This window comes from Shewanella sp. 125m-1, assembly GCF_052977065.1.
Genome location: NZ_JBRILT010000001.1, coordinates 1 through 115,343 on the forward strand (window position 1 = coordinate 1; position 115,343 = coordinate 115,343).

The 115,343-nt window shown below is 44.0% G+C and carries 103 protein-coding genes and 1 other annotated feature (1 of these 104 running past the window's edge); of the genes, 52 read left to right on the top strand and 51 right to left on the bottom strand.

Going from position 1 to position 115,343, the window contains the following annotated elements:
- Positions 1–308: 308 nt before the first annotated feature.
- Both ACVBIK_RS00005 and ACVBIK_RS00010 read right to left on the bottom strand, forming a co-directional pair.
- The gene (locus ACVBIK_RS00005) at positions 309–575 is read right to left on the bottom strand and encodes an Lpp/OprI family alanine-zipper lipoprotein (RefSeq protein WP_447160360.1); all 267 of its coding nucleotides are present in this window, start codon (positions 573–575) and stop codon (positions 309–311) included.
- A gap of 233 nt (positions 576–808) precedes the next feature.
- Positions 809–2,032 (bottom strand): multifunctional CCA addition/repair protein, encoded by a 1,224-nt coding sequence (locus tag ACVBIK_RS00010; RefSeq protein ID WP_447160361.1) that lies wholly within the window; start codon positions 2,030–2,032, stop codon positions 809–811.
- Positions 2,033–2,415: 383 nt separating this feature from the next.
- Between ACVBIK_RS00010 and ACVBIK_RS00015 the strand changes: the two genes are divergently transcribed.
- Together ACVBIK_RS00015 and ACVBIK_RS00020 are read left to right on the top strand one after the other, a co-directional pair.
- A complete protein-coding gene (locus tag ACVBIK_RS00015; RefSeq protein ID WP_447168807.1) occupies positions 2,416–4,041 on the top strand; it encodes an AAA family ATPase in 1,626 nt (541 codons plus the stop codon).
- Positions 4,041–5,117, top strand: a complete 1,077-nt coding sequence (locus tag ACVBIK_RS00020; protein ID WP_447168808.1) for a general secretion pathway protein GspB — start codon at positions 4,041–4,043, stop codon at positions 5,115–5,117. The genes ACVBIK_RS00015 and ACVBIK_RS00020 overlap by 1 nt, the downstream gene beginning before the upstream one ends.
- Positions 5,118–5,220: 103 nt before the next feature.
- Here ACVBIK_RS00020 and nhaD read toward each other — a convergent pair whose 3' ends face one another.
- The 3 genes from nhaD to ACVBIK_RS00035 all read right to left on the bottom strand — a co-directional run bounded on the left by nhaD (position 5,221) and on the right by ACVBIK_RS00035 (position 9,244).
- The gene (gene nhaD / locus ACVBIK_RS00025) at positions 5,221–6,468 is read right to left on the bottom strand and encodes a sodium:proton antiporter NhaD (protein WP_447160364.1); all 1,248 of its coding nucleotides are present in this window, start codon (positions 6,466–6,468) and stop codon (positions 5,221–5,223) included.
- 438 nt (positions 6,469–6,906) lie between these two features.
- Positions 6,907–8,196: a glutamate-1-semialdehyde 2,1-aminomutase gene (gene hemL, locus ACVBIK_RS00030; protein WP_447163743.1), complete on the bottom strand. Its 1,290-nt coding sequence runs from the start codon at positions 8,194–8,196 to the stop codon at positions 6,907–6,909.
- A 28-nt stretch (positions 8,197–8,224) separates the two neighbouring features.
- A complete protein-coding gene (locus tag ACVBIK_RS00035; protein WP_447160366.1) occupies positions 8,225–9,244 on the bottom strand; it encodes an aspartate carbamoyltransferase in 1,020 nt (339 codons plus the stop codon).
- A gap of 284 nt (positions 9,245–9,528) precedes the next feature.
- Here ACVBIK_RS00035 and lgt point away from each other — a divergent pair, with 284 nt between their 5' ends.
- Complete coding sequence (lgt, locus tag ACVBIK_RS00040) at positions 9,529–10,314, top strand: prolipoprotein diacylglyceryl transferase (RefSeq protein WP_447168809.1); 786 nt, start codon at positions 9,529–9,531, stop codon at positions 10,312–10,314.
- Positions 10,315–10,405: 91 nt separating this feature from the next.
- Here the strand turns inward: lgt and ACVBIK_RS00045 are convergent, their stop codons facing one another.
- From ACVBIK_RS00045 to ACVBIK_RS00070, 6 genes are all read right to left on the bottom strand, one after another.
- Positions 10,406–11,545, bottom strand: a complete 1,140-nt coding sequence (locus ACVBIK_RS00045; RefSeq protein WP_447168810.1) for a glucosaminidase domain-containing protein — start codon at positions 11,543–11,545, stop codon at positions 10,406–10,408.
- Between the two features lie 500 nt (positions 11,546–12,045).
- Positions 12,046–12,459, bottom strand: a complete 414-nt coding sequence (locus tag ACVBIK_RS00050; protein WP_447160369.1) for a c-type cytochrome — start codon at positions 12,457–12,459, stop codon at positions 12,046–12,048.
- 1 nt (position 12,460) lies between these two features.
- Positions 12,461–12,856 carry a cytochrome C gene (locus ACVBIK_RS00055; RefSeq protein ID WP_447160370.1) on the bottom strand — a complete coding sequence of 132 codons (396 nt, stop codon included), beginning with the start codon at positions 12,854–12,856 and terminating at the stop codon, positions 12,461–12,463.
- Entirely contained in the window at positions 12,856–14,082 is a 1,227-nt protein-coding gene (locus ACVBIK_RS00060) for a molybdopterin-dependent oxidoreductase (protein ID WP_447168811.1), read from the bottom strand. The genes ACVBIK_RS00055 and ACVBIK_RS00060 overlap by 1 nt, the downstream gene beginning before the upstream one ends.
- The gene (locus ACVBIK_RS00065; RefSeq protein WP_447168812.1) at positions 14,082–14,402 is read right to left on the bottom strand and encodes a c-type cytochrome; all 321 of its coding nucleotides are present in this window, start codon (positions 14,400–14,402) and stop codon (positions 14,082–14,084) included. Before ACVBIK_RS00065 ends, ACVBIK_RS00060 begins: the two co-directional genes overlap by 1 nt.
- A gap of 732 nt (positions 14,403–15,134) precedes the next feature.
- A complete protein-coding gene (locus ACVBIK_RS00070) occupies positions 15,135–16,856 on the bottom strand; it encodes a chloride channel protein (protein ID WP_447160373.1) in 1,722 nt (573 codons plus the stop codon).
- 61 nt (positions 16,857–16,917) lie between these two features.
- On the opposite strand from ACVBIK_RS00070, the gene ACVBIK_RS00075 reads away from it, so the two are divergent.
- Together ACVBIK_RS00075 and erpA are read left to right on the top strand one after the other, a co-directional pair.
- Entirely contained in the window at positions 16,918–17,721 is an 804-nt protein-coding gene (locus ACVBIK_RS00075; protein ID WP_447160374.1) for a DUF6776 family protein, read from the top strand.
- Entirely contained in the window at positions 17,714–18,064 is a 351-nt protein-coding gene (gene erpA, locus ACVBIK_RS00080; protein WP_447160375.1) for an iron-sulfur cluster insertion protein ErpA, read from the top strand. Before ACVBIK_RS00075 ends, erpA begins: the two co-directional genes overlap by 8 nt.
- An 89-nt stretch (positions 18,065–18,153) precedes the next feature.
- Here erpA and ACVBIK_RS00085 read toward each other — a convergent pair whose 3' ends face one another.
- From ACVBIK_RS00085 to ACVBIK_RS00110, 6 genes are all read right to left on the bottom strand, one after another.
- Positions 18,154–18,675, bottom strand: a complete 522-nt coding sequence (locus ACVBIK_RS00085; protein ID WP_447168813.1) for a hypothetical protein — start codon at positions 18,673–18,675, stop codon at positions 18,154–18,156.
- An 83-nt stretch (positions 18,676–18,758) separates the two neighbouring features.
- Complete coding sequence (locus ACVBIK_RS00090) at positions 18,759–19,139, bottom strand: DUF2750 domain-containing protein (protein ID WP_447163738.1); 381 nt, start codon at positions 19,137–19,139, stop codon at positions 18,759–18,761.
- A gap of 135 nt (positions 19,140–19,274) precedes the next feature.
- Positions 19,275–19,970 (bottom strand): aquaporin Z, encoded by a 696-nt coding sequence (gene aqpZ / locus ACVBIK_RS00095; RefSeq protein WP_447168814.1) that lies wholly within the window; start codon positions 19,968–19,970, stop codon positions 19,275–19,277.
- Between the two features lie 189 nt (positions 19,971–20,159).
- The gene (locus tag ACVBIK_RS00100; RefSeq protein WP_447168879.1) at positions 20,160–21,491 is read right to left on the bottom strand and encodes an alkaline phosphatase; all 1,332 of its coding nucleotides are present in this window, start codon (positions 21,489–21,491) and stop codon (positions 20,160–20,162) included.
- A gap of 304 nt (positions 21,492–21,795) precedes the next feature.
- Positions 21,796–24,318: a prolyl oligopeptidase family serine peptidase gene (locus ACVBIK_RS00105; protein ID WP_447168815.1), complete on the bottom strand. Its 2,523-nt coding sequence runs from the start codon at positions 24,316–24,318 to the stop codon at positions 21,796–21,798.
- Positions 24,319–24,483: 165 nt separating this feature from the next.
- Positions 24,484–27,267, bottom strand: a complete 2,784-nt coding sequence (locus tag ACVBIK_RS00110) for a TonB-dependent receptor domain-containing protein (RefSeq protein ID WP_447168816.1) — start codon at positions 27,265–27,267, stop codon at positions 24,484–24,486.
- A gap of 352 nt (positions 27,268–27,619) precedes the next feature.
- Here ACVBIK_RS00110 and ACVBIK_RS00115 point away from each other — a divergent pair, with 352 nt between their 5' ends.
- Positions 27,620–29,782 (top strand): winged helix-turn-helix domain-containing protein, encoded by a 2,163-nt coding sequence (locus tag ACVBIK_RS00115; protein ID WP_447168817.1) that lies wholly within the window; start codon positions 27,620–27,622, stop codon positions 29,780–29,782.
- Positions 29,783–29,908: 126 nt separating this feature from the next.
- Here ACVBIK_RS00115 and ACVBIK_RS00120 read toward each other — a convergent pair whose 3' ends face one another.
- Positions 29,909–31,018 (bottom strand): anhydro-N-acetylmuramic acid kinase, encoded by a 1,110-nt coding sequence (locus tag ACVBIK_RS00120; RefSeq protein WP_447160382.1) that lies wholly within the window; start codon positions 31,016–31,018, stop codon positions 29,909–29,911.
- 80 nt (positions 31,019–31,098) lie between these two features.
- Positions 31,099–32,529, bottom strand: coding sequence for a peptidoglycan DD-metalloendopeptidase family protein (locus ACVBIK_RS00125; protein WP_447160383.1), 1,431 nt, complete (start codon positions 32,527–32,529; stop codon positions 31,099–31,101).
- Positions 32,530–32,656: 127 nt separating this feature from the next.
- On the opposite strand from ACVBIK_RS00125, the gene tyrS reads away from it, so the two are divergent.
- Positions 32,657–33,853, top strand: coding sequence for a tyrosine--tRNA ligase (gene tyrS, locus ACVBIK_RS00130; RefSeq protein ID WP_447160384.1), 1,197 nt, complete (start codon positions 32,657–32,659; stop codon positions 33,851–33,853).
- 91 nt (positions 33,854–33,944) lie between these two features.
- Here the strand turns inward: tyrS and ACVBIK_RS00135 are convergent, their stop codons facing one another.
- From ACVBIK_RS00135 to ACVBIK_RS00160, 6 genes are all read right to left on the bottom strand, one after another.
- Positions 33,945–34,355, bottom strand: coding sequence for a hypothetical protein (locus ACVBIK_RS00135; RefSeq protein WP_447163735.1), 411 nt, complete (start codon positions 34,353–34,355; stop codon positions 33,945–33,947).
- A gap of 128 nt (positions 34,356–34,483) precedes the next feature.
- Positions 34,484–34,963 (bottom strand): nuclear transport factor 2 family protein, encoded by a 480-nt coding sequence (locus tag ACVBIK_RS00140; protein ID WP_447160386.1) that lies wholly within the window; start codon positions 34,961–34,963, stop codon positions 34,484–34,486.
- A complete protein-coding gene (locus ACVBIK_RS00145) occupies positions 34,963–35,586 on the bottom strand; it encodes a trimeric intracellular cation channel family protein (RefSeq protein ID WP_447160387.1) in 624 nt (207 codons plus the stop codon). The genes ACVBIK_RS00140 and ACVBIK_RS00145 overlap by 1 nt, the downstream gene beginning before the upstream one ends.
- Positions 35,583–35,960, bottom strand: coding sequence for a DUF2721 domain-containing protein (locus ACVBIK_RS00150; protein WP_447160511.1), 378 nt, complete (start codon positions 35,958–35,960; stop codon positions 35,583–35,585). The genes ACVBIK_RS00145 and ACVBIK_RS00150 overlap by 4 nt, the downstream gene beginning before the upstream one ends.
- Before the next feature lie 169 nt (positions 35,961–36,129).
- On the bottom strand, positions 36,130–37,110 hold the full coding sequence (locus tag ACVBIK_RS00155) for a cobalamin biosynthesis protein CobD/CbiB (protein WP_447168818.1): 981 nt from the start codon (positions 37,108–37,110) through the stop codon (positions 36,130–36,132).
- 47 nt (positions 37,111–37,157) lie between these two features.
- On the bottom strand, positions 37,158–37,850 hold the full coding sequence (locus ACVBIK_RS00160) for a 5'-methylthioadenosine/adenosylhomocysteine nucleosidase (protein ID WP_447166715.1): 693 nt from the start codon (positions 37,848–37,850) through the stop codon (positions 37,158–37,160).
- A 201-nt stretch (positions 37,851–38,051) separates the two neighbouring features.
- Between ACVBIK_RS00160 and ACVBIK_RS00165 the strand changes: the two genes are divergently transcribed.
- A complete protein-coding gene (locus ACVBIK_RS00165; RefSeq protein WP_447160390.1) occupies positions 38,052–38,453 on the top strand; it encodes a VOC family protein in 402 nt (133 codons plus the stop codon).
- A gap of 52 nt (positions 38,454–38,505) precedes the next feature.
- Positions 38,506–38,970 (top strand): GNAT family N-acetyltransferase, encoded by a 465-nt coding sequence (locus tag ACVBIK_RS00170; protein WP_447160391.1) that lies wholly within the window; start codon positions 38,506–38,508, stop codon positions 38,968–38,970.
- 23 nt (positions 38,971–38,993) lie between these two features.
- Here ACVBIK_RS00170 and ACVBIK_RS00175 read toward each other — a convergent pair whose 3' ends face one another.
- From ACVBIK_RS00175 to gltB, 8 genes are all read right to left on the bottom strand, one after another.
- Complete coding sequence (locus ACVBIK_RS00175; RefSeq protein WP_447160392.1) at positions 38,994–39,476, bottom strand: MarR family winged helix-turn-helix transcriptional regulator; 483 nt, start codon at positions 39,474–39,476, stop codon at positions 38,994–38,996.
- Between the two features lie 166 nt (positions 39,477–39,642).
- Positions 39,643–40,347: a TorF family putative porin gene (locus tag ACVBIK_RS00180; RefSeq protein ID WP_447163748.1), complete on the bottom strand. Its 705-nt coding sequence runs from the start codon at positions 40,345–40,347 to the stop codon at positions 39,643–39,645.
- A gap of 29 nt (positions 40,348–40,376) precedes the next feature.
- The gene (locus ACVBIK_RS00185; RefSeq protein ID WP_447168819.1) at positions 40,377–41,594 is read right to left on the bottom strand and encodes a BCCT family transporter; all 1,218 of its coding nucleotides are present in this window, start codon (positions 41,592–41,594) and stop codon (positions 40,377–40,379) included.
- A gap of 333 nt (positions 41,595–41,927) precedes the next feature.
- Positions 41,928–43,625: a choline dehydrogenase gene (betA, locus tag ACVBIK_RS00190; RefSeq protein ID WP_447168820.1), complete on the bottom strand. Its 1,698-nt coding sequence runs from the start codon at positions 43,623–43,625 to the stop codon at positions 41,928–41,930.
- 9 nt (positions 43,626–43,634) lie between these two features.
- A complete protein-coding gene (betB, locus tag ACVBIK_RS00195; RefSeq protein ID WP_447160395.1) occupies positions 43,635–45,098 on the bottom strand; it encodes a betaine-aldehyde dehydrogenase in 1,464 nt (487 codons plus the stop codon).
- Positions 45,089–45,694 carry a transcriptional regulator BetI gene (gene betI, locus ACVBIK_RS00200; protein ID WP_447160396.1) on the bottom strand — a complete coding sequence of 202 codons (606 nt, stop codon included), beginning with the start codon at positions 45,692–45,694 and terminating at the stop codon, positions 45,089–45,091. Before betI ends, betB begins: the two co-directional genes overlap by 10 nt.
- Before the next feature lie 646 nt (positions 45,695–46,340).
- Complete coding sequence (locus ACVBIK_RS00205; protein ID WP_447168821.1) at positions 46,341–47,750, bottom strand: FAD-dependent oxidoreductase; 1,410 nt, start codon at positions 47,748–47,750, stop codon at positions 46,341–46,343.
- 5 nt (positions 47,751–47,755) lie between these two features.
- Positions 47,756–52,204, bottom strand: a complete 4,449-nt coding sequence (gene gltB / locus ACVBIK_RS00210) for a glutamate synthase large subunit (RefSeq protein ID WP_447163726.1) — start codon at positions 52,202–52,204, stop codon at positions 47,756–47,758.
- A 509-nt stretch (positions 52,205–52,713) separates the two neighbouring features.
- Between gltB and ACVBIK_RS00215 the strand changes: the two genes are divergently transcribed.
- From ACVBIK_RS00215 to oxyR, 3 genes are all read left to right on the top strand, one after another.
- Positions 52,714–53,631 carry a TIGR01212 family radical SAM protein gene (locus ACVBIK_RS00215; protein ID WP_447160399.1) on the top strand — a complete coding sequence of 306 codons (918 nt, stop codon included), beginning with the start codon at positions 52,714–52,716 and terminating at the stop codon, positions 53,629–53,631.
- A gap of 210 nt (positions 53,632–53,841) precedes the next feature.
- Positions 53,842–54,207, top strand: coding sequence for an Hpt domain-containing protein (locus tag ACVBIK_RS00220; protein ID WP_447160400.1), 366 nt, complete (start codon positions 53,842–53,844; stop codon positions 54,205–54,207).
- Positions 54,208–54,412: 205 nt separating this feature from the next.
- Positions 54,413–55,324, top strand: a complete 912-nt coding sequence (gene oxyR / locus ACVBIK_RS00225; RefSeq protein WP_447160513.1) for a hydrogen peroxide-inducible genes transcriptional activator OxyR — start codon at positions 54,413–54,415, stop codon at positions 55,322–55,324.
- A 62-nt stretch (positions 55,325–55,386) separates the two neighbouring features.
- Here the strand turns inward: oxyR and ACVBIK_RS00230 are convergent, their stop codons facing one another.
- Both ACVBIK_RS00230 and mutH read right to left on the bottom strand, forming a co-directional pair.
- Positions 55,387–56,466 carry an adenylate/guanylate cyclase domain-containing protein gene (locus ACVBIK_RS00230; protein WP_447160401.1) on the bottom strand — a complete coding sequence of 360 codons (1,080 nt, stop codon included), beginning with the start codon at positions 56,464–56,466 and terminating at the stop codon, positions 55,387–55,389.
- A 125-nt stretch (positions 56,467–56,591) separates the two neighbouring features.
- Positions 56,592–57,263 (bottom strand): DNA mismatch repair endonuclease MutH, encoded by a 672-nt coding sequence (gene mutH / locus ACVBIK_RS00235; RefSeq protein WP_447168880.1) that lies wholly within the window; start codon positions 57,261–57,263, stop codon positions 56,592–56,594.
- 692 nt (positions 57,264–57,955) lie between these two features.
- Between mutH and rppH the strand changes: the two genes are divergently transcribed.
- The 9 genes from rppH to ACVBIK_RS00280 all read left to right on the top strand — a co-directional run bounded on the left by rppH (position 57,956) and on the right by ACVBIK_RS00280 (position 66,402).
- A complete protein-coding gene (gene rppH / locus ACVBIK_RS00240; RefSeq protein ID WP_447160402.1) occupies positions 57,956–58,477 on the top strand; it encodes an RNA pyrophosphohydrolase in 522 nt (173 codons plus the stop codon).
- An 18-nt stretch (positions 58,478–58,495) separates the two neighbouring features.
- Positions 58,496–60,730 carry a phosphoenolpyruvate--protein phosphotransferase gene (gene ptsP / locus ACVBIK_RS00245; protein WP_447168822.1) on the top strand — a complete coding sequence of 745 codons (2,235 nt, stop codon included), beginning with the start codon at positions 58,496–58,498 and terminating at the stop codon, positions 60,728–60,730.
- Positions 60,731–60,805: 75 nt separating this feature from the next.
- Entirely contained in the window at positions 60,806–61,606 is an 801-nt protein-coding gene (locus ACVBIK_RS00250) for a sulfite exporter TauE/SafE family protein (RefSeq protein ID WP_447163725.1), read from the top strand.
- Positions 61,607–61,689: 83 nt separating this feature from the next.
- Entirely contained in the window at positions 61,690–62,541 is an 852-nt protein-coding gene (locus ACVBIK_RS00255; RefSeq protein ID WP_447160405.1) for a thymidylate synthase, read from the top strand.
- 496 nt (positions 62,542–63,037) lie between these two features.
- Positions 63,038–64,213 (top strand): Na+/H+ antiporter NhaA, encoded by a 1,176-nt coding sequence (gene nhaA, locus ACVBIK_RS00260; protein ID WP_447168823.1) that lies wholly within the window; start codon positions 63,038–63,040, stop codon positions 64,211–64,213.
- On the top strand, positions 64,210–64,593 hold the full coding sequence (locus ACVBIK_RS00265) for a hypothetical protein (RefSeq protein ID WP_447160407.1): 384 nt from the start codon (positions 64,210–64,212) through the stop codon (positions 64,591–64,593). The genes nhaA and ACVBIK_RS00265 overlap by 4 nt, the downstream gene beginning before the upstream one ends.
- A gap of 70 nt (positions 64,594–64,663) precedes the next feature.
- The gene (nhaR, locus tag ACVBIK_RS00270) at positions 64,664–65,572 is read left to right on the top strand and encodes a transcriptional activator NhaR (RefSeq protein WP_447160408.1); all 909 of its coding nucleotides are present in this window, start codon (positions 64,664–64,666) and stop codon (positions 65,570–65,572) included.
- 193 nt (positions 65,573–65,765) lie between these two features.
- Positions 65,766–66,005, top strand: a complete 240-nt coding sequence (locus ACVBIK_RS00275; protein WP_447160515.1) for an FAD assembly factor SdhE — start codon at positions 65,766–65,768, stop codon at positions 66,003–66,005.
- Positions 65,986–66,402 carry a protein YgfX gene (locus ACVBIK_RS00280; RefSeq protein ID WP_447168824.1) on the top strand — a complete coding sequence of 139 codons (417 nt, stop codon included), beginning with the start codon at positions 65,986–65,988 and terminating at the stop codon, positions 66,400–66,402. Before ACVBIK_RS00275 ends, ACVBIK_RS00280 begins: the two co-directional genes overlap by 20 nt.
- A 75-nt stretch (positions 66,403–66,477) precedes the next feature.
- On the opposite strand, the gene nadB is transcribed toward ACVBIK_RS00280, so the two are convergent.
- Positions 66,478–68,088: an L-aspartate oxidase gene (gene nadB / locus ACVBIK_RS00285; protein WP_447160410.1), complete on the bottom strand. Its 1,611-nt coding sequence runs from the start codon at positions 68,086–68,088 to the stop codon at positions 66,478–66,480.
- Between the two features lie 219 nt (positions 68,089–68,307).
- Here nadB and rpoE point away from each other — a divergent pair, with 219 nt between their 5' ends.
- The 11 genes from rpoE (at position 68,308) to acpS (ending at position 77,864) form a co-directional block, all read left to right on the top strand.
- Entirely contained in the window at positions 68,308–68,886 is a 579-nt protein-coding gene (gene rpoE / locus ACVBIK_RS00290) for an RNA polymerase sigma factor RpoE (protein ID WP_012154289.1), read from the top strand.
- Between the two features lie 25 nt (positions 68,887–68,911).
- Positions 68,912–69,517, top strand: a complete 606-nt coding sequence (locus tag ACVBIK_RS00295; RefSeq protein ID WP_447160411.1) for a sigma-E factor negative regulatory protein — start codon at positions 68,912–68,914, stop codon at positions 69,515–69,517.
- Between the two features lie 12 nt (positions 69,518–69,529).
- On the top strand, positions 69,530–70,462 hold the full coding sequence (locus ACVBIK_RS00300) for a MucB/RseB C-terminal domain-containing protein (protein ID WP_447160412.1): 933 nt from the start codon (positions 69,530–69,532) through the stop codon (positions 70,460–70,462).
- A 13-nt stretch (positions 70,463–70,475) separates the two neighbouring features.
- On the top strand, positions 70,476–70,940 hold the full coding sequence (locus tag ACVBIK_RS00305) for a SoxR reducing system RseC family protein (protein WP_447160413.1): 465 nt from the start codon (positions 70,476–70,478) through the stop codon (positions 70,938–70,940).
- A gap of 132 nt (positions 70,941–71,072) precedes the next feature.
- Positions 71,073–72,863 carry a translation elongation factor 4 gene (gene lepA, locus ACVBIK_RS00310; protein ID WP_447160414.1) on the top strand — a complete coding sequence of 597 codons (1,791 nt, stop codon included), beginning with the start codon at positions 71,073–71,075 and terminating at the stop codon, positions 72,861–72,863.
- A gap of 138 nt (positions 72,864–73,001) precedes the next feature.
- The gene (gene lepB / locus ACVBIK_RS00315; protein ID WP_447160415.1) at positions 73,002–73,919 is read left to right on the top strand and encodes a signal peptidase I; all 918 of its coding nucleotides are present in this window, start codon (positions 73,002–73,004) and stop codon (positions 73,917–73,919) included.
- 1 nt (position 73,920) lies between these two features.
- Entirely contained in the window at positions 73,921–74,598 is a 678-nt protein-coding gene (rnc, locus tag ACVBIK_RS00320; RefSeq protein ID WP_447160416.1) for a ribonuclease III, read from the top strand.
- Positions 74,595–75,587, top strand: a complete 993-nt coding sequence (gene era, locus ACVBIK_RS00325) for a GTPase Era (protein WP_447160417.1) — start codon at positions 74,595–74,597, stop codon at positions 75,585–75,587. Before rnc ends, era begins: the two co-directional genes overlap by 4 nt.
- A gap of 217 nt (positions 75,588–75,804) precedes the next feature.
- Positions 75,805–76,494 (top strand): DNA repair protein RecO, encoded by a 690-nt coding sequence (recO, locus tag ACVBIK_RS00330; protein ID WP_447160418.1) that lies wholly within the window; start codon positions 75,805–75,807, stop codon positions 76,492–76,494.
- Positions 76,495–76,619: 125 nt separating this feature from the next.
- Positions 76,620–77,357, top strand: coding sequence for a pyridoxine 5'-phosphate synthase (gene pdxJ / locus ACVBIK_RS00335; RefSeq protein ID WP_447168825.1), 738 nt, complete (start codon positions 76,620–76,622; stop codon positions 77,355–77,357).
- 111 nt (positions 77,358–77,468) lie between these two features.
- Entirely contained in the window at positions 77,469–77,864 is a 396-nt protein-coding gene (gene acpS, locus ACVBIK_RS00340) for a holo-ACP synthase (RefSeq protein ID WP_447160420.1), read from the top strand.
- Here acpS and ACVBIK_RS00345 read toward each other — a convergent pair.
- Positions 77,831–78,337, bottom strand: coding sequence for a GNAT family N-acetyltransferase (locus ACVBIK_RS00345; protein WP_447160421.1), 507 nt, complete (start codon positions 78,335–78,337; stop codon positions 77,831–77,833). The genes acpS and ACVBIK_RS00345 overlap by 34 nt on opposite strands.
- A 153-nt stretch (positions 78,338–78,490) precedes the next feature.
- Positions 78,491–79,432: a Dyp-type peroxidase gene (locus tag ACVBIK_RS00350; RefSeq protein ID WP_447168826.1), complete on the bottom strand. Its 942-nt coding sequence runs from the start codon at positions 79,430–79,432 to the stop codon at positions 78,491–78,493.
- A gap of 409 nt (positions 79,433–79,841) precedes the next feature.
- Between ACVBIK_RS00350 and ACVBIK_RS00355 the strand changes: the two genes are divergently transcribed.
- Both ACVBIK_RS00355 and ACVBIK_RS00360 read left to right on the top strand, forming a co-directional pair.
- Positions 79,842–80,852, top strand: a complete 1,011-nt coding sequence (locus ACVBIK_RS00355) for a toxin-antitoxin system YwqK family antitoxin (protein ID WP_447168827.1) — start codon at positions 79,842–79,844, stop codon at positions 80,850–80,852.
- A gap of 293 nt (positions 80,853–81,145) precedes the next feature.
- Positions 81,146–81,685 (top strand): Mpo1 family 2-hydroxy fatty acid dioxygenase, encoded by a 540-nt coding sequence (locus ACVBIK_RS00360; RefSeq protein WP_447168828.1) that lies wholly within the window; start codon positions 81,146–81,148, stop codon positions 81,683–81,685.
- A gap of 77 nt (positions 81,686–81,762) precedes the next feature.
- Here the strand turns inward: ACVBIK_RS00360 and ACVBIK_RS00365 are convergent, their stop codons facing one another.
- Entirely contained in the window at positions 81,763–83,043 is a 1,281-nt protein-coding gene (locus ACVBIK_RS00365) for an HlyC/CorC family transporter (protein ID WP_447160425.1), read from the bottom strand.
- Between the two features lie 146 nt (positions 83,044–83,189).
- Entirely contained in the window at positions 83,190–83,978 is a 789-nt protein-coding gene (locus ACVBIK_RS00370) for a cytochrome C assembly family protein (protein WP_447160426.1), read from the bottom strand.
- Between the two features lie 397 nt (positions 83,979–84,375).
- Here ACVBIK_RS00370 and ffh point away from each other — a divergent pair, with 397 nt between their 5' ends.
- From ffh to ACVBIK_RS00425, 11 genes are all read left to right on the top strand, one after another.
- Positions 84,376–85,749, top strand: a complete 1,374-nt coding sequence (ffh, locus tag ACVBIK_RS00375) for a signal recognition particle protein (RefSeq protein ID WP_447160427.1) — start codon at positions 84,376–84,378, stop codon at positions 85,747–85,749.
- Between the two features lie 217 nt (positions 85,750–85,966).
- On the top strand, positions 85,967–86,218 hold the full coding sequence (rpsP, locus tag ACVBIK_RS00380; protein ID WP_012154307.1) for a 30S ribosomal protein S16: 252 nt from the start codon (positions 85,967–85,969) through the stop codon (positions 86,216–86,218).
- 20 nt (positions 86,219–86,238) lie between these two features.
- Complete coding sequence (rimM, locus tag ACVBIK_RS00385) at positions 86,239–86,769, top strand: ribosome maturation factor RimM (RefSeq protein WP_447160428.1); 531 nt, start codon at positions 86,239–86,241, stop codon at positions 86,767–86,769.
- 15 nt (positions 86,770–86,784) lie between these two features.
- A complete protein-coding gene (gene trmD / locus ACVBIK_RS00390; protein ID WP_447160429.1) occupies positions 86,785–87,531 on the top strand; it encodes a tRNA (guanosine(37)-N1)-methyltransferase TrmD in 747 nt (248 codons plus the stop codon).
- A gap of 36 nt (positions 87,532–87,567) precedes the next feature.
- The gene (rplS, locus tag ACVBIK_RS00395) at positions 87,568–87,921 is read left to right on the top strand and encodes a 50S ribosomal protein L19 (RefSeq protein ID WP_012276214.1); all 354 of its coding nucleotides are present in this window, start codon (positions 87,568–87,570) and stop codon (positions 87,919–87,921) included.
- 354 nt (positions 87,922–88,275) lie between these two features.
- Positions 88,276–89,367, top strand: a complete 1,092-nt coding sequence (locus ACVBIK_RS00400) for a 3-deoxy-7-phosphoheptulonate synthase (protein WP_447160430.1) — start codon at positions 88,276–88,278, stop codon at positions 89,365–89,367.
- A gap of 14 nt (positions 89,368–89,381) precedes the next feature.
- Positions 89,382–90,521, top strand: a complete 1,140-nt coding sequence (gene tyrA, locus ACVBIK_RS00405; RefSeq protein WP_447160431.1) for a bifunctional chorismate mutase/prephenate dehydrogenase — start codon at positions 89,382–89,384, stop codon at positions 90,519–90,521.
- 371 nt (positions 90,522–90,892) lie between these two features.
- The gene (gene hcp, locus ACVBIK_RS00410) at positions 90,893–92,557 is read left to right on the top strand and encodes a hydroxylamine reductase (protein ID WP_447160432.1); all 1,665 of its coding nucleotides are present in this window, start codon (positions 90,893–90,895) and stop codon (positions 92,555–92,557) included.
- Between the two features lie 105 nt (positions 92,558–92,662).
- Complete coding sequence (locus ACVBIK_RS00415) at positions 92,663–93,766, top strand: FAD-binding oxidoreductase (RefSeq protein ID WP_447163718.1); 1,104 nt, start codon at positions 92,663–92,665, stop codon at positions 93,764–93,766.
- Between the two features lie 146 nt (positions 93,767–93,912).
- Positions 93,913–94,251 carry a hypothetical protein gene (locus ACVBIK_RS00420; protein WP_447163717.1) on the top strand — a complete coding sequence of 113 codons (339 nt, stop codon included), beginning with the start codon at positions 93,913–93,915 and terminating at the stop codon, positions 94,249–94,251.
- Between the two features lie 44 nt (positions 94,252–94,295).
- Complete coding sequence (locus tag ACVBIK_RS00425) at positions 94,296–95,582, top strand: cation:proton antiporter (RefSeq protein WP_447160435.1); 1,287 nt, start codon at positions 94,296–94,298, stop codon at positions 95,580–95,582.
- Between the two features lie 198 nt (positions 95,583–95,780).
- Here the strand turns inward: ACVBIK_RS00425 and pheA are convergent, their stop codons facing one another.
- Together pheA and hpf are read right to left on the bottom strand one after the other, a co-directional pair.
- Complete coding sequence (gene pheA, locus ACVBIK_RS00430; RefSeq protein ID WP_447160436.1) at positions 95,781–97,754, bottom strand: prephenate dehydratase; 1,974 nt, start codon at positions 97,752–97,754, stop codon at positions 95,781–95,783.
- Positions 97,755–97,833: 79 nt separating this feature from the next.
- Positions 97,834–97,954 (bottom strand) — a sequence feature (Phe leader region).
- 119 nt (positions 97,955–98,073) lie between these two features.
- On the bottom strand, positions 98,074–98,436 hold the full coding sequence (gene hpf, locus ACVBIK_RS00435; RefSeq protein WP_012154318.1) for a ribosome hibernation-promoting factor, HPF/YfiA family: 363 nt from the start codon (positions 98,434–98,436) through the stop codon (positions 98,074–98,076).
- A 309-nt stretch (positions 98,437–98,745) separates the two neighbouring features.
- Between hpf and ACVBIK_RS00440 the strand changes: the two genes are divergently transcribed.
- The gene (locus tag ACVBIK_RS00440) at positions 98,746–99,438 is read left to right on the top strand and encodes a cytochrome b/b6 domain-containing protein (protein WP_447163716.1); all 693 of its coding nucleotides are present in this window, start codon (positions 98,746–98,748) and stop codon (positions 99,436–99,438) included.
- An 88-nt stretch (positions 99,439–99,526) separates the two neighbouring features.
- Here ACVBIK_RS00440 and ACVBIK_RS00445 read toward each other — a convergent pair whose 3' ends face one another.
- Positions 99,527–99,970 (bottom strand): c-type cytochrome, encoded by a 444-nt coding sequence (locus tag ACVBIK_RS00445; protein ID WP_447160516.1) that lies wholly within the window; start codon positions 99,968–99,970, stop codon positions 99,527–99,529.
- Between the two features lie 245 nt (positions 99,971–100,215).
- On the opposite strand from ACVBIK_RS00445, the gene trpR reads away from it, so the two are divergent.
- Positions 100,216–100,491 carry a trp operon repressor gene (trpR, locus tag ACVBIK_RS00450; protein WP_439267710.1) on the top strand — a complete coding sequence of 92 codons (276 nt, stop codon included), beginning with the start codon at positions 100,216–100,218 and terminating at the stop codon, positions 100,489–100,491.
- A 78-nt stretch (positions 100,492–100,569) separates the two neighbouring features.
- Here trpR and ACVBIK_RS00455 read toward each other — a convergent pair whose 3' ends face one another.
- Together ACVBIK_RS00455 and slyD are read right to left on the bottom strand one after the other, a co-directional pair.
- Positions 100,570–100,944: a hypothetical protein gene (locus ACVBIK_RS00455; RefSeq protein WP_447160439.1), complete on the bottom strand. Its 375-nt coding sequence runs from the start codon at positions 100,942–100,944 to the stop codon at positions 100,570–100,572.
- Between the two features lie 123 nt (positions 100,945–101,067).
- A complete protein-coding gene (gene slyD, locus ACVBIK_RS00460; RefSeq protein ID WP_447168829.1) occupies positions 101,068–101,694 on the bottom strand; it encodes a peptidylprolyl isomerase in 627 nt (208 codons plus the stop codon).
- Positions 101,695–102,404: 710 nt separating this feature from the next.
- Between slyD and thrA the strand changes: the two genes are divergently transcribed.
- From thrA to ACVBIK_RS00480, 4 genes are all read left to right on the top strand, one after another.
- Positions 102,405–104,870, top strand: a complete 2,466-nt coding sequence (gene thrA / locus ACVBIK_RS00465) for a bifunctional aspartate kinase/homoserine dehydrogenase I (protein WP_447168830.1) — start codon at positions 102,405–102,407, stop codon at positions 104,868–104,870.
- Complete coding sequence (gene thrB, locus ACVBIK_RS00470) at positions 104,867–105,802, top strand: homoserine kinase (protein ID WP_447160442.1); 936 nt, start codon at positions 104,867–104,869, stop codon at positions 105,800–105,802. The genes thrA and thrB overlap by 4 nt, the downstream gene beginning before the upstream one ends.
- A gap of 47 nt (positions 105,803–105,849) precedes the next feature.
- The gene (thrC, locus tag ACVBIK_RS00475; protein ID WP_447168831.1) at positions 105,850–107,136 is read left to right on the top strand and encodes a threonine synthase; all 1,287 of its coding nucleotides are present in this window, start codon (positions 105,850–105,852) and stop codon (positions 107,134–107,136) included.
- A 257-nt stretch (positions 107,137–107,393) separates the two neighbouring features.
- The gene (locus ACVBIK_RS00480) at positions 107,394–107,684 is read left to right on the top strand and encodes a hypothetical protein (RefSeq protein ID WP_447168832.1); all 291 of its coding nucleotides are present in this window, start codon (positions 107,394–107,396) and stop codon (positions 107,682–107,684) included.
- Between the two features lie 17 nt (positions 107,685–107,701).
- On the opposite strand, the gene nfo is transcribed toward ACVBIK_RS00480, so the two are convergent.
- Positions 107,702–108,556, bottom strand: coding sequence for a deoxyribonuclease IV (nfo, locus tag ACVBIK_RS00485; protein WP_447168833.1), 855 nt, complete (start codon positions 108,554–108,556; stop codon positions 107,702–107,704).
- A 244-nt stretch (positions 108,557–108,800) separates the two neighbouring features.
- Between nfo and ACVBIK_RS00490 the strand changes: the two genes are divergently transcribed.
- Complete coding sequence (locus ACVBIK_RS00490) at positions 108,801–109,340, top strand: hemerythrin domain-containing protein (protein ID WP_447168834.1); 540 nt, start codon at positions 108,801–108,803, stop codon at positions 109,338–109,340.
- Between the two features lie 101 nt (positions 109,341–109,441).
- Here the strand turns inward: ACVBIK_RS00490 and ACVBIK_RS00495 are convergent, their stop codons facing one another.
- From ACVBIK_RS00495 to ACVBIK_RS00515, 5 genes are all read right to left on the bottom strand, one after another.
- Positions 109,442–109,633 (bottom strand): DUF3545 family protein, encoded by a 192-nt coding sequence (locus ACVBIK_RS00495; protein WP_447160447.1) that lies wholly within the window; start codon positions 109,631–109,633, stop codon positions 109,442–109,444.
- Between the two features lie 221 nt (positions 109,634–109,854).
- Positions 109,855–111,492, bottom strand: coding sequence for a glucose-6-phosphate isomerase (pgi, locus tag ACVBIK_RS00500; protein WP_447168835.1), 1,638 nt, complete (start codon positions 111,490–111,492; stop codon positions 109,855–109,857).
- A gap of 17 nt (positions 111,493–111,509) precedes the next feature.
- Entirely contained in the window at positions 111,510–112,466 is a 957-nt protein-coding gene (gene tal, locus ACVBIK_RS00505; RefSeq protein ID WP_447160449.1) for a transaldolase, read from the bottom strand.
- 283 nt (positions 112,467–112,749) lie between these two features.
- On the bottom strand, positions 112,750–113,832 hold the full coding sequence (locus tag ACVBIK_RS00510) for an OmpA family protein (RefSeq protein WP_447160450.1): 1,083 nt from the start codon (positions 113,830–113,832) through the stop codon (positions 112,750–112,752).
- A gap of 239 nt (positions 113,833–114,071) precedes the next feature.
- Positions 114,072–115,343: the 3' portion of a phosphoketolase family protein gene (locus tag ACVBIK_RS00515; RefSeq protein WP_447160451.1), read on the bottom strand. Its footprint extends 1,095 nt past the window's final position; only the last 1,272 of its 2,367 coding nucleotides appear in the window; its start codon lies beyond the right edge, outside the window — the gene reads right to left on this strand; it ends in the stop codon at positions 114,072–114,074.

The window sequence follows — 115,343 nt, forward strand, 5'->3', positions numbered from 1 at the left end:
AACTTTCCCCAGAACAGTAAAACCAAGGCCTCAACGGTATGCCAAAAATAAAAATGCCGTTCACCTTAAGTGAACGGAATTATCCATATTGGCGCTTTTTTATTGTCTGCACTTTCATGACTGCATTGATATCACACACTAGCGCTAACGTTTTGTTTTAGGCGGCGGTAAATGGATAGTAATTAGCTGTTGGGAGGTTTGCTGGGAAAATGATACTGCAGATAAATTTAAGGCTTGGTCAAGTGCAATACCTGAAACCAAGCCTTGGGAGTTAGCCTGAATAAAAATTAGGCCAAATTCCAAACATATTACTTCTTGTAAGAAGAAGCGATGTTGTCGATACGCGCGTTAGCACGTTCTGCTTCAGCAAGACCAGCAACGCCTACAGCAGCTGCATCGTTGATGTCTGCAGACATTTTAGCGTGATCTGACTTTAGAGAGCTAACTTCAGCTGAAAGCTGGTCAACTTTGTTACCTAGGTTTGCAACGCTTTCTTCAAGAGCAGTAGTGTTTGCACAGCCACCTAGAAGGGCAGTCATTGCTACACCAGCAATCAAAAGTACTTTTTTATTCATCGGGAATTCCCTTTATTTAGGTTGGATTAAATAAGTACAGCTGCACATGACAACTGAACTGGTTAATTATGTCACAGACAAAAAATTTTGCTATGCATTTTAACGCTAAGGCCTGAATAACTTAGCGAAAATTACCGCAACTGCAAGCTAAGTGTAAATTATACATATTTAACACAACTCTAATTCTAGACCAAAAGTATGAACTTTTGATGAGTTTTTTATTTATATTAAAATTAGTGTAAGTCCTTGATGGCCTGAACAGCCATAATTCTAGCGATATTTAATTGCTCTCGGATCGCCGCGCCTTTATAGCCTTGCTCTATGATAGACTTAACCTCAACAGCTGAAGCCGCTAAAAAACACTGCTTAAGGTAATCCGCCTGAGGGTAAGGGGTTAATTCTAATCCCGCTCGACCTTTACTATCGGCTTCGCAAGCGATAAGTAGTTGCAGTAGACGTTGTGGCTTACGCCAAAAATCTGCTTTATCAAATAGTTTGACGATGGTGTCGGCTCTAAGCTCGGTTATGTTATGAATATTTTGATGCTGGTCGCTAACCAAGAGTGCAAGATCGCGATATTCATTAGGCACTCGAATGCGTAAACAGAGCGCTTTAATGAGTGGTAAGCCCTTTTGGCCATGTCCATAATGTTTAGGTAGATGCTCTTTCGGGCTAAGGGCTTTACCTAAATCGTGTACCAGTGCAGCAAACCTTACAGCGTTATCTTTTGTCAGCTTAGCAGCTTGCTCAAGTACCATTAAAGTGTGAATGCCGGTATCGATCTCTGGGTGCCATTTTTGAGGTTGTTCAATGCCAAATAGGGCTTCAATCTCAGGAAATAGCACTGCAAGTGCGCCGCAAGCTCTTAATACTTTGAAAAATACTTGTGGGCTATCGGTGGCTAATGCCTTATCTAATTCGACGAAGACACGTTCAGCCGTTAAGGCTTCAAGCTCACCGCTTTGGCTTATTTTAGTCATCAAATTAATGGTTTCAGGCGCAATAGTGAACCCAAGAGAGTGGAAGCGAGCGGCAAAGCGTGCAACGCGAAGTACTCGCAACGGATCTTCGATAAATGCATCTGATACGTGTCTTAAAATGCGCTTTTCTATATCCGCTACGCCATTATATGGGTCATATAACTTCCCATCGTCATCCTGGGCGATAGCATTAATGGTTAAATCTCGGCGGAGCAGGTCTTGCTCTAGGGTCACGTTCGGTGCAGCGTCAACACTGAAACCACCATAACCGGCGGCCGTTTTACGCTCAGTGCGTGCAAGCGCATGTTCTTGCCCCGTTTTAGGGTGTAAAAATACCGGGAAGTCTTTACCTACTTGATTGTAACCAAGTGCAAGCATCTGCTGCGGTGTTGCGCCAACCACCATATAGTCATGGTCTTTCACATCTAGGTTGAGTAATGTGTCGCGGACGGCGCCGCCAACTAGGTAAATTTTCACAAGGTTTCTCGCTAAGTAACTTAGGTGGGAGTGTAGCACGGAACGATTGTGCCTTTAGGGCTTATGATAGCGAATATGGGACGATTACTGGCAAGATATGCGTCTCAATTTGATATTGAGCTTACTTTAGCTGAATAAGTTAAAGCAAATTTTGACAAGCATAGCCCTTGGCTTTAACGTGAGTCTTAATTCTACGTTTATGCTTATGGTTTGTGCTCATGCTAGCGCTTAAGTCGAAGTGAAACGCTCGCGTTTGTTGGCGAATGCAGGTTAAAAGTATTAATTGGCAATTCATCTCTAAACGCACTCTAACTCGTGTGCATAAACAATCCAACCCATCACTTGTGGTTGGCTTTACAGGTTTTAAAAGGATAAAAGCTCGCATGTATAAGGCTTTCTTTGGCTTAAATGATAATCCGTTTTCTATCGCGCCGAACCCTCACTATCTGTTTTTGAGTGATCGCCATAGAGAGGCTTTAGCCCATCTTACCTATGGGCTAGGTGAAACCGGTGGCTTTGTATTGCTAACGGGTGAAGTAGGTACCGGCAAGACCACCGTTTCACGTTGTTTGTTACAGCAGCTTCCAGATAATACCGATACGGCATTTATTTTAAACCCGTCATTGACCGAGTCTGAATTACTGGCAACCTTGTGTGATGAGCTCGGCATTGTTTATGGCGACAACCCAAGCCTAAAGCAGCTTACAGACTTAATCAGTAAGTTCTTGCTTGATAATCACAGCAAAGACCGCAATACGGTATTGATCATCGATGAAGCGCAGCACCTTCGAGCCGAAGTACTTGAGCAGTTAAGGCTGTTGACGAATCTAGAGACTGATACCAAAAAACTACTGCAAGTGATTTTGATCGGGCAGCCAGAACTACAGCAATTACTTAAAAGACAAGAGCTGCGTCAGTTAGCACAGCGAATTACTGCTCGTTATCATTTATTGCCGCTAACGCTTGAGGAGGTTGCCTTGTATGTGCAGCATCGACTTCAAGTGGCTGGACGTCATGAGCCGCTGTTCCACAAAAGCGCAATCAAGGCGTTACACAAGTACAGCGGCGGTATTCCAAGATTAATCAACTTGTTGTGTGAGAGGGCACTTATGGCCAGCTACGCGCAATCTAAAGTGCCGATTGATAATAAGATGGTGCGCTTAGCATCGGCTGAAGTCTTAGGTGAAGAGCCTGAGAAAAAAAGTGTATTACTGCCTGTTGCAGTCGCTGCATCGCTTGTTGCAACCTTTGGTGTTGCGTTTTATCTGTTTAGTCCATCAGGCTCAAGTGGCTTGCCAAGCGCTTTTTCAAGTGTTGAAGCCACACAAACTGCGGCAGTGGCTGATGTCAGCATGACTAAACAGGAGGACAGTCGCCGCCAGTTAAGCAGTAGCCAGCGTGTACTCAATACTGCTATCTCTGAAAGTCGTGATATTGATACCGCTTATGCCAGCATTTTAGGTTTGTGGGGCAAGGTGCCTTATATTGGTTTATCTGCATGTCAGGCTGCAAAACAGCAGGGGCTTGATTGTTTCCAGCAGCAAGGTAATTGGCACTCTTTAGTCCGCCTTAATTATCCTGCTGTGGTGTATTTAGCTGATGATAATCAGCAAGCTTTCTATGGCACAGTGGTTTCAAGGCAGGGTGATCAAATCTTGCTACAACTTGATGAGCAACAATTATGGGTAAGTCGAGACTGGTTTAACCGTCACTTTACCGGTACCTTCGAGATCTTGTGGCAAGCGCCAAAGAATCAGCCAAAAGAGATTGGACTGTTAGCTAATCAAGCCCAAATCCAGTGGCTAGAAAACAGTTTAGCGCGTGTTACCGACACCTCGCCTCGATTAGTAAACAGCTTTGATCCAGAGTTAGAGCAAAAGTTAAAGGCGTTTCAACGCCAACATGGTTTGATTGCTGATGGTATCGCAGGTGCGCAAACGCTTGTACAGATCAACTTATATTTAAGTGATGCCGGCCCGCGTTTAGGCCAAGACAAAAGGTTGTATTAATGTCGATTTTACTCGATGCAGTGACGCGAGATAAGCAGCAGTCTCAAGCGATAACACATGATGTTGTATTGACTCCAAGAGCGCAGTACAGAGAAAGACAGACGAGCAAGAGTGCAAGGTTTGCTGTTATTTTTACCTGTTCACTATTGCTAATGATTCTAGCGGCCTGGCTGTTAAGCCGCGTGCTATATCCAGAAGCTGGAGCGGTTGTGCAAACCTTAGGCGTGAACGGTAAACCAGTTTCAGCCAAAGCATCATCACAACTACAGCCACAACGACAATTACAATTACAATCAGAACTAGAACCAGAACCAGAATCAAGTCGCGGCGAGCTTATCTCTGAAGTCCGCTTAGCGGGAAAGGTGGCGTTGCCAGTGGCTCAGGCTTTTGAGACCCAAGCCGCAACTGTACGCAATGTAGGGCAGTCACCCAGTGCGAACCAAACTCAATTTGTGACCTCAAAGCCGCAATCTAATGACTTAATGGCTGCATTGCTTAGTGCACAAGAGAGTGTAGAGCACAGTGGCTCGCAGCAAGCGAGAATAAACCAGAACTCTTCAAGGCAGGGGACGCAGACATCATCACAGCAATTGAGTGCTGATGAGCCGATTATTTTAGGGGCGCATAGCAATAAGCGTGGCGATGAGCTGCTTGAGTCTTTGAAGTATCAAGTTGAATACGCAGCAAATGATGTTGGTCTAGAGCGTGAAAAGCCAGCTGATAACAATAATAACTTGTTAGCGGCGTTTGAAGCGGCGCTTAAAGATGTTGAACGTGAAAATGCGGTTGCAAGTCCGGTGACGGAGGAAAAGCTAGATCCGATTCCAACGACACCCAAGTCAGATGCTATCCCCAAATATGGACAATTACCTGCGGGATTACAGTTACAAGTACCTGAATTTAATATTAATGCCCATGTCTACTCGAGCGTGCCTGATAACCGTTGGCTAAACGTTGATGGCGCTGAGCTGCAAGAAGGCGATAGCATTCAAGGTAAGCTGACAATCGTTGAGATAAGGCCAAGGGATGTAGTGCTTGCTATTGAAGGTACGGAGTTTAAGGTCCCAGCCATTTAAAGCTTATACCGATACAGGCAATTACAGCATTCAATTACAGCAACAAAAGGCCTAACATTGTTAGGCCTTTTGGTTTTCGGGCTAAAATACAAAAGGTTAGCTGTTAACCATATAGATGATACGCCAAAAATAGGGTTAAACCGTAGCCCACGCTGTAACAAAGGGTCAACGCTGGGACATATTTAAGATAGCTGACAAAGGTAAGCTCCTTAACCTTGCTCATCGCTATAATTCCCGCTGCAGAGCCTATCACCAGTAGCGAACCACCAACACCTACAGCGTAAGTGAGCCCTAACCACTCTGGTGTGTTGAGTATTGGTTCGGCTTTAAGTAGTGCTGCCGTTAACGGGACATTATCTAACAGTGCAGAGCCTATACCTGCGACAAAGTTAGAGATATTAGGGTCAAATTGAGAATACACTTGGGTGAGCAGATCCAAGGTTCCTATCTCTTTAAGCATGCCAACTAATAGTAAAATGCCCAAGAAAAACAGTAGTGTGTCGTATTCAACTTGGCGAATGTACTCAAGAATTTGTAGTTCCTCTTTATCACTTCTCGTTGTATGACCAACTAAGAACATTACTGAAAGACCAGTTAAGAAGGTCAGAACTGGCGGGATCCCAAATAGGATGTTGAGCGCCATGGTCATGATGATAGTGGCAAAGAAAATCACCGCAATAACCACATCGACGGAACGAACCTGCTTGGTGATAGGGCTGGTACAGACTTCACCCTCAGCTTTTAATGAAAACAATACGGCTAACAACATCACGCTCACGGCTGCTGGCACAAATAGCATCAGTAGCTCAGACATACGCACATGGCCGCCTAAGAAGATCATCAAGGTGGTGACATCACCCGTTATCAAGGCGACACCGCCGGAATTGACCGCAAAAATGATAAGTACTGCCATGCGGCGGCGCATCTGCTTTTCAAGTTTAAAAGTTGTTAGCAAGCCCAGCGATACTAAGGTGGCGGTAACGTTGTCACAAATTGCAGATAGCACAAGCGAGAATAAGGCTACTTGGATCATCAGTAATCGCACTGAAACTCGCTGTGGAAATAGCTTCTGTACCAATATTTGAATCATGCCCTTGGCGTTGAGATAAGCAACAAAGGTCATTGTCGACATTAAAAATAACCAGAGAGTAGCAATCTCGAGTAGATTTTCATTGAGCTGATGTTCAATGATTTTCTCATGAGTAGGATCACCAGCGGCCATAAATAAGGCAATCCAGGAGATGCAGCCAAAGAAAAGTGTGGTTTTTGCTTTATTGAGGTGGGTTATCTCTTCAAACACAATACTTAACAGAGCAAGTACTGCTAGCGAAATTAAAAATGCGTACAACATAGGGCGACTCACATTGGTGATGTTATGGCGTACCTAAACTGACACGGAATACACCAAATTAAGTTTATTTTAAGGTTAGGCGGCGAGATCAAACCACAGCAATAGACGTATGACAACTGTTAAGTCGCTCTTATTTTGTTTTAAAGTGTGATATTGGTGGTGTAAAGGCTTGCTGTAGTGATTAATTCTGCATTTTTGATTTTATCTAGGTTTTTACCTTAACTAAGTTAAGCTTTTACTTATTTTGCAGAAGGGTTAGCTAAATCACGCTATAGCTGTAAATTATGATAGCGAAATAATTGGAATCGCTTCTCGCTGTATGGCATGTCGTAAATAGTAGATATAAAAAAGGAACACTTAGCCAAGTGTTCCTTTGTATTGAGCTCGCTGTGAAAGTGTCGTTTTACACGTTTAGTCTACAGCGCTTAAGCTTATTGATTACGCTTTTGCTAGTTTAGCAAATACGCGGTCAGCTGCTGCCAGTGTTGCTTCAAGCTCTTCTTCACCATGAGCAAGTGATAAGAAACCTGCTTCATAAGCGCTAGGTGCTAGGTAAACACCTTCATCTAGCATTAGGTGGTAGAACTCAGCAAACCGCGCTGTGTCACACTTAGTCACTTGGGCAAAGTTAGTCACAGTTTCCTCATCAGTGAAGAAGAAACCAAACATGCCGCCAACGTAGTTGATTGCCATTGGAATGCCGTGCTTGTTAGCCGCCGCTTTAAAGCCTTCAGCAATGTACTGAGTCTTAGCTGCTAGTTGCTCGTAAACGCCTTCTTCACAAAGTGCTTCCATTTGTGCAAGACCTGCAGACATCGCAATTGGGTTACCAGATAGGGTACCTGCTTGGTAAACTGGGCCTGTTGGCGCAATAAACTGCATCACATCTTTACGACCACCAAAAGCACCGACTGGCATACCGCCACCGATCACTTTACCTAGCGTAGTAAGATCTGGTGTTACGCCGTAGTGACCTTGTGCCCCGCTCTTAGATACGCGGAAACCTGTCATGACTTCATCGATAATCATCAGTGCGCCGTACTGATCACAGATTGTACGTAGACCTTGTAAGAAACCGTCGATTGGCGGAATGCAGTTCATGTTGCCTGCTACAGGCTCGATGATGATACAAGAGATCTCTTCTGGGTATTGCTCGAAGATAGCCTTAACTGATTCTAGATCGTTGTAAGTTGCAGTTAGGGTGTGCTTAGCAAAATCTTCAGGAATACCTGGAGAGCTAGGCTGACCCAGAGTTAGTGCACCAGAACCGGCTTTAACTAGCAAGCAGTCAGCGTGGCCGTGGTAGCAGCCTTCAAACTTAAGTATTTTGTCACGGTTAGTGAAACCACGTGCTAAACGGATAGCACTCATGGTTGCTTCAGTACCAGAACTCACCATACGAACTTGTTCAATTGATGGAACCATTTCGATGACTTTTTCAGCCATAGTGATTTCAAGTTCAGTCGGTGCACCAAAAGATAGACCGTTTTCAACCGCAGCTAATACAGCTTGACGAATTTTTGGGTGGTTGTGACCTAAGATCATCGGTCCCCAAGAACCGACGTAATCGATATATTTTTTGCCATCGGCATCAAAGATATAAGCGCCATCAGCTTTCTCGATAAAGCGCGGAGAGCCACCTACACCAGAGAATGCACGTACTGGAGAGTTAACGCCACCTGGGATGGTCTTTTTAGCCTGCTCAAATAGTTCGTCAGAACGAGTCATTTTTAATCCTTAAAAGTCTATAGCCGATTTATACATCAGCTTTTCGTGAATACCAATTAACTGGACGTTCGTATTGCTCAAGTTGAGTATCAACACCTAACGTCAGTGCAAACAGTGCCATGCGGATCAGCAGACCATTATCGGCTTGTCTAAAGATAGCCAGATTTGGATGGTCGTTAAGATCGTTATCCAATTCATTTGCTTGCTCACGAGAGTCTCGTGGCAATGGATGCATGATCACCGTGTTTGATTTGCAATGTTGTGTATAAATACTTTGGTTTAAACGGAACTTGCCACGGTATTTATTCGCCTCTTCTTGAGAAGGGAAGCGTTCTTCTTGAATACGCGTAAGATAGAGTATATCAGCGCGATCTAAATTGCCTTCAAGTTGGTCTGTTATTGTGATCTTATGGCCAGCATTTGCAATGTCATTGATCACAGAGTCAGGCATTGCTAGCTCTTTTGGTGATACGAGTGTGAAGCTGACATCTTTATACATACATAACAGGCGAGAAAGTGAGTGAACCGTGCGGCCAAATTTCAAATCGCCGACCATAGCGATATTCATGCCACTAATATCACGGCCGCCAGCAGCTAACTCTTTTTGAATGGTAAATAGATCCAGTAGTGCTTGAGTTGGATGCTCGTTTGAGCCGTCACCACCATTAATGACGGGGACGCGACTACCTTTAGCAAATTCGCTAACAGAGAAAGAGTCTGGGTGACGCATAGCAATCACATCGGAGTAGCTTGAGAGTACTCGAGCTGTATCGTATAGCGACTCGCCCTTTGATAGTGAGGAGGAGCCCATACCGACAGTTTCATTCACTCTGCCACCAAGTAGGCTAAAGGCACTAGCAAAGCTGACGCGAGTACGGGTGCTCGGTTCGAAAAATAGGTTGCCTAAAACAGCACCATCTAAAACCGTGGTACGTTTTTGTCTTAAAGCGTAGGGAGTCATACGAGTAGCAACGGAGAAAACGTTTTCAACGGCTTCCAAATCTAATTGGTTTACCGACAGAATGTGCGAACCTTGAAACTGAGTCATCAGCCTATATTTCCAATTTCTGAGGGGCGTAAATAGCAATGCTATTTGCCCAAATTTATGTAGGGTGGCTGAGGCGGCACTATAGCAGAATCTAATTGACAGATAAATATAGCAAACGCAGAACGACTGATTAATTTAGTTCGTTTATAGCAATTAGTTGATGGGCAGAAACATTCTGTTGCGGCAAATTTTGCTTAAGCCTTGCCAAAAGGCTTGCTGACGCGTAAAACTGCGCATGAGTTATCATATTTTCGATTTAAAACAACTGATTTGGAAGGCTTAGTTTGGACCACTTTATTTGGAATATAGACCCCGTAGCAATAAGCTTTATGGGGTTAAAAGTACATTGGTACGGCATTTTATTTGCACTTGCGATAGCGTCTGGCTTTCAGGTGATGAAGCGTATCTACATTAAAGAGAACTTACCCGTAGAGTCGTTAGACAACTTGCTGATGTATTGTGTTGTTGGCATTATCGTTGGCGCGCGCTTAGCTCACTGTTTGTTCTACGATCCAGCCTATTATTTTAGTCACCCCTTAAAAATATTGGCGATTTGGGAAGGAGGCCTTGCCAGTCATGGTGGCGGTTTAGGGGCAATTTTAGCCCTGTATTATTATCAGCGTCAGGTTAAGTTACCTTTCTTATTCTTACTCGATCGCCTTGCCATCGCGACAGCGATTTTTGGCTTCTTTGTCCGTATGGCAAACTTTGTAAACTCTGAAATTTTGGGATTACCAAGCACTGTGCCTTGGGCAATCGTGTTTGAACGTGTCGATATGTTGCCGCGCCATCCTGCGCAGCTTTATGAAGCGATAGCTTATCTGTCTATTTTTGCTCTGTTGTGGGCAGTCTATAAACTGACCGATATGAAGCAGAAGCATGGCGCCATCTTTGGCTTATTCTTAGTATTAGTGTTTAGCTCACGCTTCCTGATTGAGATGGTTAAGGTCAAGCAAGCGGTCTATGCTGATACGTGGACATTTAGTGCTGGTCAGCTTTTGAGTATTCCATTCCTGCTCGTCGGTATTATGCTGCTGTTAATACCTTATTTACGTAAAAGCCAAGCCTGAATTTAAATCGCTTTGCTCTTAGGTGAATGAAAAAGCCGTAAACGAACTGTTTACGGCTTTTTGTTTATGGGCTGTCTTGCCTGGAATGTATTTACTCTGGTCGAGAGATAAGGTGGAGTGGAGCGGCATCGCTTAAATAAGCTTCATCGACTTGATCTAACTTGTTATAGCGGATCATCTGACGGATTCCATCAATATAAGCTTGGCCTCGCTCTGAGTATTTATCTAAGGTTCCAGCAAGCTCTAAGCCTGTGATCGGTTTATTGTCAGCGCGTAAACCAGCGCGTAATTCTCTGAGCTTTTTATAGGCATTGTTAGTGTTGAGGTTGAGCATATAACCTTCTACCGAAGCCAGTGGGGTGTCAAAACGCGCCAAGCCGTAATTCCCTAACTCTTTACGCTGCTGCTTGGGCACCATCCCCTTGCCACTGAAGTCCCATTGCCCAAAAAAGGCATTACCTTCAACGGTAAATCGTGATGTGGCCCAGCCGCTTTCCTCTGCAGCCTGTGCTAACACTAATGAGGGCGGCATAATATCGACCTCTTCTAGAAGTGTTTGCCTTTGCTGTTCGGTGAGCGGGGTGTCTTCGTCTTTGACTATCTTGTATTTGAATGCAATTTTTTGTAACACTGCATCATTTAAAGGAGCGGATTCAATCAGGCGGCGCTCTAATAAAATGTTTTCATTTGCGACGAGAATAAGCGGCGCAAGCAAGCGGAAAAACACCATTTTCTTCTGTTGTACTGGGATTTTATTTGTGGTTTCTTCCCAACCTTTTCTTACTGACTCAAAGGTGAGTCTAGGTACCTCCCTATTGCCTTCTCTCCAGCTTTGAGTGTTGTAATTAAGTGAATCAAATAAGTTGCTTAACTCATCTAGCGAGTTGATTACAACGTCTTTAGGCATTTTCTTCGGTCGGTTGTCTGATACTTTGGTAAAGCTGGTTTGGGTTTCGCTAGAGCCTGTTGCAGTCGCAAGATCGGCAGCAACGGTTTTCTTGTTTTGTATTTCAGAAGTTGATGTTTCAGGAGTTTGTATCGCGCTCGATGACACGACTTTTTCTGATTGTGAAACTGTGGCTAATGGCTTATCGGCTAAGGGGGGATCCATTTGTTGTTTAGTCACCGTTTCGATACCGCTTTCAGGATTAAATTGGGAGTTGGCTGCATAAAGAATCAATAAAGCGGCTAACACGGCAAGGGCGATAAGTGTTTGAGGCTTCTTAAGCATACGCACTCCTTTATGTTGAAAATTTTGGATTAGTCACCAATGTTAATTTAGTCGATCTAAATGCTATCGTCCTCCATTGTTAACTAGATGTAAACTTCCAAGTAACGATCACTGAAAATATCAACTGATGGTTTAAGTAGGGGGTTACTGCGTAACTATCTGATTGATAGATTAAACGTACCGGCTTTTAGCTGTGTTTCAGCTAATAGTTAGTTGTTAAGTATCAGCAATGTGATGTAGGTGAGGGTAAATAAGCTTTTATGCTTTTTCTGCTAATTGGGAGACGAAGTAGAGCAGCCGCTAGAGTGCAAGCAGCCGCTGGATAGTACTAATCATATCCAACTGTTTTTAACTGAGTACGTATTAATAAAAAGCCCAGATAATCGTATTATCTGGGCTTTTTAGTGGCTCATTGCAACAACCGCTTAAGGCTTGTTTCGACAACCGCTTAAGGCTTGTTTCGACAACCGCTTAAGGCTTGTTTCAACAACCGCTTAAGGCTACTGACTTAAATCCGATGCGGTTTGCGTCGAGTAGTAGTAAGCAATATCTTTCATTTCAGTTTCTGAAAGCATGCCTGCTTGCCCTTGCATTAAGGGATCCGTGCGATCGCCACGCTTAAAGTCAACTAACTGCTTGAATAGGTAAGCCGCTTTTTGACCTTTAAGATCGGGATAGGTCTTCATCATGCCAAGCATGGCATCACCATGACAAGCGATACAGCGTTGGCTAGCCAGCGCTTCACCCTTGCTCGCATCCGCTTTATAGTTCAGTGCGCTTGACTCAAGCTTGAGTCCTTGCAATGCAAGGGTATCTTTAAAGGATGTATCTGTCTCGGCCTGAACAGTGGCTACCGTTGTCGTTGCCCATATCAAGCTGGTTGCTAAGACTTGTTTAATTAAACGATTACGCATCTTAACCTTCCTTGCTTGATGTTGGCAGTGGTGGCATTTGATCGGCCTCCAATGGCTTACGTCTAAAGATCTTCATATCGATACCTGTCTCATCATAATAAGTTGAGAGGTAGTCGAGTACCGGATCCCATGTATCAGAAAGATCCCACAAGCCTTGGGTATCAATCATCCACTGAATGGTATCGCGCCAAACTTCGCGGTTACCTTTGTTCTGCGGAATAATCAAGGTGGTATGGCAGGCGTTACATTGTTGGTCCACCATTTCCCAGCCGGGTGCCATGATAAGGCCTGATACAGGATCTACTGGGTAGCTTTTAACTGGCACAGCATCGGCAGCCTGAACCCCTATTAAGCTACTTAAGGCAAGCAAGCCTGCCGTAAACAGAGTCTTTGTCATTATACGACCCTTATTGCCACTCGGTGACAACCGTTAAATAGGTAACCTTTCGGGTTCCACTGTGGCTGAACCATAGGCTGAGTATCGCCTTTAGTGTCCGTTGCGCGAGCCCAAATCTCATAGTAACCAGTCTGTGGAAGCTTAAGGTCAATATTCCACTGTTGCCATGCTGTAGGGTTTACAGGCTTAGTTAACGCGGCTGTTTGCCATGTTGTGCCGTAGTCGTAACTGACTTCAACTTTAGCGACATCTCGCATACCAGCCCAAGCATGACCGCTTACTGAAAGCGTTTTGCCTAGTGACATTTCACCACCAGTTTGCGGCGAAGTAATCAATGACTTAACAATCATCTCTTCAATGATCTTAAAGTCTTTGTTATCAACTTTTTCACCAGGTGCAACAGGGTGCTTAGGGACTTGATAAGCAGGTGCGCCCATTTTCTTACCATCGTGAACGCGATCTCTCACGCCCATACCCGTAGCACATTTTTGTGAAACAGAACCAGGACGACCACCGAATACGATACGCAGTGGGTAACCGTGCATAAATGGAATATCTTCGCCGTTCATGCCCCATGCAATCATGCCATTTTCATTCATGGCTGCATCGATTGGTACACCGCGAGAGATGGCTGCGCCTTTACCGCTGATATGCTTATCTGCGCCATAGTGAGCGGTATAAACTGCGTCACTTTTCACGCCACAGTCAGCAAGTACGTCTTTAATTAATACACCAGTCCACTCTGCACAGAATACCGCAGTGTTACTCCACTGGTTACCCTTAGCGTTTGGATAGAAGTTCTCACGGCTGTTACCGCCACACTCTAGAACAAGTTGTTGAGTATGGGTCTTGAACTTCTTTTTAAGCTCAGCAATTGTGTAGGTCTTAGGTGTTTCGATTGACTCACCATCAACAGTGAATTCCCACGTGTCAGGATCTATCTTGTCGAACTCAGGCATCTGGCCGTTCCAACGAATAAACGCTACGTCGGCTGGCGTTTTAACTGGCGCAAGTAAATGCTCTGGTGGGAATGCGTTGAGTGGGCTTGAGTTAAGTACTTTAAAGTGGCCTGGTAAGTCATCAACATTCTTCCACTTAACCGCAGATACGTCTAACGGCTCAATACCGGCAGGGCGGTTTGATGCAAAGGCCCAGTTTAGCGGGAGCATGGCTGTTACTGAGGTCGCCGCAGCGCCCTTTAAAAAATTACGTCTATCGATAGCCATTAATCTTGTTCCTTACCTGTATTGAAATAAACTGCCATTGCCTGCATCTGTTCTTCGGTTAACAGTTTAGCGACTTTACTCATCGTCTTGTCTTGGCGTTTGTCAGCTTTAAAGTTTTTTAGTTGTCCAACCATGTATGCCGAGTTCTGTCCCTTTAGGTTAGGGATTGAGTCGAATTCATTACTACCGTCGACTCCGTGGCAAGCAATACACATGTTGAGCAGCTGCTGATAGTTCTCTGCAACGGCTTGACTGCTAAAGCCAAGTACTGATGCTGAGAGCACAACTAGCGCTGCTAATTTATTATTTATTACACTCATAGCGTGCCCTTATCGGGAGATGTTGTTTACTCTTGGTTAAGCGGCCCCAGTAAACTCGCCTTACCTTATTTGCAGATAACTCCTTGGTGCTAGCACCAGGTTACGACCTTGCAACGTTTTTATATCAATGCTTTCGAGTACTTCATTGTCGTTATTGGTAAAAGAAAGCGTTTGAGTTCGTGAAAATACAGAGAAATGTGAGCTTTAGCCTGTAAAAAGATCTAAAAAGTTGTGAAAATGCCGAATAAATACACGTAATGTCGGTTTTTACTTCTATTGTTGGCTGAAAGTGTAAGAGGCGGGAATTGTTCGCTGATTGTTGCTGCTTTATTGTTCTCAGGTGTTGTAGATGCTGGGGATTGGTTTTTAATCTGTAATCGGTAGAATGTTTGAGCGTTTTGTCGAAAAGCTGCGTAGCATCGCTTGGAACTGTTGGGGTGTTTTTTTACTCTTTTACTGATAATTAATTAGCCGAAAATATGCTGCAATTAATTGTCGAACATAGGTGAAAGTGAGATTAAATCCTATATGTTAAAGATGCTGTCTTTGGGTTGTAACTTGTTTCAAAACCCTTGATGGCATGAAGAGCTGAGAGGATACATGCAGAACTATTTAACCCCTAACGGGAATTTAGCCCATTGTCTAGAGGCGCTGTTATTCAGTAAATTCGTCCAATATTGTGCTTTACACACTAAATAAGGGGGCTTGATAAGCTAGCTGTTTAGGACAAGGTTACACCTGACCAGAACGGATCTCTCTTTGTAGTGATCCCCAGTTAATTACCCCAACAATATTGTCGCTTTCTTGCTGGTAGATGTAGACCTCGCCTCGTCGGTATTTTGAAAGAATCGCATACACTTCATTGAGCGTTGAGGTGTCGGGTAATCCCTGAATTGGGTGACGCGTTAACGCGCTTGCATCATCTTGTACCTGTAGCTCTAGCTGCAACATTTCTACAATACCTTGAGCATTGCGAACTAATACAGAGCGGCCTTCGGCGCGCTTAAGTACCTCTAATAAAAGCTCTTGATTGTCGTAAACGATGACGAAGCGTTTATCCATTAAGTGCCTGACGCCCACTTTTTGCAACCCAAGGTTTACCGGTGCGACTTTATAACCTAAGCCCATTATTTCAAGCTGCTTAAAAAAAATGGACTTAGTATTAAAGCCTTGATGAGCAATCAAGAAGGCTGGGATCACCACAAACATTGAGGGCAAAATAATTGAGGCGTTGTTGGTCAGCTCTATTAATGCCACAAGCGCCGCTAGTGGCGCACTTAAACAGACGCCCATCATGCCCGTCATGCCGATAATAGTATAGAGGCCAATATAGGGTGCAATACTTGGGAACATTAGCGAACAGACTAAAGCCAGTATGGTGCCAAGTAGTGCGCCAATTCCATAAAGAGGGCCAATCAGTCCGCCTGGGATCCCAAGGCCGATAGCGGCAATGGTCGCAATGATTTTACCGATTAAAATCGCACTTAAAAATAGAATGCTGGGATGTTGGTTAATGGTCTCTGCAATGGCGAGCTCACCGCTACCAATCGCTTGTGGTAGTACTAAACCGACTAATGTAGTGACAGCTCCAGCAAGCAGTAAGCGGTTAATTAGCGGCCAGTGTTGTCCGATAGCCGTCACTTTAAGAAGACTTGCGTTGAAAAATGCGGCGATGCAGCCAAGTATTACTCCAAATACTGCCAGCAGTGGATATTGGCTTAAGGGGATCACTGCTACGCCAATCTGCTCGAATTCATGTACATCACCAAACACCAGTCGGCTGCTGAGTGCGCCGCAAATGGCAGAGAGCATAATGGGGAAGAAGTAATGGATTTTGTATTCTCTGAGCACCACTTCAAATACAAATATGACAGCGGCCAAAGGCGCGTTAAAAATGGCGGCAATACCTGCTGCTATACCACTGGCACACATCACCCTTACGCTGTTGTCTGGCAGTTTAAATTTTTCGGCGAGTACACTAGCGCTCACCGCGCCTAAATGAATAGCAGGACCTTCTCTACCGACAGAGAAATTAGTCGCAAGCGCAAACAGAGCTTGAAAGAATTGACCAGGGGCAGACTGCAGTGGAATTTTGCCGTAATGCAGTTTAACTCTGTGGATCACATAGGCGATGCCCATACGTTTATAACGCTGAGATCCCATTTTTGCGACACCCCAGATTAAAAATGAGCCTAAAAGCGGTAATAGTACTCGCCAGTCATCGATGATATCCGTAAAATTCATCACCTGAGTTTTGGTGAAGGTGTCACACCAAAGCAGTAATAATCTAAAAAGAAGAATGATGCCGGACGCAAATAGTGCAAATAGCAATGCGAGCAAACATAACTGTACACTGACCTTAGCTTGCGACAGCGTGTCTTTAAGGTCGGTATGTAGGTACTTTTGAAATTGCTCTCGCTTCTTAACAATTGTTTGATGCACAGAAATTTCCAAAATGTATGTTTGTCACATTGATAGTTAAATGTGAGATTTTTTATTAAGGGGCTGTTACTTAATGCCAAATTATCATCGTTGGCTCGATCGCTTGCAAGTGATTGAACGACAAATTAGACCCTCAAGTGTTTATTTACTGCTTTTATTACTGGTGTCCTTTGCTTTAGGTGCGCTCAGTTATGATGTTGCAAAACTGCACTACCTGCCTAAAGCTGAGGTTAAGGCTGATAAATCAGAGCAGTATATTCTGCAATTGCAGCAACAAGCACAAACCTTGGCTGCACGTAATATCGAACTAGCATTAGAGCGTGAAGCTAACAATAACATGCAGACAATGTTTGTTGAGCAAAATGTGAAACAAAATGAGCTGGAGCGTGAACTGGCATTTTATCGTAGTGTGATGGCGCCGGAAAATATCGCTGACGGTGTCGCGATTAATGCATTAGAGATTGAGCCAAGCCTTGAGCCACGTCAATATCGAATTAAATTGGTACTGACACAGTTAGAGAAGCGTAAGCGCTCGTTATCGGGTCGCAGTGAAGTGACGTTAATCGGCTTACAAGACGGTAAAACCCTTACCCTAAAATTGTCGGATTTGACTGATGCCTCGTTTAAATTCAAATTTAGGTATTTTCAGGTATTAGAAGGGGAATTTACATTGCCTGAAGGCTTTAGCTTGTCTAGAGTGAAGGCCAAAGTCATCGTGCCTGCGAGCCGTTGGACCAAAGGTTCACAAACGGAACAAGAGTATAATGCACAAGATTTACTTGTGGATGAAAAAGAACAGGGCATAATACTTGAACAAAATGGTCAGGTATTAGATAATTCTGCACAGCAAACAGATCTAAGAGGTAGTAATGACTGAACAAGCTGAAGATGCTTTGCCAATTCGCTTTACCGATGCGGCGGCTTCAAAAGTAAAAACCTTGCTAGAAGAGGAAGAAAATGACGCACTTAAGCTACGTGTATACGTAACAGGTGGCGGTTGCTCTGGTTTCCAGTATGGCTTTACGTTCGATGAGAAAGTAAACGACGGTGACTTTACAGTCGAGAAGCAAGGTGTTCAGTTGGTTGTCGATCCAATGAGCCTGCAATATCTTGTTGGTGGTGAAGTGGATTACACTTCAGGCCTTGAAGGTTCTCGCTTCTTTGTTAAGAATCCAAACGCGACCACCACATGTGGTTGTGGCGCGAGTTTTTCTGTTTAATCTAATTGATTGAGTAGAAGCTCGAGATATAAAGAAGCCGTCTAATGACGGCTTTTTCATATCTGTAATTTTTATATCTGTAAGTCGCGTTAACGCATAATGTTGAGGTTCATCTCTCGATTAAAGTAGCGTCCCACCTTAGTTGTAAATGCAATCCATACCTGCACAATCGCTAATAAAATGAGTATGCCAAATATCAGCCAGTCTGGGAGCTGTGCCTTGAAGCTGCCAATGGCAAAGCTTGATGGTCCTGATGCTGCGAGGTTGTCAGGATCGTAAAGCACAAGAGGTAGTATGCTGACAACGGCGAGCTGCAATGAGGTGTAGACCCTAAGCATGATAAGTCCCGCTTTTTGCTTACCTATGATGGCTAACACTATAAATAAGGTCAGGATACAAAACAGTACGCCTTGTTTTGCTATTAACCCGCTCACGGAGATCATCACAAAAAATATGAGTAGGGCAATGAGGCGTTTGGGCATGGTGACTTTTGTTGCAGATAGTCCACTTTGCGTCGCAGGGGGGGAGTCTGTGGTTGAGCTAATATCGCATTGTGTTGCTGATTGTGTTGCTGAATCAGCGATAGAGCGTGCAGGGGGTTTGGTATCCACTTTTTATTCTCTTTATCGTTTTATGAGCAGATAAAAGCGTAAAAATGGTAAGCCTAAATGGCTTACCATAAGCGGTCTTATGATTAGTGACGCTTTTTAGGCGTTAGACGCTCTTCAAGCTCGTGTGGTGGGATCACCACACCTAAATCATCTTGTACTGGGAAAATAGCAACGAAGAGGTCGTCGTCTTGCATACCAGGAACCCAACGCTCTAACCACTCATCAACTGGGATCGATAACGCCTGGCAATCTTTCCAGTCATCAACAGCCCAAAGTGCGGCAGCTTCTTCAGTTGGCCACATCGGAATACAATCTTCCTCTTCAGTAGTCAGCATTACGCAGCCGTCTAAATCTTGTAATGACCACAGTGTGTTGTGCTCTTTTGCTTGCTCAACAAGATAGTCATAGCGAGATTCTGGCGTCATTTCAGTAATTTGCTTTAGGCTTTTGTTTTTGTTGCTCATGGTTTACATCTCTTTATTTAAAATGTGGCGAGCCTTCAAACAAGGAGAACGCGCCGATTAAAGGGATAATAGCACCAAGCTGACTATTGAAAAAGAAAACAGAGCCGATTTAGGCTCTGTTTTCTTTAGCGCTTGCTATTTTTTAGCATCGAATATTTTGTAAATCATGCCAGCGATGATCGCTCCAATTATAGGGGCAACCCAAAACAACCACAGTTGAGACAGTGCGGCTTCGCCAACAAATAACGCTGGAGCAGTACTTCGAGCGGGATTTACCGAGGTGTTTGTAACCGGGATACTGATTAGGTGGATAAGGGTGAGCCCTAAGCCAATAGCAATAGGGGCAAAGCCTTTTGGCGCGCGAGCATCTGTAGCGCCAAGAATTATCAGTAGGAAAAATAACGTCATCACGATTTCACAAATGAGTGCCGCGGTTAAACTGTAGCCCCCAGGTGATCGGTCGCCATAGCCGTTTGAGGCAAAGCCAGCCGATAGGCTAAAGCCATCTTGACCTGAGGCGATAAGATACAAAATACCTGCGCCAACGATACCTCCGGCAACCTGAGCGATAATATAGGGGAGTAATTCTGATGCAGGAAAACGCCCACCAGCCCAGAGTCCAACAGAAACCGCGGGGTTTAAATGACATCCCGAAATATGACCAATGGCAAATGCCATCGTCAGCACTGTTAAGCCGAATGCAAACGCAACACCTAGAAAACCAATACCCACTTCGGGGAAAGTTGCGGCTAAGACGGCGCTACCACAGCCACCTAAGACAAGCCAAAGCGTGCCGATGAATTCAGCCGTCATTTTTTGAGTCATATTCATATAACTGTTCCTTGTGTTTTAAGCCGACTCTATTTGTTGTAAATAGCTTGTCGACTTTTAAAATAAGACTTTGTTACTTTAAGTTGTCCTAAATAAAGGGTTAAGTAAATAGCTAAAAAGTGAATTTTATTATCTGACAATGACAATGCCAATGCCAATGACTCATCATTATAATGCAGATAAGACAGACTAATTAACCTTGTAACGCTCATCTTGCACCATCTGAATAAGCGTCGCGGCAATTTCGGTATTGTCTTTATGGCCTCTAAAGCACAGTGCGCCTTTACCGTAAGCGTAAATGGGTACATCGATGGCGTCGTGGCCCCCTGTTGTCCATCCAGTATAGGTCAGCTTATCAATTGCTTGTTTAAGGTCGTCAGTTATTTGCTTTTCATGCTTGTGGTGAGATAAGCGAGAGTTAAGCTTTTTTCTTAGCCCGTCTATTTTTTTATCTTCGATAGCAATACTGATATGGGGCCGTAAAAACGTGCTAAATGCGGCTAAGTCATTTAATACATCGGGGCTGGCAATGATGAGTTTGGCCATCGTGCTTGGTAAGCTATGTACTTGATGCAGCAATTGGCCTTTCCATTGATAGGTGCCGTCGGTGCCTAATGTCAGGCCGCCTGTAGAATGGTCCGCTGTCGCGACCAATAAAGTATCTGGGTGATTATCGACATAGCGTTTAACCAGGCTTAGTGTGTTGGCAAAGTCATCCATTTCATTCATCGCGCAGGCGATATCGTTACTGTGACCACACCAATCTATTTGGCTTGCCTCAACCATCATGACAAACGGGGCACCTTTTGCGGACAAAAGGCTTAAGGCTTTACGTGTCATGGTTGTGAGTCTCAGCGGATCTTCACTTTCAATGGCGGCAGGTAAGCCTTTTGGTGCAAATAAGCCTAAGGCAGGTAAACCTTCGATGCTATTTAAGTCGCTGAGTTTGTCTATGTATTGGTAGCCGTACTCTTGAAACTCTTGGGTGAGATCTTTGTCATCACGAACAAAGTATTGCGTACCTCCACCGAGCATAAGATCGGCCACTGGTCTTTTATCTATAAGGTTACTCAAGTAACTGTCGGCTATCTGGTCGTAGTTACGGCGGCTTTCATTATGAGCGAGAAAACTTGCTGGAGTGGCGTGATTAATTTGCGAGGTGACCACTACCGCAGTGGTTTTCCCTTGGGATTTTGCCATTTCTAGCAGAGTAGGGAAATGGCTGTGTTGCTGGTCAACCGAAATCGCACCGTTGTAGGTTTTGTAGCTGGTTGCGAGCGCCGTCGCAGCCGCTGCAGAGTCGGTGACAACAGTGTCATCGTCAGGATAAGTGCTCGACATGCCAACTAACAGTTGGTCGAAAATAGTCTTCTCGACTCTTTGGGTTTGAGGGTTGTCGTTATAGTAACGGTAGGCTGTGGTATACGCAGGCCCCATACCATCACCAATCAGGTAGATAATATTCTTGGGTAAGTACTCTGCGGCTATGACAGGAGCAAATGGGTCATCGGTTTGTGCCATTGTGACTGAACTAAACAGGGCGCCATAAATGACGCTTGAACAAATTGCCGATATTCGTAGAGCGGTATCTAAACAAGTCATAGTCTGCTTATCCTAAAAAAGAGAAGACGTGGCTAAATATATTGCTGCATTGAAGTCCCACTCAACGCCTTGATAGACAGCAAGACTTTGAGTGGTTAACAAGGGGTTGTTTATTAGCCAATCGGTATGGGCTGCTCGGCTTAATAAGCCGAGCAATTAACCCTATCTTTATCGTGAGTCCGTGTTTGAGTCAGTAATTACAAATGAGTCAAACTCGGGGGGCTTAATGAAACGTAACGTGTGTTGGAGCGGGCTTGGCCTTGTTAAAGGCTTCACTGCCCCTGACAAGCTCGGTTGTTTTAAGGTGTTGCTCAAGCCAACTCTCTTGCTCCCAAAGCATGTGCATGATCGACTCCTTGGCCTTATAACTATGACTTTCATAAGGCAGAGTCACTAATCGTGCTTGGCCACCGAGTCCTCTGATCGCTTTAAATAGTCTTGCCGATTGCATTGGGTAGGTGCCAGAGTTTGAGTCCATTTCACCATGCATCAATAGCAGTGGTTCATCGATTTTATCTGCATGGGTAAAAGGTGATATTTGTTGATATAGGCTAGGGGCTTCCCAGAAATTACGTTTCTCATGTTGAAAGCCAAATGGCGTTAAGGTGCGATTATAGGCACCACTTCGAGCGATACCAGCAGCAAATAAATCTGAATGCGCAAGCAGGTTTGCGACCATAAAGGCGCCGTAAGAGTGTCCGCCGATAGCCACCCGTTCTCTGTCAGCTACTCCCATCTCGACCAAGGTATCAATGGCGGCGCTCGCGTTGGCGACTAATTGATGACGGAAACTGTCATTAGGTTTTTCATTCCCCTCACCGACTATCGGCATGGCAACCTTATCGAAAACCGCAAAACCCTTAGCCACGAAAGGCACCGGGCCTTTAGGGCTAATCTGGTTATATTGATTGGGCGAGTAGTTGATCTGGCTGGCGACCTCTGCATTTTTGTATTCACGTGGGTAAGCCCACATGAGTACCGGCAAAGGACCGTCATCTTTGCTATAGCCAGCTGGGAGATAAAGTACGCCAGATAAGGGGAGGCCGTCATCACGATGGTAATTAATCAGTTGCCTGCTCATGCCTTGGTAGGCGTTTAGTTTATTTTGATTTTGGTACAGTAGCTGCTCGCGCCCCGAGTCGACATTAAGCATTACTAGGTGGGACGGCGTATCAGCGGTTTGCCTGCTAATGATAAGTGTTAGTGGTTTGAGGTTGACAATATATTTGATGCTTTCTAGCTGTAGAGGTGATGACTGCCACAGCGTTGTTGAATCATTGATTGCCAATGATGTTTTATCAATAACGAGGGGGGATGACTTTAAAAATGGCTGGTAACCCTCAGGGGATGCCCCTAAACCATAATGTAGCAGTCCGTTATTATGCAGCTTGATAACTCGGCCTAAGCTTTGACCATTGAGTTTTGCAGTCTGTCGATACAATTGGCCTGGGTCTTTATAAGTGTCGCGAATTGCCTTTTGGTACCAAAGCGCGAGTGAGTTATCACTGGCTTTTGAGGTATCTAAAAGACTTACTCGCATCTGTTTTTTATCTGATTGGCGCTCTGTGATAAGTGCCATGTTTTGCTCTGCCCACTGTATCTTACTTATGCGCCATGGCGTTTTAGTTAATGCTATTGCTGGTTGAGTAAAGGGCGCCTCAAGCTGTAGCAGCTCATCACGATAAGCGGTTTTTATGCGGCTATCACCTTTATCTAAGGCTTTAACAAAGGCGAGACTGCTGGGTTTATCGCTGCGCCAATGGATCATGCGTAGCCCTTTTCGCACTGAGTCACTGCCCGGTGGTCGATATTCACTGCTCTCTAATTTGGCAAGGGTTTGCAGTTGTTCTCCTGCGCGATTAAACAGCTCAACCGTTTGCGCAAAATCGTAATATTTCACCATATAGGAGAAAGGTGCAGAAATCCGCTTCACGATCAGGTATTGATCATCAGGCGACAAGCTATAGCTAATATTGATGGCGGGTTTGCCGATTGGAGTGATCTTGCCATCAAGGGCGATAAAACTCAGTTGGCTGGTGGTTAATGCTGAGAACTCTGCCTCATCCTGAGGGTTTTGCAATAGATCTTGATAGGTTCTACGAGGCGCTTTTTGCCCAGAGGTTTCGCTTATGTTGGGCGCGATAGGCGTGTGTTCTGATTCTAACAAGGAGGCTGTGACAGCTAAGTTAGTAAACACTCCCTTACTGTCATTTTGCCAGATGTACTTAAGCCCTAAAGTGGCATTGAGGCGCTGACTCGTTAGTTTGTGGCTGTGGCCATTTTTGATGTCGTAAACATAGATATTCGCGCCGGCTTGAGTAAGGCCAATGTAGCTTAAGTAGCGGCTATCTGGCGAAAAGTTCACACTGGCAGCTTGCATCCCCTTGGGTAAATGAATCTTAATAGGTTTTATTGCGGCGCCTTGCTTAGCAATATTGATAAGCGATATAGCGATATAGCTATATTTAACTCGGCTAGGTGTGAGTTGAGCCGTAGACACTCTAAGGCCTGCGAGTTTTCGCTCGCTGCGCGACAGTGCTTGAATTGATAAATGTTTTCTTGGGGTCAGTACCGCCAGCCATTGTTTGTCTTGAGATAAGCGAGTACTTACATTTTTAGTTTGCTCAACCACATTTTGCAGTGCCTGACTCGGTAATTGATAGCTATTGCTCAACGCATTTGAACTGAATAATAGCAGGCTGCAAATGGCTATCAGGGCATTCATTAAGAGCGGGTTTAGAGACATTCTTATCTCCTGATAATAGGGATAGTGACGATGTTCGTGGCGATAAAGATAAGCGCCCAACATTGGGCGCTTATTTCTCGTCATAAAAGGGAGGTTTACGTCCAAACAACCTGAAGACACAACTTCAAGTCGTTTGGGTAACTACTTGTTTATATATCTACGAGATTAAAACTTCTGAGAGTAACCAATGAACAGACTACGGCCAACGTTTGAGTAGCTGCTGTTGTCATCTTCATAGAAAGGCCAGTCATTATGCTTGTCGTTACGCTCATCGTACAAAGGTGGCATTTCATCGGTTAGGTTTTTAACACCTGCCGTGAATCGACCTCTCCAAGGTGCGTAGTAGCTCAAGGTAATGTTGACGACTTGATAAGCATCTAGCGTATCAGTGTAATCATCTTCCTCATACTCTTCGCCATCGGCATCGATAAGGGTAAAGGTGTCAGTTCCTTTTGCTTCACCAGTGTAGTAGTAAGCAACCGTTGCACTGAAGTCTTCATAATTCCAACTTAGGCTCGCATTACCTTTCCACTTAGGGAAGTAATCGGTCTCTGTTTGCTCTTCAATTTCGCTATCGACGCGCTCCTGGTACTCTTTCTTAATTAGGTAAGAGGCAGCAACTTTAAACTTGAAGTCACCAATAGCAGTTTCTGGGAATTGGTAGTTAAAGCTAGTATCAATACCTTCAGATGCCTCATAAGCACTGTTGATTGGACCTTTACGCATACAAGAGATGTTCTCAATATCATCATCATCGAGTTCTGTTAGGTAACCGACAACATCCATTTGGTCACAGCTAGTGTAGTTGCCTGTTTGCTTATACTTGGCTTCGTCGTCTAACATCTCATCGGTTGAGATCGTTTTTACTGCTCCATCAAGTTCGATGTTCCACCAGTCAACCGTGATGTCTGCATTGTCGGTTATGTTGGCGACAATACCAAAGTTCCAGTATTCACCCTTTTCCTCTTCAAGGTTGACATTACCTGAGCTTATGCTGCTGTAATTATCTTCATAGACCTCATCTGGAATGGTTGGATGCGGGTATGAGGTAGAACCGTAAGCTCGAGTGAGGCCGGCGTATAAACGGTGCATGTCTGGTGCTCTAAAGCTCTTACCCCAGTTGGCACGAACCATGACTTCATCAATCGGACGGTATGATAGGCCTACTTGTGGCGTGGTTGCGCCGCCTACATCTGAATCATCTAAATATTGGTCGTAACGCAGTGCTGCAGATAGGTCTAGAGACCTAACCCCCGTCATATTAGCCAGTAGTGGGATCTGTAACTCACCCGCTACAGCGACGCGGTCACGGTCGCCCTTACCACCGGTACCACCCATACCGATATAACCGCCGCTTGAAGTCACTTCATCTAGGGTATCTTCATAGCTTTCACGTGCCCACTCGGCTGTAGTTGCAAAGCCTGCGGTTCCGGCCGGTAACTCCATTAAGTCTCCGGCAAACACTGCCTGGAACTGGTGCATACTAGAGTCTGAATTTTTAGTCGAATCACCAATAAGCATATTCGCTTGCTCGGTCGTAAGCTGATTATTTGGGTACCACTTAGCAGCATCTGTGTCATTTGGGTCGAAAGTGACAATGTCTAGCAGTGCATCCGCTTTCACCATATGATGATTTTGCTTCTCGTACTTGTTGTAGCTGCTTGACCAGGAGATATCTAACTCATAATCACCAATATTACCGTCAGCGCCAAATGAGACAGATGCCTTAGTATTTTGGGTATCGTAAGTACGTGGACCGTCAAACTCCTCCATACGGCGACGCATCTGGAATTTGTTGTAATCGTCAAATTCGTACTTGTCGTAGCTCATTGCACCAGTGGCTTCGTCTTCATATATGTATGCACCGAAACCTTTTTCATCTTTGTACTTGGTGGCTTCTTTGTATGATGCGTTGATCATGCCGTAAAGCTGCCAATCATCATTTAAGTCGTAAGTAGAGTTTAAAACTAAGTTTACGCGGTCATAAGCAGATTGCAGGCCGCGGTCAGCATATTTGTCATAGTAACAATCGTAAGAACCCGCTGGAGTGTAGATGCCTTTATCACCAAATAGGTTGGTGCATTGTGCTTCATCGACAGGGCTATATTTGTCGCTGGTATACACTTTACCGTAGTCACGAACCCATGAAGCCCAGCTAGATGCTGAAGCGTCACCATATGGGCCAGCGCCCCAGCGAAGGTCACCGTCTTCATCTTCATAGTAAGCTGGGCTGTAAAGATCATCACGTTGGTAGGTTTGAATTGACTCTACTTTCTTGTATTCAAGAATTAATAGCGTCTGGCTCTTATCGGTATTAAAGCCCTGCAGGTAAGACAGATCGAGTTGCTCACCACCGCCTTGAGTTGGATCATTATATTTAGCTGAAACTTTCGCGCCTTCGTACTCTTTTTTCAGAATAATATTGACTACACCACCAACGGCATCTGAACCATAAATTGCCGATGCACCACCGGTTAGAATTTCGATGCGTTCTACTGCTGCTGTAGGAATGTCTGATACATCAACAAAGTTTGAGGTGCCACCTGCAGCGCTTGGGAAAGAGGCTTGACGGCGGCTATTGATAAGAACCAAGGTTCTGTTGGCGCCCATACCACGTAGGTTAACTGAGCTAGCACTGTCTGTGAAACCATCGCTCTCACCATTAAGTGAACCACCCGTGTTAGCGACAGATGATTGCAGTACTTCTGAAATAGAGTTAAGACCGCTGTTGGCAATGTCGTCGGCTGTAATCACAGTAACAGGCAGGACACCTTCGAAGTCGGCACGTTTAATACGTGAGCCTGTCACCTCAATTTTTTCTATCTCTTGATCTGCTGCTTTCTTATCTGCGGCTTCAGCTGCAAATAAGGTTGAAGGGGTTAGCGCAGCCATACTGATGGCTAAGCTTAATGCTGATAGTTTCATCTTAGGTTTCATCTTCGATTTCATTGATTGCAGTCCTTATTTTTATAATTTTCCCAAACACGTTAATCATTTTTTGTAAAATCTCAGATGATTTAAACGCGTCATTCCAGGGATGAATACTGTCGATTTTCCAATTTATCTACTGCTGGTTATCAACTGCAACCATTTGTAATTAATTTGTAAGTGAACGGCAATCGGTGTTGGGTCGTTTATTTGTTGTTTATATGTCTATTTAATCTCTATTGTTTTTACTTTCACTGGCTTAGCGTGTATTTTGGTGCTGTTGTTATCGCAATATCTATGTTGAATAGATGTGAGTTTTAGGTCGGGTTTGAGATTGTTGATGACAGAAATATGAGCGGTAGCAGGAGTATTAATGAGAGAAATAAAAAAAGAGGCCATTTTTAGATTAGGACTTTGTGAGGTTAACCCTAGCGATAACAGTCTTAATTTTTTTGATGCGGCATTGACTGACGAACCTTCAAACAAAGTCTCCATTCAGCCAAAATTTATTGAAGTATTAAGCTATCTTGCTCGGCAATACCCTAAAGTGGTTACTCGAGAAGAGCTAATAGACAATATTTGGGAAGGTAATAGCTATGTTGGCAGTAAAGCATTAACTAATGCTATCTGGCATCTACGAAAACAGCTTAATCAAGGCAGTGTTCAAAGCAGTGATAGTGAGCAAGTTATAGAGACTGTACGTAAGATGGGCTACCGTTTGTTGCTTGAGCCCCAGTTTAGCGATGCTGACTTAGTCGATGAGCTAGACCTGTTTTTACAGGCTCAATTGAAGATTAGCCGTTTAACCCAGTTTAATCAAAGGTTGGCATTTGCTGGTGGGCTAGTTTTAGCTTTAATAGCAATATCTTGGGGCTATCATTTATATCAAGACAGTATTCGATACGTGCCGACAGTTAAGCAAAATTTAACCTCTGCTGCGGGATCTGAGCTTTACCCTGCGGTTTCCCCCGATGGTCGTTGGCTAGTGTATGGCAGTCGTGGTAATAACAAATACGCCAGCCTTTATCTTAAAGATCTGCAAAATCCTACCGAAACGCCAAAACGACTGACTTCAACAAAAACAGTAGAAATTAGAGCTGTTTGGAGTGCTACTGGCAGCGCGCTGTATTATGGTTCAGAGCATCGCAGTGAGGATAAGTGTTATTTGACTCAGCTTGACTTAGACAGTAATGAAGCTCGTAAACTCGGTGATTGTTACACCTATAGTTCGGCTATCGATATTGCTCCAGACGGTGGTCGCCTAGTGTATATCTGGGACGGGGGAGAGGGATTTGGTTCGGGTCTTTATGAGTTGTCTCTACTCACCCAAGGCGAAGAGCCTAAACGCTTATCTTGTACTGAGAATTGCAGCTACCGAGACCGAGATGTGGCCTTTAGTCCCGATGGCAGTTGGCTCGCTGTTGCGCGCCGATTTGGTAACATTTCGGAAGATATCTTTATACTACATACCCAAACAGGCGAGGAGCAACGCTTAACTTATGGCTTGGAAGATATTCGTGGCCTGAGTTGGCATCAAGATAGTGAGCGCCTGATTTTTAGCACAGAAAATTCAGGGGTCAGAAATGGCTATATAGTGGGCATTGATAATAAACAGATCTTGCCGTTAGATGTGGAAGGTATGAGCTACCCGCGCTCAATCCCTCATAGTGATGAGCTGGTCTACTCCAACTATATGCGCGACTATCAGGTGGCTTCGTTTGCACTAGAACAATCGATTCCCACAGCAACCTTTCCACTGTTACAAGTTGAATACAGCTATCGTAATCCTGATTACTCACCCATCACTAAGCGTATTGTCTATGTGTCGAATGAAACTGGCTTTAACGAGATCTGGAGCAGCGACGCAGACGGTAATCAAAGGCGGCAACATACAGACCTCAAGCGCCGCGTGGCTTATCCTAGCTGGTCCCATGATGGCACTAAGGTGGCCTTTTTAGCACCGGATGATAAAAATGAGGGCAATAAAATTCATGTGTTAGATATGAATACCTCTAATATCAGCATTCTTGCGACGCCGTACCTTGATCATAACCGTCCAAGTTGGGGCTGGAATGATGATATGGTGCTGGCAAGCAGTAAAGATGGCATCACTGAGTTCTATCTTGATAACCGTTTACCTCAGGTGATAAGCCCAATCGATATGCGTTTAGGCAAGATGATAGCAGAAGATAAATTAGTCTTTACCCAGCTTGGTAAAAACGGCCTGTGGATGCTGTCGCTGACAAATCCTGGTGAGTTAAACGAGCTGATCAGTGCCAATCATTTCGGAGAAGGCTATAACTGGGTCGCAACCGATAAAGGGGTTTATTTTAGAAAGAGTCGTAGTGGATTTCAGCTCATTAATTTTTGGCGATTCAATACTGGGCTTATCACGCCTATTTTGAAGTTACCATCGGGCAGTATTCCACGCTCAGGAGCGATGACTTATATCAGCAGTAATAACAGCTTGCTGATGACCTTATCGCAAAACTACAAGCGTGATGTGATAAAGCTACAGCATAAGTTACTGTATTAAATTGAATTGCAGGCAGATTAAAAATAACATTAAGTCGTTTTTTTACAGTAAGGATAGCCAGTACAGATGAGCGTACTGGCTAATTGTATAGACTAATTCTATTCGCTAACTTTATAGGATAATAGATTAATCTGCAGGGTGGAAAGAGCCTAGTATTGCTTCTCTAGAGGCGCCGGTCACCGCAGGTAAGTTGCCCGGTAAACCATTGTGGTGTCTCATCGCCAGCCAAGCAAAAGCAATGGCTTCAACCCATTGTGGGTCCATACCTAGCTCTGCGGTCGTGACCACCTTGTAATTTGGGAGCAGCTTGCGTAAGCGGTGCATTAACTCGCAATTATAGGCTCCGCCGCCACAGACATAGAGCTCAGCATTATCTGATAACAATAAAGCGTCATTGGCGATGCTGTAACAGGTTAAATCAAGCAGGGTAGATTGGATATCTGCTTCAGTTAAATGACCAAATTCAGATAATTGCTGTTCGGCCCAGGCTTGGTTAAATAGCTCTCGCCCGGTACTTTTAGGCGCTGCAAGTGCAAAGTAGGGGTGTGACAGTAGATGCTGCAGCATCTGTTGATCCGTGGTTCCTGACTTTGCCCACTCGCCATCTTTATCAAAGGGTTGTCCAAGCTGATGCTGGATCCAGGCATCACTTAAGCCATTACCCGGGCCTGTATCAAAACCGGTGACATCTTGAGTGTTACCCGGCAAGAACGTCACATTAGCAATGCCGCCGATATTGAGGATAATGCGTGGGTGGTTTGGGCTAGCAAACACGTGTTGATGAAAAGCGGGCACTAAAGGTGCCCCCTGGCCACCAAGAGCCACATCTTTACGCCTAAAGTCAGCAATCACATTTATGCCAGTTTCAACAGCAATAGTATTAGGATCGGCGATCTGTAGGGTGAAGCCCATTTCAAGATTAGGCATGTGGCGTACGGTTTGCCCATGGCTACCGATGGCAATGACCTGCGACTTATCGACGTTGGCTTTTTCAAGCAATGCATTGACGGCCTTGGCGAATAGTTTTCCCATCGTGCGGTCGAGGTGACCAAGGCGGTTTATTTCATCGTTACCCGGTAGGCAAAGCTTTTGTAGGCTACTGAGTAAAGCACGGGGTAACTCTTCTGTATGAGTTGCAATAAGGCTTGGCTGGTCATGGTCAAAGTTCACTAGAACCGCATCAACGCCGTCCATACTGGTGCCCGACATCAAGCCTATGTAATAACTGTTATTCATCGTATTGGACCTATAAACCTAATGGGTACTTGTTGCCCGCAACGAAAAAAACGCTGGCAGTGTTAAAGAGAACAGCAGCGCTAATGCGCTGCAATCTGTACCTGTTTGTTATGTTCAAGCTCTGCCATCATTGTCTTACTAAGCGTAGCAAATTGGGCCTTTTCTTTCTTTGCGATAGGCTCAGATTTAGGCAACTTAATGGTGCGAGGATTGCGGTGAACGCCGTTAACGATAAATTCATAGTGAAGATGTGGGCCTGTTACCCGGCCTGTGGAGCCAAGGGTACCAATAATCTGCCCCTGCTTAACTGATTGTCCGGTTTTTACATTACGCTTGGTCAGATGAAGATACTTGGTGGTATAGGTATCGTTATGCTTAATAAACACATAGTTACCATTGTATTTATTATAACTAGACTTAATAACTCGGCCGTTTCCCGCCGCTTTAATCGGAGTTCCAACAGCGGCAACGTAATCAACACCTCGGTGGGCCTTAACCTGACCCGTTACTGGATGCAGTCTACGGGGGTTGAAGCTTGAGCTGACATATTTAAAGTCCACCGGGGAGCGCAAGAAGGCTTTACGCATGCTGCGGCCCTCTTCTGAGTAGTAGGTACCGTCTTTATACCTAACCGCGGTATAGCGATCGCCTTGGTTGGTAAATTCGGCCGCCAGAATATTACCGTTTTTTAAGAACTCGCCATCGGCATACTCTTCTTCAAAGATCATCGCAAACTGATCGCCTTTACGAAGATCTAAGGCAAAATCGACATCCCAGCCGAAAATGGTGGCTAGCTGCATGATTTGATTTGGCGTCAGTCCTGCGTTAACTCCTGCATTCCAGAAGTTATTCTCAATGGTCGCACTGGCAAATTTAGAGCGCGCTTCAACCTTTTTAGTGACAATGTGCTCTTGATAACCGCTTGGGGCATTATCAACGATTAGGGTGGTGATTTTGTCGAGATGATACCTAAGTTGAACCAGTTTGCCGTCTTCACTTTTAGCAATAACTAAATTATCGCCAGGCATGATTTTCAGTAGATTTTTTTTAGCTTTAGGGAGCTGGGTGACATCATAGACATCTTTTGCCGTTAAGCCTGCACGAGTAAACAGTGCTGCTAGAGTATCGCCACTTTTAACTTGGAAACGTTTTTCGTTTAATGTTGGCGTAACAGCAATGGCAGCAAGGGGCTTCTCAGACGCTTGAGCGAGTGGCTGCTTATTGGTTTGTTCGAGACCGTTCTCTATGTGAGTGGCTATACGGGTGTTATTGCGCTCAGTCGGGGTCGACTCGCTCATCGCTGCCGATGGTGGTGTTGGTTTTCTAAAAGCCAGCGGCACGTCATAACGGGTATTAACGTCATATTCGCCATTTGCTGATGGCGTTTGCTTGGACGCTTGCACATCATCGGACGGCAAAAAAATAATGATTAGCGTGACAAAAACTAAACCGCACAAGAGCATTTGATGTAATTTTGGCAGTAATTTAAATAAAGTTATAACCTTTCCCATTGACCTTGATACCAAATTCACTCTTTCTTATTGATGCCTTTAGTGTACACACTTTCATTTGTGCTTGCTAACAAGTAACATGAGTGCCCATATTTTTTTGATTAGGCTCCCAGGAGTAAGCGCCGATATGGCTGATTTAGAGCAAGCATTAGCAGAAATAAAACGTGGCACCGACGAGATATTACTCGAAGCGGATCTACTGGAGAAGTTGAAAGAAGGTCGCCCGTTAAAAATTAAACTCGGTGCCGACCCAACCGCTCCTGATATTCATCTTGGCCACACGGTTATTTTGAACAAGATGCGTACCTTCCAAGAGCTAGGTCATGAAGTGATCTTTTTGATTGGTGACTTCACTGGTATGGTCGGTGACCCAAGTGGTAAGAACAGCACTCGTCCACCATTAACCCGTGAGCAAGTGCTTGCCAATGCTGAGACTTATAAGCAACAGGTTTATAAGATCTTAGATCCAGCTAAAACCCGTATCGAGTTTAACTCTACTTGGTTAGAGCCGCTTGGTGCTGCCGGTATGATCCGTCTTGCTTCACAGCAAACGGTTGCCCGCATGATGGAACGTGACGACTTTAAAAAGCGTTATGGTTCAGGTCAGTCAATTGCGATCCACGAATTCATGTATCCATTGCTACAGGGTTATGACTCGGTTGCACTAGAGGCTGATGTTGAGCTCGGTGGTACTGATCAGAAGTTTAACCTGCTGATGGGCCGTGAATTACAAAAATCTGCGGGTCAAAAGCCACAGACTGTGATCATGATGCCACTGCTTGAAGGTTTAGACGGCGTTAAGAAGATGTCTAAGTCAGCACACAACTATATTGGTGTGAGCGAGCCTGCAGGTGAGATGTTCGGTAAGATCATGTCGATTTCAGACGTGTTGATGTGGCGCTACTTTGAGCTACTGTCTTTCCGTCCGTTGACTGAGATTGAGCAGTTTAAAGCAGACGTAGAAGCGGGTGCTAACCCACGTGATGTGAAGATTGCACTGGCTAAAGAGATCATTGCACGCTTCCACGACGAAGCGGCAGCTGAAGCTGCGCATCAAGAGTTTATTAGTCGCTTCCAAAAAGGCAATATCCCTGATGATATCGAAGAGTTAGAGATTGCTGCTGGTGACGGTATTGCGATTGCTAACTTGCTAAAAGAAGCTGGGCTTGTCAGCTCGACTTCTGATGCAATGCGGATGATTAAGCAAGGTGCAGCTAAGATTGATGGCGATAAGATTGAAGATACTCGTCTTCAACTTAATGCCGGTACCTCAGCGGTATTCCAAGTGGGCAAGCGTAAGTTTGCTAAAATCACTCTGGTGTAGAAGCATTAAATCAGAGGGCTGCGCTGCGAAACCTATAAACATGTTTAGATAGTGTGCCCCTGTTTAAAAAGCTAAAGCCATTAACTTGTCGTTAATGGTTCTGTGAACAGCGGTCTGTGCCAAAATGCAGGCCGTTTTTACATTGCCAAGTTAACCTTGCCGCATCTAAAACCCATTTATCTTTGTGTTTTTCCATCGAAATAATCAATAACATCTTAGGGTGTTCGCCTTTTGCCGCGCTGACGTTATACGTCACCACTTTGCCCTGATATTGTTTAACTTTAGCGAGCAGGAAGTTAGTCCCTGCATAGTGAGCCGAAATCGATTCTGGTTGCGTGCTCCAGCTGCGTTTTTGGTGCTGGGCGATCTCAAGTTTTTGATTAAACTTAACGATAGGTTGGTCCGCAAAAGACACCACTATGGGCTGCTCTAGCGCAAAGGCGGAACCACATAGCAGTGGAAGCAAGATAATAATAGCTCGAAAAGCATTGATGACACTCATAACAACCTACGAAATACAAAGTACCTAATACTTTGACAGGTGAACGCAGAAAAGTTTCCACGTTGCGAGTAAATTGTGAGCTGAGTCGGTAAGTTATTGCGAGTTAAAACGGCTGTGAGGTTTAAGGGTTACTGAACAGAGAGTTGATCCGACATGGTTTGATAGTCCATCAAATCTTGATGCTCTTTTACCCGCTCATGAGTCATGTCTAAGCTTAGCGTTGTAACACCTGGAATGGCGATATTAATGATGCGCCCAGGCTTTCCAAATTGCTCGCCAGGGCCCTTGTAACGGTAATTACCTATCAAGACCACGAGTGAGCCGGAGTTAAACATATGCTCAATGTTAAAGTCATATTCAAGTACGCCGCTGTGGGCTCGTTTTAAAAATTGTAGAATGTGGCGTTTGCCAGTGTATTTACGCCCGGCCGTTTTATCGTTAAACACGCTATCACGATTGTAAAAAGCGCTCAGGCTAGAATAATCTTGATGAGTCAGCGCCTGAATATACTTGATCGCCAACTGCTGCTCTTTTGGCATGTCGCCAACATTAGCGAAAGCCGGAAAGCTAAACAGTACAAATACAAAACTCAAAAAAGCTAATCTCATTATTGTGGTGTCTTTAAATCAAAAGCAGGTAATGAAAGGTGCCAACGGATTGCCGCTAATCTAATCACGAGTGCGGTACTCATTGCAAATAATAAAGCAAACATATCGGCGGCTCCCCAATGTAGGCTAATGGTATAGCAGATCCCGCCCATTATCGATGCGGTTGCATAAATCTCAGTGCGAAGCACCATAGGAACTTGCTGACAAAGCAGGTCGCGAATAATACCACCGCCTACACCAGTGATTAAACCCATGATCACGGCAGTCATACCGCTGAGTTCTAAATTTAGTGCTTTCTCTACACCAATTACAGTAAATAGCGCCAATCCGAGCGCATCGGCAACAGGTAAAATATAGCGTGGTACTCGTTTAGGCTTACGTACAAAAATAAAGGTCAGTATCACGGTAATTAAAATCACCGTAATGTAGTTAGGGTCCTGGATCCAAAAGACGGGGGTGGCGCCCAACAGGGCGTCACGAATACTGCCACCGCCAATGGCGGTTACCGACGCAAGTACCAGTACGCCAAAGGGGTCCATTTTGTGCCTACCGGCAGCGAGTGCACCTGATAATGCAAATACTGCTGTACCGCAAAGGTCAAAAAAATAGATCCAATCGATCATTTATCCAACTCTTGTAGATGAATATTAAGTGCATCGACAGAGATACGAATTTCAATCACTGAAAGCAGTAGTGAATATAAGAGTAAGAATAGACTACAACCAAAGATAAACGCGCCGACTTTGTTAAAGCCAACGTAGATAAAAATCATGCACAGCACACACAGAGCGAAGCTTAATGCTCCAGACTCTTGCATACGCTTAATGATGCTAATTCGCTGACGAAGGTTTTTTAATTGGCTATGGTTTATGGGCTTGCCATCAGCGCTCAAATTACGGATAAGTGCCGCTAACGAAAAGAAACGGTTGGTATACGCCAGCAATAGCAAAGAGATGGCAGGAAAGAGTAAAGCAGGCGTGGTTAGCGAAACATGAATATTATCAAACAATGGATTCAGCCCTAAAATGAGTCAACACAACAAGTTTAAAGGATGATACCAACGCCAACAATTTATACAAGATGATTACAATCCGCAGGCTAAATAAACAGCGGTAAAGTGGGGTAATTAAATAAAATTCAATGCTTAGGTTTATAAGCCAGCGAAATCACCCCTGCATTACCCGTAACAGTGCCCATATTCCCGGCAAGACGACAATAGCCAAAGCCCAAAGGCTAAAGGCGATTGAGTTGAGTTTAATCGCGCGAACTAGATCATTTTCATCGGGGAGAGAACCGTAAGACACCTTCGGGGTATCTACCCTAAGTTCTTTAAATTTAATTGGTCCGCCAAGTTCAATCGCTAATGCACAGGCGACAACTTCGCAGGTTTGATATTCATTTAATGGGGTCGTATTCACTTTTGGGCGAAACAGGGTCGCAAGGCTTTTTGGGCCACCTTGAATGGCAAGGCTTAGGCTCCATAGTTTGGCTGGAATATAGTGGACTATAGTGCTGAGTATATATATAGGCATACCAAAGAAGCGGTAAAGTGGATTATAAACCGGCCAGCAAAACTCAAGCTGTTTAATCATTCTTGCCACAATGAGCAGTGGGATGCCGCCAATAGCATAAAACAAGATGGCTGAAACAGTACCGTAGATTGAAGTGGTCGAGAGTCGTTCGATAGCGGCCTTACACAGACCAACGCTAGAAAGAGAATAGGTGCTGCGATTTAGCCAAGGCTCTAAAAGGCCACGGGCGCGAACTTTATTGTCCCCTTTAATCGAGATCATCACTTCATTGGCAATATAGCGAAAATGATCGTCCTGCAAGCACAGGTAAATCACCACGGCTTCAAAGAACCAGGGGAACTCAGCGAGTTCTATCAGAAAACTTATCACTGCCCAAAAAGGAACGATTAACAGTAACATGGCTAGGGAGCCGGCGATTAACTGCTGTGACGGGGCGCGGTCGACATGGTTAACTTTAGTGCTTAAGTTTTTAGCCACTTGAGATAACCATTCAAGTGGCTGCAGATTGCGCGGAAGAGGGGCAATTCGTGCCAACAAAATGGACACTAATAACACTAAGGCTCCAGTGTAAAGCTGACTATCTTGAGAAAAGATTTTAGTAAACTCTGGCACCATATCGCTGCGCTATCCTTATATTTTAGAGCTTTGCGTTACGCAGCTTATTAAAGCTGCTCAAGCAGAGCGATAACCATCAATGCTGAGTGATGACCAGCTTTTACAATGTACTCGTCAAAATCCACAGGCGAGTCGTTGTTAGCATTGTCAGACAGTGAGCGGATAACCACAAACGGTACGCTAAACTGATGACAAACTTGCGCGATTGCAGCGCCTTCCATTTCACATGCTGCCATTGTTGGGAAGTTCTCAAGCATGGTCTTAGTGCGCAGCGGATCGCAAATAAAGCTATCGCCAGTACAAATCAGACCTTCAATCGCTTTTACTTCGCCAAGGCTAGCAACCGCTTTTTGTGCTGCTGCAACCAGTTTAGCATCAGGGATAAACGCTGCTGGTTGCTGCGCCATCTGGCCAATTTCATAACCAAAAGCGGTTACATCAACATCGTGGTGACGCACTTCAGATGAAATAACGATATCGCCAATGGCTAAATCATCAACAAAACCACCCGCTGACCCCGTGTTAATAATGGCATCTGGCGCGTACTTTTCGATAAGTAGCGTAGTCGCAACACTGGCAGTGACTTTACCAATACCAGAGCGAGTGACGATTACGTCTTTACCCGCAAGTTGACCTGCAACAAACTCGATACCCGCAATGGTTGTAGAGCTTGGGTTTTGCATCGACTCAACTAAGTGCGCAACTTCTGGCTCCATAGCGCCAATAATACCGATTTTCATGAAATGACCTTTTTACTACCTGAATGAATATGGGCGCTAATATACCACGGCGCTTTGCGTTAGTGAAAAAGCCTTGAAGATAAGATGAGATATATGCCGGGCATCGATACTTGTTATCAAATAAAACCTGTAACACACTTGCTGGCGATGGAGATTAAAGCAGCTTTATGAATATCGCGGTTTAACTCAGGAAAGAATAATATGAAAGAACAGATAAAGCAGAAAATCGGTGCTATCGCGCTGGTTGTTGAAGATTATGACGAGGCGATTGCGTTTTATACTCAAAAATTGCGTTTCGATTTAGTTGAAGATACCTACTTAGGAGGTGGTAAGCGCTGGGTACTAGTTACGCCTCCTAATTCTAATGGAACCAATTTGTTGTTGGCACAAGCAAGTACTGAAGAGCAAAAGTTCTCAGTAGGGAACCAGACTGGTGGTAGAGTTTTTATGTTTTTACATACCAATGATTTTTGGAGAGATTATGAATTTATGCAATCTCAAGGTGTGATTTTTAAAGAAGAACCAAGAGTTGAAGAGTATGGCACTGTGGTTGTTTTTGAAGATCTGTACGGCACTAAGTGGGATCTGTTACAGCTAAATTAAGTTAACCCATCGTAAGTTAACGGCCAAAATTAATCGTACTAATGGGAATTCAATGCAAATAAAAACCGGTCAATTAGACAATGTACAAGTGCTTGAGTTATTAGCAGCGCACCATGAAGATATGGCCTCGCATTCGCCACCAGAAAGCGTGCATGCGCTGGATGTCTCAGGTTTGGAAGCTGAGGATGTTACCTTCTGGAGCCTATGGTTAGAAGATGAACTGGCGGGCTGCGGCGCACTTAAGCAGTTGGATCGTACCCATGGTGAAATTAAGTCGATGCGCACATCGAACAAGTTTCTTCGCCAAGGTGTCGGCCAAATGCTGTTGGATCATATTATCAGTGAGGCGAGATTACGAGGTTACCAAAGACTCAGCCTTGAGACCGGCTCTATGGCAGCGTTTATACCCGCCAAGAGGTTGTATGAGCAATTTGGTTTTAGCGAGTGCGCGCCGTTTGCCGATTATAAGCAAGACCCTTACAGCAGCTTTATGACATTAAAGCTTACTTCACTTTAGATAAAGGTTAGAGCAGGCATCTGTTAAGTTTGTTCATCTGCCTGAATTTGGCCCACCAACAGCACTGGGGCGGCGTCGAGCTCTTCGGCGTCCATCATGGCGGCAATGCGCTCAACTGATGACAACAGTTGGCTTTGCTCCCACTGTTCAAGATTTTGATAGCGTGTAATAAAGTGCTCTTGTAATGGCTTAGGCGAGCTGCTCAGTAATGCTTTACCTGCCTCACTCAGTGATAGGATAACTTTGCGTTTATCGGTCTCGCTGCGGGTTCTAACGACGAGTTCACGGCTTTCTAGCCGATCAATAATGGTTGTCACAGTTGCAGGACTGAGTGCGACCTCTTTAGCGACGTCTTTTGCTAGCGGAGTTTCAAGCTGTTCAATACTTTGCATCACCATTAGCTGCGGACCCGTTAAGCCAGATTGCTTGTTGAGTTGGCGTGAATGGATATCAATAGCCCGGATCACTCGGCGCAGTGAAATCAATAATTGTTCGTACTTTTCCATCTGTTTTCCTTGGCCAAAAGGCCTTTGCCGGTATGCTTATACTGATAGGTATTAATGAGCGAATATGATTGTCTTTTATCGCTGTAATTAAAATAGTGCGGTACAACGACCAGCGTTATACCGCACTATTTATGCTAGGTGCAAGCTTCAGTGTGCGACGAGTCCTTTAGAAGTTAAAGGTTCTTGCAACCGATAACACGGCGCGAGTATCGGCTGTGTCTATGTCCATGCTGGTATCTTCAACGGCTAGGTTAAAGTCAAACCCTTTCCAGCTTGTCATGTATTCTGCGCGGTAATGGTTATAAGATTTATTGCCATCCCAAGACCACTTGTTCACATCCGTTGATGTTGAACGGTCAAAACTGATACGAATGTCGTGACCTTCGGCAATGCTAAATGTGTGCGCTGCCATCATGATGTAATGACCCGCATCTACACCAAAATAATCCCATGTGTACCAGAAGTTTAGCTCTGTTTGACCAACCGATGACCCATAGCCAAATTTAGTGTATACCTCTGGATACTGGTACTCATCTGAGAACGAGTCACCATGGTAAGTGTAATAAGCGATACCGGCATCGAGTGATACGCTTTCGCTGAGCTGGAAGAACATTCCGCCGTAAAAATCGAGTTCTAACCAGGTGTCATCGCCTGAACCGTAATCAACGTTCGATGCCCAAGTACCCACATACCAACCCGCATCGGCGGCGTAATCTAGGCTTGCCTGCAAAGCAGGGCCATTATCTGTTTGGCTTACACCGTTAAAGGTGTAGTCAGAAGTGGCATTAATCGTTGAGCTAACACCGGCTATAGCCGTTGTTGGCAATGCGATTAGACCCAGTAGCGCTAGATTTTTAATTGTTGTTTTCATCATTTATCTTTCTTTTCCTTTGTTTCTTTTTAGTTAGCTAATTCAATTTTGCTGAAATCAATTTTGTTTTCTGTAGGAGAGTGCTCAATTGCAGCCACTTTCTTATATTTTGTCGCCATGATGTATCCAAAACAGCCTAGGATAAGACCGATAGCAAGTGCGCCAACCCATTGGATCTCTAAGAAATTCAATTGGAACAGTAAGGTTAGGGCACTCATCAAGGCAAGGTTACCTATGATGTATTTAGTCTTGCCGAAGCGCTCAACGGTTAGGTTTAGGTTATCTGTGTAAAGACGGATCAAAGAGTCGAGTGAGTTAATCACAAAGGTGACACCGACCAAGACCATGGCGAGGTTATAAAAGCCTGTGGTGGCGATTTCATTGGCGCTGTAGTAGTACAAAACGGTAAACCATACGGCAATTGGCAAAGATGGAAATACCATCATGGCAATCAGTACTTGATAGGTCTTCATGCCACCGACAAAGCGTGACGTGAACTGACCAATCATGATGCTCCAAGCAAACCACCAGAATAGGTAGAACTCATGGTAATCATTCATCGGCAGTACGAAGTGGTGGATATTGCCAAAGTAGTCACCAATTAAGGCAAAGGTATTGACGAATTCGCCCACACCGGACTCTTTTGACATAAACGCGCCAGCCCACATCAGTACGATTAAACCCAAGAATAACCAGGTGCTGGCTAAGCTAAGTAGGCGTACATAACGGATGCTGGTGCTTGAGTATACGGCGGCAGCGATAATCACAAAGACGATCAGATAGAAGCTACTGACAATTGACTCACCATCGCCCATCTCGGGCAGATACCAAGGTAGATTGGTCAATAGCAGATAAGCGGTAAAGGCACAGGTGCCGATAATCACTAGGTTGTTAATGAACTTAATCACTGGGATCTCGAAAAACTTAACTCGTGGCTCGATGACACAAAAGTAGAAACAAGTTAAGAAGTAAAATGCCCAGATTAAAAATGCCCAGAAACCAAATTCAATCGCCAGAGGGTTGGTAAAACCATACTCAGGACTCGCGCTTAAATCGGCGTAGCCGCCAAATTCCGTTAGCGGGAACATGATTAGACCAACGTCCAAACCTGAGGTAAACAGGATGGCGATAAAGGTAAATGTGCGCACCGGTGTGACACCAACACACTTGACGTTACCCCAGCGGTAGATCACAAAGGCAATGGCAGCGAATGTAAATAATATCCCTATAGTTAGCCAAGTGGTCATTATTGAACTCCTGACTTATTTGTATTAAACAACTCTTGATTAAAAAGCATGGTTATCCCTTGTTTTTATTATCGTTATGCCCGCTTTTAGCCAAATTTTGGCTGCAAAAATCCCTCAAGCCTTAATTGCCGCTTTTACGACAGTTAAGGTTTGATAAATTAAACGTGGCGATTAGTGCCATTTAGCCTCAGTGGCTTAGGCTGGCTACCTATACGTAAACAGTTTGAAGAGGCGGCAGAAGGATTGCCGAACATCTTCATCTCGTTTGTGGAGGGGCTTGGCTTAGCGCTAGTCGCGTCACAGTTACTGACGCGTCCTACTAAGCCGAAGCGATTATCTTGCTGGTGGTCGTAGCCTTTGCTGCTGTTGCCAATCTTGGCTGATGATCACTTCTGCTGTGCTTGGCGCGAGTGGCGTATTACCTAAGATTAAGTCGGCAGCGCGCTCGGCTAACATGATCGTCGGCGAATTCAAATTGCCATTGGGGATGGTCGGGAAAATAGAGGAGTCAACCACTCTAAGATTCTGCAGCCCATGGACTCGTGTTTCAGAGTCGACAACAGCCATGGGATCTTCGCCCATTTTGCATGTGCAAGAGGGATGGTAAGCGCTCTCAACAGCGCTTCTTACAAAGCTGTCTATCTGCTCATCTGTCTGTACCTGAGTTCCCGGTTGAATTTCTTCACCGCGGTATTCATCGAGCGCAGGTTGATTGATGATTTCACGGGTTAGACGCACGCAGGCACGAAAACCTTCGATATCGTCTTGATGAGACAGGTAGTTAAATAAAATGCTGGGTGCCTGCTTAGGATCATCTGAGATGACTTTGACACTGCCGCGACTCTTGGGCTTATTGTGGCCAATGTGCACCTGAAAACCATGCCCGGCAAACGCTTCTTTGCCGTCATAGCGCATTGCGGCAGGTAGAAAGTGATATTGTAGATCTGGCCACTCTAGACCCGCTTTAGAGCGGATAAAGCCGCAAGACTCGAAGTGATTGGTCGCGCCTAAACCAGACTTGTTTAAGATCCAGCGGCTACCAATAAACAGTTTGTTAAGTGGGTCTAATTTACCGTTAAGCGATATCGGCTTTAGGCACTTGAACTGGAAGTAAAACTCAAGATGGTCTTGCAGGTTTTCACCCACACCCGGCAGATCATGTACTTGCTCGATGCCTGCCTTGGCTAAGGTATCAGCCGCTCCAACACCTGATAGTTGCAGGATATGCGGTGAGCCGATTGAGCCTGCGGACAGCACTACCTCTTTGCTGGCGTTCACATCAAGCATTTTTCCTTTACGCTCAAAGCGCACACCCACGGCTTTGTTCGTTTCACCTTGCTTGGTTGAAAACAGTACCTTGTGCACCTGAGCATGGGTGATAACCGTTAAGTTTTCACGCTTCATCGCAGGTCTTAAGTATGCATTGGCTGTTGACCAGCGCACGCCATTTTTAACCGTCATGTGCATTGGGCCAAAGCCCTCTTGCTGGGCGCCATTATAGTCATCAGTTGCCATGTAACCGGCATCAACACCCGCAGCAACAAATGCCTTGTATAGCGGGTTTTTCATGTTGTTGCCGTTGTTAACGCCGAGTGGACCGTCAATGCTGCGATAATCATCGCCGCCAAATGCCCAGTCTTCCGCTTTTTTGAAATATGGCAGGCAATGGGCGTAATCCCAGTCTTTTGCACCGTGCTGTTGCCATTCATCAAAATCGCGAGCATGGCCACGTACATACACCATACCGTTAATCGATGATGAGCCACCTAGTACCTTACCGCGTGGGCAATGCATACGGCGATTATCGAGATGAGGCTCTGCATCAGTTTCAAACTGCCAAGCGTACTTTTTAGTATTCATGGGGATTGAAAGCGCAGTAGGCATCTGGATAAAGATGCTTCTGTCGCTACCGCCAGTTTCAAGCAGCAGCACACGATTATTGCTATCGGCTGATAGACGGTTGGCTAACACGCAGCCTGCACTGCCTGCGCCAACGATAATATAATCATATTGTGAATTATTCGTCGTCATATCAGCTCCTTAAAATGGACTTTCAAGAGGCTGCATACCAACGTATACGGCTTTTATTTGGGTATAGGCTTTTAGGGTCTCACTACCGTTTTCACGGCCAATCCCTGACATCTTATAACCCCCTACTGGCATTTCAGCAGGTGAGGCGCCATAGGCGTTGATCCAGCATATGCCAGCTTGCATCTGGTGAATAACGCGGTGCGCACGAGTAATGTCTTGGGTAAATACACCAGCGGCAAGTCCTAAACGGGTATCGTTAGCACGGCGAACCACTTCCTCTTCATCACTAAAGGGCAGCACTGACATTACAGGGCCAAAGATCTCTTCTTTACTGAGTGTCATCTCATCAAGGCACTGACCAAAGATGGTTGGCGCGACAAAATAGCCATTAGGGCTATTTTCTGGTGTTAGCGCATGGCCACCCGCTAATAACTCGGCACCCTCTTTTTTACCTATCTCGATATAGCTCAGTACTTTTTCTTGGTGGGCCTTTGAGATCAGCGCGCCAAAGTTAGTGGCTGGATCCATAGGATCGCCACAGATGATATTGTTTTGAGTGCGTGTTAGTAGCTTTTCAATAAACTGCGGGTAGATATCTTGTTGCACAAATACGCGCGTGCCGTTGGTACAGATCTCACCTTGGGTGTAGAAGTTGCCTAACATGGCTGCTGATACTGCATTGTCGATGTCGGCGTCATTGAAGATAATTAGCGGTGATTTACCACCAAGCTCCATGGTGACCTCTTTGAGGGAACTTGCCGCCGCGGCCATTACTTTCTTGCCAGTGCCAACTTCGCCAGTGAATGACACTTTGGCAATGTCATCATTGTTTGTGAGCCAAGCGCCAACCCGACCATCGCCTTGAACAACGTTAAACACACCATCGGGGACACCTGCTTCGGTAAAGATTTCGGCTAGCTTTATCGCTCCTAGCGGAGTTTCTTCCGATGGCTTAAAGATCATTACATTACCGCAGGCCAGCGCGGGAGCGGCTTTCCAGCAAGCGATTTGTAGCGGGTAGTTCCATGCACCAATGCCGGCGCAAATGCCCAGTGGCTCTCGGCGAGTGTAATAAAAGTCATCACCCACAGTTTGCTGATTGCCTTCAATACTGGGGGCAAGACCGGCAAAAAACTCAATGGAGTCTGCGCCTGTGACAACATCGACCACAGAGGCTTCTTGCCAAGGCTTGCCTGTATCTTGAACTTCGATGGCTGCTAACTCATCGTTGCGCTGTCGAAGCAGTGCTACGGCTTTAAGTAGAATGCGACTACGTTCTATGGCGGTCATTTTTGACCAGGTTTCAAAACCTGCTTTAGCGCTTTCAATCGCAGCTTGTTGGATTGTTTCATCGGCGACTTCGACTAAATAATTCACCTCTCCATTAGCTGGATTGATAACTTCGAAGGTTTCGCCTGTGGTATTTTTGAGAGCTTTGCCGTGAATATAATTGCGGTAAACGACTAGTGACATCGGGTTTCTCCGTACTGCATGATCACTGCCTCGATAAAGGCTTTAGATAGAATTTGGGCCTGCTGAAACTCTTTCTCTGGAGTAGGGCTTAGCGCACTACGTAGCCAAAAACCATCGATCATCGCGGCTGTCTGCTTGGCCGCGGAAATGGCGTTGGCTTTAGGGAGGAGTTGTTTAAAAGAGAACAGAAGGTTGCTGTATAAGCGCTGGCTATTAATGTGTTGTAGCCTAGCAAGGCCTGGCTCGTGCATGGCTTGTGACCAAAAGCTTAACCAGGTTTTTGTTGCGGGTTTTGAACGCTGCAGCTCAGTAAAGTTGGCTTCAACAATGGCGTGCAGTCGCTCTAGTGGTAATAGTGTTGTGCCTGCGGTACGGCTCAATAATGCTTGTTTTAGTTGATCTAGCAGATACTTTTGCGTTGCTTCAATCAGTCCTTGTTTACCGCCGAAGTAATGACTAATTAGCCCAGAAGATAAACCTGCCAAACCGCTGATAGTATTGATAGTCGTATTGTGCAACCCATGACGTTCTACAGAGACAAGAGTGGCTTCGATGAGCTGTTGTTGGCGGACGGTTTTCATTGGCGGACGGGGCATATAAAAGCAAATTCCTGAATTTAATTCTTATTGTTATTTTTTGTTTACTCTTGTGAAAAGTTTGTGCTTTTGAATGTTGATTGAACGTTCAATTAATAACAACTCTAATGGTTAGAGCTATAACGATCAAGCTTTATCGGGAAATGAGATCTGCTTCACAGATTTAATTTGGTGAATTAAGTGTGTGGTTAATTTCTCTCAAGTTATTGTTTATATAGTGATAAATCACCAGCTTTAATTTTGCTTAAACAGGTCAGACGAGCTGAAAATTAATTTTGAATAAAAATTAGTTTTAGCTGTAATCGTTATTAAAGTCGCCTGGTTTGGGGCAAGTGGTGAAGCTGATAAATTTGACGCTTTGCTTTGATAGTGCTCTTTTCTGGTAGCTATTTAACGTATAAGGATTTTGGTGGGACTGGACGGGGCTGAGAATGATAGAGATTAACAGACTGCTAAAAATAGCAGGCAAAAAAAGGCGCTCCACTGGGAGCGCACAATCATAAGCGCATAATTACAAGTAACTAGGTATACATCTCTTAAATACATGAGGCTTTTAAGCCATCATTTTTAAAGATGATTTAGCTTTTTAAGTAATTTACTCTTATAAGTAATTTACTCTTATAAGTAATAGTGCTCTTCTAGATATTTAGTCTTCTAAGTAATTTAAAATGCCCATGGCGGCATCACGGCCCTCTGCGATAGCTGTAACGACCAAGTCAGAACCGCGCACCATGTCGCCCCCAGCAAACACCTTAGGGTTACTGGTTTGAAATGGATTATCGGCGACTTTTGGCGCTTTGACTAAGCCCCAGTCATTAAGCTCAATGTTGTAGTCATCAAGCCATTTTGCTGGGCTCGGTTGGAAACCAAAGGCGATAATGATGGCATCGGCATCAAGCACCTGTTCACTGCCTGCTATAGGCTCTGGGCGGCGACGTCCACTGTCATCGGCTTCACCGAGCAGGGTCTCGATAAATTCGATCCCCACCACATTACCGTCGATGGTTTTAATTTCACAGGGTTGACGATTAAACAGAAACTCAACACCCTCTTCGCGAGCATTTTGCACTTCACGCCGAGAACCGGGCATATTCTCCTCATCTCGGCGATAGGCACAGATGACTTGCGTTGCACCTTGACGTACTGCAGTGCGTACACAGTCCATTGCTGTATCACCACCTCCTAGCACGACGACGCGTTTGTCTTTTAGGCTGAGGTAGGGATTATCTAAGCATTCAGTCCCCATGACATTATGGGTATTACCAATTAAGTAAGGCAGTGCCTGATGTACGCCACTTGCATCTTCCCCGACAAGATTGGCTTTCATGGCGGTGTAGGTACCCATGCCAAGAAATACGGCGTCGTACTGTTCAATTAATTGCTTAAAGTCGATATCTTTGCCTACAGTGACACCTAATTTAAACTCGATGCCCATACCCTCAAGTACATTGCGGCGAATTTGCATCACCTCTTTATCGAGCTTAAATGACGGAATTCCATAAGTGAGTAGGCCGCCAATCTGCACGTTTTTATCAAACACTACAGCTTGAATACCGTTGCGAGCTAAAATATCGGCGCAGCCAAGACCCGCAGGTCCTGCGCCGACAATTGCCACTCGCTCTTTACGTGGCGTAACCATTGACATATCGGGGCGCCAGCCTTGTGAGATGGCCGTATCGGTAATGTACTTTTCAACATTACCGATAGTCACAGCCCCAAACTCTTCGTTAAGGGTACAAGCCCCTTCACAGAGCCTGTCTTGTGGGCACACTCGGCCGCAGATCTCGGGCAGGGTGTTGGTCTCGTGGACCAAATCAGCCGCTTCCATAATACGTCCCTGTTTGGCCAGTTGCAGCCAGTTGGGAATGTAGTTATGCAGTGGGCATTTCCATTCACAATAGGGGTTACCGCAATCTAAACAGCGGTCAGCTTGCTCTTTCACCTGTGGTTGGGCAAAGGGCTGGTAAATCTCAATAAACTGCGTTGCACGTTGTTTAGCTGCATGTTTAGTTGGGTCTTTACGTCCAACTTCAAGAAACTGAAAATCATTGCTCATGTTATTTACCCCGCTCTGACTGCAAGTGCAGGTTCTGATTGCGCTAACTTTAATAGATCATCTAGTGCAACACTTTTTGGTTTCACTAAAATGAAGCAATCTAGCCAGTTTTCGAAATCGCTCAAGATCATCTTGGCATGATCGCTATTGGTTTCTGTTACATGCTGCTCTATCAAATCGCGTAGATGCTGCTGATGTATTGGCGATTGTACTTTGTGTGTATCGACCATCTCGGTATTGACTCGGCGGTTAAAGTGACCATATTGGTCAAATACATAGGCAAACCCACCGGTCATACCTGCACCGAAGTTAACGCCGGTTCTACCGAGCACAACAACAATGCCGCCAGTCATGTATTCACAACCGTTATCACCCAAGCCTTCGACAACGGCAATGGCACCTGAGTTACGCACCGCAAAACGCTCGCCAGCTTTACCTGACGCGAATAACTTGCCGCCAGAGGCCCCGTACAAACAGGTATTCCCTAAAATCGCCGAACGCTCGCTCTTGAATGGGCTTCCCAGTGGTGGATAGACACAAATTTTACCGCCAGACATGCCTTTACCGACGTAATCATTGGCATCACCGCATAGCATTAGCTCAAGACCCGGTGCGTTCCATACTCCAAAGCTTTGGCCTGCGCTGCCGTTAAATTTCAGGGTGATAGGGGCTTTCGCGCCGCTTTTACCAATGTGGGTTGCGATATAGCCTGACAGGCTCGCTCCTACAGAGCGGTCGGTATTGTTGATGCTGAACATCTCACAAATGGATATACCGGCTAATACGGCCTCTTTACAATCTGCGACCAGACGTTGGTTTAATTGACCTTTGTCTGATGGAGGATTGATTTCGCGCCATGTAACCGCTGAGTTTTCTGGCACCTTAGGGCGATATAGGATCGGTGCTAAATCGAGATGTTGTTGTTTAGCCGTATCGCCCTCAATGGCTGCTAACCAGTCGCTGCGCCCTACCATCTCTTCAAACTCTGTTACACCCAGTGCCGCCATGTACTCACGGATCTCCTGTGCCACAAACTCAAAATAGGTCATGACGCGTTCTGGTAATCCATGGTAATGCTCATTGCGCAGTTTTGGATTTTGGGTAGCAACACCCGTCGCGCAGTTGTTGAGGTGGCAAATACGTAGGTATTTACAACCTAGAGCAATCATAGGCACAGTTCCAAAACCAAAGCTTTCAGCGCCGAGCAGTGCGGCTTTGATAACGTCCTTGCCGGTTTTTAAGCCGCCATCCACCTGTAAGCGGATTTTATGACGCAGACCGTTTGCGATCAGAGACTGATGTACCTCGGCAAGACCGAGCTCCCATGGGCTTCCGGCATACTTTACTGAGGTGATAGGGCTGGCACCAGTACCACCGTCGTACCCTGAAATGGTAATCATATCGGCGTAGGCTTTAGCGACACCGGTGGCAATGGTGCCGACACCGGGCTCAGATACCAGTTTGACTGATACTAGCGCTTTGGGATTGATTTGCTTCAAATCAAAAATCAGCTGAGCTAAGTCTTCAATCGAGTAGATGTCATGATGCGGTGGTGGTGAAATCAGTGTCACACCTGGGCGAGCATTACGTAGCGCGGCAATCTCAACGCTGACTTTATCGCCAGGAAGTTGTCCGCCTTCGCCTGGTTTTGCACCTTGAGCAACCTTGATTTGTAATACTTCAGCATTGACTAAATAATGTGCCGTTACGCCAAATCGACCCGACGCAATCTGCTTAATTGCCGAGTTACCTTCGGTATTGAAGCGGCGTGGATCTTCTCCACCTTCACCGGAGTTTGAGCGACCGCCTAAGCGGTTCATCGCAACGGCTAGTGCCTCATGAGCTTCAGGGCTTAGGGCTCCGATACTCATTGCGGCGCTGTCAAAACGTGGGTATAGGGTTTTAGCTGCTTCTACTTGTTCAATTTTAACGGGGGCAAGTTCACCTTTGACTTCAATTAAGTCACGCAATGTTGCAATTGGGCGATTATCGACAAGTTCAGTGAAACGTTTATAACTTGGGTAATCTTGATCTCTCAAGCTTGCTTGTAAGGTGTTAACCACATCTGGGTTAAAACAATGGTATTCGCCACCCTCAACATATTTGAGCAATCCGCCTTGGGTCAACGGCTGGTGCGCTCTAAATGCATTTTTGTGTAGCAGTTGCTGATCTTGTTCGATTAAATCGAACGTCGCTCCTTGAATTCGGCTTATCACGCCATTAAAACACAGCTCGACGACTTCATCTGCAAGACCGACTGCTTCAAATTGTTTACTGCAGCGGTAAGAGGCGACGGTACTAATGCCCATCTTAGACATGATCTTACGCAGACCCTTGTCTATGCCATGGCGGAAGTTAAGCATCAAGTCACGGGTATTTTCAACACCGTTACGCTTAGCTAGATCAGAGATGCACTCATACACAAGGTAGGGGTAAACAGCCGTAGCGCCAAAGCCTAGCAGCACTGCAAAGTGATGAGGATCGCGGGCTGATGCGGTTTCAACAATGATGTTGGTGTCACAGCGAAGGCTATTATCAACCAGCACTTGCTGTACTGCTCCAACCGCCATAGCAGCTGGGATCACTTGCTTAGATTTAGCGGTTGCACGATCTGAAAGCACTAATAAGGTGGTACCCGATCGCGCTAAACGTTCAGCTTCATCACAGATACGTTTAACGGCAGCTTCTAAACCTTCACTGAGGTCATAGTTTAAATCGACGGTATTGGCACGGTAGTAGGTGCTATCGAGTGCCATTAGCTGGTTGAAGTCGCTATATAGCAACACTGGCGAGTTAAACATCACACGGTAGGCATGACCTGTGGTCTCGTTGAATAGGTTTTGCTCACGACCCGCGCAAGTGGTTAACGACATCACGTGCTTTTCACGTAGCGGGTCAATAGGTGGGTTGGTTACCTGGGCAAACTTTTGGCGAAAATAGTCATAGAGGGTACGTGATTTTTTCGACAACACTGCCATCGGCGTGTCATCGCCCATAGAGCCTGTGGCTTCTTCACCTTTTTGAGCTAGCACCCAAATAACTTGCTCTAACTCTTCACGAGAATAGCCAAAGTGTTTTTGATATTGCAGCAGCTGGGCATCATCAAATTCACGTCTACCTTGATCGTTCGGTCCAAAATCTTCTGCAGGTTTAAGCACTTTACTATTTTTAGCCATCCACTCTTTGTATGGGTGGCGACGCTTTAAGTCGTTATCAATTTCAAACGATGAATAAAGTTGCCCATTAAGGGTGTCGAGTACTAACAACTCACCGGGTCCTACGCGACCTTTCTCGATCACTTCATCTGCAGCGTAATCCCAAATGCCGACTTCAGAGGCTAAGGTTAGTATACGGTCTTTAGTGATGACATAACGCGAAGGGCGCAAGCCATTTCGGTCAACGGCACAGGCCGCGTGACGGCCGTTAGTCATTACGATACCGGCAGGACCATCCCAAGGCTCCATATGCATCGAGTTAAAGTCATAGAAGGCCTTTAACTCTGCATCCATTTCAGGGTTACTTTGCCACGCTGGTGGGATCAATAGACGCATTGCGCGATATAAATCCATACCGCCAGCAAGTAGCATCTCTAACATGTTGTCCAGAGATGATGAATCAGAACCCGTTTCATTTACGAAAGGTGCTGCCTGCTGTAAATCAGGTAGTAATGGTGCGTGAAACTTATAAGCACGCGCTCTTGCCCATTGACGGTTACCGGTAATGGTGTTGATTTCGCCATTGTGAGCTAAATATCTAAATGGCTGAGCCAGCGGCCATTTAGGTGATGTATTGGTTGAAAAGCGCTGGTGGAATAAGCAGATTGCACTTTGGAGGCGGATATCTGCCAAGTCACTATAAAAAGCAGGCAGGTCGGCAGGCATCATCAGACCTTTATAGACGATGACCTGGCCTGAAAGACTCGCTACATAGAAGTCTTTATCGTGAGTAAGCTGTTGCTCTACACGCCGCCTTGCCATATATAAGCGTCGTTCTAAGTCTTTTTCTCGCCAGCCAATGGGGGCGTTAATCAATACTTGAACTATCTGTGGTTGACTCGCTTTACCAATTGGTCCAAGTACGTCGGCATTAACTGGCACATTTCGCCACCCTGCAACACTTAAGGTTTCCTTTTGGAGTTCTTGTTCAAGTAGCTGTTTGGTTTGCGAAGCTAAGATAGTATCTTGACTAAGGAAAAGCATGCCAACGGCGAAACGACGGCTTAAATGCCATTCATTTTCTTCGGCTATCGCTTTAAAGAAGTTAATTGGTAATTGCATTAATAGACCACAGCCGTCGCCAGTGCGGCCATCAGCAGCAATACCGCCACGATGCTTCATTCGGTCTAGGCCATGGATCGCGGTACGTACAATACGGTGGCTTGCTTCACCGTCCATCTGGGCTATTAACCCAAATCCACAATTGTCCCGCTCAAAACTTGGATGATATAAGCTCATTACTACACTCCCTAACCTCAACTGATACAACTCGGGAGATAAAGCAAAAAATCTCTATAGATATGCACCCGAATCAATCAAATTAACCTCAAGCGGGTTAAAGGTCAAACCAAATTATTGCATAAAAAGTAACTTGCAATTGCTGTTTAATACACCTGTATTAATCGGTTTACCTTAACGTAAACTGCAGATCTTCACGTATAACATTATGAATAAAAAGGATTTTGAAATTTACGGTTTTTTCTAGCCGCCTATTTGTAACTAAAATGTTGATTATATCTGTTTTCGGTAAAGTGATTTTTATTGCACATACAGTTAAATGATAACCACTCTTACTTGTGAGTATTTATGCATAAATAAACATGAGTGTAGTAAAGGTGAGTCGTTAGTAACGTAAAGAAATCATTAATAGTAAAGCATGGTCTTTACGGTTATTTGAGCTAGCGCTAATTAATGAATTGTGGAACTGGTTAAAATAGCGCAAATTTTTTCGCAAGGTGATAGAGCAGTTGGGACTGGATAGTTACGTTAATACCTTCGGTGGTGTATGCAAACAAAAATATGGTGAGCGGATCCGTAAGCTGACTATTGATGCTAAGTTCACTTGTCCAAATCGTGACGGCACTTTGGGTAAGGGCGGTTGTACCTATTGTAATGTGGCTTCGTTTAGTCATGAACATAAAACAGAGCTTTCTATTCAAGAACAACTTAATCAGGGGCGTGAGCGCTTATCATCTAAGTCATCGAAATATATTGCATATTTTCAAGCCTATACCAGTACTTATGATGAGTACCTAGTATTAAAGCAAAAGTACGATGAAGCGATACAAGATAGTGATATTGTTGGGCTCTGTGTCGGCACTCGGCCTGACTGCGTTCCTGATGACGTACTGGAGCTATTAGTTGGCTATCAAAATGATGGCGTTGATGTATGGCTAGAATTAGGCCTGCAATCGGCTAATGACAACACCCTAAAGAAAATTAACCGCGGGCACGACTTCGCTGCCTATGAAGATACAGTTAAGCGCGCGCGTCATTTAGGCATTAAGGTATGTACTCATTTGATTTTGGGGCTGCCAGGTGAAAGCCATAAAGACTATCTTGAAACCTTAAATAAGGTGTTAGCCGTCGGCGTTGATGGCATTAAGCTGCACCCGCTGCATATTGTGGAAGGCAGCACCATGGCCAAAGCATGGCGTAACGACAAGATGAGTTTACTTGAGCTTGAAACCTATGCTTTTAGCGTGGGAGAACTGATACGCTGGACCCCCAAAGAGGTGATCTTCCATCGAGTTACCGCTTACGCTAAAAAACCTATGTTGTTAGCACCAGACTGGTGTGCCTATCGTTGGAATGGTCTTGTGGCAATTGTTGATGATCTGAAGGCAAAAGGCGGTCAAGGTACCTATTTGAAAAATAGCGTTTAAACTGTTAGGGGATTTGTGCGAAAAACGTTCAAGTATCAGATTGGCAAGGTAGCCGCAAGGTTACTTTATTTAATGATAGGTTGGTAAAGTGTTAAAATCGGTGTAAATTTAACCTCGTGTGACAGTAGTTGTTGCACCGGTGATTTTAGCGGGTATTATGTGGTAAATTCGTATTTTTGTATACATGGCAATATTTTGAGAGGTGCCTAAATGGCAACGGCTGAATTAGAATCAATTCTGGATCTTAATACACTGGAGCAATACTGCAGTGCAATTGGTGCAGGTACGCTACTTAAAAGCGTCGTCTTGTTTGAACAACTGATGCCAGAGTACGTTGGCAACCTAGTCAGTGCACAAGAAGCTAACGATAAAGATACGCTTTGTAGCGAAGCGCATAAGTTCAAAGGCGCAGCGGGTTCAGTTGGCCTTAAACGTATTCAGCAATATGCCCAGCTATTACAACATGGCGAAGAAGCATCTTGGGAACAAGAGCACCAAGCATGGTTGAATGAAATTGTTGCATACGCTTCAAAAGACTTGCAGCAATTAAAAGAATACTTGGAGTCTAAGGCTTAAATTAACCTAGCTTCAATATTAATAGCGCAGTTTGGATTATCCACTGCGCTATTTTTTTATCTGTCGTTAAACAGTATCAATAGATTATCTTGTACATTTTTGATTCAGTTCACAGTCTAACCGCTCTAAATCAGAGTTGGCTTAGCGTTTTATGGTAGAGTTAGATTGAACGATTAGATAAATAATGTCACTGGTAATCTATTTTATGAAACATCTACCAAGTTTAAAGAATCTGTTCTATCTGGTGAATCTACACCAAGAACAGAACTTCAACAGAGCCGCTAAAATATGCCATGTCAGCCAATCGACCTTGTCTAGCGGCATTCAAAACCTTGAAGAGCAGTTAGGTCACCAGCTTATTGAGCGTGACCATAAGTCATTTATCTTTACCGCGATAGGTGAAGAGGTGGTGATGCGCTCTCGTAAGCTGTTGACTGATGTTGATGATTTGGTCGAACTGGTTAAGCATCAAGGTGAGCCTATGACTGGTGAGATCCGCTTAGGTTGTATTCCTACTATTGCGCCTTTTTTGTTGAGTAATGTGGTTCAACATTGCAAGCAGGCTTACCCAGACTTAACGCTATTCTTAAAAGAAGACACAACCGATCGTCTGATCGACGCGTTAGGTAAAGGCGAGCTCGATCTGCTGTTGCTGGCTCTTCCGGTCGATACGAGTGGCTTTCATAGCATGAAGGTTGGTATTGATCCGTTCAAAATGGTAGTGCATAAAGATTTGAGCGATGAGATCCATGAACCCATCGACTATCAAGATTTACCGGATGAAAGTATTTTTTTACTGCAAGCAGAGCACTGTATTACAGGCCATGCCATTTCGGCTTGTCAATTAGGTGAGAGTATTAAAATCAACCCATTTGCAGCGACGAGCCTGCACACGTTAGTACAGATGGTTAACTGTAAACTAGGCACAACATTCTTACCGCAGATGGCAATCGATGCGGGGATTTTGAATAACACAGACTTAACGACGATGGCCCCGCCTGGTGAGACGCCTTACCGCGACATCGGATTAGTTTGGCGCCAAACATCAAGCCGAATTTTGACCTTTAGAACGATAGGATTAGAGATCCAAAAGTTATTAGAGCAAGCTGATAAATAGGTCGTTGGTATAAATAATAAAGCCGATAAAATTATCGGCTTTTTTATTGCTATTTTTTATTGCTAAGAGTTAGCGAGTTTAGGTGTGACACCAAAGACTTCGATGGAGTGTTGCTTACCTTTTAACTTGATTGGTCCTAAGCTATTTAGGTTGTACTGTGAGTCGCTATATTCAAGACGTGATTGTAGCGAGCCAGAGATCAGCATTCGCTGACCCAGTGGGTTACATTGGTCTTGTAACCGAGCTAAGGTATTAAGTACATCGCTAAAGAAGCTAATCTCTTGCTTCTGCACACCTACAACGGCAGCAACAACTTGACCGCAATGGGCCGCAGCCTTAAATTTAGGCACAAAGCCATATTGTTCTTCAAAGTAGCGTCTTTGCCAGCTGAGTTGCTGACTAAACTCATGATAAATATTAAAGCATCGATCTTCTTTAATACCGTCTTTTAATGGCCAGTGGATAAGAACTGCATCCCCCATATAACGATAAATTTCAGCCTCGTTATTGGTTACCGTATCGGCTAATAAACTAAAACTGTCTTGGATTAAGCGGCTAAAACGATAGTCTCCAAGTGATTCAGCATGAGTGGTTGATGCCACCATATCTAAATACAAAAATAAGCGCTGTTCATATCTTGGCTTATGATATTTACCTAAACCAATATTAAGTAGCACTCTTGGGCCAACTAATAGTGCCATCTGCTCAATAAATGCTAGGCCGACACGCACCACAACGAGATAGACAATCAATGCCTGGAATGAAGGACTATAAAGAATGTGCGCTGTTAACATTTGGCGCAATGTAGTCATATGGTTTTCAATGGCCCACATGTTGAGGTATTGGGTGATATAGGCCAAAGTTGTTGCGCCGAGCAATAAAAACAGGCCTTTAAAAACAACCGAAAAAACATAGGGTAAGCGATTGATAGCACTGAAATCTGCAATTAAGTTCGACATCCAGTGAAGGCTGCCGAAAATCAGGCCCATATAAATTGAAAGCGTGGCTAAATCAGCGGAGCCAATGGCCCACTGTGGAAGTTCTGGAGTTTGCGCGTATCTAAAAAATACGAAAGCCGCCATGGCCAAAGTCCAAGCGAATATAGCAAAGGCTAATTTTTTCGCTTGTATATGTGCTTTCACTATTAAGGGGGTATCCAAATACTACACGATTTTAGGAGGCGCTATTTTATAGAATATTCCCCTACTTTGACTAGTAGTATTTGTGATCTAGGTCAAATGAGTGTGAGTTTTGGCCAAAAAAAGACTTAAAGCAGCTGTGAAAGTATTTTTTGGGTAAATTGGGTCTTTAAATAAAAGCCTCTAGGGTTGGTTTGGGTGAGTTGTCCATCACGGCCAATGCTATCTGTAACGACCTGACTATTCGCGGCTTTAGGGCGTAGCTGTAGCACTTCTCCATGTCGAGCTGTGACTTTGTCGACTTGGCCCATTGCTATTAACTCCATGATCTCCTCCCAGTCTTGTTTTAGGAGTTCACTCTCTTCACTAGATGGTTGCCATAAAATAGGTGAGCCTATCTGGCGCTCGGCTAAGGGGATCTCTCGGTCACCTTGAACAGGGATCCACAATACCTGTTGGAGCTTATGGCAAACCACGCTATTTTCCCACGTTAACCCTTGTATATTGGTCAGTGGCGCTACCGTTACATAAGTCGTTTCGAGCACTTTTCCTTGTCGGTTGACTGGAATCGTCTTGAGCTCTACGCCTAAATGAACAAAGTCTTGTTCAGGCCTTGAGCCCGCTAAGGCACCTAACTCTAATTCAATTAGTTGTCCGACCCAGCCTTTATGACGTTTTAAGTCATTCGGCATCTCAATATCGTGATAATTTGCAAGCTGGCCTAAGGTTAAACCTGCCATGGCTTCGGCGCGTTGCATCAGTTCTTCGATGCTTTCTGGGGAGCTAAGTGATTTCTTCATAGGCATAATTTTACCTAAATAGTCAGTTATATCAAATAAGAGTGAAAAACGAACAGCTAGTTAAACACTGGGCGCTAACGGTAGAAATTATACCTAAGTAAGTGAATTGCATGGGGAACTTTATTGTTGTTCATATCTGGACTTGAGTTTTTACTAAGTTACACCACTGCTTTCCCTGTTTTTCCAACATAGTTATCCACAGAATTGTTGGATAACTTATATTTATTCAATAACTACTGCAATCAAAGTGATCTGTCAATCTATTAAAAGGCGGTTTTTTTGCTTTTTTTAAACGGAAAATGGTTGCACTTGTGAATAACACCTTTCGGCTATCTAGCGATTCAAGCTATTTAAATGCGCTGGTTAAAAAGTGACCGCTTTTGGCTTTCGCCAGTGTTTTGGTTTTTATACCTCAGTGTAAGTCTTTGTTATTGTGTGTCTTGTTGTTTGCTTTTCTCCTAAGGTAAAATTAATAAACCAATAGTAAATGCGCAAGTTATTAGACTTTAATTGAGTTTCCAACAGAGATATCCACAGTTTTTGTGGATATCATGAGTTATTCATTTGGCTCTCTGTTGATAAGGTTGATAGAAAAGTCATTTTATCCAACGATTGGCGTGTAACAGATATTTGCCGCCGGACACGCTTTGTGAAACAATCAAAAGATTAATAGTTAATAGTTCGGAGTCCATGTGATTGATAGTGACGGCTTTCGCGCAAATGTGGGCATCATTATCTGTAATCGCTTTGGGCAGGTTATGTGGGCAAGACGTTTTGGCCAACATTCCTGGCAATTTCCTCAGGGTGGCGTTGACGATGGAGAGTCAGCAGAAGAAGCCATGTATCGTGAGTTATACGAAGAAGTAGGATTAAAGCCAGAACATGTGCAAATTCTAACATCTACGCGATCATGGTTACGCTACCGATTACCTAAGCGGTTAATCAGACAAGATAGTAAACCCGTGTGTATAGGGCAGAAACAGAAATGGTTTTTGCTACAATTGAAAAGTGCCGAAAGTGCTATTGACCTAAATGCCAGTGGTCACCCAGAGTTTGATGATTGGCGTTGGGTCAGTTATTGGTACCCAGTAAGACAAGTCGTTTCTTTTAAAAGAGATGTTTACCGAAAAGTCATGAAAGAGTTTGCTGTGACCACTTTACCTTTGCAGGTTAAAGAGTCGAACAATAGAAGACGAGGTATGCGTAGAAGCTAAATAGGGAGGTTTGCAGTAGTGCTAAAAACACTGAGAGATATAACACAGGCGGTTGCGTCAGCTCGCGACCTTCAAAACGCGTTAGATCTGCTTGTTACGCAAACCAAGCAAGCTATGGCTACAGAGTGTTGTTCTATCTATATATTAGAAGAACAACAACTCGTACTTTCTGCAACTGATGGCCTAGAGCCCACAGCTGTTAATCGCGTAAAAATTCCCATTACACAAGGTCTCGTTGGTTTAGTTGCTCAGCGAGAAGAGGCTATTAACTTAGCCGATGCCTCATCTCATCCAAGATTTAAATTACTCCCAGAAGTCTCAGAAGAAGCTTATAGCGCCTTTCTCGCTGTGCCGATCGTTTATCAAAAGTCGGTTATTGGCGTTATCGTGGTTCAGCAAGTGCAGGCTCGTCAATTTAGTGAAGGAGAAGAAGCCTTCTTGATGACACTAGCTGCTCAGTTAGCCGTTGCAATTAAGGGGGTCACTCATAGAGTTAAATCTGCCACTAACTTGCAGCAGCGTTACTACACTGGCACTCAGGCTTCCAAAGGTATTGCGATAGCTCAAGCTTTGGTGCTTGGTGGACAGATTTCATTTGATCTTGTTGAGCGGCAGGCCAAATCAATTGATGAGGAGGAGAGGCGCCTTCAAGATGCAATGAACCGGTGCAAAGATCTGCTTGTTGGGCTATCTCAACGCTTCGATAGAGAAAAAGATGAAGAAGCTGCCTCGATTTTTAGGGCATTACTGCTATTGCTTGAAAAAGCGAGTTTAGGCGGAGAATACATAAAAGAAGTTAGAGCCGGCTGGAGCGCGGAAACGGCAGTTTGTCTGGTTTCCAAGCGTTACATCGTACACTTCGGCTCGATGACAGACCTCTACCTTAAAGAACGCGCTAATGATATTAGAGATCTCGGCCAACGTGTGCTGAGGCAGTTAATTGAACCGGATAAGATTTTTTTAGAGCCTCAAACGCCAGTGATCTTGATTACTCGTGAAGCCACTACCACCTTATTAGCGGAGTTTCCCAGACAAAAATTAGCAGGGATCGTCACCGAGCTTGGCGGTGCTAACTCTCATGCGGCCATTTTAGCGAGGGCTATGGGAGTACCTGCGATTATTGGTGTTGAAGGCATATTAAGCGCCAATATAGAAAAGTCGCAGATTATTATTAACGCCAATCGTGGTCAGGTCATTATTGAGCCATCAGGAATCGTACTGTCTGAATATCGAAGCTTAATAGCGGCGCAAGAGGAGCAGCAAAGACAATACGCGCAAGAACTCTCTCATAAAGCGGTGACAATTGATGGTAAGCGTATTTATCTTTACATCAATAGCGGGTTGTTAAGTAGCGTTGATTCAGAAACTGGCGCCGACTCAGATGGTATCGGACTGTATCGCACTGAGATCCTGTTTATGATCAAACAGTGCTTTCCTGGTGAAATAGAGCAGTTAGAAATTTATCGCAAGGTTCTAAAGGCGGCCGGTAATAAGCCTGTGGTGATGCGAACATTGGATGTGGGTGGCGATAAGCCGCTAGATTACTTCCCAATTATTGAGGATAACCCGTTTTTAGGGTGGCGCGGTATTCGATTATCGCTGGATCATCCTGAGTTATTCCTAGTTCAATTAAGAGCGATGCTACAGGCGGCAATTGATACTGAGCAGCTACATATCTTGCTGCCAATGGTCAGTAATCTTGAAGAGATTGATTTAGCTTTGATCTATTTAGAACAGGCTTGCCAGGAGCTGACTTCAGAACTTGGTAAGCAGATCACTATGCCGAAAGTGGGCATCATGCTTGAAGTTCCAGTGTTGCTATATCAGTTAGATGAAGTGGCTAAACGGGTAGATTTTGTTTCAGTAGGCTCCAATGACTTAACGCAGTATCTATTAGCAGTCGATCGTAATAACCCTAGTGTTAGCCCATTATTTGATAGTTATCACCCGGGCGTTCTCAGAGCGCTCAAATTTGCAGTCGAACGCTGTAATGAGCTCGAACTGCCAATTAGTGTTTGCGGCGAGCTTGCGGGTGAACCTATTGGTGCTATCTTGCTGGTTGCTATGGGATATGAGCAATTAAGTATGAATCAGGCTAGTTTAGCGCGAATTAATTACTTATTAAGACGTGTTTCACAGCAAGAGTTAAGCTTATTATTAGCAAAAGTATTATGCCTAAATAGTGGCGATGAAGTGAGAAAACGAGTCAGTGATTATTGTGAGCAACGCGGTCTTTTATCGGTGATAAGTTAAAAAGCCTCAATAACTTGTTATTCCGTTAGTGAATAATTTAAGCTTAATCAATAATAATAACGAAAGGTCGTACTTGTGGAAAGCTGGCTATATATATTGTGTATTTGCTTAGTGCTAGGTGCAGGCATTGGTTTTATGGCTGGGCTGCTCGGGATCGGCGGTGGACTGATTGCTGTTCCTGCGTTACTGCATATTTTACCCCAAGTTGGTATTACACCTGAAAAGTTACCCCATGTCGCGATTGCAACCTCTTTGGCGGCCATCATCCTTACCTCGCTTTCATCTGCCCGTGCGCATCATAAAAGGGGTAATATTCCTTGGCCGTTATTTAAGTCTATGCTGCCAGGCTTTGTGCTGGGCGCGTTATGTTCAGGTTTTATTTCTGAAATGATTGCCGCGAAATCACTGCAACAAATATTTGCTGTATTTGTTATCTTGATGGCTGTGCAGATGGCCTTTCCATTTAAGACCGAATCAAACCGAGCAATGCCATCGCCTATGAGTTTGTTCTTTGCAGCGACCGCGATAGCTATTATCGCAGCGCTTATGGGAATTGGTGGCGGTGTACTTTTGGTACCCTTCTTAACTTGGTGTGGGCTACAAATGCGCAATGCGGTTGGGTTTTCTGCTGCAACAGGTTTACTCATCGCATTATTTGGCAGTATCGGATATACACTCGCAGGTTGGGATGCTGCTGGTTTACCAGAATGGACCTTAGGTTATATCTATTTACCGGCATTGATTGGTATTGTATCGACATCGATGTTGATGGCCCCTGTGGGCGCAAGAGCCGCAACTAATTTACCTACGGCAAAATTAAAGAAGTTTTTTGCCGTATTCCTTGCTCTTGTGGGCCTGAAACTTGTTTTAGCATAATGTTATACTGGGTAAATGTCGGTAGTATTTCTTCGTTTAGCGCTGGGAGACAACCCAGCATCTTTTTTTATAGGTAGATAGTCATGAAACAGTATTTAGATCTTTGTCAGCGAATCATTGATGAAGGGACTTGGGTTGAAAACAGCCGTACAGGTAAGCGTTGCCTTACCGTTATTAATGCTGATTTGGTTTATCATGTCGATAAAAATGAATTCCCACTTATTACTACGCGTAAAAGTTTCTATAAAGCGGCAATTGCTGAGCTGCTGGGTTATATCCGAGGATATGATAATGCTGCTGATTTTAGAAAAATTGGCGCAAAAACCTGGGATGCTAATGCCAATGATAATCAAGCATGGTTGAACAACCCTCATCGTAAGGGCGTTGATGACATGGGGCGCGTTTATGGCGTGCAGGGCCGTGCTTGGAGTAAGCCAGATGGTGGCACTGTCGATCAGTTACGTAAAATTGTTGATGATTTGTCAAAAGGCATAGATGATAGAGGCGAGATCTTGAGCTTCTACAACCCTGGTGAGTTCCACATGGGATGTTTAAGACCTTGCATGCACACTCATAACTTTTCCTTAGTTGGTGATACGCTTCATTTGACCAGCTTTCAGCGCTCTTGTGATGTCCCGCTAGGCCTTAATTTTAACCAAGTTCAGGTGTTTACCTTGCTAGCCTTGATGGCACAAATTACGGGTTATAAAGCAGGCAAAGCATTCCATAAGATTGTTAACGCACATATTTATGAAGATCAGCTAGAACTGATGCAAAATGTGCAACTAACACGTGAACCTTTTGCTTCGCCGAAATTGGTGATTAATCCGGACATTAAGTCACTTGAAGATTTAGAAACGTGGGTGACAATGGAGGATTTTGACGTTACGGGTTATGAACATCATGAACCGATTAGTTATCCATTTTCAGTGTAGATTTTTGCTATTCATGGTCGTCTATAAACTCGCTTAACGGCGAGTTTTTGCTTTAACATTTTATTAAACCACTGAAAGTGGATTTGCTACCTCCCTTTTATACTCCGCTTGAAACTCTCTACTAATAAATTACTATTATCTTAGTGGTTTAAGCTTATATTAAGTCTTTATTCAGCATTTACCTGACGAAAAATTGAGTAAATACTCGTTATTTTCGAATCGTCAAAAGTTTGTTTTTTAAATTGTTATATTGTGTGAATAATAGGCTTGTAATATAGATCACCGTTTTACTTCCTAAAAAAGTGTGATCTCCAACGCTTTATTGTTATTGTGGCTTTATAAAGCGTGATTATTCTATTGATGTTTGGTACTTATGCATATTAGGATTTAAATCAATACTTCGGATATACCGATGTTTGTAGTTGGCGCAAACGATTATTCAGGTTAATCGTATTCAGCTACACTCGGCAGTATTGAGATTTTATGGAGCGTATAAATGGAACGGGCAATTAGGAATTTTTTAAGCCAGGAATCGGCAGGCGGCATTATTTTAATGGTTTCCGTCGCATTAGCGATGATTTTGGCGAACTCACCTTTATCAGGTATGTACCAAGGCTTTCTGGAAACAGAAATGCAAGTCCGTGTTGGCAGCCTAGATATCGATAAAACACTGATCCATTGGATCAACGATGGCCTGATGGCGATATTCTTTTTACTTATAGGCTTGGAAGTCAAGCGAGAGCTATTGGAAGGCGCATTATCGAGTCGAGTGCAGGCTTCTTTGCCGACGTTTGCAGCAATTGGCGGTATGCTTTTCCCAGCTGCTGTTTACCTAATATTCAATTATTCAGACCCTATCACTCAGGTAGGCTGGGCAATTCCTGCCGCAACTGATATTGCGTTTGCATTAGGTATTATGGCGCTATTGGGTAGTCGAGTTCCTGTTGCGTTAAAAGTGTTTTTATTGGCGCTAGCAATTATCGACGATCTTGGTGTTGTTGTGATTATCGCACTTTTCTACAGTACGGACCTGTCGACAATTAGCTTAATCATTGCTGCGGTTGCAATTTTAGGTTTGATAGGGCTTAACGTTAAAGGTGTAACAGCATTAGCGCCATATGGAATACTCGGTCTGATATTGTGGATTGCAGTATTAAAATCAGGCGTTCATGCCACACTTGCTGGCGTTATTATCGCATTCTGTATTCCGCTTCGTGCAAAAGATGGTTCGTCACCTTCAGAGAGTTTAGAGCACGGGTTGCACCCATGGAGCACCTTCATGATCTTGCCGATATTTGCCTTCGCAAATGCGGGTGTAGATTTAAGCGGCATGAGCTTGAGCTCGTTACTATCGCCTGTTCCGTTAGGTATTGCACTTGGACTACTGATCGGTAAACCATTAGGTATCATGCTATTTAGTTTCATAGCAGTAAAACTTAAACTGGCAGTATTACCAGATGGCATGGGATGGAGACATATTACTCCTGTAGCTGTTATGTGTGGTATTGGTTTTACTATGTCTATGTTTATCTCGTCACTTGCATTTACTGGCGAGGGCCAAATGTACGGAGACTATGCAAGACTTGGGATTTTATTGGGATCACTAGCATCTGCAACCATAGGTTATTTCTGGTTATCTAAGGTGCTACCTGAAAAAGGAGAGAAAGTATGAGATTAAGGTTATTAGCATTAGTCGTTGGTCTGGGTTTTACTTCAATGGCATCGGCAACACAGGTTGAAGTGTGTAATCAAGATATCAATAGTGTTGTTTGTCATAACTACCTTGAAGGTGTCGTTGATGGAGCCTTGATGTATAAAGGGGCGGCAGTGGGTAAACGATTAGAAAGTGATGGCTACGAGTCTCGCGCGCTTAAATACCGAGGTGGTAAGCGTTATCAGGAAGCTAACCGTACCTTTTGTGAGGATAACCTCCCAGACCGTGATGCGCTTGTTGCTGGATTAGCTGAAGCATTCTCAAGCGGTGAAATAAAACGTACTGATGATTTGACGAGTGTTATGTCAGGCTTATTGGACTGTCAGCGTCTTAAATAAGTCACAGTCAATTAACGAGGCAACTGAATAAGTTGCCTCTTTTTTTATTTTCAATACTGTGGCGTTAATCATGGCAAATCTAAACTACAATCACCTTTACTACTTCTGGATGATCCAGAAAAAGGGCACGGTTGCTAAGGCTGCAGAGGCATTATGCTTAACTCCGCAGACGGTTACTGGTCAAATACGTGTATTGGAAGCTAGCCTTAATGGCAGCTTGTTCAAGCGAGTGGGACGGTCATTAGAGCCGACAGAGTTAGGTGAGTTGGTATTTCGTTATGCCGATAAAATGTTTAGCTTAAGCTATGAGATGCTCGATCTGCTGAACTACCAAAAAGATGAGAACATCTTGTTTGAGGTCGGTATTGCTGCAGCGCTGTCAAAAGCATTGACCAGCCGAGTCTTATTGTCTGTAGTACCCAGCGATGGTTCAATGCATTTAGCGTGTTATGAGTCGACTCACGAAGACTTGATGGCACGATTACGCGAACATAAACTAGATATGATCCTATCGGATTGTGCGGGTGAAAGCCTTAAATACCCTGAGATTTTCTCTAAGCAGCTAGGTGAGTCTGGTGTGGCATTTTTCTCCGCTGAAACTTACTCTAAGCCTTTTCCGCAATGTTTAGAACAAGGCAAGTTATTGATCCCAGGTAGACGGAGTTCTCTTGGGCAGCAATTAGTGCGTTGGTTTGACGAGAAAGCACTTAATGTGAGTATTCTCGGTGAATTTGATGATGCCGCCATGATGAAATCATTTGGTTTTTTCAAGCAGGGAATATTTGTAGCACCGTCAATTTATAAGCAAGATATATTAGCTCACGGTATGACGCTGCTAGGTGAAACATCTGAAATTAAAGAGGTTTACCATGTGATGTTTGCAGAAAGAATGATCCAGCACCCAGCGGTAAAGCGGCTTTTAGAGACTGACTTTAGCGATCTATTTGCAGGTAATGACCTGACCGTACAGCAGTTATAAGGTATTAATATTGGCTAGTGTTTAACGCTATATTGGACGGTTTTTTCAAGTTATGGCCTAGCTGCAAGGCTCTAAAAGTAAAACGTTTATTGAGTTACGACACTAAGGCTAGGCAAGCGTTATAAGCAACTGTTACACTAGCGGCACTATCAAAGATTGGAGTTTTACTTTGTCTGATTCAAGCCAAGAACCTATGAAATTACCGAGAGTTAAGTGGGCGTGCCGCAGAGGTATGCTTGAGCTAGATGTATTGTTTCAACCTTTTGTTGAACAGCAATATGAAGCTATGTCGGTCAAAGATAAAGACACCTTTGTCAGACTACTCGAATGCGAAGATCCTGAGCTGTTCGCTTGGTTTATGGGCCACGAAGTGTGCAATGATCCTGAGTTTGCAGAAATGATTATTAGGGTTCGTGGACGTCCAGCAGCATAGTTTTGATGTTCGAACCTCTTTCGGTCAACGTCTCTCGTTGGCCGTTATTGCTCTTGTTTGTCTAAGCTCTTTTCTTATTTGGCCTTACGCTGAAAACACCTCTTATATCTTACTCAAAGCATTGCTGTTTATTGCATGTTGTATTTTCTTTATATGGCAGATATGGCGCTTAAAAACGTGGCGTTGTCGCTTTGTTCTTAGAGCCGACGGCGGTGGTAAACTTGAGGGGAACATAGGTTTCGTAGTAAAAGGCAAACCTGTTATTACGCCTTTTGCGGTGATGTTTGATATTAGTTTCGCGAAGCGAAGTACAAGATTAGTGGTGTGGGCGGATATGCTAGACGACACAAACTATCGACATCTGTGTCGTCTGCTTCAGTTAGCCAGTCAGAGGTGAAAGGCTAACCGCTATAGTTAACGGCAATGCTTTATTAGCATTACATAGACTGCAAGCAAGGGTTAACGACTGGGGCTAATCGGGCTGTAGAATCGTTGGTTTTGGTGATGCATCCTTGTTTGGATGATCTATGTTGTAATGCAAGCCCCGGCTTTCTTTACGCTCCATAGCGCAGCGAATAATAAGCTCTGCAACTTGGACCAGGTTACGCAGCTCTAACAAGTTATTACTGACTCTAAAGTTGCTGTAATACTCTTGAATTTCCTGTTGCAACATGACACAGCGGCGTAATGCGCGCTCAAGTCGTTTATCAGAACGAACAATGCCGACATAATCCCACATAAATAAGCGTAACTCGTGCCAGTTATGGGCAATAACCACTTCTTCATCAGAATTAGACACTTGGCTTTCATCCCAAGCGGGTAAAGTGCCCGGCATCGGGATCTTACCTAGCTGACTTTCAATATCCTCTGCAGCGGCCCTAGCAAATACCAAACACTCAAGTAGTGAGTTGCTCGCCAGACGGTTAGCACCGTGAAGTCCTGTGTAAGCGACCTCGCCAATCGCGTACAAACCATTAAGGTCAGTTTGTCCATGTAGGTCTGTCATTACCCCGCCACAGGTATAATGCGCAGCAGGTACAACAGGGATCGGCTCTTTGGTGATATCGATACCTAGTTCTAAACAGCGCTTATAGATAGTTGGGAAGTGCTTAATAATAAAATCAGCAGGCTTGTGGGTAATGTCCAGATAAACGCAATCTGAACCTAAGCGTTTCATCTCGTAGTCGATTGCACGGGCAACAATATCACGCGGTGCAAGCTCTGCGCGCTCATCAAATTCTGGCATAAAGCGGGTGCCATCGGGGCGACGTAGAAACGCGCCTTCGCCGCGCAGCGCTTCGGTCAATAAGAAATTTCTCGCATCAGCATGATAGAGGCAAGTTGGATGAAATTGGTTAAATTCCATATTGGCGACACGACAACCTGAGCGCCATGCCATGGCAATGCCGTCACCTGAAGCGATATCAGGGTTCGATGTATACTGGTAAACCTTAGAGCTGCCACCAGTTGCTAGCGCGACAAATCGTGCCTTAACGGTTTCAACATGCTCTTCATCTCGATTCCAAATATAGGCACCTTGCACGCGATTTCCTGGGCGACTTAATTTTCGGGTGGTAATTAAATCAATGGCATTATAACGTTCGAGCACTCGAATATTCGGGTGATTACGTGCCTGGTCTTGCAGGGTGACTTGGACCTCTTTGCCTGTGGCATCGGCGGCATGTAGAATGCGTCGGTGACTATGGCCACCTTCACGAGTCAAGTGATAAGGCGCTTCAGCTGTACTGCCTGCAGGAACTTCTTCTTTATCGAATGCGACGCCGCAGTTAATTAACCACTGCATTGCAGCTTTGGCATTTTCAGCTGTAAATTTCACGACAGGCTCGTCGCAAAGCCCTGCTCCGGCAACGAGCGTGTCGGCTACATGAGACTCAATGGTGTCGTCTTCGTCAAAGACTGAAGCGATACCGCCTTGGGCATAATAGGTAGAGCCTTCGCTAAGTGGACCTTTGGAAAGCAAAATAACTTTTGATTTTTCAGCAAGATGCAAAGCTAAAGTGAGACCGGCAGCACCACTGCCGATAACCAAAACGTCAGATTGGTGTTCAACTACTTGTTTCATCAGGTATCATAGAGTTATCTGGGAGTCCGACTATGTTAAACCATGGCGCTGAATATGGATACTTTCATAGGTCGCATATAAAAAATCATTGCTTCCATAAAAGAAAATCACATCTTTGCAAAATTTTTTAGAACTTTTTTGAAACGCGCTAGTCTACATAAGTGAATATGATTCGAGCGGCTGAGAAATCAGTATTAGATTTAGGAGTAGTCGGCTCGGATGAGTGGACAAATAAGTGATCAACAGTTAGTTGAGCGCGTACAGCGTGGAGACAAAAACGCTTTTAACCTTTTGGTACAAAAATATCAAAACAAGGTCGCCAATCTGATATCTCGTTATGTACGAAATCAGGCCGACGTTGCAGATGTTTCGCAGGAAGCTTTTATTAAAGCTTACCGTGCACTACCAAATTTTCGTGGTGAAAGTGCGTTTTATACTTGGTTGTACCGCATCGCAGTTAATACTGCGAAAAATCATCTGGTCGCTCAAGGGCGTCGCGCCCCAGCGAATGATGTCGATGCTGAAGAAGCTGAATATTATGATGGCAGTGATGCGTTAAAGGAGTTTGCCTCCCCAGAACGTCTCGTATTGTCAGAAGAAATTCAAAAGGTTGTTTTTGATACCTTAGACACATTACCAGAAGAATTGAAGATGGCTATTTCACTCAGAGAACTTGATGGTATGAGTTACGAAGAGATAGCCAATGTTATGGATTGCCCTGTAGGCACTGTGAGATCGCGGATCTTCAGAGCACGAGAAGCAATCGATAAAAAGCTTAAGCCGTTGCTAGAACGTTAGCATCTTAAATAAAGATAGGTGAATAATGGATAAATTAGGTCAGGAATGGGTATCTGCTGCTGTCGATGGTGAAATTGATGAGCACACGTTAGCTGAATTAGCGGCTGACGCAGATTCACATGAGCAGTGGCGTGATTATCATATGATTGGTGATGCGATGCGTGGTGAGCTGCCAAAGACGATGTCTTTGGATCTTAGCGCTAGCATTATGGCTGCTATTGATGAAGAGCCTGCAATTGTTGCGCCTCAGCCAACTATTGCAGCTAAGGCGTCAACAAGCACATCGAGTGGTAAAGTTATTCCACTGTTTAAGCAATTTGGCCAATACGCTATTGCTGCTACTGTTGCTATGGTTGCGGTTGTCGGTGTGCAAAACTATAACCAAGATACATTAATGGACAACTCTCCGTTGCCTGTGCTTAATACGCGCCCATTAATTGGTAGTGCATCTCCAGTTAGCCTACAAACTGGTGCCGTACAGCAGAACCAAAGTTATACTAATGATCAGGTTGTCGACCAGCGTCGCCGTATTAATGCCTATATCCAAGATCATATGTTGCAACAAAGATTGAATAATGGAGTGAATATCGACGACAATAGTGAGGTCGATACCACACCTGTTGCTCAATAATGAGGAGTTAGCTTGCGTCTAATCCTATTGGCTATTTTAGCCATGAGTTTTCCCGCGATGGCGCGGGAAGATATGCCCGCCAAAGCTTGGCTAGAAAATATGAGCCAAGCCCTGCGAGAACAAGAATTTAAAATATCTCTTATCCAACTTCAAGCTGATCATATCCGCCCGCTGGTTTATGTACACGGTAAAGTTAATGACGAAGAAGTGGCTTTTTTAGAGCATCTAAACGGACCGCCTAAAAATGCTGTGCGAGTGGGAAATACTGTCACTTTTATCGAGCATGACCAACCTGCTTACAGCGTGTATGCATCTCGAATTCAAGGGGTTATACCTAGCGCGTTTGCCGACGACGTCTCTAAGCTTGAAGCCGGTTATCAATTTGTCTTAGGCGGACGAAGCCGAATAGCGGGTCGGCCTGGACAACTTGTGCGCATTATCCCTAACGATAACAATCGCTATGGATACCAGATCTGGTTAGATATGGATACCTATTTGCCGCTGCGTTTCGATATGATAAGCGGCGACAAACAACTACTGGAGCAGCTGTTAGTTGTTGAGTTGCTAGTGCTTGATGAAGTCCCTGCTATTTTAAAAGAAGCCTATAAGCAAGAGTGGCCAGCCGTAATGTCTCAATCAGACCGAGAGGGTGGTGAGAATTGGCAATTTAGTTGGCTACCTGCAGGTTTTAAAGTGTTAGTCAAAGATCAGCATAGGTTAATCGGTAGCAAAGAAGCGGTAGAATACATTGCCATTAGTGATGGATTAGCCAATATATCTGTTTATGTGGCTAAGGCCGGTGAAGCACCACTACCTGAAGAGTTAGTTACCCGTAATGGCCTATCTCTAGCTACCGAGCGAGTCGGTAATGCTGAGGTGGTCGCTGTCGGTAAAGTCCCCGCTGAAACGTTAAGCCGAATTGCTAAAAGCATCATGTTGCAATAATGAAGGTGTTATCATGATGGAAGAAGTCGCTAGAGTTGTCGCCAATGGCAACTCTGGTTGGGTCGTTGTAGAAGTTGAAATGAAAAGTGCCTGTAATCACTGCGAGAGTGGCGATTCCTGTGGCACTTCTGCTGTGTCAAAAGCTTTTGCTCCTAAAGTACAACGCTTTTCAATTCAAAGTGATAAGCAGTTTATTAAAGGTGAGCGCTTAAAACTGGGTTTACCAGAAAGTGTGATCTTAAAAGCGGCAACGCTAGTCTATATTTTACCGCTAATCGGTTTATTTATTGGTGCCTTTGGCGCAAACCAAATCGGCTCATTATTGGGCGGTGCTTCCGATCTGTTATCGATATCGGGAGCGCTAGGCGGTAGCTTCTGTTTCTGGGCCATCGGCAAAAAAGCGGCCAAGAGATTAGAAGCACAGGCGCAGCCTGTTATCATCAAGTCCTTAGGCAAGCCAATCGAGATAACTAATTAACTACACCATATTACAGTCCATTAGTTATTTTCCTCAGTAATCACACTATAAAAATTGGTATTAAAGCTGCGATCGGGTACAATTCTGCACTTTAAAATTTTTATCAACTTCGAGTTAAGTCATCCCAGCATAATGAAGCATATTAGAAACTTTTCAATTATTGCCCATATTGACCACGGCAAATCAACACTCTCAGATCGCCTTATTCAAGAATGCGGTGGCTTAACTGATCGTGAAATGGCGTCACAGGTTCTCGACTCGATGGACATTGAGCGTGAGCGCGGCATTACCATCAAAGCCCAAAGTGTCACTTTGGATTATTTAGCCAATGATGGTGAAACTTACCAGTTAAACTTCATTGATACGCCTGGCCACGTTGACTTCTCGTATGAAGTATCACGTTCGCTTGCAGCATGTGAAGGCGCATTATTAGTGGTTGACGCGGGTCAAGGCGTTGAGGCACAAACCCTAGCAAACTGTTATACCGCTCTTGAGATGGATATGGACGTAGTTCCTGTTCTGAACAAGATCGATCTACCGCAGGCTGATCCAGACCGTGTCGCTGAAGAAATTGAAGATATCGTCGGTATTGAAGCGACAGACGCTGTGCGTTGCTCTGCTAAAACCGGTATCGGCATTAAAGACGTTCTAGAAGTGATTGTGGCGCAGATCCCACCACCACAAGGCGATCCAGAAGGACCACTTCAGGCGCTGATTATCGACTCTTGGTTTGATAGTTACTTAGGCGTCGTGTCTTTAGTACGTATTAAAAATGGCGTATTAAAGAAGGGCGATAAGTTTAAAGTGATGTCTACAGGGCAGAACTATAATGCTGATCGTGTCGGTATTTTTACACCTAAGCAAACTGATACTACTGAGCTAAAAACCGGTGAAGTAGGTTTCGTTATCGCAGGTATTAAAGAGATCCATGGTGCCCCCGTTGGTGATACCTTGACTCACTCTAAGCACGGCGCAGAAACAGCACTAGCGGGATTTAAAAAGGTTAAACCGCAAGTTTATGCTGGTTTGTTCCCTATCTCTACCGACGATTACGAGAACTTCCGTGACGCGCTGAACAAGTTAAGCCTTAATGATGCATCTCTATTTTTCGAGCCAGAAACCTCATCTGCACTAGGTTTTGGTTTCCGTATTGGCTTCTTGGGTCTGCTCCATATGGAGATCATTCAAGAGCGTCTAGAGCGTGAATATAACCTAGAGCTTATCACTACAGCACCAACAGTAGTGTATGAAATTGTTCAGACCAATGGTGAGACTATTTATGTCGATAACCCATCTGATCTGCCAGCGATAAATAACATCGCCGAAATGCGTGAGCCGATTGTTGAAACTAACATTCTGGTACCTAAAGAGTATTTAGGTAACGTTATTACCTTATGTATTGAAAAACGTGGCGTACAAACTAACCTGGTTTACCACGGTAACCAAGTGGCTTTGACCTACGAATTGCCAATGGCTGAAGTGGTAATGGACTTCTTTGACCGTCTAAAATCAACCAGTCGTGGCTACGCATCGCTTGAGTATAACTTTATCCGCTTTGAGCCTGCTGACATGGTACGTCTAGATATCTTGATTAACGGTGACAGAGTCGATGCGTTAGCGATGATCATTCATAAAGGATTGATCCGCTCTAAGGGTCTCGCCCTTGTGAATAAGATGAAAGAGCTTATTCCTCGTCAGATGTTTGATATTGCGGTTCAAGCGGCTGTTGGTAGCCAGATCATCGCTCGTTCATCGATTAAGGCTATGCGTAAAGATGTAACGGCTAAATGTTACGGTGGTGACGTATCTCGTAAGAAGAAACTACTGAACAAGCAGAAAGAAGGTAAGAAGCGTATGAAGCAAGTTGGTAACGTTGAAGTGCCACAAGAGGCATTCTTAGCGGTACTGAAGCTTAACGATTAAACTAATTCGTTAAGAATTGTTAATATATCGCTAGACTGAGCGCCGCAATTTGCGGCGCTTTCATTACTGGCGTATAACCTTAATGACAATGGCATTTTTGCCATAAAACTGACTATGTTCGGCAGGAGTTAATTAATAATGGCAGCCTATTTTTCTCTTATATTGGTGTTAGTGACATTAAGCAGTGGCTTAGTGTGGATGGCTGATGCCCTATTTTTTGCGCCTAAGCGCCGTGAAAAGTTGGCAATGGCTCAAGCTGCACAAGCTGACTTGAGTGAAGAAAGTGTTGATAAGATCATGCGCGAATCTGCACTAGTTGAAACATCGAAGTCTATCTTCCCTGTTATCGCGTTTGTATTGATCTTACGCTCTTTTATATACGAACCCTTTCAGATCCCATCGGGCTCTATGATGCCAACTCTACTGGTTGGTGATTTTATCTTGGTTGAGAAGTTTAGTTACGGGATTAAAGATCCTGTATGGCGTACAACGCTAAAAGAAACTGGCAAGCCTGAGCGCGGTGATGTTGCAGTATTTAAATATCCGGTGAATCCACAAATCGATTACATCAAACGTATTATCGGTTTGCCGGGGGACCGTATCATTTACAGAAATAAAGAGCTTTATATCCAGCCAGCGTGTGCAGAGGGGCAAAGTCCTTGTCCTGAGCTTAAGATGGTTGATAGAGCCTTGGTAAATCGTGGCGAGTTTTCTCAAAATGGTACACCGTTAATTCGTTACAAAGAGCAGTTGGGTGATATTAGTCATGACATTCTTATCAACCCATCTATACCCGATAGAATTAGCCATTACTTCCGTCAGCAAAACGTGCCATTAACAGAGTTTGTGGTGCCAGAAGGCCAATACTTTGTAATGGGTGATAACCGCGACAATAGTACGGATAGCCGTTTTTGGGGCTTTGTTCCTGAACAGAACTTAGTGGGTAAAGCTGTCGCTATTTGGATAAGCTTTGAATTTGACAGAGCACCAGCGGACTTTTTGCCGACCTGGATCCCAACTGGGGTTCGCTTTAACCGTGTAGGCGGAATTGAGTAATATGGAACCGATTAAAAATATTCCACGTTTGTGCCGTACCTTAGGGTATGAGTTCAACGAAAAAGCATTATTAGACCAGGCGTTAACGCATCGTAGTGCGTCTAATAAGCATAACGAGAGATTAGAGTTCTTAGGGGACTCAATTCTTTCAATCGTCATTTCTGATGCTTTATATCATCAATTTCCAACAGCGACAGAGGGCGACTTAAGCCGTATGCGTGCCACACTGGTTTGCGGTAAGATGCTGGCCGAAATTGCGATTGAGTTTAAGCTTGGCGATTACCTCAAGCTTGGACCTGGTGAGCTTAAAAGTGGCGGATTTAGACGTGAGTCTATTCTTGCTGATGCGGTGGAGGCCATTATTGGCGCGATTTATCTTGATTCAGAAATTGAGAAGTGTCGCTCATTAGTGCTTAAGTGGTATGAATCACGTTTAATGGTGATTGAGCCTGTAAACCAAAAAGATCCCAAAACTTTGTTGCAAGAGCATTTGCAGAAGTTTAGAAAACCACTACCAATTTATAAAGTGGTCCATACTGAAGGTGATGCTCATGAGCAGACTTTCACCGTTGAATGTATTGTTGAAGACTTGAGCCAAGTTGCTGTTGGAGTAGCCAGTTCACGCAGAAAAGCCGAACAAAGTGCTGCTGCTCAAGTGTTGGAGTTAATGAAGAAATGAGTGACAACAAAGATTTACCTGAAAGCCACGAGCCAAGCTTAGACGAATTACTGGCTAATATGAACAATCCGTCATCAGCAGTTAAGTATGCTGTGACTTATTGTGGCATGGTCGCTATCGTTGGTCGTCCAAACGTGGGTAAGTCAACGCTACTCAACAAGTTGTTGGGCCAGAAGATCAGTATTACCTCTAAGAAGCCACAAACAACTCGTCACCGTATCATGGGTATTCATACCGATGGTCCGCGTCAGGTGGTGTTTATTGATACGCCGGGTCTTCATATGGAAGAGAAGCGTGCGATTAACCGTTTGATGAACCGCGCTGCGGCAAGTTCACTGGCAGAAGTCGCTCTAGTGGTATTTGTTGTTGACGGTATGAACTGGACGCCAGATGATGAAATGGTGCTGCGTAAGCTTCAGAGCCGTGATGATGGCCGTAAAACGATTCTAGCAATCAACAAAGTCGATAATATTAAAGATAAAGAAGCGTTATTCCCATATCTTGAAGAATTATCGAAGAAGTTTCCTTTTGATGAGATCTTGCCGATCTCTGCAACGCAGGGCACTAACGTACAGCGTATTCTCGATATGTCTGTGGCATCACTGCCAGAATCGGCACATTACTTCCCTGAAGATTATGTGACTGACCGTTCGCAAAAGTTTATGGCATCTGAAATTGTTCGTGAGAAGTTAATGCGCTTCTTAGGTGATGAGCTGCCATATGATTGTACGGTAGAAATCGAGCAGTTTAAGATGATGGAAAACGGTGTCTATCAGATTAATGCCTTGGTACTTGTTGAGCGTGAAACGCAAAAGCGCATGGTCATCGGTAACAAAGGTGAGCGTATCAAGAAGATCAGCTCTGCAGCACGTGTTGATATGGAAGTCTTGTTCGATAACAAGGTTTTCTTAGAGATGTGGGTGAAAGTCAAATCTGGTTGGGCTGATGACGAGCGTGCACTGCGTAGCTTAGGTTACGGCGACGAGTAAAGCGTAAGTTTACGATCGGGGCTGAATTTCAGTCTTTATATCGATACTTAGATTTGAGAAAGTGCCTCTTTTTAGCAATAAGAAGAGGCATTTTTATATTCTGCTCTGTCAGTTTAATCGCGCAGCTTTCTAGTTAACTAGTTTTGGTCACGACAAGGTTTGGCTTTATGATGTTAGTAACTGTCTTGGTTTATTCACTTATTGGAATGAGATAATCATGGAGCGTGGCTACGTTCTTCACAGCAGACATTTTCGTGACTCCAGCGTCATCGTTAACTTACTGGTTGACGGTAAAGGCCGTGTCGATGCTGTGGCGCGACTCGGTAGTGCTAAGAACTCGATTCGCAGTATTTTGCAGCCTTTTCAACCGTTGATTTTTCAGTTACAAGGAAAGTCAGAACTTAAGAACTTAAAGCAAGTAGAAGCTGCAAGCCCGGCTGTGCCACTAACGGGTGATTGTCTATATTCGGGGCTGTATCTAAATGAACTACTGATCCGTTGCTTAAGCGGGCAGCATAACGCTGAGAACTTGTTTTATGATTACCATCGCACCTTAATCGGTATGGCGACTCGATTTGATCAAAGTTTGCTTCGGTATTTCGAACATGCACTCTTAAAAGAACTCGGCACTATGCCATCACTGGATTTCGATCCCAGTGATGCGCCAATCACTGCCAGTGGCTTTTATCGATTAGAGCAGGCGCATGGTTTTACACCTGTGATTGCCACAGCGTTTAATCAGCATAAGTTTTTTACCGGTGAAATGTTAGTGGCGTTAAATCAGCAGACATTAACGGCTGAGCACTATGGCGAGGCAAAAAAATTGATGCGGCAGTTGCTCGCGCCAATACTTGGCGATAAACCACTGTACTCGAGAAGCTTGTTTATTAAGCAAGACAAGACTTAGAATAAGATTAGACTGAGAACAAGATAAGATAAATTCAATACCGTTCTTACCCATGGACTGGCTAAACCGTCACCCTATTAGTACAATATCTGCTTTCATTTCAGCTTATTATTTAAGGAACAATCATGGGCCGGATCTTATTGGGCGTTAACATCGATCATATTGCGACTTTACGTCAAGCACGCGGTACAAACTATCCAGATCCAGTTCATGCTGCAGCCGTCGCTGAACATGCTGGCGCAGAAGGTATCACTATTCACCTGCGTGAAGATCGTCGTCATATCATCGACTGCGATGTTTATACATTGGCGAAAACCTTAAAGACGCGTATGAATTTTGAGATGGCGGTGACACAAGAGATGCTCGATATCGCCTGTGATATTAAGCCTGCTTATGTGTGTTTAGTACCGGAAAAACGTGAAGAGTTAACTACCGAAGGCGGGCTTGATGTTGCAGGCCAGCAAGATAAAATTGCAGCTGCGGTAGCGCGACTGACTCAAGAGGGGATTAAAGTATCTTTGTTTATTGATGCTGATAAAACTCAAATTGATGCCGCTGTTACGGTAGGCGCACCTGTGATTGAAATTCACACCGGTTGTTACGCCGATGCCAAAAACGATATAGAGCAAGCGGCTGAGCTACAACGTATTACCGAAATGGCGACGTATGCTCATGGAAAGGGCTTGGTTGTTAATGCTGGCCACGGCTTACATTATCATAATGTAAAAGCGATTGCGGCAATCCCTGAGCTCTACGAACTAAATATTGGTCACGCGATTATTGCTCGTGCAGCCATTGATGGTTTAGCTACAGCCGTACGTGATATGAAGCAACTTATGCTTGAAGGACGTCGCGGCGAATAAGCAGCAGTCCAATACTGTTTATTAAAGCCGAGACATGCGTTCTCGGCTTTTGTTTATTCAGAAGCGCTATTCGCTCTGAAAAGATTGGCTCCGTTTAAATAGGTAAAGGTTATGATTGTAGGTTTAGGCACTGATATTGTGGAGATTGCTCGGATTGAGGAGCGTATTCCTGCTGCTGGCGATGCCGCGTTATTAACTTGTCGTTTGGCCAAGCGAGTGTTAACGGAAGCCGAGTTTACGCTCTTTATTGCATCATCCCATCCTGGGCGATATCTGGCTAAGCGTTTTGCCGCTAAAGAAGCTGCAGCTAAGGCGCTTGGCACCGGCATTGGCCGCGGGGTGTCGTTTCAGCATATTGAGATCAGCAATAATGAAAATGGCGCACCACTTATCGCTTTTAGTGACGGAGCTGCACAAAGGTTAGCTTTATTGGGTGGCAAGCATGCACACATCTCTATCGCTGATGAGGTGCACTATGCTACTGCCACGGTGATCTTAGAATCTTGATCTTGAGTTTGTAATGAATTTAGAAGCATTACATGCTCACCATTGATGTCCTGCTCGCCGGTAAACTCGAAACCTAGCTTACGATATAAAGCGATAGCCCCATGGTTATTAGGGTAAACGCTTAAGAAAATTTGCTGGCATTGAAAGTGGCTAAATAGAAACGCTAACAGCAATTGAGCAAAGGCTTCGCCTAAACCTCGACCTTGGTAGTCTTGAGCGATTAGAAATCGATCGAACCAGACTCGCTGCATTTTGGACTCATGAAACAAGCCATACATAGCAAATCCTACCACTTGTTGATCACAACACAGCGCAACGGGAGTATAACGAGAGTCTTCTTTAGCCTCTTGTAGGCAGTGAGGAATGGACTCTATAAACCCCAATTGATTGCTTTTGAGTTGTAGTGTAAGTAATACTGGCAGGTTGTCACTGCTGATAGGCTTAATAGTCAGTAAAGGTGAGGAGAAGTTCATCTTTCTCAATCAATAAATTGCTAAAGGAAAAGTTTGGGCGCGGATAGTAACGCTTTTATTGATTAAGACTCAAGCGGCTTGTTTAAAAACGGTGATAAAAAGAATCAACTCACCCTAACGTTCAACGTAACGTCAGGGTGAGTAGTGAAGTATTTATTCGTCGTCAAATTGATCTAAAAAAGCCTTAGATGGCATAAAGAATAAACACCCTGTTTTGGCTTCTACAAAGTCGAGTAGGCGGTCATAGTGGCCATTCTCGTCGGCATGGATCATCTGGCTTAGAGAGGTTTCAATAATAGACGGTGTGGCGGCAAAGCCAACAAACATAGTACCGTGCTCCATCGCATTGCCGTATGGACGGTTTTGTCTAAGCATTTTAATTTCTTCACCATCAATCTCAACTTTACTCTTAGCATTATGCGCCCAAGCAGGTTTTGCTTCATCACTTAGCTCAACGTTATCCATCTTGGTACGGCCAACAACCTGTTCTTGGTATTCTGTTGACTGCTTATCCCAATCTGCTTGGCGGTCAATATAGCGCTGTACGTGCAAGTAACTGCCGCCTTGGTGCAATGCAATGTCACCAGCAACTAATACTGACTCTACGCGCTCATTACCCGTAGGGTTTTCTGTGCCATCAACAAAGTCAATCATGTCGCGATTATCTAGATACTTATAACCTTGAATATCTTCGCTCAGTGTTGCAATGTCCTCAAAACCATTGCGGATGTATTTCGCTGCCTGAAAGTTCAAGTCGATTCGCTCTGACTTAATCATCACAAAAATATCACCAGAGGTTGAGGGGAACTGCCGTTCGCCGTTACTCATGGCTGGAAACTGATGTAGCTCTGCAGGCATAGGTTGATCTGGAAATAGTTGTGGCCAAGCATTTGCGGAAAAACCAATGGATATGTTTAACCCTGCAGTTAAGTCTTTTTGATTAATCGACTTCTCAATGCCATTTATCGCAGCGATACCATCGCCTATTTGCTTTGCAAGGTCTGAGTGATCTTTTAGGCAGAAAGTGAGGTATTCCACATGAGATGTTGGATTAGATAAAACGCCTGATTGTGCGAGTGAACAGAGCTGTGTCATTGAGTTTTCCTCATCAGATATGGTTTGCTGTGATGGTTCTATAATAAGATAGTTCCATAATAAAGAGTGTAGCGGAACTGATTGGAGTACTTAAAAACTATACGCTTTTAATTGTGGAAGTGAAATTAACTAGCGTTAATCATTGCCTTGGAGCGGCCTGAGGATGGGTGTTTTGGCTAACTTTGACAGAATATAGTGATTTGAGTTGCGAAACTGCCAATAAAGTCAGCGTAATTGCCAAGGCAGTTTGAGAACCCAGTTAACTCTGTGTATTGTGCAGCTGTTTAAGTTGATGTTTTATCAACGTGTTTTATTTTGTGTATTAGGCTTGCCAGCCAAATACCTCTAACCACATTGAGTAATGATTATGCTGTATACCCAAAGATTAAAGCGAATAACGTCCCTATTAATGCTGCTGATAAGTGTGTGGTTACTATCGGCATGCGGCAATGATATACAGCTTCCGGTTAGTGAGGACGATTTAGAGCAAACTCGCTGCAGCGCGCAATATCAAAGTGATTGCCCTGAGTCTTATCGAGGCAAGCTGTTTACTGGCATAGCGACTAATTATGCTTATGGCAAGGCGTTTTATAGAGTGACTCAGTATCAAGATGGACTCGAGCACGGCTATAGCTTCTCGACGCTCAATAATCAACTGACTGAAACCGCTTGGTATAAGGCAGGTAAGTTAGATGGAAAACAGATTAGTTACCACTTTTCGACTACAGGAAAGCCGCAATGGGTGAGGTTTTACCAAGCAGGCGTAAAAACGGAGCACTGGCTTTATAATGAGCAGGGCGTAATCCTCAGCTATAAGCGATTTGAAGGCGACAAAGAAGTCGAGAGTATCAGTTATGAAAAAGGCCGAGAATGGCGCCTGTATTATTTTGTTGATGGTGAAAAGCGCCAGCGTCACAAGGACTATTATGCAAGCGGCGAGCTTGAGAGTAATAGTGAATTCATTTATGCAGATTATAAAAAACTTAATGAGAAAACTTACTATCGTAGTGGCCGTTTAAGAAGTAAATTTAACTACGACAGAGCAAGTAACAGCGGGATATTAGAAACCTATGGCTCAGATGGCAAGCGGCGCTCAGAGGAGCATTATGGCTATAACCCGTTAAGTACTCGCCATGGGGTGCAGTTAACCTTTTGTGGTGAAAATGGTCGGGTTGATTCTCGCGAGCATTACAATATGGGCTTAGAAGATGGCGAGTTTGCTAAATATCACTGTAATGGTCAGTTAATATTCAAGCGTACCTATGTCAACGGTGTGGTGACAGATAAACAGATTAAAATCTATGATGAGAATGGCCTGGCGGTGGTGATTAAAAAGCTTGATGGCAAAGGTAAGGTCACACAGGAAAGCTACTATGATGATGACTCTGCTAAATGGGTGACCTATTCAACGACGGACTAGCTGCTAGATGAACTCTATCCTCTGCTGAGGGCGGCGACTTAGCATAAGCTGCTTTATTGGAGAGTCAGCCAACCATAAAAAGCTCTTTTGAACTTTTACGCTATTAAAATGTGACAAGATCCATTAGGTTAATATTTAGTTAAATTTGTTGGCGGTTAACGGGACTGAGCCTGAGAAGAGGTTATCGCGATATTTGCGAGACTCGTAACAAGTTGAACCAAATACAATCGTTACGTTAGAAACTAAGGTTCAGCCAAGTTTTTATACTGGCAAGCCTATATGGAGAAGAACAGATGAAATCCGCCGAAGAGCAGTTATCGACCTATAAGAGTGTGCATTTAAACCCGAAAAACATTAAGACCCACTTTATTGGGATCCCACTGATTATCTGGTCATTGTTTTTATTACTCAATTTGATCCCGCTAAACTTTGCGGTGTTTAATGACCCGGTGATCAGCTTTAATATTGCGACTATTTTTGCTGTTGGGGTACTCATCTATTACGTGTTTTTGCACTTTAGATTAGCGATTGGCTTAGCCCTGTTTATTATTCCAGTGCTTTACACTTCAAGTCTGGTGGCGCAAATGCCAGGTGCATTATGGATTGCTGTTGCTGTATTTTTTGTTGGTTGGGTCATTCAGTTTATTGGCCACCACTATGAAAAAGCCAAGCCTGCATTTGTAGATGATCTTAATCAATTGCTCATTGGACCTTTTTTCTTAATGGCAGAGATTTATTTTATGCTGGGTATGGAAAAGAGCTTGTTAGCAGAGATTACGCCTATGGCCAGAGATAAACGTAGAGCGATAGAAACAGCTAAAAAAACGACTTAATTAACTTGTTTGATTGAGTCGCTCACCCATAAAAAAGGCGCTAACAGCGCCTTTTTTATGTCAATCTGGATAAACGATTATTTATCTTTTTTAGGTGACTGATAATGCTGCGGCAACACTCTGACTGTTTTTATCATGTTGTCTGCAACATCAATGACCTCTAGCGGGTAACCGTACAAACGCATTGATGTGTTTGGTTCAGGGATCTCTTCGAGATATTCAAGGACTAGGCCGTTAATGGTTTTAGGTCCATCAATCGGAAAGTGCCAAGCCATCTCTTTGTTTAAGTCGCGGATGTTGATACTCGCTTCAATCAGATAACTACCATCTTGCTGTTGGGTGATATCCTCACTCGCGGTGGTCACCATTGAGGTGGTAAAGTCTCCTACAATCTCTTCTAAAATATCTTCCAATGTCACTAAGCCCTGAATATCGCCGTATTCGTCGACCACAAGGCCAATACGTTCTTTATTGTGCTGAAAATTAGACAATTGCACGTTAAGAGGTGTGGCTTCAGGAATGAAATACAGCTCCTTTACTGCTCGAAGTAATGATGATTTACTAAATTGTCCCTTAGATTGCAGACGAAGTGCATCGCGTAAATGCACAAAACCAACGGCATCATCAACGGTGTCTCGATAGAGTAAAACACGGGTGTGCGGGCTTTGAATAACTTGTTTGTTAATGCTCTTAAAATCATCATTAATGTTGATAGCGTATAAGTCTGAACGCGGGATCATGATGTCATCTACAGTGACGTTTTCTAGATCCATAATCGACAATAACATCTCTTGGTGACGCCGAGGGATTAAGGCGCCCGCCTCATTCACAACTGTACGCAGTTCTTCTTGGCTCAAAGCATCATCGGCTTTAACAGATCGGATCCCGAGTAAACGTAAGAAGCTTGAGGTAATGAAATTTACAACTTTAACGAAGGGCGACAATATGACTAATAGCACGCGAAGGATATAGCTAGAGGGGAATGCGATACGTTCAGGGTGAAGAGCCGCAACGGTTTTTGGGGTGACTTCAGCAAAGACTAACACGACTAACGTTAATACACCTGTGGCAATGGCGACCCCCATGTCACCAAATAAGCGCATACCAATAATGGTTGCGATGGCTGAGGCCAAAATATTAACTAAGTTATTACCGATAAGAATTAAGCCAATGAGCCTATCAGGACGTTCAAGCATCTTTATGGCGCGAATGGCACCTTTATGACCACTGTTAGCCAGGTGGCGTAAGCGATAGCGATTGAGCGACATCATGGCGGTTTCTGAGCCTGAGAAATAGGCTGAGAGTAGAATCAAGACGAACAAAATAGATAAAAGTGCGCCAGTGGATATATCGTCCAAACTTTGGAGCTCCGCTGTTGTTTTAAAGATAGAGGCGAATAAACATTGAATAAAGTGCTATAAAAATTAGTAATTACAGAACTTTCAAAGGGGTGTCAAGTTTAGCCCATCATTTGAAGATGGGCTAAATGACGAAAGTGGTGGCATTAGCTGAGAATGAGTTCTTTTACAATACGAGCACCAAAGTAGGCCAGTGACAGCAAGACCGCACCAGTCAAAGTGTAAGCAACAGCGGTTCTAATGCGGCAACCTACCCAGTACTGCTGGGCTAACATGGCGATATACACACACCAAGCCATGATAGAAAGAACAGCCTTATGACCTTTACCTTCTTCAAACATGTCGTCGAGGAAGATAAAGCCTGTAGCAAGTGACAGACTTAATAAAATCACCCCTACAATCACTAAGTGATACAGCTGCTTCTCTACTGTCATTAGCGGTGGCATTGCCGAAGTCATTATTAATTTCTTACTCTTTAGGCGGTTTTGAATGATTGCCAGCTGAATCGCGTACAGGGCTGCAATCATCAGGGCACTGTAGGCCATAAGCGACAAGACAACATGCACTAAAACATCCGGGTGAACTTCAAAATGGATGATGTACTCAGGCGGTACTAGCCAAAGCAAGGCCACTGATATTACTGAACAGGCAAAGACAACCGGTAAAACAACAATGACTTTGAGTCTAAAAAGTAAAATGGTGAAACTGAACGTGATAATCCAGTTAACCATCGAAATCACGTTGGTTAAGCTAAAGTTTTGTCCATCACCTGTGATGATAGCTTGTGACAATGCCGCAGCATGAAACACCACGCCGAGCGCGGCAAAGACTGCAATTAATTTTCTGTTTGGTCCATCAACATGAAAAAGTCGGCTTGCGACGAGAACCAAAGCAATACTATAGAACAACATGGCTGTAGCTGAGAAAATGACCATCGAGTATTAACCTACTTTGTTTTTAAGGACCTAATGTTCTAACAATGCATTAAAAGTTGACCAAACGACTCGCATAGTAGCGTGATTCAAGCATGAGTTAAATCACTGAGTGAGCTAAATATAGCCTTGAGTCTAGCCATTAAAGTCGTTTCGACTTTATTCATTAAGTTAGCATGTAATATTATTGTGTAGAATAGCATGAGCGGAAGGGATTTGGGCAGTGACCTTGGTTGCAAAAATAGGTCGATTTTTTATCTTATTGACGATTTTTAGTGATTTTTTACGTTTCACTGCACTGAGTTGTAAAAGTAACTTGCGTCATTCTGTAGCATAATATCTGGGCATCGCTATAATACAGCCCCATCAATGTAAATTTTAAACGGTAAAGAACTGGATAATGTTTGAGAACTTAACTGACAGATTGTCACGGACTCTGAAAAATATCAGTGGCCGTGGTCGCTTAACGGAAGAAAACGTTAAGGAAACCTTACGCGAAGTCCGCATGGCACTTCTTGAGGCCGATGTTGCCTTGCCTGTGGTTCGTGAATTCGTAAATAGCGTTAAAGAACGCGCTGTTGGACAAGAGGTTTCAAAGAGTCTAAGTCCAGGCCAAGCCTTTATTAAGATCGTTCAAAGCGAACTTGAAAATGCGATGGGCGAAGCGAATGAAGCTTTAGACCTATCGGCTCAACCGCCTGCAGTGATCATGATGGCGGGTTTGCAAGGTGCGGGTAAAACCACCAGTGTTGCAAAGCTCTCTAAATTCTTGCGTGAACGCGAGAAGAAGTCTGTTCTCGTTGTGTCTGCCGACGTATACCGTCCAGCGGCGATTAAACAGCTAGAAACCTTAGCCGCTGAAGTTGAAGTTGAATTCTTCCCGTCAGATGTGAGCCAAAAGCCTGTTGATATCGCTAAGGCTGCAATTGCACACGCAAAGCTTAAGTTCATTGATGTGGTTATTGTCGATACTGCAGGTCGTTTGCACGTCGATGAAGCCATGATGGATGAAATTAAAGAGCTTCATGCTACGGTGAACCCGGTTGAGACATTGTTCGTGGTTGATGCCATGACGGGTCAAGATGCGGCAAACACAGCAAAAGCCTTTAATGAAGCGCTACCGTTAACCGGTGTGGTACTGACCAAAGTCGATGGTGATGCACGAGGCGGTGCAGCATTATCGATTCGCCACATTACGGGTAAACCAATTAAATTCTTAGGTGTGGGTGAAAAGACCGATGCGTTAGAAGCATTCCACCCAGATCGTGTCGCATCACGTATTCTAGGTATGGGCGACGTTCTTTCTCTTATTGAAGAGGTTGAGCGTGGTGTAGACCAAGAAAAGGCGATGAAGCTTGCAGCTAAAGTAAAAAAAGGCGGCAACTTTGATTTAGAAGATTTCCGCGAACAGCTGCAACAGATGAAGAACATGGGCGGCATGATGAACATGATTGAGAAGCTACCTGGTGTGGGGCAATTACCACCAGAAGCACTTGCTCAAGTTCAAGATGGCAAGATGACTGGGCAGATGGAAGCGATTATCAATTCTATGACGCCAGGTGAGCGCCAACGTCCCGATATTATCAAGGGTTCACGTAAGCGTAGAATCGCGCTGGGCAGCGGCACACAAATTCAAGATGTGAACCGCTTACTTAAGCAGTTTACTCAAATGCAGAAAATGATGAAGAAAATGTCAGCGAAAGGCGGCATGAAAAAAATGATGCGTGGCATGAGTGGTATGTTACCACCAGGCATGAAAATGCCAGGCCGCTAGGCATTTAGAATATTCTGCATAGCTAAATTTACAGACTAGAGTGAAACTTGCTCTGGTCTGTAAATCGTTTTAGGCGTAAAAAACGCCGATTACGGTTGCATTCGCCGGTCAGTCAGGTAAAATCTGCCGGCTTTCTATCTGGGGCTCTTCGCGAACACGGAGTTTCAGTTTTTATTTTTGCTTGATAAAAAGCAAATCATTAGAGGATACCAAACGCATGGTTACCATTCGTTTAGCTCGTGGCGGCGCAAAAAAGCGTCCATTTTATAACATCGTTGTAGCTGACAGCCGTAACGCCCGTGACGGTCGTTTCATCGAGCGCGTTGGCTTTTTTAACCCAGTAGCTCGTGGCCAAGAAGAAGCTCTACGCTTAGATCTTGACCGTGTTGAGCATTGGGTTGCTAACGGTGCTGCTACTACTGATCGTGTAGCAAAACTGATCAAAGACGCTCGTAAAGCAGCTGCTTAATAGCGTTAGGGTATAGATTGATGAGTAGTAAACAAGAACCCGTCATCCTTGGGAAATTAGGTTCCAGTTTTGGCATTAAAGGTTGGTTGAAGATCACTACCTATACCGACTCTGTTGAAGGTATCTTTGACTATTCTCCTTGGCTTATTAAAGAGCAAGGTGAATGGCGCGAGGTTAAAGTCGCCCAGTGGCGTTTTCAGGGTAAAGCGGTTGTCGCTTGTCTTGAAGGCGTAACAACACGGGATGAGGCTCAAGCGCTTACTAATTGTGAGATTGCTGTGCCTGCTGAGCAGATGCAAGATTTACCAGAAGATGAATTCTACTGGCGAGATCTGATCGGATGTGAAGTGACTAATACCAAAGGCTACAACATGGGTACCGTTCAGGAGATCGTGGAAACAGGATCGAATGACGTACTTCTAGTTAAAGCTAACGCAAAAGATGGCTTTGGCAAAGCGGAACGTATGATTCCCTTTGTTACTGACCAGTTCATCCAAAAGGTGGACCTGGCAGCAAAACAGATTTTAGTGGATTGGGATCCGGACTTCTAAGTCGAGGTACAACATATGTGGTTAGGGGTAGTAACCCTGTTTCCCGAGATGTTTCGTGCCGTAACAGACTTTGGTGTAACGGGTCGTGCAGTTAGCAAAGGGTTGCTAGAGTTGCAAACGTGGAATCCTCGAGATTTCACCCATGATAAACATAAAACAGTGGATGATCGCCCTTATGGTGGTGGCCCTGGAATGTTAATGATGGTGCAGCCTCTACGTGATGCCATCCATGCAGCAAAAGCTGCAGCTGGAAAAGAGGCAAAGGTGATCTACCTTTCTCCTCAAGGCCGTAAGCTGACACAGCAAGGCGTTGAAGAGTTAGCGCAATCATCCAGTTTGGTTTTAGTGTGTGGTCGATACGAAGGTGTCGATGAACGTATTATTCAAACTGAAGTGGACGAAGAGTGGTCGATAGGAGATTACGTGCTTTCGGGCGGTGAACTTCCAGCGATGACTTTGATTGATTCAGTATCTAGATTGGTTCCTGGCGTGCTAGGAAAACAAGCTTCCGCAGAGCAAGATTCTTTCTCTGATGGATTACTGGATTGCCCCCACTATACGCGTCCTGAAAGTTTGGATGGCCTGGATGTTCCAGCCGTATTGTTAAGTGGTAACCACGAACATATTAGACGCTGGCGTCTACAGCAAAGCCTAGGTAGGACTTTGTTGAGACGACCAGAATTACTTGAAAATCTAGCTCTGACTGGCGAACAAGAGAAGCTATTAGCTGAATTTGTTGACACCATCAAACAAGATGATTAGTCGAAGCGCAGTTATTACTAGTATGGAGTTTATTTAATGAATAACATCATCAAAATGCTCAACGAAGAGCAAATGAAAACCGACGTACCACAATTTGGTGCCGGTGATACAGTAGTTGTTAAAGTACGTGTTGTAGAAGGCGGTAAAGAGCGTCTACAGGCGTTCGAAGGCGTTGTAATCGCTAAGCGTAACCGCGGCGTTCACTCTGCATTCACAGTACGTAAAATCTCTAATGGTGAAGGTGTTGAGCGTGCGTTCCAGACTCACAGCCCAATCATCTCTAGCATCGAAGTTAAGCGTCGCGGCCGTGTTCGTCGTGCTAAGCTTTACTATCTACGTGATCGTTCAGGTAAGTCTGCACGTATCCGTGAGAAGCTTGCTACTAAGTAATTTAGTACTTGCTATAAAAAAGATGCAGTGTTCGCACGAGAAACCGCCTATATGGCGGTTTTTTGTTGCCTAAATTTAATGGGCTTTTCAATTTCTTTCCTGAATCTTCATGTTATTGGTATTACTCTTCAGCCGTATTTACGAAAGCTAGATTAGAAATTTTCATTTATAGAAAACGTCGCTTGATCTCACCGCTTCATCTAGGCATAGTGTTCTTAAGGTGTAATGGTGTACCGTTACGGTGATGCTCGGTTCGGACGATAAAACCGAGCTTAAAATATAAGTTGAGACGTTCTTCAGTGACATAAAGACTGTTAGCGCAAAGCAGATAAGAGATAAAGGCAGGTGGTTATCATGCAACAAGACACAATTAATAATGTTCATATCAGTTCTGAGCAAGTTCTCGTGACTCCTGAGGAGTTAAAGCGCGATCTGCCTCTGTCTAAGCATGCTTATCAATATGTGCTAAATGCCCGAAAAACCGTGTCAGATATCGTACACAAACGTGATAATCGTGTGCTTGTGATCTCTGGTCCTTGCTCAATTCATGATATCGATGCCGCTAAAGAGTACGCTTTGAAGCTTAAGAAACTTCATAATGAGCTCGGCGAGCAGTTTTTTGTATTGATGCGTGTTTACTTTGAAAAACCGCGTACAACGGTTGGCTGGAAGGGCATGATTAATGACCCTGATATGAATGAATCATTTGATGTTGATAAAGGTCTAAGACAAGCAAGAGAGCTAATGATTTGGCTTGCTGAGCTTGAGTTACCTGTTGCGACCGAAGCCCTGGATCCTATCAGTCCGCAATACATGTCAGAACTCATTACCTGGTCTGCAATTGGCGCACGTACAACAGAATCTCAGACTCACCGAGAAATGGCCTCGGGTCTTTCTATGCCAGTTGGCTTTAAAAACGGCACTGACGGCAAGCTGGGCGTTGCGATAAATGCGCTAGAGTCGGCCGCGAGTGGGCACCGCTTCATGGGGATTAATCAACAAGGTCAGGTGGCACTACTACAAACTGCCGGTAATCCAGATGGACATGTTATTTTACGTGGCGGTAAAACCCCAAATTATGACGCAGCAAGTGTCGCTGAGTGCGAACAGCAGTTACATGCGGCAAAGCTTAATGCACGCTTGATTGTTGATTGCAGCCATGGGAATTCGTCGAAAGATCACAATAAACAAAAGCCTGTATGTGAAGATGTATTTAATCAAATTGCTGTAGGTAATCAATCTATTATTGGTGTTATGCTAGAAAGCCACCTCAATGCTGGTAAGCAAAGTAGTGACATACCGATGAATCAACTGGCTTACGGTGTATCGGTGACCGATGCTTGTATAGACTGGCAAACCACGGAAAACTTGTTACGAGATGGTGCTAGCTTATTAGCCCCAATATTACCGACTCGATTTGATATGCTGAAAGTAGCAAATGGCTGATGGAAGAAAGATTGATGAATGAGAAGACTACAGCAGAGCTTGAGAACCTGAGAGGTTTGATTGACGGTGTCGATCAGCAGTTACTGCATTTACTGAGAAAACGTTTAGATCTTGTTGCACAAGTTGGCGCGGTAAAACATGGTGCAGGTTTGCCAATTTACGCGCCGCAGCGTGAAGCTAATATGCTAGCGAAAAGACGTGCTGAAGCGAAAGCGATGAATGTCGCGCCGCAACTCATTGAAGATATTTTACGTCGCCTTATGCGTGAGTCTTACCTTAATGAAAAGGACGTAGGCTTTAAGCAAATTAAGGCTGATTTGGGTCATGTGGTTATTGTGGGGGGGGAAGGTAAGTTAGGTGGGTTGTTCTCACAGATGTTAACGCTTTCTGGTTATCAGGTAAAAACGCTTGATAAAGATGATTGGATAAACAGCGAAAGCATCTTTGAGGGGGCAGGCTTGGTTATTGTCACCGTGCCGATAAACATTACCTGTGAATTAATTGCTGAGCAACTGACAAACTTACCTAAAGATTGCATCTTGGCCGATTTGACTTCCATCAAAGGAGCACCAGTGGAGGCGATGCTGGCGGCGCACTCTGGCCCCGTGCTTGGCTTACACCCTATGTTTGGTCCAGATGTAGGCAGCCTTGCAAAGCAAGTTGTCGTCGTGTGTCACGGCCGCGAGCAACAGGCTTATCAATGGCTGATAGAGCAGATTGAGATTTGGGGAGCTCGAATTGTTGAAGCTGAGCCAAGCAAACACGATAAAGCGATGCAATTGGTGCAAGCCATGCGACATTTTTCCTCTTTTGTATATGGCTTGAACCTTTACAAAGAGGAAGCAGATATTGAGTCATTGCTACAGTTTAGCTCGCCAATTTACCGCTTAGAGCTGGCTATGGTAGGACGCTTATTTGCCCAAAGCCCTGAGTTATATGCTGATATTATCTTCGCTCAAGAGGAAAGCCTTGTTGCGATCAGCGATTACTTAGATAACTACTCTCAGGCGTTATCTATTTTAAAGTCCGGCAATCGCGATGCGTTTGTGGCTCAGTTTGCAGAGGTGTCTCGCTGGTTTGGTGATTTTGCGCCGCAATTCCAACGTGAGAGTCGTGCGATGTTGCAATCAGTAAACGACATGAAGACTGGCTAATAACTGCTCGTAATCCTTAAATTGAAAAGGCGCTTAGGCGCCTTTTTTTGCTTTTGCTTTACTTACCTTTAATTGAATGACTGCGCATTTTTGGTCATGCTTATCACTACTTAAAAACTTCACTCTTGCGAATGCATCTTGAGATAACGTCGCTACCCTCGGCTCCTGCGCTTGCATTAATCACTGAAAATAAAGCTTTTTATTTTATATTCCTTCAGTACTTTAAGTGTTTATTAGTTAACACTTAAAGTGATCTCTTTCATAGTTTTAGCTTTTGTTGTTAGAAAACCCTTTTGCAATTCGTCAAGAAGCGTACACTAACATCAAAACATGCAGATGAGATGCATGATTAAAATATAGGAGTTAGTGTCGTGTTTTGTATTCAATGTGAGCAAACAATTAGAACACCTGCGGGTAATGGCTGTAGCTACACGCAAGGTATGTGCGGTAAGTCGTCTGATACCTCAGACTTACAAGATCTTCTTATCTATATTCTCCAAGGTGTGTCGTCATACGCGGCCCTTGCTCGTGAAGTCGGCATTATCGACCATGAGATTGATACCTTTGTGCCAAAGGCATTTTTCGCGACACTGACCAACGTTAACTTTGATGATGAGCGTATCATTGCTTATACCACCCAAGCTGAAACTTTCCGTAACCGTTTAAAGTCGGCATACGAAGCTAAGTGCGGTGAACTAAGCATTGAAGCCAAGCCAATGAATGCGCCTATGCAGTTGGTATTAGGCGCGACTAAGCCTGAAATGCTATCTCAAGCGCTTCAAGCTGTGCCTAACCGTGGTAAAGATGAAGTCCATGAAGATATTATGGGTTTACGTTTACTTTGCTTATACGGCCTTAAAGGCGCAGCAGCCTATATGGAGCATGCTCGCGTACTTGAGCAAACCAGCGATGAAGTGGCTGGCGAGTTCCACGAGATCATGGCTTTTCTTGGTGAAGACTCAGTTGATGCCGATAAGCTATTTAATACAGCAATGCAGATTGGTCAGCTTAACTACCGCGTAATGGCAATGCTCGATGAAGGGGAAACCCATGCCTTTGGTCACCCAGAGCCAACGCAAGTTAACACTAAATCTGTAAAGGGTAAGGCTATCTTAGTGTCTGGTCATGACATGAAAGATCTTGAGCTTATTCTTGAACAAACCCAAGGCAAAGGTATTAACGTTTACACCCACGGTGAGATGTTACCTGCACTGGCTTACCCTGAACTTAAAAAGTATCCACACTTAGTGGGCAATTACGGCAGTGCATGGCAGAATCAGCAAAAAGAATTTGCGACATTCCCTGGTGCAGTAGTAATGACATCAAACTGTATTATTGACCCAAATGTGGGTGATTACTCAAACCGTATCTTCACGCGTAGCATTGTAGGCTGGCCTGGTGTAACCCACATTGTTGGTGATGATTTCAGTGAAGTAATTGCTAAAGCTGAGTCTTTAGAAGGCTTTATCTATGATGAGATCCCCCATCTAATCACCATAGGTTTTGCTCGTAATGCGCTGATGGCTGCTGCACCTACTGTAATCGAGAATGTGAAGAGCGGTGCAATCAAGCATTTCTTCTTGGTCGGTGGATGTGACGGTGACAAGCAAGAGCGTGGTTACTTCACGGATATCGCGACTCAAGCGCCAGCGGATTCGATTATTCTGACATTAGGCTGTGGTAAATATAAGTTCAACAAACTTGAGTTTGGTGACATCAACGGTATTCCACGTCTATTGGATATTGGCCAGTGTAATGATGCTTACTCTGCGATTCAGCTTGCTATTGCACTGTCTGAAGCATTTGAGTGCGATATTAATGAATTGCCACTTACCTTAGTACTTTCATGGTTTGAACAAAAAGCCATTGTCGTGTTATTGACACTATTATCACTGGGTGTGAAGGACATCATGACAGGTCCTACGGCACCAGCATTCCTAACGCCTAACTTGGCCAAAGTGCTAGAAGAGAAGTTTGGTCTTCGTAACACCACAACTGTAGAAGCAGATCTAAATCGCATCCTTAATGTAGCGTAACTGCATCGATACGGGTGATAAGTAAGTTTAAAATGGTCACCAATGTGTGGCCATTTTTAGTTTAAGGGTTAACAACTTAGTTTGATAGGTAGGTATAGCGTGAATATGGCAATGAATAAGCAAACTTCTCATTTAGAATCTTTTTCGGCTCAGCAATGGCAGTCTGGGGAACATCAACTGGTGTGTGTGGAAAAATGGAATGAGACTCACGATGTTATCAGCTTTAGATTTCAAGCTGCCACTCCAGTTAAGTTTCATTTTAAGCCCGGTCAGTTTCTTACTTTATTGCTGGAAATTAATGGTGAGAAAATTGCTCGTAGCTATACCATAAGCTCGTCACCTTCACGTCCATATTCTATTGTACTAACCATTAAGCGTATTGCAGGTGGCAAGGTTTCAAACTACTTAGCCGATAACCTTGAAGTCGGTCATATGGTGCGAGCTCTCGGCCCCGATGGCGTATTTAATTTAGTTGATATTCAAGCGCAAAAGTATCTGTTTTTAAGTGCTGGCTGCGGTATCACGCCTATGTACTCCATGTCTCGTTGGTTAACCGATACCGAAGTTGGCCCAGATGTGAGCTTTCTTCATAGTGCAAAATCTAGTAACGATCTTATATTTGAAGCGTCTATTTCACAGATGGCTGAGCGCAGCGCCCGATTTAAGCTTAACTACATTTTAGAAGAGGTTAGTGAGCAAGCGAGTCCTTATATCGATAATCTGCCTGGGCGTCTAAATGTTGATAACTTAGCGAGATTGGTACCAGACTTTAAAACTCGAACGGTTTTTGTATGTGGCCCTGAGCCTTATATGAAAGCAGTAAAAGCATTACTTGAGTCGTTAGACTTTGATATGACGCATTTCCACCAGGAAAGCTTTGGTAGCTTTAAAGGGGATAGCGCCGAACTGGCTGCAGCAAAAGCGCAAACTACAGCTATTAACGCAGAGACAAGCGGTTTTATGTTGATGATCGGTGATAAAAGCCGAACCTTGTCTGCAGAACAAACCGTATTGGACGGCATTGAAGCCGAAGGGTTACCTATTCTTGCTGCCTGTCGTTCAGGTGTTTGCGGTGCATGCAAGTGTAGGGTTGTTAAGGGAGAAACCGAGTCTACAAGCCAAATGGCATTGACACCTGATGAGGTCGCACAGGGCTTTGTGCTAGCATGTTCAACTAAATTAAAGTCAGATGTGACCTTAGAACTGTAAGTATATAAACCTAAGCGCTAAGTCAATGGCATGAAAATCTGAAATAAATCAGGCGTGAAAGTTGCGTAACTCATCATGAGAAAGTAAGGTTAATGATAGGTCGTGATGGAATTGCGCCTGTCTCTTATTTCTTTTTGGAGTGGCGTATGGCATCAACATTACATTCTCAATCACTAGCGCTGCAAGATAAAAATCTCGCACACTTCCTGTATGCGCTGATGGCATGCTTTCCGATAATGTTAGTGCCCACAGCCCTTAGTCTTGTTATTAATCTGTATCAGCCACAGCAAAATGCCAATAGCATGCTGGCAATCCATTTACGTTGGCAGCGTTGGTCTATCCTCGGCCTATTTTTAGTCATGTTAACCGGGTATTTGTGTGCTCAGCCGTGGTTAAGTGCCACGCTCTATGTTGGCGGTGCGATATGGTTTAGCGGCAGAGTGATTAAAGGTTGGCTGAGCTTAATTGAAGGCCGCATAATCTAATCTCTGTTATTTCCCCCCTCCCTTTTGCTTAATGAGACTTCACTGTGACTAGTTACGAAATCTTATGTCTACTTTCTGTGCTTTCTCTGGTGATATCTCTTGTCTCTTCACGTTTACATCGTTGGCAACAAACCGTCACTATTACTGCACTGGCATTGTGTTTGAGCTTAGCTATTTTGGTGGCCGGTAAGATCTTTGGTATAAAAATTTATTCAACCTTAGTGACCGATCTCGAGCAGCTTGATTTTACAGCTCTACTGCTTAATGGAATGCTGGGTTTTTTACTGTTTGCTGGCACGTTACAGATTAAGCTCAATATATTAAAAAAACAAAAGTGGGAAATATTCATACTGGCTTTTGTGGGGACGCTAATATCAACATTTGTTGTTGGTAGCTTGCTGTACCTATTCGCTATTGCTATCGGTTTACCCCTAAACTTTAGTTATTGCCTGCTATTTGGTGCACTGATTTCGCCAACGGATCCTATTGCGGTGTTGGCAATCATTAAACAGCTTGGCGCGCCAGAAGATATTGCCACTCAGGTTGAGGGTGAATCGCTCTTCAATGACGGTATTGGTTTGGTAATTTTTATCACCGTTTCACAAGTCGCGTTTTCAACTGAGCCGTTAACATTTATTGATGTAAGTAAGCTTTTTATTAGAGAAGCGTTAGGCGGTCTACTCTACGGTGGAGTATTGGCCGCTATTCTACATGGCATGCTGCATTTCTCTGAAGAGCGAACGCAGTATTTACTGATGACATTATTGGTGCCGAGTGCAGGTTACATTGGGGCCGATATGTTGGGGGTTTCAGGGCCCCTAGCCATGGTCGCAGCCGGAATTATCATTGGCAATGTGAGTGTGCCTAAGTTGCTAAAGGAAGAGGAGCAAGGACACCTAGAGAGTTTCTGGTTATTAATAGAGTCATTTTTCAATTCATTATTGTTTCTGCTATTAGGCTTACTACTGCTACTCATTCATTTCGATGTTGAGTTGTGGTGGTTTATGCTGCTTGCTGTCCCGATAGTGTTAATTGGGCGCACTATCAGCATTTATCTACCTTATTTTGGCTTTAGGCGTTTTAGGCACTATAACTCTTATGCAGAAAAAATCTTGGTATGGGGAGGATTACGTGGCGGCTTAGCGTTAGCGATGGCGATGAGTTTACCTACCGGCATAATTGTCATGAGTGGCAGCAATATAGACCTGCGAGAGCTGCTAATGGTGATGACTTACGCTGTGGTGGTTTTTTCTATCTTAGTCCAAGGGACAACGATCCCTCGGTTGATTGATAAAAGTAACGCTGAGCAAGCTGCTCAGCGTAAACGCTAATTTCAATTCAGACGCGGTTTGATAATGAATATCAGTTTCTTTATCAAGCCGCCGCTATCAAATAATCAATATCAAGCTATCGCTATCAAATTGTCTGTATAAGCCATCGCTATTAAGCTGACTATATCAAATAACTTATATCGAGAGACTAACTTTCAAGATGCTGATATAAAAGACTAATATAAATTTACCCGTAAGCTAATGGTATAGATTGCCTAATAGCTCATTGAAGAGCGTTGTAGAGTCAGCTTTTGATGCTTGCTCAATAGCACTTAAATTCACCATGACACCATCGCCTTTTAACTGTTTTATCGCCTTAACAAATGTAGGCATTTGTTCTGCTTCAATCGCGTAGCTTGGATTGACCAAAATAGGTAAGTGACTCAGGGCTTTTAGCTCAACCAATGCCGCTAGATCCAGTGATGGTTTTCCTGAGTTATTAAGGGTTGTGACCCCTGATTCACACAAGATAAGTTGTTGATTACCTTGGCTCAAGATAACCTCTGCTGCATTAAGCAGATCATCGACGCTAGCCATGGTATTGCGCTCGACTATAACCGGAACCAGTAAAGAGCCAAGTTGGGTTAAAATGGCTTGGTTATACATTAGATTCCCCGATAGCATGACTACATCTGCAAACTGAGTCGCCATGGTTAAATCGGTTTCATGTTCAATGACAAGGACACAAACTAAATCAAATTGTGCGAGAGCATGCTTAAACTTATTGATGGAGTTAATGACATCGCTTTGCTGGTTTAATCCCTGTATCGCAACGGCTTGGAAACCTGATTCTTTAAGCTCTTTTGCTAGCTGCTCAACTTGCTGAAGCTCTAGGGGGAGTTGTACTTGAGCTATCGCACCGATATTACCGGCTCCTAGGTTTAGCTGGCCGCAGATAACTTGCGTAGACTCACTCTTATATTGCTTACTAAAGCGCTGTTGCTTACTACTGGTTGTTGCTGCAACAGTGGTCGACTTAGAGGTGTTAGGCTCAATCATCAACTGGCTATTACTCAGTTGAGTAGGCTTAACGGTTTCACAGGGATAGCAACCGAGCACTTTAATAAAGCGAGTGGTGCGCTCTAACTCTTTAAGCGCAGCTTGCATCGGCTCGCTTGATAGATTGGCATCGATATCTAAATAGAACATCTCTTCCCAAGGCGTGCCAGGAATAGGACGAGATTCGAGTTTACTCATATTAAGATTACGCGCCTTTAACACAAGTAAGGCCTCAACGAGTGCGCCAGGCTTTTGGCCTGTAGCCATGATCAGTGTGCACTTTGCTGGAAGCTGCGATGGCACTTCAACAGCCTTTCTTGCGACAACGATAAAGCGGCTTTGATTAATTTTTTGATTGGCAAGATCTGCTTCAATCGCTTCTAATTGATACAAGGCGCCGCCTTCTGCACTACCGATAGCAGCGACACTGTTATCATTTGCATTACAGACTTTTTCCATCGCTTCTGCACTACTAGAGCAATACTCTAGTTTGAATTCACCGTGCTGACTTAAGTAGCGACTGCATTGACTAATCGGCTGAGGATGTGCATAAACTGTTTTGATGTCACTAATAGTGCTGCCGCTATTGGCCAGTAAGCAGTGACCAACCTCGATGGTGGTTTCCCCAACAATAGCAAGACTGGTGTGCTGTAATACGTCATACACTTCGTTAATAGAGCCTGAAGAGGTATTTTCTATTGGCAGGAAGCCATAGTCGGCGTGGCCAGATTCAACGGCTTGTACTATTTCATCGAAACTTTTGCAGCCTAAATCTTGCATCTCCACTTGGCGTCTATCGCAGTATCGGCTGGCAGCTAGATAGGAGTATGAACCTCTAGCGCCAAGGTAGGCGATACAATATTGCTGCTGTTGGGTTTCTGGATTTGCGCGGCCGTGTAAATAAGCTTGCTGGTTAAGCACTGAGTCTTCGATGATGCTTTGATAGAGTGAGATGACATAATGGGCATCTAATCCTTGCTCACGCCCCTGTTTTACAAGACGTGATAACAGCTCTTTTTCCCGGGTAGTATCGCGGATTGGTCTGACATCGACTTCTTTACTGCGTGCGACATCTAGGCTTAATTCTCTGCGCTTTGCTAGCAGAGCCAGCAGTTCATTATCGAGACTGGTGATCTGCTCTCGAGTGTGATTTAAGGGTTGTGGTTTACTCATCTTAGCCTCTGACTCTTGTATTGCGCTTAGTATTAATACCCTAGTGATAAGCAGGACAATGTATGCTTACCTTAGCTGATATAAAAAAGCCTCCCATGTGGGAGGCTTTGGAATTTTCACTTTCGTTTTTACACCGAAATTCCGCCTCCGAGGGTGGGGGACATAAAAAAGAAAGTAAAAAACGTAGTATGGATTTTATTCATTGAAATAAAACTAAAGCGGGGGGCCTTAAGTGTCAATAAAAACTTAGCCTAATTGAGTTTTTTGCAATAAAAAGCGCACCCGAAGGTGCGCTTTGCGTGTAAATTTAACAATAATATCAAGCTGCGTATTCCTCCTCTAGGTTGTCATCAAAGTCGTCATCAATGGCATCATCTTCTATTTTAAGTGTTGCGTGACGTTGACTTTCAGGTTTATGAGTCAGGCGGTTTAGCTGTTTCTCCAGCTTTTGTCCCATTGCATTAATAGCTGCATAGAGGTCGTCGTGTTTCGCCTGGGCAAATAACTTGGCACTTGGGATGCCGACAGAAGCTTCAATTTTAAACCCTTGCTTCTCCTGTAAAATAATTACGTGTGGATTAATTAGCTGCACATCGTGTCTTGCTAATTTCTCTAATCTGGCTTCAATACGTTCGCGGATAGACTCAGTAACTTCAAAATGCTTGCTAGTAATCTTTATCATATGTCGAACCTTTTGTTGTTTCCTTGAATTCAGACTACCAATCTCAGATATGAAAGTCGTGATCTAAATCACGTTTTATTGGCTCTTTTAAACTGTTCGCCTTTTATTTGATCACTTAGACAAATATAGACAATAACTGGCCAAATTTCCTTGTAAACCCCAAAAAATCAGGTCATATTGGATTGGATAAGTCGTCCCTTATTTAGTGTTTTCAGCAAAAAAATCAGTGTAAATAACTCGATAGCTCTTCAGTAATTCCGCGTTTATAATGACCTCCTCAGGTAAATTAATTTTCAAGAGTGACAGTTGATGGAACAAAATCTGGTCAAAATTAAAGTGTGGGATCTTCCGACGCGTGTTTTTCATTGGGGTATGCTGTGCTTACTCGGTGGGTTATGGTGGACAGCCGATGCTGGTGAGATGGAGTGGCATCAAATTCTTGCCTATGGCTTGATGATTTTGATTGCTGTAAGGCTTATCTGGGGACTCGTTGGCAGTGATACGGCTCGTTTTAGTCACTTTGTTTATTCACCTAAAACGGTTATTCACTACCTCAATCGAACTCGACGCGAAGGGATCTCATCATCAATAGGCCATAATCCCGTCGGCGGTTACATGGTGGTGACCTTAATTACGCTTATCTGTATTCAGCTGATAACGGGCTTGTTTGCAACCGACGATATTTTTACTGAAGGCCCTCTGTATTCGTTTGTTAGCTCAGATACGGCAAGTTGGTTAACTTGGTTACATAAGAAGAACTTTGACTTGATTTTAATCTTAGCGGCAATGCACGTGTTAGCCGTTGGAGTGCACATGATTAAAGGCGATAAAATTCTTGGTGCCATGTTTAGCGGTTATAAAAGTCTACCAGAATCGGAAATCACAGATTCTAGCGCTAACAATTTAGCCTTCGCATCCATGTTAAAAGCACTTGTTTTAGTCTTAGTGGTGGGCGCTTTGGTACTGAACTATCTGATGTGGCCTGTGATTGATATGCTCTAAGGACTTAAATAAAAAGCCAGTCGGGACTCAGACTGGCTTAATGGAAAGTATGCCTCTAATTCTGGACTAGAGGGGCTGACGTTTATAGTTAGTCTTTTTTATAAACGTCATGACAGCCTTTACAGCTTTTTCCTGTATTGCCAAAGGCTTGCTTCATCTCTTTCTTATCACCGCTTTTTGCTGCCAGCGCAAGAATCGCGGCGTTCTCTTGGAAGGTTTTCATCTTGGCATCAAAATCAGCTTTATCACTCCAGACTTTAGCTAATGCTTCGGTGTCACCTTTATCAGAACCTGCAACAAAGCCTTCAAGTGGTAGCTTTGATAAGGCTGCAACATTTTCAGCTCGCATAGCAAAAACTTCAGCGTTGAACTCTTTTTTGCCTTTAAGCATTGCACCCATGTCACCAAAGTTATGGGCAATCATGCTAAATGCAGATTGACGGTAATCGATTGCGTCATCGGCTTCTTTAAAGTTATTTGCATATGCACTAGTGGCTAGGGTCGCAGTTGCTGCTAGTGCGATAAGGCTCATTTTGGCTGTCTTTTTCATGGTAATTCTCACGTTTTTATTGTGTTATGTGATCTGTTTTCGCCTAATGTATATAGTTTTATCTTGCTGACTGCAATCGTTTTTCACAATAGTTACTCTTAGTTACAAATGAGTTTTATTTAGTAAGAGCTAATGTTGTTATAAAAAGTGCATGGTGGTTGGCATTCTTGATACAATCGCTGTAATGACGCACTAGTACGTGATTGTGGCTGAAATTAGGAGATAAAATGCGAGCAGAATGGGGTTCGGTTTTAGAGAAAGTCTTATCGCATCAAGCGCAGGACGATTTAACTGTATTGTTTGAGCTGTTACTAACGGAAGAGGAACGCAGTGCTGTCGCGGGCAGGCTAAAAGTTTTTCAGATGCTATTAGATGGTGAGATGAGTCAGCGTCAAATTGCGCAGGAATACCAAATAAGTATTGCGACGATTACACGTTGCTCTAATTATCTTAAGCATATGACTGAGCAGCAAAGAGAAAAGGTTAGGCTGTTAATCTTGTAAATGACTAGGTACGAAGCAGGGCACGAGCAGGAATGGTTTCCTGATGTGCCGAGCAGATTCATCTTCACCTATCCGATATCACAATAGTGGCGCTGCAACGATTCGATGTTTGCGATACTGGGTACGTCTTAAACCTATATATAGTGCGTAGCTGAGCAACATAAGGCTCAATACTGGTGCTAACCTTGAGTCGAGTTTTAACAGAAGTAGCGCCATTAATAGGTAAAGTGCAGGGGTGTGCTCATAAAGGGCTATAGGAAGTAAGCCTTTTTTTCTACGTTTTTTAGGATCCGTTCGGCGGTTACTCGAGCGTAATGCATAAATTTTACTTCCTAGCAGAAATAATAACACCGCAAAAAGCAGGGCGTAGGTCTGTTCTAACATAAGTATACTTGCGCTGGCGATAGTGAAGTAGCAGTAGGGTAGAGCTTCATAGACCGTTTTTGAGAGCATTGCAGTTCCTTTGCAAAAATAACTAATAATTCCGTAGCTTAATGTTAAGTTTTTTATTATAGAGCATAAAAAAAGCCCGTTTCATTATCATTAATGAAACGGGCTTGAATTCAACCTAAAGAACTAGTGTCTGCAGCCACAGCCGCCGTTACCGTCACAACCTTCTTTAGCTTCTTTAGTTTCGTCATCACTGCAGCATCCGCCTTCGTGACCGTGACCGTGATCGTGTCCGCCGCCACAACATCCACCTTCATGAGAATGTTCATGACCGCCGCATCCGCCGCCGTGAGCGTGAATGTGGCCGTGGGCAATTTCTTCTTCAGTCGCTGCACGTACTTCAAGTACTTCAACATTGAAAACTAAAGATTGACCTGCAAGAGGATGGTTGCCATCTACAATAACAACATCATCTTTAACTTCTGTCACTTGTACTGGACGTTGACCCATTTCAGTCTCTGCGATAAAACGCATACCTGGAACGATGTCTTCAATGTCGCCAAACGCTGATATTGGTACTTCTTGGCGAAGCCCATCATGATATGGACCGTAGCCTTGCTCTGCATCTACGGTGACATCAAGGGTGTCACCCTGTGCTTTGCCTTCAAGCGCAGCTTCTAGACCAGGGATCATGTTTTCTGCACCATGCAGATAGATCATTGGCTCGGCTTCAAAAGAACTTTCTACAAGCTGGCCTTTCGCATCTGATAATCGGTAATGGATGCTAACAGCACATTTTTCGGTGATTTTCATATTGGCTCCAATCGGAAATTTGCGCGCATTCTAGCCTGCTTTAACGCTATTTGCGATAGATTGAATGCACTTCTGCTACCTAAGCCACATCTTTAGGGGGATAAATTAGTATTGGCTTAAACGAGCCGGATTAGATACAGAAGGAATTTTCATATCGAGTGCAAACTTATTCATAGGTCGATTTTTGTCAGTCCGTCAGCCCCTTTTTGCTGAACTATTAAGAATGTTACGTTTGGGCTATTTCATATTTAAGTCGTGGATTTGTACCGATTTTGATATTCTGACTTTTTAGGTGACAGCTATCTGTCTGATTTTAATTGTGTTATTTGTTTTATGGGTTTTGGTTTACGTCAACGTAACTTAGCCGTTATGTAATAAATTCTTCATTAAACTCCCATTGATAGTTGTTTTATGGCTGTTTTATCTCGTTTATTGCTAATAGTCTTAATAATAACAATAAAGTTGGTTTTAGGGGTTGACACTCGTTAGCAAAAAAGCAATTGTGTTAGTACACAAATCAATCCAATTGGATAGAAACGAATTTATATGTTTAGCCAGGTTTTAATGAACACCACCATTATTACAACCACCACGATTACCAACGTGGGGGCGGGCTAAGCACAACCTGATATAAGTAAAATATCAAGCCCGCTCCCCCAAAAGGAGCGGGCTTTTTTGTTTCTTAGGTGGCGCGGCACAAGGAGTTTTTGATGAAAGTAATGAAATTTGGTGGAACCTCGCTGGCGAATTGGCAGCGCTTTAAAGGCGCAGCAGAAATTATCAGCCAGTCAGCTCATTCACAAGCAACCGCCGTAGTATTGTCAGCCCCAGCCACAGTGACAAATGGCTTGATTGAGATGGTTGATGTTGCGGTGAATGGCGGTGACTACCGCGCCGTGTTAGCCAAAGTAGGAAGGGTGTTTGATGAACTATATGCTGCGGCGGCTGCCAGCTTAAGTGCAGAACAAAATACTTTGCTTAATGAAAAACTGCAGCAACAACTCACATTTTGGCAAAGTAAGCTTGAAGGGATGAGCTTACTTGAAGAGTGCCCTGAAAGTGTTGAAGCACAAGTTTTAGTTGGAGGGGAAAAGCTATCATCTGCGTTAATGGTTGAGGTGATGAAGTCCTTTAACCATAGCGCTGATTTATTAGTGCCAGAGTCTCTACTTGTCGGTTATGGCCCTCGCCTAGAATCTGCTGTTGATATTGAAGCGAGTAAACTGCGCTTCAATGCACTGGATTTATCGGTCGCGCAGGTTTGGGTAATGCCTGGATTCACTGCAGGCGACAGCGAAGGCAAGGTGGTTACACTTGGGCGTAATGGTTCAGATTATTCTGCGGCGGTGTTGTCAGCTTGTCTTAGTGCTAGTTGCTGCGAGATCTGGACTGATGTGGACGGCATTTATAATACTGACCCACGAGTGGTGACAGACGCCAAGTTGTTATCGCAACTGAGTTATCAAGAAGCGATGGAAGTATCATATTTTGGCGCAAAAGTACTGCACCCAAAAACGGTCGCACCCATTGCTCAATATCATATCCCTTGTTATATCCGTAATACTTTTAACCCAGATGCAGTCGGCACTCTAGTGTCTGATAAGCCAGACGAAACAGGGTTACATGTTAAAGCCATTTCAAATTTAGATGATCAAACCATGTTTGATGTGTCGGGACCTGGTATGAAGGGGATGGTCGGCATGGCGAGTCGTACACTGGGGGCGATTTCGCGCTCCGGCGTATCTGTGTCCTTGATCACTCAAAGCTCCTCTGAATACAGCATCAGTTTTTGTGTTTCTACTGAAGATGCGATTAAAGCCAAGTTTGCCCTAGAGCAAGAATTTGAACTTGAACTTAAAAACGACATTTTAGAGCAGATTGAGATGCGTCACGATTTAGCGATAGTCTCACTGATTGGCGATGGTATGCGCACTCACAAAGGTGTTGCTGCCAAGTTTTTCCAGGCGCTTGCACAAGCGACCGTTAATATTGTTGCGATTGCTCAGGGATCATCAGAGCGCTCGATTTCAGCTGTTGTTGAGCAGCGCAAGACTAAGCATGCAATAGCGGCATGTCATCAGTCATTTTTCGATGTGCAACATTACCTTGATGTATTTCTTGTGGGCTGTGGCAACGTCGGGGCTGGGCTGCTTAAGCAGATTAATAAACAGCGCAAGATATTAAAGCAGCAGCATATTGCCATTCGGGTTTGTGGTGTCGTGAACTCACAAAAGATGTTGTTAGATGCCGAAGGTATCGATCTTAATAACTGGCAGGGGTTGTTAGCAGATTCTGAGCAGCAAGCGGATCTTGATGCGATGTTAGTGTGGGCGAAAGAGCAACAACTACTCAACCCCGTGCTGGTGGACTGTACTTCAAGTGAATTGGTATCCGATAAATATATTGATGTTATGAATGCAGGACTTCACGTTGTTACGCCTAATAAGAAGGCCAACACTCGTGATATGGCTTACTACCAATATTTAAGGAAAACAGCGCTTAAACAGCGTCGTCAATTTCTTTATGAAACCACAGTCGGCGCTGGGTTACCGGTTATCGATAACCTAAAAAAACTGCTATTCGCCGGTGATGAGCTGCAACGCTTTAATGGTATTTTATCCGGTAGCTTGTCCTACATCTTCGGTATGTTAGATGAGGGCATGACACTGTCTCAGGCGACATCTATTGCAAGAGATAAGTGCTTTACAGAGCCAGACCCTAGAGATGATTTAAGTGGCATGGACGTGGCGCGTAAGGTATTAATTTTGGCTCGTGAAGTGGGAATGAATTTAGAGCTGAGCGATATCCACGTAGAATCAGTACTGCCCGACTCATTTGATGCCTCTGGTGACGTGAATGCATTTATGAACAATTTACCGTCTCTTGATGCTGCCATTGCCCAGCGGGTAGAAGCGGCAAAATCACAGGGTAAAGTGCTGCGTTATGTTGGCCAAATCGATGAGGAAGGCTGCAAGGTTAAGATTGTTGAAGTTGATGCAGCCGACCCTTTATATAGTGTGAAAGGAGGTGAAAATGCGTTGGCCTTTTACAGCCGTTATTATCAGCCGATCCCATTTGTTCTTAGGGGGTATGGCGCGGGTACCGATGTTACCGCGGCTGGTGCATTTGCCGATATTTTACGTACACTAAATTGGACTCGAGAGGTGGGCGTATGAGTGTCACTATTTATGCTCCAGCATCGATGGGCAACGTCGGAGTAGGTTTTGATTTACTAGGCGCGGCGTTAGCGCCCGTCGATGGTAGCCTGCTTGGTGATAAAGTCACTGTAGAGGCTGCTGAGAATGGATTGTCGTTGGTTTTAGCGGGTCATTGGGCTGATAAGCTTCCGCAAGATCCGCAACTAAATATTGTTTATCAATGTGCTGAATTTTTCTTAAGCCATTTAGATAAAAGTGCGGGACTTAAATTAACCTTAGAGAAAAATTTACCTGTAGGCAGTGGACTTGGCTCGAGTGCTAGCTCAGTTGTGGCAGCATTGATGGCGCTGAATGAATATTTTCAGCAGCCATTTAATCCGCAAGAACTACTGCGATTAATGGGCGAGTTTGAAGGCAAAATTAGTGGTTCAATTCATTATGATAACGTTGCACCTTGTTACTTAGGGGGGATGCAGCTAATGCTTGATACGCCCAAGAGTGTTTGTGAAGCGATCCCAGAGTTTAAGCAATGGTATTGGGTGGTGGCGTATCCAGGCATCTCGTTATCGACCTCAAGAATGCGCCAACTGATGCCAACTACATTCGATAAACAGACCACTATTGATTTTGGGCGTTATTTAAGTGCCTTTGTACACGCATCCTATAAGCAAGATGCAGATCTGGCGATTGCGGTATTAAAGGATGTGTTAGCTGAGCCTTATCGCGCTGGGGAGATCCCTCACTATCAAAATGCTAAAGCGGCTTTAGCCGAGTTAGGCATGCTAACGACGGGGATCTCTGGCAGTGGGCCAACACTTTTCAGTGTTACTGATGATCTGAGCGTCGCTCAACAAGCGCAGCAGTGGTTAGATACCTATTATATTGAAGCTGGTAAAGGGTTTTCTCATATCTGCAAAATTGATAGCACTGGCGCACGTAAAGTTGATTAAGCATGCAGGAAAAAGATCGTAATAAATTGAATTTAAAGGAAGTCACCATGGAATTGTATAACCTAAAGCACCCTTCACAGGTGGTAAGTTTTACTGAAGCGGTAAAGTTAGGTCTTGGAAAAGACAGAGGCTTGTTTTTCCCAAAACAGATCCCGCAGTTGCAAGATGTCGATAGTCTATTGGCGCTCCCCTTTGTTGAAAGAAGTAAGAAAGTCATTGGCGCTTGGTTAGCATCAGAACTTGGCCAAGATACAGTTGATAGATTAGTAGAGCGCGCCTTTAATTTTGAGCTGCCATTAGTGAAAGCCGATAGTAATCTCTATAGTCTTGAGCTGTTTCACGGCCCTACGCTTGCCTTTAAAGACTTTGGCGCTCGTTTTATGGCTCAGTGTTTAAATGAGTTAGCCAAATCAGAAAAAATTAATATTCTAACAGCGACGTCTGGCGATACTGGCGCTGCGGTAGCGGATGCATTTTATGGCTTAGATAACATTAATGTGGTTGTGCTATATCCAAAAGGAAAAATCAGTGTGCTACAGGAAAAGATGTTTACCACCTTAGGGGGCAACATCCATACCGTGGCGGTAGAGTCTGACTTTGATGCGTGCCAAACCTTGGTGAAGCAATCGTTTGAAGATCTTGATATTAGAGACGGTTTACATCTTAACTCAGCTAACTCTATCAATATCAGCCGCTTGCTGGCGCAAATTTGCTATTACTTTGAAGCGGTTGCTCAATTTAAGCTGCACAATGACAGCGATCCTGTTATTGCCGTTCCAAGTGGTAACTTCGGTAACCTAACGGCGGGCTTATTTGCTAAAGCCATGGGGTTACCTATCAAACGATTTATTGCTGCTACAAACAGTAATGATACCGTGCCACGCTATTTAGAAAGTGGTACTTGGTTGCCTGAAACAACGGTTGCGACAATATCTAATGCGATGGATGTAGCAGAGCCAAGTAATTGGCCACGTGTTGAAGCGATAGTGAAGGCGATGGATTGGTCTTTGGAAGATATTGTAGGGTTAGGGGTATCAGAAGCGCAAACAGCAGACTCTTTGCAAGCGCTTAATCGTTCGGGATACGTTTCAGAGCCCCATGCGGCTATTGCAGCATTAGCGCTTAAACAGACGATGACAGCAGATGAGAAGGGAATATTTCTCGCTACAGCTCATCCGGCTAAGTTTAATGAGGTGGTCGAGGAGATCCTTAATATTGAATTAGCGTTACCAGAGCCTTTAGCTAGAGTCGTTCCCAAAGCCATTTTATCGGCAGAATTACCGGCAGATTTTGAACTGTTAAAGGCTCACCTATTTAAGCTGTTATCGGTTTAGTATTTTACAAAATTACAAGTCGTTACTTAAACAAGGAAGCTGTTAACGCTTCCTTTTTTTTGTTGCTTAAATGTGTTGTTAGTGCGACCTGTGTAAAGCTGTGCAATCTTAGTTTTCATACTCTTTATAGTTAGTTAGTTTATTTAGCAGTTGATGCAGGCTGTGGTACTTAGAACTAACGCTGTGTGATTTTGGTCACAAATTTTAGCTGTGAATTTTTATATTGTGCGCGGCAGTTTTTAAAGAGGGTTGTTATTGTGTTTCGTGCTGTCATAGGTGTTTTATTAGTGAGTCTGTTAAGTGGTTGTGCAACAAAAGAGTTTGAACTTTACCACAGGATTAATGAAGCTTATGACTTTGAAGTAACCCATTGTGACAGCTTCGCTATGGTGACAGGAGTTGGGCGAGGCGATAATGCACTCGCTGATGCAAGATTGAGCGCAATTAAGCAAGGCGAAGAGCTTAAAGGCACTCATATCGTATGGTTGCAATCAGACTTGGGCGAGCCAACCAAAGTCGTTGCTGTGATTTACAAATGTTTAATCTAGCAAAGGAGGGATGAAGGTCACTGCTTAGCGAGAAAACGTAACCAGTTTATCTCTTCCTGCCAGATCTCTGGGCGTATTGTTTCTAAAATAAGTGGGATCCCTTTAACCACATCGAGCTTCATTAAGCTGGCAAAAGCCTCTTGACCGATCTCCCCCTGTCCCAAGGATTCATGACGGTCTACTCTACTGTTGAGTGCCGTTTTACTGTCGTTTAAATGCATGGCTTTCAGGTATCGATTCCCCACTACCTTATCGAAAAGCTCAAAGGTTTGTTTGCAAGCAGCATGGGTGCGAATATCGTAACCTGCGGCAAACAGATGACAAGTATCAATACAGACCCCCACTCGAGACTTATCTTCCACACCATCGATGATCTGCGCTAATTGTTCGAAAGAGTGGCCTAGGTTTGAGCCTTGCCCTGCAGTATTTTCGATGACAGCAGTGACACCTGATGAGCGCTCTAAGGCTAAGTTAATTGATTGACTAATTTTTGCTAAGCATTCATCGATTGAGATCTGTCTTAGGTGACTACCTGGATGAAAGTTTAATAAGCTAAGGCCTATCTGTTCGCAGCGGTGCATTTCGTCGTAAAAAGCCTGACGAGATTTTTCTAGCAGCTTATTTTCAGGGTGACCTAAATTAATTAAGTAACTATCGTGAGGTAAAATAGATTCAAGGCTGATATTGGCATCAAGACAATGCTGTTTGAAAAGTAATATTTGTTTTTCTTCTAGATCATTAGCCTGCCAGCGACGCTGGTTTTTGGTAAACAGAGCAAAAGCGTTTGCGCCAATCGCAGCGGCATTAAGTGGAGCATTTGCGATACCGCCGGCCGCGCTAACATGGGCGCCAATAAGGTGAGAAGCTTGCATCTAAACTTGTCCTACTATCGATGTTCTATTTTCCAATATTATGCCACGGCATAGAAAAACCGGTTGAGTTTATAGAGGTATTATTTATTTTCAGTTAATTATCGAGCTATAACGTTATGTTAATTAATCTAAAATTAGTTGATCTTCATCATAAACTCGATAGCAGTCCACTTGTTATATTGGGTGTTCTTTATACGATTTACTAATATTAGTGGTAGTGGGTGGAATTAGGATGGAGATGACTATGCTAGCGAGGCTCATGCGCGATCATAAACATATTGCTATTTTACTTAAGGTTCTAAAGGACAAATACACTAAGCTGGCGGATGGCGAAGCGATAAACTACAACCTAGTGCGAGATATCGTGGAGTATATGCAAAGCTATGCTGAGCATAGCCATCATCCATTGGAAGAGGTCATTTCAGAGTTTTACTGGAATAAGCTAGGCCGGGCACATATCAATGAAAAGCTCACTTCAGAACATCAGAAGTTAGGTGAAGCATCGGCGTCTTTGATGGCGACATTAAACCTGATTTTAAATGATATTGTGGTATCAAAACAGCAGTTAGTTACTGATTTAGAAAATTATGTGCGTTTACAGCAAGCGCATATGGAGTTTGAGGAATCGACAGTGTTTCCAAAGTGGAGGGAGGTTATTACCAATGAAGACTGGCACGTGGTTGCGGCTATGTGTGATGCTCGTTTGATTGATGACCCTTTGTTTAGTGATAACGATAAGGCGCTGTTTGAAGAACTTAGAGAGTACTTAATCGCGGCGGAATAGCTAGGTTCAACTCAGAAACTGAATTAAGAACTAAATCAGCGGTTAAATCAGAAACTATATCTCAAAATAAAAGAGCGCGTTAAGCGCTCTTTTATTTGGTGTTACATCAGGAGGGTGTCTAGCTCGCCACTGAAATTATTATCCATTTCTTGAAGTTCTTTAAGTAAACGGTGCTTTTCCTTTAGAGCTTCAATTTCACGCCACTTCCGCTTTTTATTGGAGCTTCTTGAGCGACTTGGCTTTTCAACTACACTATCCAGTTCTAGCGCACTACCATAATCGAGTCGATTCATGGCAACCTCCTGTTGTTTATTTTGTCTTCAAATTAATAGCATGATTTTTGTTCATGTTGCAACTTAAATGTTTCAAAAATGTTAAATCAGGATGAACTTTTAATGTTTTAGTATTCGTTGAGAGAAGATTAATATGGGCTTATCTGTAACCAATATGGAATGCTCAGCTGGAAAAAACAAAAAAGCCAGTCGAAACTGGCTTTTTTAATGCGCGTATGACTCTAGATATTTCCTTGCCTAAACAAGTTAATTAAGCCATTACTCGACGTATCGAGTTCATCGGCATCTTTATTTGCGCAGAGGCGTTCGAGAACATCATTTCCTAGCTGCTTACCAAGCTCTACGCCCCACTGATCAAATGAGTTAATTTGCCAAATAGCACCTTGAACAAATGTTCTGTGCTCATATAGCGCAATTAACGCACCTAAAGTTGCAGGAGTAAGCTTATCCATTAAGATGGTATTGCTTGGCTTATTGCCTGGCATCACCTTATGTTTAGCGATAAGTTGCTTTTGCTCATCACTAAGGCCGCTAGTGTTTAACTCTGTCAATGCTTCTTCATATGTTCGACCTTGCATCAATGCCTGGGTTTGACCAAAGCAATTTGAAGCAAGTTGTACATGATGTTCACCCACAGGGTTATGGCTGTTGAGTGGCATAATGAAGTCGGCAGGAATTAGCGCGGTTCCTTGATGTAATAGCTGGTGGTATGCGTGCTGACCATTTGTCCCTTCGCCGCCCCAAATTACAGGTCCAGTGCTGTAATCAACATCGGTACCATTTAGGGTGACGGACTTACCATTACTTTCCATATCTAGCTGCTGGAAGTAGGCTGGCAGGCCTCGTAGGTAATGATCATACGTTAACACTACATGAGACTGAGCATTGAAAAAGTTACCGTACCATAGCGAGAACAAGCCCATAATGACGGGCATGTTATTTTCTAATGGCGTGTTGGCAAAATGTTCATCCATCTCGTGAGCACCGGCTAATAACTCGCGAAAGTTGTCTATGCCGATGAGGAGTGCGATAGGTAATCCAATTGCAGACCAAAGTGAATAACGGCCTCCAACCCAGTCCCACATAGGGAAGATATTATTGACATCGATGCCAAACTCGGTTGCTTTAGCGACATTTGAGCTAACAGCGACAAAGTGCTTAGCGACATCAGATTGTGATGCTCCTTGCTCTAAAAACCACGCTTTGGCTGTAAGTGTATTGGTTAATGTTTCCTGGGTACCAAAAGACTTTGAAGACATCACAAACAATGTGGTTTGCGGATTTAAGCCTTTTAGCTTTTCGGTGATAGACGTGCCATCAACGTTTGCAACAAAGTGGCAATTGAGCTTATTCGTCCAGTAAGGACGTAGTGCTTGGGACACGATTTTAGGCCCCAAGAAAGAACCGCCAATACCGATACTGACAACGTCAGTAATCGTTTTTCCAGTGTAACCTTTCCAATTCCCCGACGTTACAGAGTCAACGAACTCACCCATTTTTGCCAATGTTTGCTGTACTTCGGCGACAATATTACAGCCATCGACATTAATGACTTTGTCAGCAGGAGCGCGTAGAGCGGTATGAAGCACTGCTCTTTGCTCTGTATTGTTGATGATTTCGCCTGCAAACATCGCCTTAATTTTTGATTCAAGCTGCGTGTCTTTGGCCAGCTTAAACAAAATAGACATCGTCTCTTTTGAGGCGCGGTTCTTAGAGTAATCTAGAAACAATCCACAGGCCTGAGTCGACATGTCATTAAAACGCTGAGGTTCAGTGCTAAATAGCTCGCGCATATGGGAAAGCGTTTTACTGTGCTTTTCTAACGCTTGCCATGCGGCTTGTTGAGTGAGTTCAGTCATCTTTTGGTCCTATAGGGTTAAGACGAAAGTTTATCTTTAAGCATGACTTCAAGTTTACCTTGGTCGATAGCGAAGTTGCGAATACCTTCAGCAAGTTTTTCAACTGCCATTGCATCTTCGTTAAATTCCCAACGGAACTGTGCTTCAGTCATTTCAGCTTCTGGTGCAACAACGTCAGTCGCAGGAAGTAACTTTTGTACAATTGGTGTCGTACTGTTTTGTAATTCTTCCAGTAGTGCAGGACCAATGGTTAATCTGTCACAACCTGCGAGTTCAATGATTTCCCCCGTGTTTCTGAAGCTTGCGCCCATCACGACGGTGTTAAAACCATGACGCTTATAGTAGTTATAAATACTTGTAACTGACACTACACCAGGATCGTCAGTTGCGCTGTATTCAAGACCTGTGTCTTTTTTATACCAATCTAGAATACGGCCTACGAACGGAGAAATCAGGTAAGCACCAGCTTCTGCACATGCACGTGCTTGAGCAAAGCTAAACAGCAGCGTTAGGTTACAGTTAATGCCTTCTTGCTCAAGTTGTTTCGCGGCGCAAATACCTTCCCATGTTGATGCCAACTTAATAAGGATACGAGATTTGTCGATACCGGCAGCTTGGTAAAGGTTAATAAGCTTATGTGCTTTAGTGATTGATGCTTCTTTATCAAATGATAGGCGGGCATCAACTTCAGTAGAAATACGACCTGGAACAATTTTTAAGATCTCAAGACCGATATTAACCGCAAGCTTATCTCCAGCATCTTCAATCTGCTGCGCTAAATCGTCACTTTGGCTTTTTGCCCATTCGATAGCGTTTTCGATTAATGCACTGTACTCAGGGATTTCAGATGCTTTTAAAATAAGAGAGGGGTTGGTCGTTGCATCTTCTGGCTGGTAGCGTTTTATGGCTTCAATATCGCCAGTATCGGCAACAATGGTAGTGAAAGGTTTAAGTTGTTCTAATGTGTTGGCCATGTGTATCACATCCTTACTCTAGGAACTGCATCGATTGGACAATTAATTTAGCAGCTATTAAAAGCCATTTTAATGAACATTCCAACTATATATGAAAAAAAATTACACAAAAGTTGCAAAAAATCATTTGAAGCGTGTTTTTTGGTAATCTAAGTACAAAATTCTGCTAAAAATTGTTGTTGGGTAAAAGTTTAATCAAGAAGTATAGCGTTTTTATGAAGGCATAAAATTAAAAAGGCTCACGGTTGTGATAACCGTGAGCCTTTACTATCGAGTGTTGACTTTATTTAAGCACTGGAGTGACAGCTATATCTGTAACATGTGCTTCGATACGACGGTTTGCAGCGTTAGCTTCTGCAGAATTGCCTTCCATTAACGGCCTTGTTATACCGTAACCTTTAGTTGAAACTCTGCCCGGTTCAATACCGTATTCGTTAATAAGAACCTCTGCAACCCCGATTGCACGGCGTTCAGAAAGATCCATATTGTAGTCCGCTTTACCAGTATTAGAGGCGTAACCTGAAATCGTCACCGTAGAGTTAGGGTGCTGTTTCATATACGTAGCTAACTCAGTCATAGCACCATATGAAGACTTCTCTACTTTATCGGAGTTATTCGCAAACTTAGCTCCAATATCAAGCTGCGTCTCTACTTCTAGGTAGATAGGACAACCGTTCTCATCAACCTTATAGTCAAATGGCGTATTTGGACACTGATCCATATCGTCGTTGACACCATCATTGTCTGAGTCTAGTACTGGAACAACAGGCTTAGCTTTACTACCAAAGCGATAGCTTAGCTCAAGACCCCAGTAGTTGCTTTCCATCTCTAGGGTTTTCCATTTATCTTCGTCTAGATTTTCATAACGACGATACTTAGCTTGGACCTTAAGATTGTCTGTAATGTTATAACCAATACCTGCGCCAACGTATGGAGCAACACCGCTGTCACTGTAGTATTCACTACCGTAGTTTTTGTTGTTTGAAATAAGGTAGTTGAAAGCACCTGCTTCAGCAGATAAGCTCCAATCACCCGCAAATGGCCAAAATGCCACTAGGCCAAGGTTCATACCTTTAGCGCCAACGTCATTGAGTTTATTTGAGTAGTCGACCCATTCAGCACGGCCTAAGTCACGATAACCAAGCTCTGCACCGAAGTAGTCGTTAAATAGGTAACCTGCGAATACGTCCCATGCATAGGGGTCATCTTTACCACAAGACTTCATGGTTTTTTGATCGCAATTAGGTTCGTAATTGTTGATGCCGACACCGCCACCTACGTACCAGGGGCTCATGCCGTCAGCTGCGCTAGCAGCAAAAGGTAACATCGAAGTAAGCAGAACTGCTTTTAGTGTATTGTTCATCATTCAAAATCCTTATGTTTTATTTATAAAACTCCTCCGTCTGCTTAAAATCATTGTAAGCAGCGCTAGCGCTTATCACGGAGTTCCTTTATGTTTTAGCTAGCTGACACTATTATCTGTTGCAAATGTAATATTTTCCACTTTAATTGTGAAAAATAATAGTTAACTAAGGTTAAAAAAAGGGCGCCTTCATAAAAGACGCCCTTTAATTTGGGTCTATTTAGTGTTTGAAACTAAATTGATTAACGTGTCCAAACCCAGTTTTCAATGCTCTCAGGGTCAACACCGTTGGCCTTGATGTAATTTCTATGGTCGACTAGGCGCTGCAGCATGTCAGTCGTAATCGCAACATGTTGTGTCTCATCTATAACGCTTTGTTGGAATAGCTTGTAAGCCATATCAATAACCAAATGGTAACGAGAGGTACCGTTACGAACACCCATATCAAATGGAGTGGTTGTTGAACCTTCTTCCTCGTAACCTTTGATTCTAAAGCGAGCGCTACCTTTATAGTCAAATACAAGTTTCTTAATCGTGTTTGGATAACCGTGGTAGTTGAACACAACGCCTTTGTCAGCGGTAAATACTTCATCCATCAACCAAGGCTTGCCTTGGAACTCTAAACTTCCTAGGCCACTGCTTGTTAGCTCTGTCACACTTACAAAGCGGATACGAACTCTTGGGAGAAGCTCACGAATAAGCACAAGTGCTGCCATGGCTTCTTGAGTCACGTAGTCACCACAGCCAACAAGAACAACATCTGGATTTTCATCCGATGCAAAATCCCAAACCATTACGCCATCTTTGGCTTGTTGACGAGCTTCATCAAGTGTTAGCCATTGTGGTAGATCTTTCTTGCCCGCCACTAAGATGTTGAGCTTGTCACGATCGGCATAAGCACGTTCTGTATAAACTAAGGTGCTGTTACCATCAGCGGGTAGATATGCTGAAATGATCTTCGGATGTTTTTCAAGCATCGCACCTAAGAAAGAGGGGTTTTGATGTGAGTAACCGTTGTGATCTTGGCGTTCAAGTAACGAAGACAGTACTACGTTACAAGCTGGAACGGGCTTACGGAAATGTACGCCTTGGCTTGCGTAAACATATTTACAGTATTGGTCGGCCATTGAAGAGACAACTTGTGAGAATGCCTCATAAGTTGGGAACATGGCATGACGGCCTGTAACCGTGTAGCCGTGTAGCATACCGAATAATAGATTTTCTGAAAGCAGCTCGATGACTCGACCATCACGAGACATATCTTCATCCCAGCTTTCAATTGGCCACTGCCATGCACGGCTAGTTTCTTCAAATACTGCTTGTAACTGATTTGAATAGGTTTCATCTGGGCAGAAAATACGTAAGTTACGCTGATCGCGGTTAAGCTTAAATGCATCACGCATCCACTCACCCATTTTATACATAGATAAGCCACGATGTCCTCGAGGTGTTTCAGGGCCATAGGCAAGCTTGTTAAGATCGGGTTTTGCGAGTGCCCGAACCACTTCGCCACC

What these genes read in the sequence shown, in the direction of transcription:
- ACVBIK_RS00490 (WP_447168834.1), top strand. Translation starts at nt 108,801, where the DNA reads ATGCTAGCGAGGCTCATGCGCGATCATAAACATATTGCTATTTTACTT.
- acpS (WP_447160420.1), top strand. Translation starts at nt 77,469, where the DNA reads ATGATTGTAGGTTTAGGCACTGATATTGTGGAGATTGCTCGGATTGAG.
- ACVBIK_RS00205 (WP_447168821.1), bottom strand. Translation starts at nt 47,750, where the DNA reads ATGAGCAATGATTTTCAGTTTCTTGAAGTTGGACGTAAAGACCCAACT.
- thrC (WP_447168831.1), top strand. Translation starts at nt 105,850, where the DNA reads ATGGAATTGTATAACCTAAAGCACCCTTCACAGGTGGTAAGTTTTACT.
- mutH (WP_447168880.1), bottom strand. Translation starts at nt 57,263, where the DNA reads ATGAAGAAATCACTTAGCTCCCCAGAAAGCATCGAAGAACTGATGCAA.
- ACVBIK_RS00455 (WP_447160439.1), bottom strand. Translation starts at nt 100,944, where the DNA reads ATGCTCTCAAAAACGGTCTATGAAGCTCTACCCTACTGCTACTTCACT.
- gltB (WP_447163726.1), bottom strand. Translation starts at nt 52,204, where the DNA reads ATGAGCTTATATCATCCAAGTTTTGAGCGGGACAATTGTGGATTTGGG.
- lepB (WP_447160415.1), top strand. Translation starts at nt 73,002, where the DNA reads ATGGCAGCCTATTTTTCTCTTATATTGGTGTTAGTGACATTAAGCAGT.
- trmD (WP_447160429.1), top strand. Translation starts at nt 86,785, where the DNA reads ATGTGGTTAGGGGTAGTAACCCTGTTTCCCGAGATGTTTCGTGCCGTA.
- ACVBIK_RS00360 (WP_447168828.1), top strand. Translation starts at nt 81,146, where the DNA reads ATGAAATCCGCCGAAGAGCAGTTATCGACCTATAAGAGTGTGCATTTA.
- pheA (WP_447160436.1), bottom strand. Translation starts at nt 97,754, where the DNA reads ATGAGTAAACCACAACCCTTAAATCACACTCGAGAGCAGATCACCAGT.
- thrB (WP_447160442.1), top strand. Translation starts at nt 104,867, where the DNA reads ATGAGTGTCACTATTTATGCTCCAGCATCGATGGGCAACGTCGGAGTA.
- ACVBIK_RS00370 (WP_447160426.1), bottom strand. Translation starts at nt 83,978, where the DNA reads ATGGTCATTTTCTCAGCTACAGCCATGTTGTTCTATAGTATTGCTTTG.
- ACVBIK_RS00035 (WP_447160366.1), bottom strand. Translation starts at nt 9,244, where the DNA reads ATGACTCAGTTTCAAGGTTCGCACATTCTGTCGGTAAACCAATTAGAT.
- ACVBIK_RS00145 (WP_447160387.1), bottom strand. Translation starts at nt 35,586, where the DNA reads ATGATCGATTGGATCTATTTTTTTGACCTTTGCGGTACAGCAGTATTT.
- nhaA (WP_447168823.1), top strand. Translation starts at nt 63,038, where the DNA reads ATGGAACGGGCAATTAGGAATTTTTTAAGCCAGGAATCGGCAGGCGGC.
- ACVBIK_RS00105 (WP_447168815.1), bottom strand. Translation starts at nt 24,318, where the DNA reads ATGTCTCTAAACCCGCTCTTAATGAATGCCCTGATAGCCATTTGCAGC.
- ACVBIK_RS00050 (WP_447160369.1), bottom strand. Translation starts at nt 12,459, where the DNA reads ATGCGTAATCGTTTAATTAAACAAGTCTTAGCAACCAGCTTGATATGG.
- ACVBIK_RS00415 (WP_447163718.1), top strand. Translation starts at nt 92,663, where the DNA reads ATGGCAATGAATAAGCAAACTTCTCATTTAGAATCTTTTTCGGCTCAG.
- ACVBIK_RS00350 (WP_447168826.1), bottom strand. Translation starts at nt 79,432, where the DNA reads ATGACACAGCTCTGTTCACTCGCACAATCAGGCGTTTTATCTAATCCA.
- ACVBIK_RS00440 (WP_447163716.1), top strand. Translation starts at nt 98,746, where the DNA reads ATGGAACAAAATCTGGTCAAAATTAAAGTGTGGGATCTTCCGACGCGT.
- ACVBIK_RS00185 (WP_447168819.1), bottom strand. Translation starts at nt 41,594, where the DNA reads ATGACCACTTGGCTAACTATAGGGATATTATTTACATTCGCTGCCATT.
- rpoE (WP_012154289.1), top strand. Translation starts at nt 68,308, where the DNA reads ATGAGTGGACAAATAAGTGATCAACAGTTAGTTGAGCGCGTACAGCGT.
- rpsP (WP_012154307.1), top strand. Translation starts at nt 85,967, where the DNA reads ATGGTTACCATTCGTTTAGCTCGTGGCGGCGCAAAAAAGCGTCCATTT.
- ACVBIK_RS00170 (WP_447160391.1), top strand. Translation starts at nt 38,506, where the DNA reads ATGCAAATAAAAACCGGTCAATTAGACAATGTACAAGTGCTTGAGTTA.
- ACVBIK_RS00255 (WP_447160405.1), top strand. Translation starts at nt 61,690, where the DNA reads ATGAAACAGTATTTAGATCTTTGTCAGCGAATCATTGATGAAGGGACT.
- pdxJ (WP_447168825.1), top strand. Translation starts at nt 76,620, where the DNA reads ATGGGCCGGATCTTATTGGGCGTTAACATCGATCATATTGCGACTTTA.
- nhaR (WP_447160408.1), top strand. Translation starts at nt 64,664, where the DNA reads ATGGCAAATCTAAACTACAATCACCTTTACTACTTCTGGATGATCCAG.
- lepA (WP_447160414.1), top strand. Translation starts at nt 71,073, where the DNA reads ATGAAGCATATTAGAAACTTTTCAATTATTGCCCATATTGACCACGGC.
- ACVBIK_RS00045 (WP_447168810.1), bottom strand. Translation starts at nt 11,545, where the DNA reads ATGCTTAAGAAGCCTCAAACACTTATCGCCCTTGCCGTGTTAGCCGCT.
- hpf (WP_012154318.1), bottom strand. Translation starts at nt 98,436, where the DNA reads ATGATAAAGATTACTAGCAAGCATTTTGAAGTTACTGAGTCTATCCGC.
- tal (WP_447160449.1), bottom strand. Translation starts at nt 112,466, where the DNA reads ATGGCCAACACATTAGAACAACTTAAACCTTTCACTACCATTGTTGCC.
- ACVBIK_RS00420 (WP_447163717.1), top strand. Translation starts at nt 93,913, where the DNA reads ATGGCATCAACATTACATTCTCAATCACTAGCGCTGCAAGATAAAAAT.
- ACVBIK_RS00090 (WP_447163738.1), bottom strand. Translation starts at nt 19,139, where the DNA reads ATGAGCAACAAAAACAAAAGCCTAAAGCAAATTACTGAAATGACGCCA.
- slyD (WP_447168829.1), bottom strand. Translation starts at nt 101,694, where the DNA reads ATGAAAATCACCGAAAAATGTGCTGTTAGCATCCATTACCGATTATCA.
- ACVBIK_RS00065 (WP_447168812.1), bottom strand. Translation starts at nt 14,402, where the DNA reads ATGAGTGTAATAAATAATAAATTAGCAGCGCTAGTTGTGCTCTCAGCA.
- hemL (WP_447163743.1), bottom strand. Translation starts at nt 8,196, where the DNA reads ATGACTCGTTCTGACGAACTATTTGAGCAGGCTAAAAAGACCATCCCA.
- ACVBIK_RS00220 (WP_447160400.1), top strand. Translation starts at nt 53,842, where the DNA reads ATGGCAACGGCTGAATTAGAATCAATTCTGGATCTTAATACACTGGAG.
- ACVBIK_RS00510 (WP_447160450.1), bottom strand. Translation starts at nt 113,832, where the DNA reads ATGATGAACAATACACTAAAAGCAGTTCTGCTTACTTCGATGTTACCT.
- thrA (WP_447168830.1), top strand. Translation starts at nt 102,405, where the DNA reads ATGAAAGTAATGAAATTTGGTGGAACCTCGCTGGCGAATTGGCAGCGC.
- ACVBIK_RS00275 (WP_447160515.1), top strand. Translation starts at nt 65,766, where the DNA reads ATGAAATTACCGAGAGTTAAGTGGGCGTGCCGCAGAGGTATGCTTGAG.
- ACVBIK_RS00110 (WP_447168816.1), bottom strand. Translation starts at nt 27,267, where the DNA reads ATGAAATCGAAGATGAAACCTAAGATGAAACTATCAGCATTAAGCTTA.
- ACVBIK_RS00075 (WP_447160374.1), top strand. Translation starts at nt 16,918, where the DNA reads ATGCCAAATTATCATCGTTGGCTCGATCGCTTGCAAGTGATTGAACGA.
- nfo (WP_447168833.1), bottom strand. Translation starts at nt 108,556, where the DNA reads ATGCAAGCTTCTCACCTTATTGGCGCCCATGTTAGCGCGGCCGGCGGT.
- ACVBIK_RS00445 (WP_447160516.1), bottom strand. Translation starts at nt 99,970, where the DNA reads ATGAGCCTTATCGCACTAGCAGCAACTGCGACCCTAGCCACTAGTGCA.
- trpR (WP_439267710.1), top strand. Translation starts at nt 100,216, where the DNA reads ATGCGAGCAGAATGGGGTTCGGTTTTAGAGAAAGTCTTATCGCATCAA.
- ACVBIK_RS00175 (WP_447160392.1), bottom strand. Translation starts at nt 39,476, where the DNA reads ATGGAAAAGTACGAACAATTATTGATTTCACTGCGCCGAGTGATCCGG.
- ACVBIK_RS00115 (WP_447168817.1), top strand. Translation starts at nt 27,620, where the DNA reads ATGAGAGAAATAAAAAAAGAGGCCATTTTTAGATTAGGACTTTGTGAG.
- betI (WP_447160396.1), bottom strand. Translation starts at nt 45,694, where the DNA reads ATGCCCCGTCCGCCAATGAAAACCGTCCGCCAACAACAGCTCATCGAA.
- ACVBIK_RS00400 (WP_447160430.1), top strand. Translation starts at nt 88,276, where the DNA reads ATGCAACAAGACACAATTAATAATGTTCATATCAGTTCTGAGCAAGTT.
- ACVBIK_RS00135 (WP_447163735.1), bottom strand. Translation starts at nt 34,355, where the DNA reads ATGAGTGTCATCAATGCTTTTCGAGCTATTATTATCTTGCTTCCACTG.
- tyrS (WP_447160384.1), top strand. Translation starts at nt 32,657, where the DNA reads ATGGCTGATTTAGAGCAAGCATTAGCAGAAATAAAACGTGGCACCGAC.
- erpA (WP_447160375.1), top strand. Translation starts at nt 17,714, where the DNA reads ATGACTGAACAAGCTGAAGATGCTTTGCCAATTCGCTTTACCGATGCG.
- era (WP_447160417.1), top strand. Translation starts at nt 74,595, where the DNA reads ATGAGTGACAACAAAGATTTACCTGAAAGCCACGAGCCAAGCTTAGAC.
- ACVBIK_RS00355 (WP_447168827.1), top strand. Translation starts at nt 79,842, where the DNA reads ATGCTGCTGATAAGTGTGTGGTTACTATCGGCATGCGGCAATGATATA.
- ACVBIK_RS00005 (WP_447160360.1), bottom strand. Translation starts at nt 575, where the DNA reads ATGAATAAAAAAGTACTTTTGATTGCTGGTGTAGCAATGACTGCCCTT.
- oxyR (WP_447160513.1), top strand. Translation starts at nt 54,413, where the DNA reads ATGAAACATCTACCAAGTTTAAAGAATCTGTTCTATCTGGTGAATCTA.
- betA (WP_447168820.1), bottom strand. Translation starts at nt 43,625, where the DNA reads ATGACGACGAATAATTCACAATATGATTATATTATCGTTGGCGCAGGC.
- ACVBIK_RS00265 (WP_447160407.1), top strand. Translation starts at nt 64,210, where the DNA reads ATGAGATTAAGGTTATTAGCATTAGTCGTTGGTCTGGGTTTTACTTCA.
- rplS (WP_012276214.1), top strand. Translation starts at nt 87,568, where the DNA reads ATGAATAACATCATCAAAATGCTCAACGAAGAGCAAATGAAAACCGAC.
- nhaD (WP_447160364.1), bottom strand. Translation starts at nt 6,468, where the DNA reads ATGTTGTACGCATTTTTAATTTCGCTAGCAGTACTTGCTCTGTTAAGT.
- ACVBIK_RS00015 (WP_447168807.1), top strand. Translation starts at nt 2,416, where the DNA reads ATGTATAAGGCTTTCTTTGGCTTAAATGATAATCCGTTTTCTATCGCG.
- tyrA (WP_447160431.1), top strand. Translation starts at nt 89,382, where the DNA reads ATGAATGAGAAGACTACAGCAGAGCTTGAGAACCTGAGAGGTTTGATT.
- ACVBIK_RS00305 (WP_447160413.1), top strand. Translation starts at nt 70,476, where the DNA reads ATGATGGAAGAAGTCGCTAGAGTTGTCGCCAATGGCAACTCTGGTTGG.
- nadB (WP_447160410.1), bottom strand. Translation starts at nt 68,088, where the DNA reads ATGAAACAAGTAGTTGAACACCAATCTGACGTTTTGGTTATCGGCAGT.
- ACVBIK_RS00060 (WP_447168811.1), bottom strand. Translation starts at nt 14,082, where the DNA reads ATGGCTATCGATAGACGTAATTTTTTAAAGGGCGCTGCGGCGACCTCA.
- ACVBIK_RS00180 (WP_447163748.1), bottom strand. Translation starts at nt 40,347, where the DNA reads ATGAAAACAACAATTAAAAATCTAGCGCTACTGGGTCTAATCGCATTG.
- betB (WP_447160395.1), bottom strand. Translation starts at nt 45,098, where the DNA reads ATGTCACTAGTCGTTTACCGCAATTATATTCACGGCAAAGCTCTCAAA.
- ACVBIK_RS00155 (WP_447168818.1), bottom strand. Translation starts at nt 37,110, where the DNA reads ATGGTGCCAGAGTTTACTAAAATCTTTTCTCAAGATAGTCAGCTTTAC.
- ACVBIK_RS00140 (WP_447160386.1), bottom strand. Translation starts at nt 34,963, where the DNA reads ATGAGATTAGCTTTTTTGAGTTTTGTATTTGTACTGTTTAGCTTTCCG.
- ACVBIK_RS00055 (WP_447160370.1), bottom strand. Translation starts at nt 12,856, where the DNA reads ATGACAAAGACTCTGTTTACGGCAGGCTTGCTTGCCTTAAGTAGCTTA.
- rimM (WP_447160428.1), top strand. Translation starts at nt 86,239, where the DNA reads ATGAGTAGTAAACAAGAACCCGTCATCCTTGGGAAATTAGGTTCCAGT.
- ffh (WP_447160427.1), top strand. Translation starts at nt 84,376, where the DNA reads ATGTTTGAGAACTTAACTGACAGATTGTCACGGACTCTGAAAAATATC.
- ACVBIK_RS00165 (WP_447160390.1), top strand. Translation starts at nt 38,052, where the DNA reads ATGAAAGAACAGATAAAGCAGAAAATCGGTGCTATCGCGCTGGTTGTT.
- ACVBIK_RS00160 (WP_447166715.1), bottom strand. Translation starts at nt 37,850, where the DNA reads ATGAAAATCGGTATTATTGGCGCTATGGAGCCAGAAGTTGCGCACTTA.
- pgi (WP_447168835.1), bottom strand. Translation starts at nt 111,492, where the DNA reads ATGACTGAACTCACTCAACAAGCCGCATGGCAAGCGTTAGAAAAGCAC.
- ACVBIK_RS00345 (WP_447160421.1), bottom strand. Translation starts at nt 78,337, where the DNA reads ATGAACTTCTCCTCACCTTTACTGACTATTAAGCCTATCAGCAGTGAC.
- rnc (WP_447160416.1), top strand. Translation starts at nt 73,921, where the DNA reads ATGGAACCGATTAAAAATATTCCACGTTTGTGCCGTACCTTAGGGTAT.
- ACVBIK_RS00020 (WP_447168808.1), top strand. Translation starts at nt 4,041, where the DNA reads ATGTCGATTTTACTCGATGCAGTGACGCGAGATAAGCAGCAGTCTCAA.
- ACVBIK_RS00120 (WP_447160382.1), bottom strand. Translation starts at nt 31,018, where the DNA reads ATGAATAACAGTTATTACATAGGCTTGATGTCGGGCACCAGTATGGAC.
- ACVBIK_RS00295 (WP_447160411.1), top strand. Translation starts at nt 68,912, where the DNA reads ATGGATAAATTAGGTCAGGAATGGGTATCTGCTGCTGTCGATGGTGAA.
- ACVBIK_RS00125 (WP_447160383.1), bottom strand. Translation starts at nt 32,529, where the DNA reads ATGGGAAAGGTTATAACTTTATTTAAATTACTGCCAAAATTACATCAA.
- recO (WP_447160418.1), top strand. Translation starts at nt 75,805, where the DNA reads ATGGAGCGTGGCTACGTTCTTCACAGCAGACATTTTCGTGACTCCAGC.
- ACVBIK_RS00100 (WP_447168879.1), bottom strand. Translation starts at nt 21,491, where the DNA reads ATGGCACAAACCGATGACCCATTTGCTCCTGTCATAGCCGCAGAGTAC.
- aqpZ (WP_447168814.1), bottom strand. Translation starts at nt 19,970, where the DNA reads ATGAATATGACTCAAAAAATGACGGCTGAATTCATCGGCACGCTTTGG.
- ACVBIK_RS00495 (WP_447160447.1), bottom strand. Translation starts at nt 109,633, where the DNA reads ATGAATCGACTCGATTATGGTAGTGCGCTAGAACTGGATAGTGTAGTT.